The following is a 97,443-nucleotide window of genomic DNA, read 5'->3' on the forward strand; positions in this document are numbered from 1 at the left end:
TGTAAAACACTAATCTCCACTCTGGTCTCCAATGTCATCATTGGCAGTGCCTTAAAACTGCCATTTTTACCCTAGGTGGGTCAGATTTACATCGGCAGGTGGGCCAGTTTTACATCGGTAGCGACAGGTAAGCACCAGTCAGCAATTCCCAGTTTTCATCGCTTGCATTATTCATGTATGTTATCAGTAGTTTACGTTTGGCTGCGGTTAGCTTAAAGCCCTGCGCCGTGAGTAACTGGGTTATGCTGTCAATATCACTACGTGAATAAATAACGCCTAAAACATAGTGTTTTTCATAATGTTCGTAGGGAAAGAGCGCATTTTTGTAAGATGAGCGGTTTCTAAAATAGCCCGTAAAAGCGCCTAAAGTCATACCATTAACGGAATTCTCAGTGATTCTGTAAGTTGTCTTTAAATCAATCGCATACTTTTTGCCTTCTGAATCTATAAAGGTCACATCAGGATAATAGTTTTGATGGGGAGGGAGCCTGATCGTTAAGTTATTTTCCCTGGCAAAATCCAGCAGGTGAGGAAATATCATAATTTCTAAAACTTTCGATATGACCTTGGTGTCAGTGGTAATAGAGTAAATATTTCTGTAAGTATCAATAAATCCTTTCACAGACCAGTCTTTACTCCCTGGGACTGTTAAAGCATTTTTTAAGTGTGGTAAGAAATTTATAAGCTTTTGATGAAAATCCATTTTACACCCCTGTAATCAGAACTTCTCTGACTTTTGTTTTTTTAGATAGTGCGTACTTATAATTAACATAATTAACTTCAACACGCTTACCCATTAACTGTAAAAAAGCGGTGATTTCATCAATGCTGGGAATGCCGTCTTCTCTATAAGAGATAGCAATCTTGCTGTTCTTAAAGGCGGATATACATTTAAAAAATTCCTGTGATATAAACTTCCTGTCTTCCCATGGAGATTTAGTTTTTAACATCGCCTTATTTTTGCTATTGAAATCTATTTTAGTCTCCCAGCTATCATAATTCGCCAGGCCTTCCAGGAAATGATAGAAATCCATGTACATTGTTAAGCTGCCTTTTACAGGAACATAAGGCGGATCGAAATAGACCAAATCGGCATTGACTTCATCATAAGCGATATGTGAAATATCACTGTTAATGGCTTTATTGGGCTTTTTGTTATCAAATATAGCGAGGTTCGCCTCTTTGATAAATTTTAAAAAATGCTGCTCGAATGGCTTATCCCAGGTTGCTTTATTACCAAAACTTCTTTTTACATCTGCCGTTCTGACGTTAAGGTTATTTCTGTGAAATAGATTATAAGGCCTTTTAGAAAGGCATGACTGGAATAAGGCCCAAAACATGATGGCTCTTTTATATTCATTATGCATCCGATGTATGTTTTGCGTTACCATGTCTAGCCATATATCTTCATCATGAAGATAATATATCCCTTCGAAGTGATCACTTATAATATTCTTATATAAATAAGAAGGATCTTTGCGCAAGACAAAATTTATATCTTCCTCATTAATTGTAATGGCGTTATTTTCAATGAAAGCTTTTGCTATTTGATAATTGAAGTGCATTTTGTCATTAGCAATGACAGTTTTACCCATGGCCTTAAACATATATGCTACAGAGGAGGTACCAGAAAAAGCATCAAGTACAGTCTCAAAATCCAGATGCCCTAAGCAATCCGCAATCCATTTTGTTAGTTTATATTTGCTACCTTGATAGCGTGTTTTAGGAAAAATTCCTGACTGAAACGGCTCCCCCGAGAATAAATCCATCAAATCCAAGCTCATGCTGCCACCGTAGAATACCCAATTACATTTTTCATTTTAAACTAATTCGTTGTCAAAAACATGTGTGCAGTATACTAAAAAGCGAGTGCCATATCCTTCGGCTTTAAATTATATTTAAAAAGCCCTCGCATATATTTATCATGACATCAAAGCAGCGAACGGTCTTTTACCCGTCATATCCTCATCTTTAGGCAATCTCCCTGTCAGGAATAGGCGTTCCATCGGGGCTATGGGCAGCTTATAAACTGAATGCAGAAGGGACTTAAACGTTCCGCCTTGTCTGTCAGAACGGCAAAGATGAAGAGGATTAATTTGTCAGGAAACTGGGCTGGGTATGTGTGGAGAGACGTGTAGCTGAGGTCGCTGAAAGAGCACCCGCCGCCGGCTAAACGCCAGCGGCGGGTAAGGGGTCAGGCTTTCTGTGTTTGTTTCTTAACCATATAACCTATACCCAGAGTGACTAGCCAGACCGGAATCAACCAGACAGAAATAGCCATACCTGGCGTGATGGCCATCAGGGCTAAAATACCCGCCAGGAATACCAGGCAAACCCAGTTTCCCACCGGATAAAACAGCGCCCTGAAGCGCGTCGTTACGCCTTGCTGATCTTTCTTTTTACGGAATTTCAGGTGCGCCAGACTGATCATTGCCCAGTTAATTACCAGCGCTGAGACTACCAGCGACATCAGCAAGCCAAAAGCTTCTCCCGGCATCAGATAGTTGATTAGTACACACAGCGCGGTGGCAACCGCAGACACCAGAATCGTCATCACCGGCACGCCTTGACGGTTAACGTTAAGCAGCGCTTTCGGCGCATTGCCTTGCTGTGCCAGACCAAACAGCATACGGCTGTTGCAGTAAACGCAGCTGTTATAGACCGATAACGCCGCCGTCAGGATCACCACGTTCAGAGCATTAGCCACCGTTGCATCGCCCAGCTCATGGAAGATAAAAACGAACGGGCTGGTTTCAGCGGTAACACGGGTCCACGGCATCAGCGACAGCAATACTGCCAGCGAACCGATATAGAAAATCAGAATACGCCACAAGACCTGGTTAGTTGCTTTCGGAATGCTGGTTTCCGGGTTGTCGGCTTCTGCTGCCGTTATGCCAACCAACTCCAGCCCACCAAACGAGAACATGATGATCGCTATCACCATCACCAATCCACTCAGACCGTTCGGGAAGAATCCACCTTGCTCCCACAGGTTCCTGACTGTGGCTTGTGGACCGCCGTGGCCGCTAAACAACAGCCAGCCCCCAAACAGGATCATGCCAATCACCGCGATAACTTTAATGATGGCAAACCAGAACTCCATCTCGCCAAATACTTTGACGTTAGTCAGGTTGATGGCATTAATCATCACGAAGAAGATGGCCGCAGAAGCCCAGGTGGGAAAATCAGGCCACCAGAACTGAATGTATTTGCCGACTGCGGTGAGCTCGGCCATCGCAACCAGCACATACAGAACCCAGTAATTCCAGCCTGAAGCGAAACCGGCGAAGTTACCCCAGTACTTATAGGCAAAATGGCTAAAGCTACCGGCGACCGGCTCTTCAACCGCCATTTCGCCTAACTGACGCATGATAAGAAAAGCGATAAAGCCGGCAATGGCATAACCCAGAATAACGGCCGGTCCGGCGGACTTAATGACTGATGCGCTGCCCAGAAACAGGCCGGTTCCTACCGCGCCACCCAGCGCGATCAGCTGAATATGGCGGTTCTTAAGCCCGCGCTTCAGCGTGTCGCCGTGCTGTTGTTCCATACAAACCTCATGATGTTTTTATTCTTCGTTTGCAGCGCAAATTCGCTGTAAGGAAGTGGTTACATTAACGTATTGATTTTTTTACGGTATCAGGCGTGCTGTATGTTGCCCATTGCTACCCTGGCGACAAGAATAGTGATAAGCGCATCGCTTTGCACCTGCTTTCGCTTTGCACCTGCTTTCGCTTTGCGTGCTGAGAGTTGACTGAAAAAACACCGTAGCGCTGCGGTCAAAGCGGGCAAATTTTTTGCCACGAAAAAACATTTCATACGCATACGATTGCCTTATGGTAAACCGTATCTGGAACCGCTAATCGCGCGTAAAATGTGATAAAAGCGAAAAAATTTAACATTTCCCGCGACAGCAATTTTTCATATTTTTAACGCTAAGTTAGCGTCAGAGCGCACACTCGCGGGATTTTTGGCGCCCGTTCCCATATAGACACAAGGTGAATACTTTGTTACTTTACGCACTCCATTTTGAAATTGGTATTACCAATTTACTCCGGACGATTGGCATAGATAAGAAGGGAAGATGGCTTACAGTAAGATTCGCCAACCCAAGCTCTCCGATGCAATTGAGCAACAGCTTGAATCCCTGATTATGGAAGGGACCCTGCATCCGGGGGAGAAGCTGCTCCCCGAGCGCGAACTCGCCAAACAATTCGATGTCTCACGTCCATCGCTCCGCGAAGCTATCCAGCGTTTAGAAGCGAAAGGATTGTTGCTGCGTCGTCAGGGCGGCGGGACGTTTGTACAGGAACATCTCTGGCAAAGCATGAGCGATCCGCTCGTTGAGCTTCTCGCCGACCATCCGGAATCACAGTTTGACCTGCTGGAAACGCGTCACGCGCTTGAAGGTATTGCTGCTTATTACGCGGCGCTACGTGGCACGGAAGAAGATATACAACGTATTCGTGTCTGTCATATTCAGATTCAGCAGGCGCAAGAAAGCGGCGATTTAGACGCCGAAGCGGACGCAGTAATGCAGTATCAGATCGCTGTCACAGAAGCGGCCCATAATGTCGTGCTTTTGCATTTGCTACGCTCCATGGGTCCTATGCTGGAAAAAAACGTCCGCCAGAATTTTGAATTACTCTACTCGCGTCGGGAAATGCTGGCGAAAGTGAGTGGTCACCGCGCCAGAATATTTGAGGCGATTGTGGCTCGTGAGCCGGAACAAGCACGCGAGGCTTCACACCGTCACCTGGCGTTCATTGAGGAAATCTTGCTGGACAGAAGTCGGGAGCAGAGCCGTCGAGAACGCTCCCTACGTCGTTTACAGCAACGTAAGGAATAACGTGCGACAAAGATCGTGCGGACATGTGCGACGAGCCTGTCTCTTTTTGCTTCACAGGCTCCCGATTATTCAACGTATTAGACACAGATAAGGAACACACCCATGTCAGAACGTTTACACAATGACGTGGATCCGATTGAAACTCGTGACTGGCTACAGGCGATCGAATCGGTCATCCGTGAAGAAGGTGTAGAACGTGCGCAGTACCTGATTGATCAGGTACTGGGTGCAGCCCGCAAAGGCGGCGTGAAAGTTGCTGCCGGTTCATCTGCAATCAGCAACTACATCAACTCTATTGCCGTTGAAGATGAACCGGATTATCCGGGCAATACCTCTCTTGAGCGTCGTATCCGTTCCGCAATCCGCTGGAACGCCATCATGTCGGTGCTGCGCGCATCGAAAAAAGATCTGGAGCTGGGCGGCCATCTCTCTTCTTTCCAGTCTTCTGCCACTATCTATGAAGTGTGTTTTAACCACTTCTTCCGCGCGCGCAATGACAAAGACGGCGGTGACCTGGTTTACTTCCAGGGCCATATTTCACCGGGCATCTATGCGCGTGCGTTCCTCGAAGGGCGTTTGACCGAAGAGCAGATGAACAACTTCCGCCAGGAAGTACATGGCAATGGCCTGTCATCCTATCCGCATCCGAAACTGATGCCGGAATTCTGGCAGTTCCCAACCGTTTCCATGGGCCTTGGCCCACTGTCGGCAATCTATCAGGCGAAATTCCTGAAATATCTGGAACATCGCGGCCTGAAAGACACCTCAGCGCAAACCGTTTACGCCTTCCTGGGTGATGGTGAGATGGATGAGCCAGAATCTAAAGGTGCAATTACCATTGCTACCCGTGAAAAACTGGATAACCTGGTGTTCATCATCAACTGCAACCTGCAGCGTCTGGATGGTCCGGTTACTGGTAATGGCAAAATTATCAATGAACTGGAAGGCATCTTTGCTGGTGCTGGCTGGGAAGTTATCAAGGTTATTTGGGGGGGCCGCTGGGATGAGCTGCTGCGTAAAGACACCAGCGGTAAACTGATCCAGCTGATGAATGAAACCGTTGACGGCGACTATCAGACCTTCAAGTCACGCGACGGTGCCTATGTGCGTGAGCACTTCTTCGGTAAATATCCCGAAACTGCCGAGCTGGTTAAAGACATGTCCGATGATGAAATCTGGGCACTGAACCGTGGCGGTCACGATCCGAAGAAAATCTACGCGGCGCTGAAAAAGGCGCAGGAAACCAAAGGTAAACCGGTTCTGATTCTGGCGCACACCATCAAAGGTTATGGTATGGGCGACACCGCGGAAGGCAAAAACATTGCCCACCAGGTGAAAAAGATGAATATGGACGGTGTGCGTTACATCCGCGATCGCTTCAATGTACCGGTGGCCGATGACAAGATTGAAAATCTGCCTTATGTGACATTTGAAAAAGGCTCCGAAGAGTACAGCTATCTCCATGGCCAGCGTGAAAAACTGGGTGGTTATCTGCCTACACGCCAGGCGAAATTTACAGAGAAGCTGGAAATGCCGACGCTGGAAGATTTCGGTGCGCTGCTGGAAGAGCAGAACAAAGAAATTTCTACCACGATTGCTTTCGTGCGTGCGCTGAACGTGATGCTGAAGCACAAATCGATCAAAGATCGTCTGGTTCCGATCCTGGCGGACGAAGCGCGTACCTTTGGTATGGAAGGTCTGTTCCGTCAGATTGGTATTTATAGCCCGAACGGTCAGCAGTATACGCCGCAGGACCGCGAGCAGGTTGCTTATTATAAAGAAGACGAGAAAGGTCAGATTCTGCAGGAAGGCATCAACGAGCTGGGTGCAGGTTCATCCTGGCTGGCGGCGGCGAACTCTTACAGCACGAATAACCTGCCGATGATCCCGTTCTACATCTATTACTCAATGTTTGGTTTCCAGCGTATTGGTGATTTGATGTGGCTGGCGGGCGACCAACAGGCACGCGGTTTCCTGGTTGGTGGCACGTCTGGACGTACTACGCTGAATGGTGAAGGTTTGCAGCACGAAGATGGTCACAGCCACATTCAGTCGCTGACTATCCCGAACTGTATTTCTTACGATCCGTCTTACGCCTACGAAGTGGCAGTTATCATGCAAGACGGCCTGACTCGCATGTATGGCGAAGCGCAGGAAAATATTTACTACTACATCACCACGCTGAACGAAAACTACCATATGCCGGCGATGCCGAAAGGTGCTGAAGAGGGCATCCGCAAAGGTATCTACAAGCTGGAGACAGTGGAAAGCAGCAAAGGTAAAGTTCAGCTGCTGGGGTCAGGTTCAATCCTGCGTCATGTACGTGAGGCGGCGCAGATCCTGGCGAAAGACTATGGCATCGGTTCTGACGTCTACAGCGTAACCTCATTCACCGAACTGGCGCGTGATGGCCAGGATTGTGAACGCTGGAATATGCTGCATCCGACTGAAGAGGCACGTGTGCCTTATATCGCACAGGTCATGAACGATGCGCCAGCGGTTGCGTCTACCGACTATATGAAGCTGTTTGCTGAGCAGGTTCGCAGCTATATACCAGCCAGCGATTATCGCGTGCTGGGCACCGACGGCTTTGGCCGTTCGGACAGCCGTGAGAACCTGCGTCATCACTTCGAAGTGGATGCTTCTTACGTGGTGATTGCGGCACTGGGTGAACTGGCTAAACGTGGCGAAGTTGATAAAAAAGCAGTAGCGGAAGCCATCGTTAAGTTCAATATCGATGCCGATAAAGTTAACCCGCGTCTGGCTTAAGAGGTAAAAGAGTAATGGCTATCGAAATTAAGGTACCGGACATCGGGTCTGATGAAGTTGAAGTCACCGAGATTCTGGTCAAAATTGGCGATAAGGTAGAAGCCGAGCAGTTACTGATTACTGTGGAAGGCGACAAAGCTTCGATGGAAGTGCCTTCACCGCAGGCTGGCGTGGTAAAAGAGATTAAAATCTCCACCGGCGATAAAGTCGAAACCGGCTCGCTGATCATGATGTTTGATGCCGAAGGTGCAGCGGAAGCGGCACCGGCGCCAGCAGAAGAGAAAAAAGCCGAAGCCGCACCGGCACCTGCTGCTTCAACTGCCAGCAAAGACGTCGATGTGCCTGATATTGGCGGTGATGAAGTTGAAGTCACCGAGATTCTGGTGAAGGTCGGGGACAAAGTTGAAGCCGAACAATCGCTGATCGTCGTTGAAGGTGACAAAGCGTCAATGGAAGTTCCGGCTCCGTTCGCCGGGGTGGTAAAAGAGATTAAAATCGCTACCGGCGACAAAGTGAATACCGGCTCTCACATTATGGTATTTGAAGCTGAAGGCGCAGCACCAGCCGCGGCGGCCAGGCCAGAAGTGAAAGAGGAAGCCGCGACGGCACCCGCCGCCGCAGCGGGCGCAAAAGACGTTAACGTGCCAGATATTGGCGGCGATGAAGTTGAAGTGACCGAAGTGCTGGTAAAAGTTGGCGACAAAATTGAAGCTGAGCAATCACTGATTGTGGTTGAAGGCGACAAGGCGTCGATGGAGGTCCCTGCTCCGTTCGCCGGTACCGTGAAAGAACTGAAAGTGGCGACGGGCGATAAAGTCAGCACCGGCTCACTTATCATGGTGTTTGAAGTGGAAGGCGCAGCCCCTGCGGCAGCGAAACAGGAAGCCGCAGCCCCTGCGAAAACGGAAGCTAAACCGGCAGCAGCGGCACCAGCGCCAACAGAAGCCAAAGGCGAATTCGCTGAGAACGATGCTTACGTCCATGCCACGCCGGTTATCCGCCGTCTGGCACGTGAGTTCGGCGTTAATCTGGCAAAAGTCAAAGGCACGGGCCGCAAAGGCCGCATCCTGAAAGAGGACGTGCAGTCTTACGTTAAAGATGCGGTGAAACGCGCCGAAGCCGCACCGACCGCGACCAGCGGTGGCGGATTGCCCGGTATGCTGCCATGGCCGAAGGTAGACTTCAGCAGGTTTGGCGAAATCGAAGAAGTGGAACTGGGTCGTATCCAGAAAATTTCGGGAGCGAATCTGAGCCGTAACTGGGTGGTCATTCCGCACGTTACGCATTTCGACAAAACCGATATTACCGATCTGGAAGCTTTCCGTAAGCAACAGAACGCCGAAGCTGAGAAGCGTAAGCTGGATGTGAAATACACCCCTGTGGTGTTTATCATGAAAGCGGTTGCGGCTGCTCTTGAGCAGATGCCACGCTTCAATAGTTCACTGTCGGAAGATGCGCAGAAACTGACGCTGAAAAAATACATCAATATCGGGGTGGCGGTTGATACGCCAAATGGACTGGTTGTTCCCGTCTTTAAAGATGTGAACAAAAAAGGCATCACCGAGCTGTCGCGTGAGCTGATGGCAACCTCGAAAAAAGCGCGTGACGGCAAGCTGACGGCGGGGGATATGCAGGGCGGATGCTTCACTATTTCCAGCCTGGGCGGCCTGGGAACGACGCACTTTGCGCCGATTGTTAATGCGCCGGAAGTAGCTATCCTTGGCGTTTCCAAATCTGCGATGGAGCCGGTGTGGAATGGTAAAGAGTTTATGCCTCGTCTGATGATGCCAATCTCTCTTTCCTTTGATCACCGCGTGATTGACGGTGCTGATGGTGCGCGTTTCATCACCATTATCGGCAATATGCTGTCAGACATTCGTCGTCTGGTAATGTAAAGATAAAAAAGGCCGGCTGATGCCGGCCTTCTTGTAGGCATTCGTGGCACCGCGGTTGGCAGTTTGTTAACAATTCTGTAAACTCTTGCGGTGAAAGTGTCCCGGTGGAAGAAGGGCATTCTGAGCCTATTCCATTAGGCGTAACTGGCGCAGTCAGTTTGTGGCAGGCTTGCGCTCAGGCTCCGCACCGTACTGGATGTACGTGAGGTGTTTGAGTACTGCCCGTTCGCAAAATGGCCAGTGAACTCGCCTAATGGGATAGGCTCAACGTCTGACCCGCCGGCAATCTAATAAGAGGTCATGATGAGTACAGAGATTAAAACTCAAGTCGTGGTACTTGGGGCTGGTCCTGCAGGTTACTCTGCAGCCTTCCGTTGCGCTGATTTAGGTCTGGAAACCGTACTGGTCGAACGTTACAACACCCTCGGCGGTGTTTGTCTGAACGTAGGCTGTATCCCGTCTAAAGCGCTGCTGCACGTTGCGAAAGTGATCGAAGAGGCGAAAGCGCTCGAAGAACACGGCATCGTGTTTGGTCAGCCATCTACTGATATTAACAAAATTCGCAGCTGGAAAGATAAAGTTATCAACCAGTTGACTGGCGGCCTCGCTGGCATGGCGAAGGGGCGTAAAGTCAAAGTGGTAAATGGCCTGGGTAAATTCACCGGTGCCAACACGCTGGTAGTAGAAGGTGAGGGTGGCGCAACCACCATTAACTTTGATAACGCCATTATTGCTGCGGGTTCACGTCCAATCGAACTGCCATTTATTCCTCATGACGATCCACGCGTGTGGGATTCAACCGATGCGCTGGCATTGAAAGAAGTGCCTAAGCGTCTGCTGGTAATGGGCGGCGGTATCATCGGTCTGGAAATGGCCACCGTTTATCACGCGCTGGGTTCAGAAATTGACGTGGTCGAGATGTTCGATCAGGTTATTCCTGCCGCTGATAAAGACGTGGTAAAAGTCTTTACCAAACGTATTAGCAAACAGTTTAACCTGATGCTGGAAACCAAAGTGACGGCTGTCGAAGCAAAAGACGTCGGCGTTTACGTTTCTATGGAAGGGAAAAAAGCACCGGCTGATGCCCAGCGTTACGACGCCGTGCTGGTGGCGATTGGTCGCGTACCGAACGGTAAAGGTCTTGATGCTGGTAAAGCGGGCGTGGAAGTCGATGACCGTGGCTTTATCCGCGTTGATAAGCAAATGCGTACTAACGTGCCGCATATCTACGCTATCGGCGATATTGTGGGTCAGCCGATGCTGGCGCACAAAGGCGTCCATGAAGGTCATGTGGCGGCAGAAGTGATTTCAGGTCTGAAGCATTACTTCGATCCGAAAGTGATCCCGTCTATTGCCTACACCGAGCCGGAAGTTGCCTGGGTTGGCCTGACCGAGAAAGAAGCGAAAGAGAAAGGCATCAGCTATGAAACCGCCACGTTCCCGTGGGCTGCTTCTGGCCGCGCTATCGCTTCTGATTGTGCAGACGGTATCACCAAGCTGATTTTCGACAAAGAAACGCACCGCGTGATTGGTGGCGCGATTGTCGGGACGAACGGCGGCGAGCTGTTAGGCGAAATCGGTCTGGCGATTGAGATGGGCTGCGATGCAGAAGATATTGCTCTGACCATCCATGCTCACCCAACGCTGCATGAATCTGTCGGTCTGGCGGCAGAAATGTTTGAAGGCAGCATCACCGACTTGCCAAATGCAAAAGCGAAAAAGAAATAAGCGCTTTTAGCCTGTAAATTAACGGCTCCGTAAGGGGCCGTTTTTTATATAACTTTTCACAGAATAAATAAAAGTGTGCCTGAGCGGCCTCAGTCCTGGCTTAAGCGTTTGCTGGTCTTCCCGGCATTTCCGGTCCCAACCCGCAGAGCATAACCAGAAGTTAGTGAATAAACGGACTGGGATGGCGCGAAGTTATGATACCCCCACAGCAGACAGGGCATGGGTGCCGGTTTTAGCCCAGGGCGGTGGTCGCTTAACCGCTCAGTTGCCAGCCAGCTTTATCCTCTGAAAGCTCACTGCGCGGCAACCGATGTTATGCTGCATCCGATGAATGCTGCTCAGCCTGACGAGAAAAGCGTCAGGCTGCACGCCATCTCCTTGCGACAGTCGGGGAAGCCATTCATCTCTAATTTCGTCAGTGACAGCGAAAAACGCGGAAATGTCCTGCCTTGCTTTTTTTTGTTTCAGCCGCGTTTTCCAGTTCATTCTGCTGCAGAAGCTAGCAATGTTGCTTTTTTGTAAACGGATTAACAATCGAGCGAAATCCTGCTATGCTGCCCCACGCGGAACCGGGCACCTTACCCTACTCACGGAATGCTTTGTCATTAGGGTGCACCGGAAACCCATACAATGAGAGCGAGGAGAACGTCGTGCTAGAAGAATACCGTAAGCACGTTGCTGAGCGTGCAGCCCAGGGGATCGTACCTAAGCCTTTAGATGCTTCCCAAATGGCCGCGCTGGTTGAACTGCTAAAAACCCCACCTGCGGGTGAAGAAGAATTTTTGATCGATCTGTTGGTCAACCGTGTCCCACCCGGCGTCGATGAAGCGGCGTATGTTAAGGCTGGATTCCTGGCGGCTGTCGCTAAGGGTGAAGCAATCTCTCCTCTGGTATCCCCTGAAAAAGCGGTTGAACTGCTTGGCACCATGCAAGGCGGTTACAACATCCATCCGCTGATTGAAGCCCTTGATGATGCCAAACTGGCCCCTGTCGCCGCGAAAGAACTTTCGCACACGCTGCTAATGTTCGACAGCTTCTACGATGTTGAAGAGAAAGCTAAAGCGGGCAACGAATATGCTAAGCAGGTGATGCAATCCTGGGCTGATGCTGAATGGTATCTGTCTCGCCCGGAACTGGCAGAAAAAATCACCGTGACGGTTTTCAAAGTGACGGGTGAAACCAACACGGATGATCTGTCTCCGGCCCCGGATGCCTGGTCACGTCCAGACATTCCCCTGCACGCATTAGCGATGCTGAAAAATGCCCGTGAAGGCATTGAGCCGGATGAAGCAGGCAATATCGGCCCCATCAAACAGATTGAAGCGCTGCAGGCCAAAGGTTTCCCGCTGGCTTATGTTGGTGACGTTGTCGGTACCGGTTCATCGCGTAAATCCGCCACCAACTCGGTGCTGTGGTTTATGGGTGACGACATCCCGAACGTGCCAAATAAAAAAGGCGGCGGCGTGGTGCTGGGCGGCAAAATCGCACCTATCTTCTTCAACACCATGGAAGATGCGGGTGCGCTGCCAATTGAAGTCGATGTTAACGAAATGAATATGGGTGATGTTATCGACATCTATCCATACAAAGGCGAAGTGCGTAACCACGAAACCGGCGACCTGCTGGCCAGCTTCGAGCTGAAAACGGACGTGCTGATTGATGAAGTACGCGCTGGTGGCCGTATTCCGCTGATTATCGGTCGCGGCCTGACCAGCAAAGCGCGTGAGTCGCTTGGTTTGCCACACAGCACTCTGTTCCGTCAGGCGAAGGACGTGGTGAAAAGCACTCGCGGTTACTCGCTGGCGCAAAAAATGGTAGGCCGTGCTTGTGGTACTGAAGGCGTCCGTCCTGGTGCCTATTGTGAACCAAAAATGACGTCAGTGGGTTCGCAGGACACCACCGGGCCAATGACCCGTGATGAACTGAAGGATCTGGCGTGCCTTGGCTTCTCTGCCGATTTGGTGATGCAGTCGTTCTGCCACACCGCTGCTTACCCGAAACCGGTTGACGTCAATACTCACCATACGCTGCCAGACTTCATTATGAACCGTGGCGGCGTTTCGCTGCGTCCTGGCGACGGCGTGATCCACTCATGGCTGAACCGTATGCTGCTGCCTGATACCGTCGGCACAGGTGGTGATTCCCATACGCGTTTCCCCATTGGTATTTCGTTCCCGGCGGGTTCTGGCCTGGTAGCATTTGCGGCTGCGACTGGCGTAATGCCGCTCGATATGCCGGAATCAGTGCTGGTGCGTTTCAAAGGCAAAATGGAGCCGGGTATTACTCTGCGCGATCTGGTACATGCGATCCCGCTGTACGCGATCAAGCAAGGTTTGCTGACCGTTGAGAAGAAAGGTAAGAAAAACATCTTCTCTGGTCGCATCCTCGAAATCGAAGGTTTACCGGACCTGAAAGTTGAGCAGGCGTTTGAACTGACCGATGCGTCAGCCGAACGTTCTGCCGCTGGCTGTACCATCAAGCTGGATCAGGCACCGATCAAGGAATATCTGAGCTCTAATATCGTGCTGTTGAAGTGGATGATTGCAGAAGGCTACGGCGATCGTCGCACGCTGGAGCGTCGTATCGAAGGTATGCAGAAATGGCTGGACGAACCACAGCTGCTCGAAGCCGATGCGGATGCCGAATACGCCGCCATTATCGACATCGATCTGGCTGAGATCAAAGAGCCGATTCTGTGTGCACCAAACGATCCTGACGACGCGCGTTGGTTGTCCGACGTACAGGGCGAGAAAATTGACGAAGTGTTCATCGGTTCGTGTATGACCAACATTGGTCACTTCCGTGCGGCGGGTAAATTGCTCGACAGCCATAAAGGTCAGTTGCCGACGCGTCTTTGGGTGGCTCCGCCAACTAAAATGGATGCGGCTCAGCTGACAGAAGAGGGCTATTACAGCGTGTTTGGTAAGAGCGGCGCGCGTATCGAGATCCCCGGCTGTTCACTGTGCATGGGTAACCAGGCGCGTGTAGCGGATGGCGCAACGGTGGTATCGACTTCCACCCGTAACTTCCCGAACCGTCTGGGCACCGGCGCGAACGTCTTCCTGGCGTCAGCAGAGCTGGCTGCGGTATCGTCACTGTTAGGCAAATTGCCTACCCCGGACGAATATCAGCAGTTTATGGCGCAGGTGGATAAAACTGCCAGCGACACATACCGCTACCTCAACTTCGACCAGTTAAATCAGTACACTGAAAAAGCCGACGGTGTGATTTTCCAGACTGCGGTTTGATCCCTCACAGGAAGCAAAAAGGGGCGACGATTCGCCCTTTTTTTTCGTCCAGAGCAGGCGGGGTATCGCCAGGAAAAACTGGATTTCGCCGCATAGCCTGTAATAATGCGCGCCTTGTCACACTTTGTTGCTGAGTCAGCGCTAACACTCAGAGAAAGCAACGTGACGCAACAACGTTGAGAGGAAAAGGCGATGGAATATGAGTTCTTACGCGATGTGACGGGCCAGATAAAGGTGCGCATGTCGATGGATCACGAAGCGGTCGGTCACTGGTTCAATGAAGAGGTCCGAAATGATCCCGGCTTACTGGATGAAGTCGAGGCCGCCGCTGAGGATGTAAAGGGAAGCGTGCGGCAATGGCAGCGCATCGGCAGCGAATACACGCTTTTGCTGGATGAAGAAGAGGTGATGATTCGTGCCAACCTGCTGGCGCTGGAAGATGATGGCATGGAAGAGGGCATGAATTATTACGACGAAGAGAGCCTGTCATTCTGTGGCGTCGAAGATTTTCTGGCGGTGATCGCCGCTTATCGTCAGTTTTTGCAGCAATACGGCAGCAAAAACTGAGCGGCTTGCACCGCCCCTGCATTCAGAGGAGCGATGCGCCGCCGCATATCACCAGCTCCTGACCGGTAATCGCTGCCGCAGCGGGCGACAATAAAAAATTCACCACTTCAGCCACTTCCTGCGGCTGGATATAGCGACCAATCGGCGGCAATTTGGGCGGCGAGCTCTCTCGTCCCGGCTGTTTTAGCATCGGCGTTTCCGTTGCGCCCGGCGCCACAATATTTGCCGTAACGCCGCGCGGCGCCAGTTCTGCCGCCCAGCTCCGTACCATGCCCACCATCGCCGACTTGGTGGCAACATACTGGCTTCGACCGGCCGCACCACGTGAGGTGCGGCTGCCGAGCAGTACCATCCTGCCGCCTGGCTGCATTTGCGGAGCGTAATGGTTCGCCAGCTGTTCCGCCGCCGCGATATGTAACTGCCACAATCGCGCGCTGGCGTTCAAATCCAGTTCGCCCAGCGGTGCGGCCTGCATCATTCCAGCAGCATGAACCACGGCTTGCGGTACAGGCAGCTGTGCCAGTAACGTCTGCAGCGCTGTGGCGTCACTGATATTTACCTGATAAGTGCGTAGCGCCGGATGCTCGTGCTGAATCGCCGAACGGCTCAGGCCGATCACTTGCCAGCCCTGTGCCAGCAACGTGCTAGCAATTGCCTGACCGATGCCCGAGCTGGCGCCGGTGACCAGCGCCGTTTTAGCCATCACGCGTCACCGCCTTGTACCCAGGACTCCTTCACACGCACATATTTAATCGCCTGGCGGAAATAGGTGTAAGCGATATGCAACTCGCCGTCTGCGCCCTGTTTAATACTGGGGTATGAGAACTCACGGTTTAACTTCTGCTGCGAATTGTTAGTCATGCAATAGCCATCGCCCTCATCCAGATTGCGCTGCAACGGCCAGCTTTTACCGCCATCGCGAGAGATCGCCAGCGTCATTGGCGCACGCGGCGCTCCCCAGAACGCGCTGCGACCGGAACGCACCACCGGTTCAACGGCCACCGCTACGGCAACATCATCGTCATCATCTTCGATCTCGTCATACAGCGACAGACGACGCTCGCTGGCTCCTTCGGCGCTCATGGCGTTGAATACCAGCGCCAGATGGCCGTTGCGCAGGGTGGTAACCTGAATCGATGAGTTGTTGTTGGGCAATGACAGCGGCTGTGGCGCGCTCCAGCTTTCGCCATGATCGATAGAACGGCTTTGATAAATATGATCGGCCCAGCGGCTGCGATACAGCGCCAGCAGCGAACCGTCATCCAGTAATGTAACGTTCATGTGCACGCAGCCGATACTGTCAGGTACGGCAACATCACGCCAGGTCTGGCCTTTATCCTCAGAAATCTTCACGGCGCTGACGTCATAACTGCCCACCCATTTTTCGCCCGGCTGTGTCAGGCAGTAAAACACTGGCAGCAGCCAGTTGCCATTAGGCAGCACGATCATTGGCTGACGGATAAAGGTGCCGGGTTTATCCAGCAGCGTGTCAATGGCGCCCCAGCTGCGACCAAAGTCACGTGACTGTCGATAACGCACGATCGCGGTGTCCTGATTGCCCGATTTTTGTGCCGTCCACATTAGCCACAACACCTGATCAGGATCGAGGAACAGTACGGGATTTTGCTCTGATCGGCTGGGATCGTCCGACAGCTTTTCAGCATCACTCCACTGTTTGCTGCCATTGACCAACCGCGAACACCACACTGAAATATCCGCAATCCCTTCCTGAGTGCCACCAAACCAGAAACAAAGCAGATCGCCATTCGGCAGTGGCAACAAATTTGCAGCATGATTTTGTACGCAGTGTGAAGGCAGCATCGCGACCTGCTGCGCGGCATCCTGCGGATGGGGTGCGACCTGGCCGGTGCGCTCTACGGTGACGGTTTCCTGAGTCATTTTAAGCTCCACTTTTTTGTGCATTATGTTGCGTGTTGTGCTGCGACTGACGTGACGGGATGCAGCGATCGATCACCATGATGATCGCCGGCGTAGTCAGCGCGACGTACATATTGTTGATGCCAAACGGGTTACCGAGGATGAACCACACAGACGTCACCACGCAGGCACCAATCAGACCGGCATTTGCACCACGCGTACTCTTAAACCACGGCAGATAGAACGCCATGATTGCCACCACGGTAATCGACAGACGAATCGCGCGGGTGAAAAACGACAGCTTCAGCACTTCCGGGAAGAACAGCACAAACAGCAGCGGGAAAAAGCCGATGGCGATAGAGATCCAGCGCGTCATTTTGAATTCACGTTCTGGCGTGGGATTGCGGTACGGCACATAAAAATCTTTTACCACCAGCGAGGCAACCGCCAGCGCCACGGTGCCGACGCTGACAAAGATCGACGCCACCAGCGATGTGGTCACAATGGCCGCCAGCCATGGCGACATGTCCTGCAGAAACACCGGCAGCGCATACAGGCTCTTAATGTCAGGGTGGGCAAACTTCGCCGCCACGCCAATCAACGCCATCGCCAGACCAATCGGCAGACAGAAGAAGAAGGCCACCCAGGTCGCACGCTTCGCCGATTTCACATCTTTGGTTGACGAGATGGCCTGAATAACAAACTGGGTACAGAAGATCGAGCCGATAGTACCAATCAACCACGCCACAATGGTGCTGGCACCCACGTGACCGTCCCACGTCCAGTAAAAATCAGGCATTTTTTGCATCATCGGCGCAATACCGCCGGTCATGTGCAGCGCCACGCAAAGGATAATCAGAATGCCGGCATACTTCAGGGCGCTGTGCAGTAAGGTAACCCAGGCGACACCCTTCATACCGCCAAAGGCAAAGTAAAAGGTACTGACCACTGCGGTGATAAAAGCGGCTTGCGTCAGATCGATTTTCAACACGGTTGAAATGGCCGCTGCACCGCTGATGTAATTGCCTACGTTTACCAGCAGCAGCGCATAAATCATGATGAGCGAAATGATGTTTTTGGTTGAATTACCGTACTTCTCGGCAATTGCGCCAGAAATGGTGATTTTGCCGGTATTGTAGATGCGCTTCACCAGAATCAGACCAAATAGCGGGAAGCCAATCGCCGCGCCAATCACTGACCAGGAGGCGGCGAAACCATCTTCAAACGCCGCTTGCGCCGTGCCGATGGTTGATTTGGCGCCGATGTATTCCGACATCAGCATAATACCAACGATAAACGCTGGCATGGCGCGCGATCCTTCCATAAAGTCACCGCTGCTTTTGCTACGCAGCCGCCATGTAAGCCAGGTGGTAAACAGAATGTAAGCGACAACCATGCCGACGATCAGCAGGGTACTCTCCGTTGAAAATGCATTCATCATGACCTCGATAATTCGGGTGGATGGCGACCATCGGGTTCGTTCTCATCCAGCCGGTAGGATTCAAAGGTGATATTCGATGCCTTGTCTGGACAGGCGAACAATGCGTAATTCAGGTGATGAACGATCAATGCCACACGCGGGAGTATGCGGTGTCAGGTCAGGGCGTCATCACGCGCCCCGTTGGGACCAGGGCAGAAGCTGCCCTGACGGCCATTACTGCAGGTACTGATTCACAATCTGGCGAATCTTTTGCACGTCGTCGGGGCTGAAGTGCACCGCATAGCGGCTTTCGCCCACATCGTAGCCGAGCAGCGTGACGGCTTTTTTCGCTGCAGCCGGTGAGAAACCCACGCTGTACAGATCGGTACGCAGGCCAGTTACGCTTTCTTGCGCCAGACGTGAACCTTCCACATCACCCGCATGAAAGCGGGCCCAGATAGCGTTAATCTCTTTCGGCGCAACGTTGGCGAGCCCGGAGATGCAGGCAGAGCAACCGTCAACGAAACCCTGATGAATCAGCGAGTCCGGGCCGTTCAGTACATCGAAATTCTCAATATCCTGTACCGCTTTCAGGAAACCGCTCAGGCTTTCATCGCTGCCTGCCGAGTCTTTAATACCGATGATGTTCGGATGCGATGCCAGCTTACGCACCGTATCGGGCTGCAGGGTGTTACCGGTACGCGCCGGAATGTTGTAAAGAAACAGCGGCACATCGAGCGCGTCGGCCACCGTTTGGTAGTGATAAATCAGTTCTTCCTGCTTCAGCGGCACGAAATAAGGCGTAATTACCGATACCGCATCAACGCCCAGCCTGGCGATTTGCTTGCCGAGACGGATAGTTTCGCGGGTAGAAATTTCACCAATGTGCGCGACAACCGGCGCGCTGCCATTCACTTCATCCACGCAGGTTTCCGTAACGGCGATTTTTTCCTGCTCGTTCAGTACAAAAAACTCGCCGTTAGTACCACCGCAGAAGATGCCGTTGCCCGCGCTGAGCTGGCGTTTTATCTGTTCGCGTTGGGTGACAGGATTAAATGCGCCATCACGATCAAAAGTGGTGACGATGGCGGTTAATACGCCAGCTATTTTCTTGCTCATACGACCCCTCGTTGTTCCTGGTGTGAAGGAAACAGCGTCAGATAAACGTCACGCACATCGTTGGCAGAAACGGCCATCGGGACATTTTTCATCAGGCGTTGCACATCCAGCGCGGCTTCTACTAAATAAGGCAAGTGATCCGGGCTAATGCCCAGCTCTTCCAGGCTGGCGGGTAATTGCAGGCGTTTCACCAGGGCGGTGAAGTAATCCACTAACGCGTGCGATTTCGCGTCGTGATCAAGCGTCGTATCCGCGTCAGGCAACAAATCGTAAACCTGAGCAAATTTTTTCACTGCGGCAGGGCGGACAAAACGCATGCACGGCGCCAGCAAAATGGCGTTAGCAACGCCATGCGGCAGGTGATATTTACCGCCCAGCGGATAAGACATAGCGTGCACCAGATGCGTCCCGGCGTGGGCAATGGCCGCACCGCCATAATAAGACGCCCACAACATTTCGAGGCGCGCCTGCAAATTTCCCGGCTCGCTAAGGGTGGTTTCAAGATTTGCGAACAGCTTCTTCATGCCAGTCAGTGCATAGTTATCGCTCACCGGATTCGACACGGTAGCGGTGAAACATTCGATCAGGTGGCACAGCGCATCAATGCCGGTAGACGAAGCGATGTGCGCAGGCATGCTGGTAGTGAGTTCAGGCACCAGCGCCACAACGTCGGGCAGCATGACGGGCGCAATGATGCCAACTTTAGTGGCATTTTCCGGGATCGCCAGAATGGCGTTTGGCGTCGCTTCGGAGCCGGTTCCGGCGGTGGTAGGAATCAGCAGCGACGTGGTGCGATGCAGCGGCTTTTCGCCCGCCAGCAGCGCGTCCAGCGAAGGCGCGTTCTCCACACACAGCGCCGACAGCAGTTTAGCAACGTCTAGCACGCTGCCGCCGCCAACGCCAATCACCAGCTCGACGTCACGCGCAGGCAATGCGCTAAGAATGGCAGCCACATCGTGCTGGCTCGGCTCTGGCGGCACGTTGTTTACCACGCTGACGGTAGCAATCTGCTGCTTCAGTTGCGCGATGAGCGTCTTAACGGCCGGAATACTCTCGATATTCTTATCGGTAACCAACAATGCTTTCGTCTTACCGTTCAGCAGATACCTTATGTCGTTTAGCGCCTGGTAACCGCTAATAACCGTGCTGTTGATATTCATTTCATACCCTTATTACTGTGTCTCTGACCTGAATGATTGCTTTTGCTCATGTCAGTGCGAGTGCAGTCACTTACTGTGGCTCAATTTATAGGGCATATTGATTTCGATTAATTTGATCTTGCTCACATATAATCAATAGTGATTGAATATAATCATCCTCAGCGGCAAACAGCCGAGACAGGAGAGACAATGACGCAATCGTCATGGAAAACGCCGGTACTAGTGATTGCCGATGACTTCACCGGCGCAAACGATGCGGGCAGTGGATTTGCCCAGGCGGGTGCTCGCGTCCATGTGCTGTTCAGCAACGATACGCTGCATGACAGTGAAGCGGCAGACGTATGGGTAATCAGCACAGACAGCCGGGCTATCAGCGCCGGGCAGGCGGCAGAGCGCATCACCCAGGTGGTGAAGCAATATCAACCGTTTCAGGGCTGGTTATATAAAAAGATCGATTCAACGCTGCGCGGCAATGTCGGGGCCGAAATCATGGCGGTGCTGACGGCCAGCGGCAGACAACTGGCACTGGTGGTGCCCGCTGTACCGCGACTGGGGCGCACTACGCGCAACGGCGCGGTTTATCTTAACGATGTGTTGTTAACCGATACCGAATTTGCCAGCGATCCCAAAACGCCTATCCTCAGCGCCCATGTTTTACAGCAGCTCCAGCTGCCGGGCACACAGATTGATCTCGCCACGCTGCGCAGCGAGCACCTGGATGCCGTGCTGGCTGAATTAGGCGGGGTGGTGGTGGTGGATGCCGAACAGGACGCCGATATTGCCCGTCTGATGCAGGCGGCGGCGCGTTTAGCGGAAAAGCCGTTGTTAGTCGGCGCGGCAGGCTTGAGTGACGCGCTCGCTGCGCACCTTTCTACCCGACCGGCCAGAGCGGTATTAGCGGTGGTGGGATCGATGAGCAACAGTGCGCAGCAGCAAATCAGCACGCTGGCGCAACAGCGCGACATAGCGCTGATCGACATCGATGTTCGTCAGCTGTTTCAGTCACCCGTCTGGCCCTCAGCGTCAGGCTGGATTGCGCAAAGCGTGACGGCGTTGCGTGCCGGTCAGCACACCGTCATTCGCACCTGTCAGCACGCACAGCAGCGGCACGAAATTGATCAACTTTGTCAGCAGCAAAACCTGACGCGTCAGCAACTGGGTGAGGCGATCTGCCAGTTTTTAGGTGAATTAACCCGTCGGTTACTGCACCAATACCAGCCAGATGCGCTTTATCTCTCTGGCGGCGATGTGGCGATTGCCGTCGCTCAGGCGCTTGGAGCCAGCGGATTTCAAATTCAGGGCCTGGTAGCAGGCTGTGTGCCGCACGGGGTTCTGCTTAACAGTGAATTTAACTTGCCGGTGATGACCAAAGCGGGTGGTTTTGGCGACGAAAACACCCTGGTAGCAGCCATTCGTTTTATTGAGGAGACGTTGAGTGAATAAGGTTATTGCGGTAACGATGGGCGATCCGGCGGGCATTAGCCCGGAAATCATCATCAAGTCACTATCCGAAGGGGATCTGAATGGCGCGCCAGCGGTCGTGGTGGGATGCGCCAGCACCCTGCGCCGTATCCTGGCTATGAATATCACCCCCCAAGCTGAACTGCGCGTGCTCGACAGCATAAAGGACGCATATTTTGCGCCAGGCATCATTAATGTGATTGATGAACCGCTAGCCAATCCTGAAACGTTGAAGCCTGGCGTGGTGCAGAAAGAAGCGGGTGACCTGGCCTGGCGCTGTATTAAACGCGCCACCGGGCTGGCGTTAGCGGGAGAGGTGCAGGCCATCGCGACGGCGCCGCTGAATAAAGAGGCGCTGCACTCAGCGGGTCATATCTACCCCGGTCACACCGAACTGCTGGCGCACCTGACCCATACCAAAGATTACGCAATGGTGCTGTACACCGATAAGCTGAAGGTGATCCATGTCACCACGCACATTGCGCTGCGTAAATTTCTCGATACATTGAACCGTACCCGCATTGAAACGGTGATTGGCATGGCGGATACCTTTCTGCGCCGCGTCGGGTTTGAAAAGCCGCGTATCGCAGTGGCAGGCGTTAATCCCCACGCGGGTGAAAACGGGCTGTTTGGCGACGAAGAGATCACGACCGTCGCGCCAGCAATCAACGCGATGAAAGAGCAGGGTATTGACGTATATGGCCCTTGCCCACCGGATACCGTGTTTCTGCAATGTCAGGAAGGGCAATACGATATGGTGGTAGCGATGTACCACGATCAGGGACATATTCCGTTAAAACTGCTGGGCTTTTATGATGGGGTGAATATCACCGCTGGGCTGCCGTTTATTCGCACTTCGGCAGACCACGGCACGGCATTTGATATCGCCTGGACAGGTAAAGCGAAGTCTGAGAGCATGACGATCTCCATCAAACTCGCGATGCAGCTCGCATAGGGAAATATGAAGGGACAAAGTCGTCTTGATCAGATTATGGATTATCTGAAAAGCCATAATCTGGTGACTGTAGAGCAGTTAGTGAGCGCGATTTCTGCCTCACCGGCCACCATCCGGCGTGATTTAATCAAGCTGGACAAAGAGGGCGTAATCAGCCGTAGCCACGGTGGTGTGACTTTAAATCGATTTATTCCAAGCCAGCCGACGACGCTGGAAAAAATGCAGCGTAATTTAGCTGAAAAGCAGGCGATTGCCGAGCAGGCTGCCAGCTTTGTGCGCTCGGGCGATGCAGTGGTACTGGATGCCGGCACCACCATGCTGGAGCTGGCTCGACAGTTGACGCATCTGCCGCTGCGGGTGATTACCGCCGATTTACATATCGCGCTGTTTCTTTCTGAATTCAAACAGATTGAAGTGACCATTATTGGTGGTCGTATCGATGATTCCAGCCAGTCCTGCATTGGCGAGCATGGCCGTCGCCTGCTGCGCAGCATTAACCCTGATATTGCTTTTGTTAGCTGTAACTCGTGGAGCCTGGCGCGTGGCATCACCACGCCTACCGAAGAAAAAGCCGGACTGAAGTATGATTTGCTGGCTAATGCCGGTCGACGTGTTTTGCTGGCTGACAGCAGTAAATACGGCTCCTGGTCGCTGTTTTGCGCCGCACCGCTGGAAACCCTGACTGATGTGGTAACGGATAACCGGCTGGATGACGGGGTCAAATGGGAATTACGCGAACGAGGTATTGCGCTACAGCTGACAAATTAGCGCTTAGCAGATCAAAAAGGGCATCCCGCGAGATGCCCCTTTCTTTGACAGGATGGCAACTTACAGCGTTTTTAAACCCACCGAAGGGATATTCCTTCCGTAGTAAATCTCACGCATCTCTTTCCACAGCAGGTCAGTAATGCGTTTGTGCTCTTGCGGGCTGAGATCTTCTGGTCGGGTATTAAACAGGTAATGCTTAAGTTCGAACTCTTTCAGCAACATCTTGGTATGGAAGATGTTCTCCTGATAGACGTTAACATCCACCATGTCATACATCGCTTTCATGTCATCTGACATAAAGTTCTGAATTGAGTTGATTTCGTGATCGATAAAATGTTTTACGCCGTTCACGTCACGGGTGAAACCCCGCACGCGATAATCCACGGTGACAATGTCTGATTCGAGTTGATGAATCAGGTAATTCAGGGCTTTTAACGGCGAAATTACGCCACAGGTTGATACTTCAATATCGGCGCGGAAAGTGCAAAGTCCGCCTTCCGGGTGGCTCTCCGGGTAGGTATGCACGCAGATATGGCTTTTATCTAGATGGGCAACCACCGAGTTTGGCAGCGGGCCTGGGTGCTCCGAATTATCAATATCTTTCGGATCAATCGGCTCTTCACTGACCAAAATAGTCACGCTCGCGCCCTGCGGTTCATAATCCTGGCGCGCAATGTTCAGCACATTGGCCCCGATGATCGAACAGGTCTCCGTCAGGATTTCAGTCAGACGGTTCGCGTTATATTGCTCATCGATATAAGCGATGTAGCCATCGCGTTCAGCTTCCGTATTTGCATAGCAAATATCGTAAATACAAAAACTCAGGCTTTTAGTCAGGTTGTTGAAGCCATGTAGTTTTAGCTTTTGCAATTTTGTTCACCCCCTTATAAATGCTGTGTGTGTGACAAAGCATTCAACAGATATTGCGGCAGGGCAAAGCTGCCAGTATGGATCGCCGCGTTGTAATAGCGGCAGTTCAGGCCTGCGGCCTCATAACGCGCCTGTAGGGTTGCCGCGTCGAGCTGGCGCAGAGCCGGATTGTCGCTTGCCCAGGCAAATGTCATGATGCCGCCGTAATAGGTTGGAATCGCTGCCTGGTAAAAGCTGACATCAGCAAAATAGTGGCTGAGTTTGCGATGGCTGTTAATCGCTTCGTCTTGTTGCAGAAAGCAAACGCCATTTTGCGCGACGAAGATGCCGTTTTCATGAAGGGCTTGCTTACAGCCAGCATAAAATTCTGAAGTGAATAGACTTTCGCCCGGACCGATGGGATCGGTACAGTCGGAAATGATCACATCGAACTTTTCATTAGTCTGGTTAACGAAGTTTACGCCGTCATCAATCACCAGGGTAAAGCGCGGATCGTCATACGCACCGGCGCTGTGATTCGGCAAGTATTGACGGCAGAACGTCACGACACCCGCATCAATTTCTACCATGGTGATCTTTTCAATCTGCGAATGACGCGACACTTCACGCAGCATCGCACCATCTCCACCGCCGATAATCAACACGCTTTTGGCCGCACCGTGCGCCAGAATTGGCACATGCGTCATCATCTCATGATAGATAAATTCATCACGTTCGGTGGTTTGTACCACACCATCCAACGCCATCACGCGACCCATCTCCGCATTTTCGAAGATGATTAAGTCCTGATGCGCTGTTTTTTCCCGATAGAGCTGTTTATCAACCGTGAAATATTGTCCAAAACCGGCATGAAGGGTTTCATACCACATTTCATTTTGGGCCATGGTGGGGCTCTCCTTTAATGACATCGCCATGAAAATGGGCGGCACATCATAGCTAACTCTGACCGTGGTTGCACGGTCAAATGTTCAGCAGGAGAGCGGTATGCGGCGGGTTATTTAACGTAGGCAAGCAGGCTCAATGAGTCACGAGCCAGAAACTTACATTTTTTATCGTTGGTGATAGCAATACCGCTTAAGTCACGATAGCTGTCTTCGCCAAGCGCTTTCATGTTGTAGCTGCTGTAGTTGCTTAAATCCCAGCGGTTTTGCTGAGCAAAAAACACCAGCGCTTTACGAATTTGCGCATCCGGCAGATCCTGATAGCCGCAGTCATTCTTTAGATAAACGAACACCGCCGTCAGATCGGCCAGATCTTCGGCTTCGGATTCGCTTAAGGCAAAGCTGGTGGAGGAGAAGCCAAGGAGTCCTGACAACAGCAGGATCTTGATGCTTTTCTTCATAGTCATTCTCTTCAGGGGATAATCTTGTTGACGTTAGCACAGTTGCCAGCAGGTTTTCGATTAATTTACCCGCCGCCACGAATGGCTGCATTTTTTCAGGGGATTCTGGTACGAAAGCTTGACCTTCCCATCAGGTAAAGGTTTAGGCTGTGCACTCTCTTGTCACAAGGATGATTACCATGCAACGTCGCCACTTCCTCAAACTTACCGCTGCGCTCACTGCGGCCGGTGCGCTGCCGCTCTGGAGCCGTTCGTTGATGGCGGCTGAACGTCCGCTGTTACCGGTTCCTTCTCTGTTAGAACCCGATGCCAGAGGGCATTATAACCTCACCGCAATGCAGGGAAGCACACAATGGAATGGCAAAGCGGTACCAACCTGGGGCTACAACGGCAATCTGCTGGGGCCGGCACTGATGTTACAACGTGGCAAGACGGCAACGGTCAACCTGCATAACCGACTCAGGGAAGCGACAACGCTGCACTGGCATGGCCTGGAAATTCCAGGTGCGGTGGACGGCGGGCCGCAGGCCAGCATCGCACCTGGTGCGACACGTCAGGTCACCTTTACCCCGGATCAACCGGCAGCGACCTGCTGGTATCATCCGCATCTGCATGGCAAAACCGGCCATCAGGTCGCGCAGGGGCTGGCGGGACTGGTGCTGTTAGACGATGCGGAGTCCGGCAAGCTGCGTCTGCCCACGCAATGGGGAGCCGATGATGTTCCGCTGATTTTTCAGGATAAATTGCTGACGAAGCAGGGCGATCGCATCGATTACCAGCTCGATGTCATGCGTGCTGCCGTGGGCTGGTTTGGTGACATGATGTTGACCAATGGCGTGCAATATCCGCAACACGCAGTGCCGCGCGGCTGGATACGCTTACGCTTGCTGAACGGCTGCAACGCCCGCTCGTTGCATATTGCCACCAGTGACCAGCGTCCGCTCTATGTGATTGCCAGCGATGGCGGTTTATTGTCCGAACCGGTAAAAATCGACTCATTACCTTTATTGCCAGGTGAGCGTTTTGAAGTGATGGTTGAAACTTCAGACGGTAAACCTTTCGATATGGTTACTTTACCTGTTGAGCAAATAGGGATGACGCTGGAACCGTTCGGGAAGCCGCTGCCGCTGGTGCATATCCTGCCATTGCGGGTGATGGCCAGTGCCACGCTACCGGATGCGTTGGCCTCCTTGCCAGCCCTACCGAACACCCAGGATCTGAATACGCGCTGGCTGCAACTGATGATGGATCCGCAACTCGATCAGCAAGGCATGCAGGCGCTGATGCAGCGTTATGGCGAGAAAGCGATGGGCAAAGGTCAGCATGGGATGAACATGACCCACGGCGATCACAACATAAAGATGGCTGCAGGGGAGCACGCCATGGATCACAGCGCGCACGACATGGCAAAACCGGCCGCCGGTTATGACTTCCATAACGGCAATAAAATTAACGGCGAAGCGTTTAACATGAACAAGCCGATGTTTAACGTGGCGCTGGGCGCAGTAGAGAAGTGGACTATTTCTGGCGAAGGCGACAGTATGCTGCATCCTTTCCATATCCACGGTACGCAGTTTCGCATTCTGTCTGAGAACGGCAAACCGCCTGCGCCGCATCGTCAGGGCTGGAAAGATATGGTAAATGTCGACGGCTGGCGCAGTGAGGTGCTGGTGCGTTTTAATTATGTTGCTAACGCTGAACAGGCTTACATGGCGCACTGTCATCTGCTGGAACATGAAGATACCGGCATGATGCTGGGTTTTACCGTAACCTGACGTCAGGCATTCTCAAGCGCCAGCCTGATGTCCTCAATCAAATCACCGGCATTTTCAATGCCGATCGACAAGCGCACCGTCGCGTCAGTGATGCCAATGCGCTGACGCACCGCTTCCGGCACCCCGGAATGGGTGGTGCTGCCGGGATGGCTGGCCAGCGATTCGGTGCCGCCGAGGCTAACGGCTTGTTTAAACAGCGCTAATCCGTTAAGGAAACGAAACGCAACGGGTTGGCCCCCGGCAATATCAAACGAGAAGGTTGAACCTGCGCCGCGACATTGTTCACGATAAGTTTTACCCTCCGCACTTTTTTCATCCAGAAACGGTAGCCAGTACAGTTTTGTCACTTTCGGGTGATCGCGTAAAAACGCCGCCACCTTTTCAGCGTTATGCCAGGCTTTTTCCATACGCAGCGACAAGGTCTCCAGCGAGCGGCCGATCATCCAGCTGGAGTGCGGATCGAGCTGGGTACCGATGGCGCTGCGTAGCGCACGAATGCTGGCCATTAACGTTTTGTTGCCCATCACCGCACCGGCAATTATGTCTGAATGTCCGCCAACGTATTTAGTCAGCGAATAAAGCGATAAATCAGCGCCCAGCGTTAAAGGATGCTGAAACAGCGGGCCAAGCAGCGTATTGTCACAGGCGACAAGGGGGCGCGAGCCTTGCTGCTGCTCGATCTCATCGGCAATACGTGCCATTAGCGCAATATTCACCAGGCTGTTCGTAGGATTAGCCGGGGTTTCAACCAGGACTATCGCGACTCGCCCTTGCGCCATCGCCCGTTGCGCTGCATCACGTACTTTAGTTTCATCATTGCCATCGCTAAAACCGACGGCCTGAATAGCCAGATTATGCAGCGTTTTACTCAGTAAAGTTTCAGTGCCGCCGTACAGCGGTTGCGAATGCAAAATCACGTCGCCGGGGCGGGAGAAGGTTAGCAGCGTGGTCGAAATTGCCGCCATGCCGGAAGCAAACAACGCGCAGCTTTCTGCCTGTTCATAAATGGCCAGTCGATCTTCAACAATTTCACTGTTGGGATGATTGAAGCGGGAATACACCAGTCCCCCACTTTTGCCTGTCGGGGGTTCACGTCGTCCTGAGACGTAATCAAAAAAATCTCGTCCCTCTTCCGCGCTGTTAAACACAAAGGTGGACGTCAGGAATACGGGCGGTTTGACGGCTCCTTCCGACAGTCGCGGATCAAAGCCGTAATTAAGCATTTGCGTTTCCGGGTGGAGTGGGCGCGCACCGATATGCGTTTTTTTACTGGATGAAGAAGCCATGAGATCTCCGGCTAACCGTGGGTTAACGAGCAGCATGCTGTACATACAGTTAACGCCACGGTGACATTTTTCGCCACGATAACGTTTGCCTTTAGCGCACGGCAGCAGTGGCCGTTTCGACTATGGTAGACTGCGTGGCTTTCTGACGTAACCAGGCTGAACGCAATGAAACACACTGTTGAAGTGATGATCCCTAAGCAGGCAATTGCCGCGCGCATCGCCGAACTGGGCAAAGAAATTACTGAACATTACCGCGACAGCGGCAGTGATATGGTATTAGTCGGGCTGCTGCGCGGCTCGTTTATGTTTATGGCCGATCTGTGCCGTGAAATCGATGTGCCACACGAAGTTGATTTTATGACTGCGTCCAGTTATGGCAGCGGCATGTCCAGCACCCGTGACGTAAAAATCCTTAAAGATCTGGATGAAGATATTCGCGGTAAAGATGTGTTGATTGTGGAAGACATCATCGACTCGGGTAACACGCTGAGCAAAGTGCGGGAGATCCTGCAACTACGCCAGCCTAAATCGCTGGCGATTTGTACCCTGCTGGATAAACCAGAACGCCGTGAAGTGGAAGTGAATGTCGAATATGTTGGCTTTGCCATTCCGGATGAGTTCGTGGTTGGCTTCGGCATTGACTATGCGCAGCACTACCGTCATCTGCCTTACATTGGCAAAGTGGTTCCACTCGAAGCATAACCCACCGCACATTCTTCCAGGGCTGAGACAGCTTGCTTAGTGTAGGCTGTCTGGCGCTTTAAGCTGGGCTGTCGGTGTTGACCAGCAGTCTGGCAATGCCGTGGCGATAACGCTGCTCCAGGATCTCCCGGCTGTTGGCGGTGACGTTAAGGTTACGCAGGCAGCCGTCATGAATACCGTACACCCAACCGTGTAGCGAAACATTTTTCCCGCGTTTCCATGCTGATTGCAGAATGGTAGAGTGGCCGAGATTATAAACTTGCTCAATAACGTTGATTTCGCACAGTTTATCGAGACGCTTATCCGGCGGGAGTTCCCCTAACAACACGCTATGCTTGTACCAGAGATCGCGGATATGCAGCAGCCAGTTGTTGATCAAACCCAACTCCGGGTTGTCCATCGCCGCTTGTACGCCACCGCAACCGTAATGGCCACATACGATGATGTGCTCAACTTCCAGCACTTCGACGGCATATTGCACGACGGAAAGGCAATTCAGATCGGTGTGTACCACCAGGTTTGCCACGTTGCGATGCACAAACAGCTCGCCAGGTTCAAGCCCGGTGAGTCGCTCAGCGGGAACGCGGCTGTCTGAACAGCCAATCCACAGGAAGCGGGGTTTTTGTGCCTGGGCGAGCCGCTCAAAAAAGCCGGGATCTTCTTTGACCAGTAATGCAGACCATTGGTGATTATTACTGATCAGGGTATCGATATCTGTCATGACGTTGAGCGACCTGTTACTGCGCATTGTGCGTGGACGTACTATAGGCGAAGGCTTAGCTATTTCAAACGGCATTAAATTGCCATCAAAACAGGGTATGGATTCGTAATGACTTATGCACTGGAACTTTCCCGGCTGACCAAGACCTATCCCGGCGGCGTGCAGGCGTTGAAAGGGATTGATCTTAACGTTCAGGCCGGCGATTTTTATGCGCTTCTGGGACCGAACGGTGCCGGTAAATCTACTACTATCGGCATTATCAGCTCGCTGGTGAATAAATCCGACGGCAGCGTGCGGGTATTTGGCTACGACCTGGAAGAAGATATGGTCAATGCCAAACGCCAGCTCGGACTGGTGCCGCAGGAGTTCAACTTTAATCCGTTTGAAACCGTGATGCAGATTGTGGTGAACCAGGCGGGTTATTATGGCGTCGAGCGTCGGGAAGCGAATGAACGCGCTAAAAAGTATCTGCAACAGCTCGATTTATGGGGAAAACGTAATGAACGTGCGCGGATGCTTTCTGGCGGCATGAAGCGGCGTTTGATGATTGCGCGTGCGCTGATGCATGAACCCAAACTGCTGATTCTTGATGAACCCACGGCCGGTGTGGACATCGAATTACGCCGTTCGATGTGGGTATTTCTCAAAGATCTTAACGCCAAAGGCACGACGATTATTCTGACAACGCACTATCTGGAAGAAGCAGAAATGTTGTGTCGTAACATCGGTATTATTCAGAGCGGTGAGCTGGTGGAAAATACCTCGATGAAAGGGCTGCTGTCCAAACTGAAATCTGAAACCTTTATTCTCGATTTGGCGCCGCGAAGTCCGCTGCCTGCGCTGGAGGGTTTTCAGTATCGTCTGGTCGATACCTCAACGCTGGAAGTAGAAGTGATGCGTGAGCAGGGCTTAAACAGTGTATTCAGTCAGCTCAGCGCGCAGGGTGTGCAGGTGCTGAGTATGCGTAACAAAGCCAACCGTCTGGAAGAATTATTTGTTGACCTGGTGCAGGGAAAAACAGGAGCAAAAGCATGACACATTTGTACTGGGTGGCGCTGAAAAGCATCTGGAGCAAGGAAATTAACCGTTTTGCCCGTATCTGGATCCAGACGCTGGTACCGCCAGTGATCACGATGACGCTTTACTTTATTATCTTCGGCAACCTGATTGGCTCACGTATTGGTGATATGCATGGTTTCAGCTATATGCAATTTATCGTGCCGGGGTTAATCATGATGGCCGTGATCACGAATGCTTATGCTAACGTGGCCTCCTCTTTCTTTAGCGCCAAGTTTCAGCGCAACATAGAAGAGTTGCTGGTCGCGCCGGTGCCCACTCACATTATTATTGCCGGATACGTTGGGGGCGGCGTGGCGCGTGGCGTGTGCGTTGGCATTTTAGTGACGGCAATCTCGTTGTTTTTTGTGCCGTTTCACGTTCATTCCTGGACGATGGTGGCCGTAACGCTCTTACTGACAGCGATTCTGTTCTCACTGGCTGGCCTGCTGAATGCTGTCTTTGCCCGCACCTTTGACGACATCAGCCTGATCCCGACCTTTGTGCTCACCCCGTTGACCTACCTCGGCGGCGTATTCTATTCGCTGACGCTGCTGCCGCCGTTTTGGCAAATGGTGTCAAAGCTGAATCCGGTGGTCTATATGATCAGCGGTTTCCGTTACGGTTTCCTCGGCATCAATGACGTACCGTTGGTATTTACCATGTCGGTACTGATCGCGTTTATCGTGGTGTTTTATATGCTGGCATATACCTTGATTCAGCGCGGACGCGGCTTACGAACTTAGTCGTCCTGTGTATTAAAAACGCAGCGTCGGCTGCGTTTTTAATACTATTATTTTAAATAACAAGATAATTCCTATTTAGACTGGCTGAATGAAACAGGCAGGCCATTTTTTAATATTATTACCCTTTACCTTTTTGCAGGCTTATTTAAAGCAGCCCCTATCTCTTCCCGCCATTTATCTCAATATGGCATTTTTCCTAAAATTATTTATATTTGCACCCTATCACCTTGTTTTTGCTAATTTTAAGAAATTTTAAGGTTTTTATAAGCCGTTATCTTATTGTTTAACCGTTTTTAACTTATCAAACTAGCCCGTAGGCACGCTTTACCATCCCGCATGGACGAGACAGGGTGGCTTACAGACTGAACAAAAACTGACGGCGCAGTTAATAGCGTCAGCTTTAATCAAGAGCAGGGGAAACCATGAATCGTATTACGTGGGTAGATAATCTGCGGGGATTAAGCATCCTTGCGATCATTTTTTTACACAGCACTATTGCAGTACACAATAATGCTGGGCATTTCACGCTGATAAGTAACACGATGAATGAAATGTTAGCGCCGGTACGTTTAGGACTTATGTTCTTTGTATCGGGGCTGTTTGTTGATGTCGGCTTAAAGAAAGGATTAGGGCCGTTCATTAATAATAAAATTAAAAGTATCCTTTATCCCTTTATTGTGTGGGTCGCTATTTATGGTGGGCTAAAAATTGTGTTTAGCTCAATGGCTAACACGCCTCAGTCGCCATTAAACATCATTCTCTCCCACCTTACTGGTGGTGGCGATATGACCTGGTTCTTACATTCACTTTTTATCTTCTTTTTAATGATTTTAGTGGCGCGTAAGTTACCTTTTTATGTTGTTTTCCTTGTCTGTATGTTTGCCAGTTGGGCGCTGCCAGCCATTAAGCCAGACAGCATATTCGCCAGCTTTGATAACAGTCATATTAATAAATCTTTCTATTTGTTCGTGTTCTTCTATCTGGGGGATTACGTCGTCAGGAAACAGATTGATTTGGCTGAGCGGGTTAAGAAAACATCGGTAATCGGTCTTTCATTAGCCAGTTTCGCTCTGCTGTCATGTCTTAATCTTTTTATCGTGCAGGGTGCGCCGGAGGCATTACTCTCTCCGTTAGCGTTATTATCCTTGCCATTTTTTGTCTGGATTGCTGCGCATCTGTCATCCCGTATTGTCTATTATATTGGCACGCATTCCATTGTGTTCTATCTGTCACATTACCTGGCAATACAGGTATTTAGTAAGCTGGTTAAATTTGAAAGCGCTTCCCCGTGGATGAATGATATAAAATTCATCGCAGCCTTCTTAGCCGCGCTGGCACTGCCCTGGACGATTTGTCTGATGCGTAGTCGTGGCTGGTTGAATTTCTTATTTACGCTGAAAAAAAACGCGAAGCCTCTTCAGGAAAAAGCGGTTTAAAAAAGAAAAACATCCTGCAAGCGTTAATGCAGGATGTTTTTTATGCAAAGCGAATCAGGCTACCTGTACCGGCAGCGCTTTTGCCAGACGCTTCATGTGATTATTATCGTCAAAATAAGCCACTTTAGGCTGCCACTGGCGCGCTTCAGCATCTTCAACCTGTACATAAGAACAGATAATCAGAATATCACCCTCGCAGGCACACCGCGCTGCGGCACCATTTACCGAAATAATTTTCGAGCCGCGCTCGGCGGCGATGGCGTAGGTGGAAAAACGCTGACCATTGGTCACGTTGTAAATATCAATGGCTTCGTATTGCAGAATGCCCGAAGCATCAAGAAAATCCTGATCGATGGCGCAGGAACCTTCATAATTCAGGTCTGCTTGCGTTACTTTCACGCGATGTAGCTTACCTTGTAGAACGGTACGAATCATAGCCAAAACCTTTTATGTCTGTCTCCCCGCTACAGCCGTTTACTGGGTGAGATCAACCTGTTTGTTATCGATTAAGCGCGCATTGCCAAGCCACGCAGCCATTAATACTACCGCGCACTGGCTGTCAACGGTAAGCGGTTGCAATGTGTCGGCGTCGCAAATGGCCAGCCCGTCGGGGCGCAAACCTTTTTCCAGCAGCGACTGGTTCGCGGCGTCAATAATTTCATCAACGTGGCGCTCGCCATTTGCCAGTCGCTTTGCCATCTCGTTCATAACCTGGCTGACAGCAGGCGCTAGCTTGCGTTCATCGGCGGTGAGATAACCGTTGCGCGAGCTCAGCGCCAGGCCATCTTTGGCACGCATGGTGGGCACGCCAACAATTTCAATATCGAAGCCCATATCCGTAACCATTTTGCGGATAACGGCTAATTGCTGAAAGTCCTTCTCGCCAAAGCACGCGATGTCCGGCTGCACCAGGTTAAACAGTTTGCTCACGATAGTGGCGACGCCGCGAAAATGGCCGGGGCGGCTGGCGCCTTCCAGCAGAGAGGAGAGTACCGGCACCTCAACGAAGGTCTGATTTTTCAAACCCTGCGGGTACACTTCTGCCGGTGAAGGCGCGAATACAACGTCAACACCACGCCGGTTCAGCTTCTCGCAATCTTCCTGCAGGGTGCGTGGATAACGCGCTAAATCGTCGGCACGATCAAACTGCATCGGGTTAACGAAGATCGACACAATCACGATGTCGCCACGCTCGCGCGCTTCATCGACCAGTCTGAGATGTCCCTCGTGCAGATTGCCCATGGTCGGTACTAGCGCAATACGTTTGCCTTCCTGACGCCAGCGACGAACTTCACGACGCAGCAGCGGCAGCGTTTCAATGATCAGCACGGTAATTCTCCTGAGTTACTGGAAACTGTGTTCAGCGGCTGGATAGGTTCCAGCTTCCACTTCGGCAATATAGTGGCGAATCGCTGCACGAATATCGCCGGTCTCGGCGAGGAAGTTTTTAGCGAATTTCGGGATATGGCCGCCGGTAATCCCAAAGGCGTCATGCATCACCAGGATCTGACCGTCAGTGGCATTACCGGCGCCAATGCCGATGACCGGAATGGTCAACGCTTCGGTAATACGCTTTGCCAGCGACACCGGCACACACTCCAGCACCATCAACTGTGCACCGGCAGCTTCCAGCGCCAGCGCATCAGCCAGGACGCGTTCTGCACCCGCTTCATCACGCCCCTGGACTTTGTAACCACCAAAGATGTTCACCGATTGCGGCGTTAGTCCCAGGTGTCCACAAACCGGCACCGCCCGATCCGCGAGCATACATACGGTGTCCGCCAGCCATTCGCCGCCTTCAATTTTTATCATATTGGCGCCGGCGCGCATCAGCTGTGCGGCGTTATCGAAGGTCTGTTCTGGCGTGGCATAGCTCATGAAAGGCAGGTCGGCAAGCAGCAGCGATTGCGGCGCGCCACGGCGCACCGCAGCGGTGTGATAAGCAATATCGCTAACGGTGACCGGCAAGGTCGAATCGTGGCCTTGAACCGTCATGCCAAGCGAGTCACCAACTAACAGTACCTGAATGCCTTCGTCGGCAAACAAGCGGGCAAAACTGAAATCATACGCGGTCAGAGTGGCGAATTTTTTACCGCTCGCTTTCCACTGACGCAAATGGGAAATCGTGGTGGGTTTCATAACATTCTCAACTCAGGGATTTCTGATGGGCGAAGTTTACTGGATAGCGGCAGGGAGCGGAATGAAAGAAGTGCTATTGTGTGGCTCAGGTATGCCAGAGACGAATGCTGCTGGTATCCAGCGTTGCCAGAATCGACCTGAGCGCGCGGCCATCCGGCAAGGTTGCCTCGGGGGCGATGTCGAGTAACGGCAGCAGCATAAATGCACGGTTGAGCAGATCGTAATGGGGCACGATAAGGCGCTCGGTGTTGATCACCGCAGCCCCAAACAGCATTACATCAATATCCAGCGTGCGCGGGCCCCAGCGCTCAGCTTTACGCACGCGGCCATGTTCCAGCTCAATGCGCTGGGTGTGATCGAGCAGGCTTCCTGGCGTGAGCTGCGTTTCAAGCGCGACGGCAGCATTCAGATAACCCGGCTGATCCGGCGGACCATAAGGCGGGGTGCGATAAAAGGCTGAGGTGGCGATACGTTGCGTAGCCGGCAACGCATCCAGCGCCGCCAGAGCTGCATCCACCTGATGCAGCGGATCGGCGAGGTTGCTACCTAACGCAAGGTAAACGCGGGTCATGAGGCGTTTTGATTATCACGACGCGGAGCAGGCGAGCGACGGGGACGACGGCGTGACTTATGCCGCGGCGCAGGATCGTCCCCCAGCGTGTTGAGCATGGTTTTCTGCTGTGGCGGCGCAGCAGCCTGGAATTCGCCCCACCATTTACTCAGGCGAAGCAGTTCCGGGTTGTTCTCGACGTCAGCGCGTAGCGCCAGCAGGTCATAGGCTGCACGGAATTTCGGATGTTCCATTAGCTTCCAGGCACGTTTACCGTGGCGGCGTGACATACGCAGCTGTAACTGCCAAATATCGCGAATCAGCGACGTGATGCGTTTTGGAATCGCCAACGCGCGGCAGGCTTCGTCCAGCGTATCGTTCATGGCCATCGCGAAGGCATCGTAATACGTCAGGCCACTTTCCTGCGCGATCTGTTCTGCAGCTTCCAGCTGTGGATACCAGAACATGGCGGCAAACAGAAACGCCGGGTTAACGCGCATATCATTCTGAATGCGGGTATCCGTATTTTTCAGCACCTGTGCCAGCATCCGCTCCATTGAGCTGTCACCCTTTTCGGTGAAATTACGCGCTAAGGTTGGAAATAGCGGCTGGAACAGTTGATATTCACACAGTTTAAGCCAGGTGCTGTAGCCATAACCGGTCTGCAATAGCTTAAGCGACTCTTCAAACAGGCGCGCTGGCGGAATATCCCGCAGCAGAGTGGCCAGACGCGGAATCGGCTCAGCGGTTTCAGGAGCTATGCGCATATTCAATCTGGCGGCAAAACGCGCCACGCGCAGCATTCGTACCGGATCTTCGCGGTAGCGCGTTTCCGGATCGCCAATCAGACGAATAATGCCTTCCTGCAAATCATGCAGGCCGCCAACGTAATCACGCACGCTAAAATCAGCCACGCTGTAATACAGGCTGTTGATGGTGAGATCGCGGCGTTGAGCATCATCTTCAATTGTGCCAAAGATATTATCGCGCAGCAGCATACCGCTCTGGGCACGCTGTGAAGTATTGCGATCGTCAGCGTTCTCTGCAACCTGATGGTGACCGCGGAAGGTTGCCACCTCGATCACTTCCGGGCCAAACATCACATGGGCCAGACGGAAGCGACGTCCTACCAAACGGCAGTTGCGGAACAACTTACGCATCTGCTCTGGCGTGGCGTTAGTGGTCACGTCGAAGTCCTTCGGCTTTTGCCCCAGCAGCAAATCGCGCACGCCGCCGCCTACCAGATAGGCTTCATAACCGGCTTTATTCAGGCGATACAGCACTTTGAGGGCATTTTCGCTGATGTCTTTGCGTGAGATGGTATGGCTTTCACGAGGGATGATAGTCATAAGACGCTCTGGTTCAACCTCTGCTGGCGCCTCCTCGTCGTCACGCTTAAGGACTTTCCTGCAAAAATTAGCTACTCGGGTAAAAATGGGACACCTCGACAGTGACATAAAAAGGGTGTGGTAAAATCAGCGGCTAATCATAGCCTGTTGCGAACCATTTGAGAATGCCGTTGTCCTGGCATCTGGTTTCAGGGCGTTGTCCTGGGGGATCAAAGCGATATTCCACTGTGACACCGCGCGAGACAGCAGTTTCTCCTGCGTTTCGTCCTGCCAGTTTTCATCAACCTGCTGACCAAGAAAGCGTAACGCCTGTACCAGCAACGGTCGCGCATCCCCTTCTGGCAGCGGGGGAGCATGATTTTGCTTCGACAACTTATTGCCATCAGGATTGATAGCCAGCGGCAGATGCAGATAGACCGGCACTGGCCATCCAAACTGTTGATAAAGCGCAATCTGTCGCACTGTTGGCTCAATTAAATCGGCCCCGCGCACGATCTCCGTAACACCCTGAAAATGATCATCAACCACCACCGCCAGGTTATAGGCGAACAAACCATCGCGGCGATGAATAATAAAATCTTCCTGCGCCAGGCGTGGATCGACCTGTAAGGTGCCACGGAGGCAGTCGTTGAAAGCGAAAACCGGGGTATGCTGACGCAGGCGTAATGCGGCATTTTCCGCGCCTTGCTGCAAATCGCGACAATGACCATCGTAAAAGCCGCCTGTCTGCTGAATACGGCTGCGAGAACAGGTACAAAAATAACTCTGACGATGCTGTTGCAGCCAGGACAGTGCCTCACGATAAGCGTCATGGCGTTGCGATTGCCACAGGACTTCGCCATCCCAATGCAAACCAAATTGCTCAAGCTGCTGCAAAATACGCGTAGCGGCACCCGGAACTTCACGCGGTGGATCAATATCTTCAATGCGCACCAGCCAGCGGCCGTTTTGCGCACGCGCGCTCAGGTAACTGCCTAAGGCTGCTATCAGCGAGCCAAAATGAAGTTCACCGGAAGGGGAGGGGGCGAAGCGCCCGATGCAAGATGAAGTCAACATGTGCGTTAGAAATTACCGCGCAACGAGAAAATCTGTTGTTCTCCCGCCGCGCGGCAATGTATTGGCTGCGGCATTAGCCAGCCATTTGTTTCTCGCGGATTTCTGCTAACGTCTTACAGTCGATGCATAAATCGGCGGTAGGACGGGCTTCGAGACGGCGAATGCCGATCTCAACGCCACAGGAATCGCAATAGCCGAAGTCGTCGTCTTCAACTTTCTTCAGCGTTTTCTCGATTTTTTTAATCAGTTTACGTTCGCGATCGCGGTTACGCAGCTCCAGGCTGAACTCCTCTTCCTGCGCGGCACGGTCAACCGGGTCCGGGAAGTTAGCAGCTTCATCCTGCATGTGCGATACGGTGCGATCCACTTCGTCCCGAAGTTGATTACGCCAGGCTTCCAGAATCTTACGAAAATGGGTCAGCTGGGCGTCATTCATATACTCTTCGCCCGGTTTCTCCTGATAAGGCTCCACCCCAGCGATGGCGAGAATACTCAGGGACGATGTTTTACGGTTTTGCCCTTCTTGCATGTTGTTTCTCCTGGATAACACGCACTATACCCTTCAACTTATTGCAGCAGGTGCGTTGCTGCTTGCCTGCTCTTGACATCTCTCGGGTACATCGATCCCCCAACGGGGAAAAAAACAGGCCGCTATAAATAACAGAAGCAGTCAAGGTTGGCAATTATTCGTGATCGCATCTTGACAAGCCTGTGAGGAACAGCGTAATTGGCGCCTTGTTCAGAACATAATTAGCACAAATAATTGCTAAAGATATTACAACCTTACCGCAAGCGGTGTTTTCAGACACATTCCTGTCACCGATAAGTCAGCCTGATACGCCAAAACTTCTACGCCCTCCTGCTGCGCCTGGACCAGTTGTTCTGCGTAAGCGGCGTCGATATGACGCGCCGGGGAGACGTCCTCAATCCCCGAGTGCAGAACCGCAAACAACAAGACGGCTCGATGACCTTCTGCTGCAACTGCGCTCAGTTCACGCAGATGCTTCTGGCCTCGAATCGTCACCGCATCCGGGAAGTAGCCTTTTCCTTGATGTAAAAGGGTCACGGATTTCACCTCAATATAGCAGTTGCGCAGGTCATTCGCCTTGAGCAGGAAATCAATTCGGCTATTTTCGCTGCCGTACTTCACCTCAGCCTGGCAATGCGGGTAAGCGGATAATTCTGGAATGCGCTGCTGTTCCAGCGCTTCGCGTACCAGCTGATTGGCGCGCAGCGTGTTAACGCAGATCCAGTGACCGGTTTGTGTTTCGGTGATCTCCCAGCTGTGCGGATATTTACGCGTCAGGCTGTCCGATGTGGAATACCACACGGTATCGCCTGGCGTGGCGCAACCGGTCATCGCACCGGTGTTTGCGCAATGAATCGTCAGGGTTTCACCTTCCGGCGTGAGCACATCGGCAAGAAACCGTTTGTAACGGGCAAGTAAACGGGCAGGTTTGAGCGGCGGAGAAAAATGCATACGATTCCTGATCAGGGCTGCAGCGGCCAGCTTGCCAGCGCACGATAACGCGTGCGGCCTTTAGCGAATGCTGAAGCATAAAGAGAAAACTGCGTGGCGCGAAAACGCCAGTGAAAGCCGCGCGGTGGCAGCGCAACGGGTTGGCTGGCGTGGCGTAATAATGTGATGTGTGGATGAAACGGCTGTGGACTTTGCGCGCAGCCGTGACGCGCCGCCTGCGCGCGCAGCAGGCTGGCAAGTTGCAGCAAAGCACGTGGCGGACGCTGGCAGCCTAACCATACCACGCCGGGACGCGGCCAGTGTCCGGCATCATCAAGGTCCAGATCAAAGCCAGGCTGGATAATACGCGCTGCCAGCGTTTGCAGACGCTGTGAAGTTTCTGCGGAAACCTCACCTAAAAACGCCAGAGTGATATGCAGACTGGCGGCCACAACGGGGCGCCCGGCATCTTCAGCAAAATTTTCCGCTCGCCAGCGCACCAGCTGTTGCTGAAGCTCGCAGGGCAGGCTGATGGCAAAGAATAAGCGTTGTGTCACCATGGCGGTCTCCGGCAATCCTCACGGATGAATGCTACAATGCGCGCCATCTTAGCACAGGCGGAACAGGAGTTTGCTGTGAGTGATTTACCTGTCAGCGCGGTGCTGCCTGACATCCTGGCGGCGCTTGAAAGCGCCTCACAAACCTTGCTGGCCGCGCCTACTGGCGCAGGCAAATCGACCTGGCTGCCGCTGCAATTACTGGAACAGGCGATACTGCCTGGTCGCATCATTATGCTGGAGCCGCGTCGCCTGGCTGCACGTAACGTGGCGCAGCGACTGGCGGAACAGCTCAATCAGCCGCCTGGCGAAACAGTCGGGTATCGGATGCGTGGGAAAAGCTGCGTCAGCGCCACGACCCGGCTGGAAGTGGTCACGGAGGGTATTCTCACCCGCATGTTGCAGCAGGATCCCATGCTGGATGGCGTGTCGCTGGTGATCCTTGACGAATTTCACGAACGTAGCCTGCAGGCCGATGTGGCGCTGGCGCTGCTGCTGGATGTACAGCAAGGTCTGCGCGAGGACCTGAAAATTTTGCTGATGTCGGCCACCCTCGACAACGCCCGCCTGGCGGCAATGCTGCCGGATGCGACTTTAATTATTTCTGCAGGACGCAGTTATCCGGTTGAGCGACGTTACGCTTCGCTCAATCCCTCTGTTCGCTTTGAAGAGGCGGTTGCGCGCGAAGTCCTGCAACTGTTGCGCGATGAAAGCGGCTCTTTGCTGCTGTTTTTACCTGGTGTAGCGGAAATTGAGCGTGTGAAGCGTGAGCTTGAATCCCGTGTTGCCGACGACATCGATCTGGCACCTTTATATGGTGCGTTGTCGTTAGCGGCTCAGCAGCGCGCGATTCTTCCTGCGCCAGCCGGGCGACGCAAAGTGGTGCTTGCCACTAATATCGCCGAAACCAGCCTGACCATTGAAGGTATTCGTCTGGTGGTCGATAGCGCGCTGGAGCGCCGCGCATTGTTTGATGCTCGCACGGGTGTCACACGGCTGCAAACCCAACGTATCAGCCAGGCGTCAATGACCCAGCGCGCCGGACGCGCCGGGCGCCTGATGCCAGGTATCTGCTTACATCTTATCTCGTCAGAACAGGCAGCACGCGCGGCGGCGCATAGCGAAGCGGAAATCCTGCACAGCGATTTATCGTCGCTGTGGCTGGAATTACTGCAATGGGGTTGCACGCAGCCAGAGCAGTTGCAATGGATTGATCCGCCGCCCGGCAAATCTCTGCGTGCCGCGCAGCAGCAACTCACTCAGCTTGGCGCGCTGGATGACAACGGGTTACTCAACGCGCAAGGGCGCCGCATGGCGCAGCTGGGTAGCGATCCGCGGTTGAGCGCCATCCTGATCGCAGCGGGACAAGATGCCGATGCCGTTGCCAGTGCCGCCTTGCTGGTGGCGGTTCTGGAAGATCCGCCGCGCAGCGGCAGCGCCGATCTCAGAGAAGCGCTGTATCGACCGCAGCCGCAATGGCAACGTCGCGCCCGGCAGTGGCAACATCGGCTGAAAGTCAGTGGCGGGCGGGTCGATGAAGCTCGCTTTGCTGCCTTACTGGCCGCTGGCTTCAGCGATCGTCTGGCACGACGTCGCGATCGCAGTGGACGCTATCAGCTCGCCAACGGGTTAGGGGCGAAACTGGACGATCAAGATAGCCTGACGCGTAACGAATGGCTGATTGCCCCCGCGTTATTGCAAGGCAGCGCCGCGCCAGACGCGCGCATACTGCTGGCGTTGCCGATCGATATTGTGGCGCTGTGTCAGCAACGCCCGGCGCTGATCGAATGGCGAACCGAAGTGGAATGGGATGATGAAAAAGGCACGTTGCGTGCCTTTAAACGTGAGCAGATTGGCGCGCTGGTATTGAAAACGCAGCCGCTGGCGCGACCTGAGTCTGAAGTATTGCATGCGGCGATGTTGCGCTGGGTCGCTGAAAAAGGGTTATCGGTGCTGGGCTGGTCGCCAGCGGCGGAACAGCTACGTCTGCGTTTACACTGTGCAGCCGAATGGTTGCCCGCGGAGAACTGGCCAGCAATGAATGATGCCGCACTGCTTGATTCGCTGGAAAGCTGGCTCTTACCGCAAATGAGCGCGGTGCGCGATCTGAAAGGCTTGCAGTCGGTGGATCTGGTTAGCGCGCTATTACATTTGCTCACATGGTCACAACGTCAGCGGCTGGATACTGTGCTGCCAACTCATTACACTGTGCCAACCGGAAGCCGTCTGCCTGTTCGCTATCATGCGGATAAGCCTCCGTCGCTGGCGGTGCGGATCCAGGAGATGTTTGGCGAAGCGACCAATCCCACTGTGGCAGAAGGACGCGTGCCGCTGGTGCTGGAACTGCTATCTCCGGCGCAGCGTCCGCTACAGATTACCCGCGACCTCGCTGCGTTCTGGCGTGGTGCGTACCCGGAAGTGCAAAAGGAGATGAAAGGGCGCTATCCCAGACATCCCTGGCCTGATGATCCAACAAGCGCTTTACCCACCCGGCGCACGAAAAAATATTCCCCGCAAGGTTGAGAACGCTGGACCGAATTCAGAGGGTTCTGCCAGGCGGGATGCGATAAAATCGTTAGAGTAAAGGCGCAGCCATAAGCTATGCCTGGAGAATGAAACCAATGTCTGGGAACGATCACGAACCTATTGGGCGCAAAGGAAAACAGCCCAAACCGCCGCGCCGCAGCGCGAGCCGGGGTCGCCGCAGGGATACTGATAAAGGTATCTCTCAGGATGATTTTGATGATTACGAGGAGAAGGCACCCGTGCCACCTAAAGGTAAAAAAGGAAAACCGCGCGGCAAACGCCGTTGGCTGGGATGGTTAATTAAGCTGTTTTTGGTGTTTGTCGTCGTTATGGCAGCATGGGGTGTCTACCTCGACTCGGAAATCCGTAGTCGCATCGACGGCAAAGTGTGGCAACTGCCCGCGACCGTGTATGGTCGTATGGTCAGCCTTGAGCCGGGTATGGCTTACAACAAAAATGAAATGGTGGCGTTGCTGGAGGGCACACAATATCGCGAGGTCTCGCGTATTACCCGTCCTGGTGAATTCTCGATCAACGGGAATACAATCGATCTGCTGCGTCGTCCGTTTGACTTTCCGGACAGTAAAGAAGGGCAGATCCATGCACGCATGACCTTTAGCAAGGGTGAGCTGAGCGAGATCAAAAACCTTGATAACGGGCGTGACTTTGGCTTCTTCCGCCTGGATCCGCGCCTGATCACCATGTTGCAGTCGCCAAACGGCGAGCAGCGACTGTTTGTGCCGCGCGCCGGCTTCCCGGATCTGTTGGTCGATACGCTGATCGCCACTGAGGACAGGCATTTCTACGAGCACGATGGCATCAGCCCGTACTCCATTGGCCGCGCCTTCCTCGCGAACATCACTGCCGGGCGCGCAGTGCAGGGCGGCAGTACGCTGACTCAACAGTTGGTGAAAAACCTGTTCCTGACCAACGAGCGTTCACTGTGGCGTAAAGCGCGTGAAGCCTATATGGCAGTTATTATGGATGCGCGTTATAGCAAGGATCGCATTCTTGAACTGTATCTGAACGAGGTTTACCTCGGTCAGGCGGGTAATGATCAGATTCGCGGCTTCCCGCTGGCCAGCCTTTATTATTTTGGTCGTCCGGTTGATGAGCTGAGCCTTGATCAGCAGGCGCTGCTGGTCGGCATGGTCAAAGGGGCGTCGCTGTATAATCCGTGGCGTAATCCAAAACTGGCGCTGGAGCGTCGTAACCTGGTGTTGCGTTTGTTGCAGCAGCAGAAAGTGATTGATCAGGAGCTGTACGACATGCTGTCGGCCCGTCCGCTGGGCGTGCAACCAAAAGGAGGCGTGATTACGCCGCAGCCAGCCTTCATGCAGATGGTGCGTAATGAACTGCAAGCCCGGCTGGGCGATAAAGTGAAAGATCTGTCCGGCGTGAAAATCTTCACCACGCTTGATCCGGTGTCGCAAGACGCGGCGGAAAAAGCGGTGGTTGAGGGTATTCCAGCGCTGAAAAAACAGCGCGGGCTGAAAGATCTGGAAACCGCAATGGTGGTCGTTGACCGTTTCAGTGGCGAAGTGCGAGCGATGGTGGGAGGAGCCGATCCGCAGTTTGCAGGTTATAACCGTGCGTTGCAGGCGCGTCGCTCAATCGGCTCGCTGGCAAAACCGGCGACCTATCTGACAGCGCTGAGCCAGCCAAATACCTATCGTCTGAACAGCTGGATCGCGGATGAACCGATTGCGCTAAAACAACCGAACGGATCGGTATGGAAACCGATGAACGACGATCGCCGTTTTAGCGGTAAAGTGATGTTAGTGGATGCGCTGACCCATTCCATGAACGTGCCAACCGTTAACCTCGGCATGACGCTGGGGCTGGACTCCGTCATTGATACCTGGGTCAAACTGGGCGTGCCGAAAGATCAGCTCCATCCGGTTCCGTCAATGCTATTGGGCGCACTGAACCTGACGCCGATTGAAGTGGCGCAGGCTTTCCAGTCAATCGCCAGCGGCGGCAATCGTGCACCCCTGTCAGCGGTACGTTCAGTGATTGCAGAGGACGGTACGGTGCTGTATCAAAGCTTCCCACAGGCGCAGCGCGTTGAGCCTGCACAGGCGGCTTATCTGACGCTTTACACCATGCAGCAGGTTGCCGATCACGGTACTGCACATGCTTTAGGGGCACGCTTCCCGAATGCGCATCTGGCCGGTAAAACCGGTACCACCAACGATCTGATCGACAGCTGGTTTGCCGGTATTGACGGTAAAGAAGTGGCCATTACCTGGGTTGGACGCGATAACAATCAGCCCACCAGACTGTACGGTTCCAGCGGTGCGATGCAGCTTTATCGTCGCTATCTCGATAACCAGGCGCCGATGCCGTTGCAACTGACACCGCCAGAGGACGTGTCGATGATGAATATCGATTCGGCGGGTAACTTTGTGTGTAGTACAGGCAGCAGCATCTGGCGCTCGCTGCCGGTGTGGGCGCTGGACCCGAATGCGCTCTGTCAGCAACAGCAGCAGCAGGTCCAGCAACAGCAACAGCAACAGCAACAGCAACTGGAACAGCAGCAGCAACAGCAGGAGCAAAAGGACAGCAATGGTGTTGCAGGCTGGATAAAAGACATGTTCGGCAAGTAAAGAATTCAGAGGTAAATAAAAAGGGCGCGGGAGCGCCCTTTTTTGTGCAAAATCCACAAGGGTTAAATGCGCGGCAAACGGCGTCAGCACTGGGATTTATGCTTGCAGTGACAGTTGCGTTTCGCATATTATCCGACCGTTATAATAATCATTATCGTTTCGATTCGCCTGCCCAATTACTTCTATCCGGGAGACATTTTTATGCATGCGCGAACGGCTTTTCCTTGTTACAAAAACAGTGTTTTTCCGCGTCGGCCTCTGGCCATGATGCTTGCCGTCGCGCTCAGTAGCCTGAATGCATCGGCTTTTGCCGATAAAACAATGGTTGTGTCAGCAGATGGCGGCGGGGGCGTAGAACAGGAAAGCGCCTGGGGACCTGCTGCAACGGTTGCTGCGAAACGCAGCGCTACCGGCACCAAGACCGATACGCCAATCGAAAAAAATCCGCAGTCTGTTTCCGTGGTTACGCGTGAAGAGATGGAGTTGCGCAACGTCACCAGCGTTAAAGGGGCATTTAACTACACGCCTGGCGTCTTAACCGGCAATCGCGGTAGCTCGGATGTGATCGATGCGCTGTCCATTCGTGGTTTTAGCGAAACCAATACCAACCAGTATCTGGATGGTCTGAAGTTGCAGGGAGATAACTACTCGGAATTCGCTATCGATCCTTATTTCCTTGAACGGGCGGAGCTGCTGCGCGGCCCGGTTTCGGTGCTGTATGGCAAAAGCAATCCGGGCGGCGTGGTTTCGTTAGTAAGCAAGCGACCTACCCAGGAAACGCTGCGTGAAGTGCAATTCCAGATGGGCAGCGACAATCTGTTTTCTACCGGCTTCGACTTTGGCAGCTCGCTGGATGACGACGGCGTGTACAGCTATCGTCTGACCGGGCTGGCGCGCAGCCAGGATGCGCAGCAGGACATGAACAAAGAGAAGCGCTATACCATTGCGCCGTCGTTCAGCTGGCGTCCTGATGAGAACACCCGCTTCGATTTACTGACCTATTTTCAGAACGAACCGGAAACCGGCTATTACGGCTGGTTACCGCGCCAGGGTACGGTTGTGCCGATTATTCGCGCTGACGGCAGCAAGTACAAATTACCGACGGATTTTGATGAAGGCGAGGACAGCAACAAAATCTCGCGCAACACCAAAATGGTCGGTTACAACGTTGAGCATAGTTTCAGCGAGACCTGGACGGTGCGCCAGAATCTGCGCTACGCCGACTTGCGCACTGACTATCGCAGCATTTATGGCAACGGTTACTTGCCGGCTACCCAGGAGATTACCCGTGGTTCGGCCATTTCTAATGAGAAACTAAATCAGTTTGCGGTGGATAATCAGGCACAGGCTAAGTTCGCGACCGGTCAACTCGATCATACGCTGCTGTTAGGTGTAGATTTCCAGCGTACCCGCAATGATATTGATGCCCAGTTCGGCTCAGCCTCAAGCCTGAATGCTGTTCATCCACGCTATGGCGACGACAGCACGGTGCCGTTTGATGAGCCTTATCAGCATCTCAATAAGCAGCGACAAACCGGTTTGTACGCGCAGGATCAGATGGAGTGGGAGCGTTGGGTATTAACCCTGGGTGGACGTTACGATTACGCCATGACCTCGGTTTATGACCGCGTAGCCGATTCGGTTGATCGTCAAAATGATCAGGCTTTTACCTGGCGCGGCGGCCTGAACTACGTATTTGATAACGGCATTGCCCCGTATTTCAGCTACAGCGAATCCTTCATTCCTAATGCAGGCTCGACCTGGAGTGGTCAGGCATTTGATCCGTCTCGCGCTAAGCAATACGAAGCGGGTGTGAAATACGTTCCCAAAGATCGTCCGGTTGTGATGACCGCGGCGGTTTATCAGCTGACGAAAACCAAAAACCTGACGGCTGACCCGGATACCAGCCATCCGTTTGCCAGCGTTCAGAGCGGTGAAATCCGTTCTCGCGGTGTTGAACTGGAAGCCAAAGCAGCGCTAAACGCCAATATCAACCTGATCGCTTCTTACTCCTACACTGACGCGGAATATACCAAAGATACTGCGCTGAAAGGAAAAACGCCGGTTCAGGTGCCGAAGCATATGGCATCACTCTGGAGTGATTACACCTTCCATGAAACGGCACTTTCTGGCGTAACCGTCGGGGCAGGTGTGCGTTATGTTGGTAAGAGCAAAGGCTTGTATAGCACTGGTGATAACGTTAATCAGAACTTTGATGTTTCTGGCTACACCACGGTTGATGCTGCGCTGAAGTACGATTTAGGCCGCTTCGGTTTGCCAGGGTCGTCGATAGGGGTTAACGTCAACAACCTGTTTGATCGCGAATACGTCGCCAGCTGCTATCGCGAATACGCATGTTACTGGGGCGCTGAACGCCAGATTGTCGGCACCGCGACTTTCAGATTCTGACTTACCTGGGCGCTTCGGCGCCCGTTTTACAGGGATTCTCATGCAGCATCAGCACGCCGAAGAAGCTACTTTTACACTGCAAGATGTCAGCTTTCACGTGCCTGGCCGCACGCTGCTTCATCCGCTCACGCTTACTTTTCCGCCTGGCAAAGTCACCGCATTGATTGGGCATAACGGATCGGGGAAATCGACCCTGCTGAAGATGCTTGGTCGCCATCACGCCGCCAGCCATGGTCAGGTCTTACTAAACGATCGGCCGGTAGAAAGCTGGAACGGTAAAGCCTTTGCGCGTCAGGTGGCTTACCTGCCACAGCAGCTCCCCGCCGCTGAAGGCATGACGGTACGCGAATTGGTGGCGATTGGCCGCTATCCGTGGCATGGCGCGCTGGGCCGTTTTGGCCAGGAAGATCGCCATCGCGTTGATGAAGCGATTACGCTGGTTGGGCTCAAACCCTTTGCTGGCCGACTGGTGGACAGCCTGTCCGGTGGGGAGCGACAGCGTGCGTGGCTGGCAATGCTGGTGGCGCAAAACAGTCGCTGCTTATTGCTGGACGAGCCGACCTCAGCGTTAGATATTGCACATCAGGTTGACGTGCTGGCGCTGATTCAGCACCTCAGCCGCGATCGTGGCTTAACGGTCATTGCGGTATTACACGACATTAATATGGCTGCGCGTTACTGCGATCATCTGGTGGCGTTACGTCACGGTTCGATGATTGCCGAAGGTGGACCGGAAACTATCATGCAGGCCGACGTGCTGGCGGCGATTTACGGGATTCCCATGGGTATTTTGCCTCATCCGCAGGGCGGCGCACCGGTCAGTTTTGTTTATTAGGAAGAGGATGATGCCCGATCTTTTTCGCCGCCGTTTGATGGTGGCTATGGCGTTGTCGCCGTTACTCAGCAGCTTCCCTTTGCCTGCCGCACCTTTGGATCCGCAGCGTATTATTGCGCTGGAGTGGTTGCCTACTGAACTGCTGTTGGCGTTAGGTGTTACGCCACTCGGCGTCGCTGATATGCATAACTACAACGTCTGGGTCGGCGATCCGCCGCTGCCTGCGGGCGTGGTGGACGTTGGTTTGCGTACCGAACCCAATCTTGAACTGATGACGCAGATGCAACCCTCGCTAATTCTGTGTTCCAACGGCTATGGTCCGCCGAAAGAGAAGCTGACACGCATCGCGCCGATTATGGGTTTTGATCTCAACAGCGGTGATGGCAAACCGTTCAGTACTGCGCGAACCTCGCTGCAGGAATTAGGCAAACGCCTTGGATGTGAGGCGCAGGCCGAAAAGCATTTGAAATTTGTCGATTCCCAACTCGCAGCGGCGCGTCAGCGTCTGGCACCTTACGCGGCGCGACCCATTCTGCTGATGTCATTGCTTGACAGCCGCCATGCCATCACCTTTGGCAAAAACAGCCTGTTTCTTGAAGTGATGACTATTCTCGGCCTGAAAAGCGCCTGGCAAGGCGAAACCAATTTCTGGGGCAGCGCAGTAGTAGGGATTGAACGGCTGGCCGGGTTCAGCGATGTGGAGGTGATCTGCTTCGACCATGACAATGAAGCCGATATGCAGCAGTTGATGCGCAGTCCACTGTGGCAATCGCTGCTGTTTATTCGTGCGGGCCGTTTTCAACGCGTTCCGGCGGTGTGGTATTACGGCGCGACCCTGTCGGCGCTGCATTTTGTTCGCGTGCTGGAACGCGCGCTGGAGACACGCTGATGCGCCATCGTCTTTTCCCCGCAGCGCTATTGAGCGGGCTGTTTTTGCTGGCGCTTGAGTTAACGCTGGTTAATTTGCGCCAGGCATTGCCACTGGCGCAATGGTTACAGGCGCTGTGGTCGCCAGATGCGGATAATATGCAGCAGATGGTGTTTCACCATAGTTTGCTGTCGCGGCTGGTATTGGCATTGTTAGTGGGAGCAGGGCTGGGATTAGCCGGTTTGCTATTCCAGCAGGTATTGCGCAACCCACTGGCGGAACCGACTACGCTGGGTGTGTCATCGGGCGCACAGCTTGGCATTACGGTTGCAACGCTGTGGCAGCTGCCGGGCGGCGCCCTAACGCAGCAGTTTGCCGCGTTAGGGGGCGCTGCACTGGTGGGCGCGATTGTATTTGGCGTTGCGTGGGGCAAGCGCCTGTCGCCGGTTACGCTCATCCTGGCGGGTTTAGTGCTAAGCCTGTATAGCGGCGCGGTGAATCAGATCTTTGCCATTTTTAACCACGATCAGCTACAAAATATGTTCCTGTGGAGCACCGGCTCACTGAATCAAATGGGCTGGGAAAACGTCAGTCAACTGTGGCCGCGCCTGCTGCTGGCCTTTGTGGTGGCGCTGGCGCTGCTACGGCCATTGACGTTGATGGGACTGGATGATGGCGTTGCCAGCAACCTCGGTCTTGCGCTTTCGCTGGCCAGGTTGGGCGGTCTGGCGCTGGCGATTTTGCTTAGCGCACAGCTGGTCAATGCTGCGGGCATTATTGGCTTTATCGGCCTGTTTGCCCCGCTGCTGGCGAAACTGCTGGGCGGGCGCCGTTTACTCAGTCGTATGTTGCTCGCGCCGCTGATTGGTGCGCTGCTGCTATGGCTGGCAGACGCCTGCGTATTGTGGCTCAGCGCACACTGGCGCGAAGTTTCAACCGGCACGGCTACCGCACTGCTGGGCGTGCCGATTCTGCTGTGGCTGCTGCCGCGTCTGCGCACCGGTTCGGTGCCGCCTGCGATGAATCAGGGCGACAAGATACCCGCCGAGCGGCAAGCAGTCGGACGCTGGTGTTTAATAGCTTTAGCGGTGTTAACGCTGCTGGCGTGGTTTGGTCTGGCGTTTGGACGGGATGGACAAGGGTGGATTTGGGCAAGCGGCGAGATGTTTCAGCAGCTGATACCGTGGCGGGCGCCACGTTTGCTGGCGGCGCTGGTAGTGGGTTTGATGCTGGGCGTGGCGGGCAGTTTGATTCAGCGCTTGACCGGTAACCCAATGGCCAGCCCGGAAGTCTTAGGTATCAGTTCAGGCGCCGCTTTTGGCGTCGTGATCATGCTGTTTTTTGTGCCGGGCGATGCGCTGGCGTTTCTGCTACCCGCTGGTGTCATTGGCGCAGGCGTTACTTTGCTGATCATTATGTTGGTTGCCAGCCGCGGCGGTTTTTCACCGGAGCGCATGCTATTGGCCGGCATGGCGCTGAATAGCGCTTTTGTGACGTTATTGATGCTTTTGCTGGCGAGCGGTGATCCACGCATGGGCGGTTTGCTTAGCTGGATTTCGGGTTCAACCTACAATATCAGCGGCAAGCAGGCGATACAGAGTGCGGTTTGCGCGCTGGTATTGGTGTCGCTGGCACCGCTGGCAAGTCGTTGGTTGACGCTGCTGCCCCTTGGCAGCGCCACGGCGCGTTCGGCGGGAATGGCGCTGACGCCATCACGTCTCAGCCTGTTGCTGCTGGCGGCTGCGCTGACGGCAACGGCCACCCTCACTATCGGCCCGCTGAGCTTCATTGGTCTGATGGCACCGCATATCGCACGCATGTTGGGCTTCCGCCGTGCGTTACCGCAGGTGTTACTGGCAGGCCTACTGGGCGCGGGATTAATGGTATGTGCCGACTGGTGTGGGCGGATGCTGGCGTTTCCGGATCAGATACCGGCAGGCTTGATGGCAACGTTTTTAGGCGCGCCTTACTTCATTTGGCTATTGCGCCGATCGCGTTAAGCCCTCATCGAAACGGTTAAGACCGGCTCGCACCGGTCTTTTTTATTACAGTTTCGCGAAACAGCGACGCGCCGCATCGATGGTACGCTGGATGTCCTCTGGGCTATGCGCCAGTGACATAAAGCCAGCCTCAAACGCTGATGGCGCAAGATAAACGCCTTCTTCCAGCATTAAGTGGAAGAATTTCTTAAAGCGTTCAATATCGCATTTTGTGACGTCAGCGTAACAGGTAACCCTTTCCGCATCGGTAAAGAACACGCCAAACATACCGCCGACATGATTGACTACCAACGGAATATTCTCCTGTTGTGCGGCATGCAGCAGACCTTCAGCCAGTCGGGTGGTCAGTTCGGTCAGCGTTTGATGAATGCCCGGCTGAGCAATCTGGCTTAAACAGGCATAACCCGCCGCCATTGCAATGGGATTGCCGGACAGGGTTCCCGCCTGATAAACCGGGCCGGTTGGGGCCAGCGCGGTCATCACGTCGCGACGACCGCCAAACGCACCCACCGGCATACCGCCGCCGATGATTTTGCCGAGGCAGGACAAATCAGGCAACACATTGTAATACGCCTGCGCGCCACCCAGCGCGACGCGGAAACCGGTCATCACTTCATCAATAATCAGCAAGGCACCAAACTCATCACACAGCGCGCGCAGGCCGGGCAGGAAATCTGGCTGTGGCGGAATACAGTTCATGTTGCCTGCTACGGGTTCAACGATGATACAGGCGATCGCGTTCGGATAGCGTTCAAATGCCGCTCGTACCGAATCAAGGTCATTATACGTACAGGTCAGCGTATGTTTTGCGAAGTCAGCAGGCACGCCCGGAGAATTTGGCTGGCCCAGCGTCAATGCGCCGGAACCGGCTTTCACCAGCAGGTGATCGGCGTGACCGTGATAGCAGCCTTCAAATTTGATGATTTTATCGCGTCCGGTGAAACCGCGCGCCAGGCGAATCGCGCTCATTGTTGCTTCGGTGCCGGAGTTCACCATACGCACCATTTCCATGGAGGGCATCAGCTCGCAGACCAGCTGCGCCATAGTGACTTCCATTTCGGTGGGCGCGCCAAAACTCAGGCCGCGTTGTGCCGCTTCAATCACCGCATTACGAATTTCAGCGTTGTTATGGCCCAGCACCATCGGACCCCACGAACCGACATAGTCGATATAGGCGTTGCCATCAGCATCATAAAGATATGCGCCGTCAGCGTGTTCAATGAACAGCGGTGCGCCGCCCACACCGGTAAACGCACGTACCGGCGAGTTAACGCCGCCAGGAATCAGGCGTTGCGCCTCGGCGAACAGGTTTTCAGACTTACTCATTTTCGGCTCCAGCAGTTCAGTAAAATATTGTGCCATTCTACGGAAGAGGCGCGGTGGGCGAAAGGGTGGAACAGCCCGTAACCTGGCTAACCTTTGCGAAGGCGGCACAGAGTGCGAAGCTCAAAACTTGATTGCACAGGAGTGCTGGCAGATAATAGCGAAATTAAGGTCGTTTTCTGACCTGGACGTTTACTGGAGTCAAATATGAGTGATGAAGTAGCAGCACTGCCGTTGCAATTTACCGATGCAGCAGCCAGCAAGGTGAAGAACCTGATTGCTGATGAAGAGAACCCGGCGCTGAAGCTACGCGTTTACATTACCGGTGGGGGATGCAGCGGATTTCAGTATGGTTTCACGTTTGATGACCAGATAAATGACGGTGATATGACGATTGAGAAGCAGGGCGTAGCGCTGGTTGTCGATCCAATGAGTCTGCAATATCTGGTGGGTGGTTCGGTGGATTACACCGAAGGACTGGAAGGTTCACGTTTTATCGTGACCAATCCCAATGCCAAAACCACCTGCGGCTGCGGTTCTTCCTTCAGTATCTGATTTCGCCGGCCGCTGTCAGGCGGCCTCGTTTACCACTCAATGGTCACTAACCGGGCGGTTTTTTCCTGCCGGGAGTCGCGTTTTAGTACGCTATACGTTATGCGCGGCTGTGCGCTGAAATGACCTCCGCAGTTTATCTGAGGTGCGGCCTGGGGCCTGACGCGAGTGATTTCACAGCGTGAGAAAATATTCAGCTTAACGGCGATAGCGCCGGTGAGTGACCCCGCAGTTGTAATGCCAGCCATCATCAGCCCTATGGCCAGAATCACTATTCTGGTCATGTTTAGTTCCTGGTGTAGTCAAAAGCGCCTGAGCGCAAAAGGACGACGAGCATACGTGGCTTGCGCGTCTCATTTATTGATCAACGGCAATGATGGAATTTTCTTTAATCGAAGAAGTTATTTTTGTGCTGGATGTAGCGCGTTACACAGCTGTTTTGCTGCTAACAGCAGTCGTGGACCGGGACGGCTAAGCCAGTTATCGTTAATCGCAATCACCGGGACATAAAGCTGCGGCTGCCAGAATTGCTGCACGTTTTTGGCCTGCTGCGCATCGCCGCCAATGACAATCGCCTGCGGGTGACGCATCAGCACCTGTTCCCGGCTGACCTGCGGCCAGCTGACACGGCTATCGGCAAAGATATTTTCACCGCCGCACAGCCTGACGATGTCATTTTGCAGGGTGGCTTTGGCAGCGGTAAATAGCGGGTGCTGACCAAATTGCAAAAATAACGGAATGGGTTTTTGTGTATGATAACGCTGACGAAGGTCGGCTTCCTGTTGGCGTAGCTGCTGTGCGGCTTTCGCCGCCTGGTCTGGATGGGGACTCCATTGGCCCAGCGAGGCCAGCGCATCGATCATGCCAGCCAGGTTAGCGGGATCAATCCATACAACTTTTATGCCTGCCTGCTGTAATTGATCAATCTGACGTTGTGGATTGCCACCCCGCCACGCCAACACGACATCCGGTTTTAGCCGCAAAATGCGCTCAACTTTAATGCCTTGCCAGTTAGCGACCTGCTCAATTTTTTTAGCCGCAGGCGGATAATCAGACCAGGCACTGACCGCCACTGGCGTAATGCCTGCGGCAAAGGCCATCTCGGTCAAATGGGGAGCAAGGGTGATAACGCGCGGTGGGGAAGCAAACAGACTGCCGCTAAACAGCAGCAGCCAGCAGAACAGAAAACGTTTAGCCACGTGCCAGACGCGCCAGCAGGTTTTCAACCATCAATGATGACTGGTTTGCCGCCACGCTGAGAAACTCCTCAAAGCTCAGGTGTGATTCCTGATCGGCGACATCGGAAATGGCGCGCACCACCACAAAAGGCACCTGGAATTGATGGCAAACGTGACCAATGGCGCTGGCTTCCATCTCAACGGCAATGGCCTGTGGGAAAGTGTTGCGGATGCGTGCCAGCGGCTCAGCACCGTTGATAAACGCATCACCGCTGACCACCAGGCCGCGAACCGCATTCAGTTCCAGCTGCTGAATGCAGGCTTCCGCTTGCGCAATCAGGGTGGCATCGGCAACAAACGCCGCCGGGCAGCCGGCCATTTGACCTGGCTCATAGCCAAAAGCGGTAACGTCAGCATCGTGATAACGCACCTCTTCGGATACCACAATATCGCCCACGTTCAGCGTTGGGACTAATCCACCCGCAGAACCCGTGTTAATTATTACATCCGGCTTGCACAGCTGCAGCAGCAGCGTAGTGCCCAGTGCGGCGGCAGTTTTACCGATGCCCGATTTCAGCAGTGCAACCTCAACGTTATTCAGCGTGCCAGTGTAAATTTCACAACCAGCCAGCGATAAGGTTTGGCGGTTTTCGATTTTGTCACGCAGCAGAGCAACTTCCTGCTCCATCGCGCCAATAATGCCTGCTTTCATAAAGAGTCTCGCTAAGGTAGATGTTTTCGACGAAATTGAGGCATAGTCTATCATGGCTGGCAGGGGATTAATTCACGAAAAAATAAGGGGTAATCAATGGCAGCGATCAATTTCAGGACGAAGATCAGCTTTACTCGCCCTTATACCAGTCGGAAAGATCCCGAAGGCGAATATTATATTAGCCGCCACTTTGAGAGCGACCGCGGGCGAATAATTAATTCGGCGGCTATTCGTCGTCTGCAACAGAAAACCTAGGTTTTTCCTTTAGAGCGTAATGCTGCGGTACGTTCACGCCTGACGCATTCGCTCGAAGTACAACAAACCGGGCGCTATATCAGCAAAGAGATCCTGCAGGCTCTCAAAATGCAGGGCGGATTAGCGCAATACGGGCTGGATGAGCGAGAAGGTGCGTTCGAAAGCCTGGTCGAGATGGCGTGTCTGCTGCATGACGTGGGCAATCCGCCGTTTGGTCACTTTGGTGAAGCGGCAATTAATGATTGGTTTGAAGATAATCTTCTCGCAAACCTGGTCGATCCTATCGTTGCAGGCGTGGAAACCGAAGCGCAGCGCAGCGCATTTGATCAACTGAATGCAATGATTCGTCAGGATTTGTGTCATTTTGAAGGCAACGCGCAGGCAATTCGTATGGTGCATACGCTGCTGCAACTGAATCTCAGCTATTCGCAGGTTGCCTGTATTTTAAAATATACCGCGCCAGCATGGTGGCAAGGTGATAAACCGGCGGAATATAGCGTGCTGATGAAAAAGCCGGGCTTTTATTTATCTGAGAAGGCGTATATTGCCGAGCTGCGTGCGGCGACGAATATGGCAGAACATCATCGGTATCCACTGACTTATATTATGGAAGCTGCAGATGATATCTCTTATTGCATCGCCGATCTGGATGATGCAGTTGAAAAAGCGATATTTAATGTAGACAGTTTGTATGAATTTCTCAGCAAAGCCTGGGGAGCGATTAAAACAAATGATGCCTTTAGCCGAACAGTCGGTGAAGCGTGGCGTGAAGCCTGCAGTAAAAAACGCCGCAGCCGCAGCGATCAGTTCTTTATGTCGCTACGGGTTAACGTGCAAAACGTTCTGGTCACCTACGCGGTAAAACGCTTTATTGACAACCTTCCCGCAATATTTGATGGCAGTTTCAATCATGCATTATTAGAAGATGACGGTGAAGAAGGGCGGCTATTACAACTTTTCAAAACGGTTGCTCGTCAGCAGGTATTTAATCATTCCGAAGTTGAACAGCTGGAATTACAAGGCTACCGGGTAATTAAAGGATTACTGGAGATTTACCAGCCGTTAATGCAACTGAATTATGAGGCATTTACCACCCTGATTAATGACGACTTTTTACGTCAGCATCCCATTGAAACCCGGTTATTTCATAAGCTTTCAGGTAAACATCGCAAAGCCTATCAGCACGCTATGCGCACGCTGACGGTTAATCACAAATATGAACGTCTGTTATGGGAGCGTTATTATCGCTTCCGCCTTATCCAGGATTACATTAGTGGCATGACCGATCTTTATGCCTGGGATGAGTACCGTCGTTTAATGGCGGTGGAATAATGCACAAATGTAAAGGGAGAGCATAAATTTTTACCTTTGGCTAAAACTTTATCAGGAACTTCGCGCTAAAACATTTATCTCACCATACGACCACAGCAATGGTCTGGACGTTAATTTTTAAGAGACTCCGACAAATGAAAAAAAACTCATTAATGTTAAGTGCGCTGGTGCTTAGTCTTGGCATGGCGTTAACGCCTGTCAGTGTTTTCGCGGCAGAAACTGCTTCTTCCACCAGCCAACAATTGCCCAGTCTGGCCCCGATGCTGGAGAAGGTGATGCCTTCTGTGGTGAGTATTAGCGTTGAAGGCAGCACCACGGTGAAAACGCCGCGTATGCCGCAGCAGTTCCAGCAATTTTTTGGCGACAATTCGCCCTTCTGTCAGGAGGGTTCGCCCTTCCAGAGTTCGCCAATGTGTCAGGGCGGCGGTGCTGATGATGGCAGCGCACCCAATACCCAACAGGAAAAATTCCGGGCGTTGGGTTCAGGCGTGGTGATTAACGCCGAAAAAGGCTACGTGGTTACCAATAATCACGTGGTGAATAATGCAACAAAAATACAGGTGCAGCTAAGCGATGGCCGGCGCTACGACGCTAAAGTGATCGGTAAAGATCCACGCTCAGATATTGCATTAATCCAGCTGGAAGATGCTAAAAACCTGACTGCCGTGAAGATCGCCGACTCCGATAATCTGCGCGTCGGTGATTACACGGTCGCGATTGGTAACCCTTACGGTCTGGGCGAAACGGTGACGTCGGGCATCGTTTCCGCACTGGGTCGTAGCGGCCTGAACGTTGAAAATTATGAAAACTTTATCCAGACCGATGCGGCAATTAACCGGGGTAACTCTGGTGGAGCGCTGGTGAACCTGAACGGCGAGCTGATCGGCATTAATACCGCCATTCTGGCACCGGACGGCGGCAATATCGGTATCGGCTTCGCCATTCCGGGTAATATGGTGAAAAACCTGACTGCGCAAATGGTGGAATATGGTCAGGTAAAACGTGGCGAGCTAGGCATTATGGGCACAGAGCTTAACTCTGAGCTGGCAAAAGCCATGAAGGTTGATGCTCAGCGGGGCGCCTTTGTGAGCCAGGTTCTGCCAAATTCCGCCGCCGCGAAAGCCGGTATCAAAGCCGGTGATGTAGTGGTTTCGATGAATGGTAAACCACTGACCAGCTTTGCCTCGCTGCGTGCCGAAGTCGGCACATTACCGGTCGGTACTGCTCTGAAACTGGGCCTGCTGCGTGATGGCAAACCGGTAGACGTGACAGTGAAATTGCAACAAAGCAGCCAGGATAAAGTGCAATCAGCCACCATTTATACTGGCATTGAAGGCGCGGACCTCAGTAACGGTGATGCCAGTAACAAAGGTGTACGCGTTGACAATGTGAAACCGGGCAGTGCCGCAGCACGTATCGGCCTGAAAAAAGGCGATGTGATTCAGGGCGTAAACCAACAAGCGGTCGCTAACCTGGGCGAGCTACGTAAGATCCTCGACAGCAAACCGTCTGTACTGGCACTTAACGTGAAACGTGGCGACAGCAGTTTGTATTTGCTGATGCAGTAAGAGTATCTGATGAGTTACGCAGGCGGACTTCGGTCCGCTTTTTTTATGTCTGCGGCTTAAGCTGGTCAGAATGTGATGCCTACCGCAAATACGGTAAATGCCGTTCTGGCTCTGTGCATATGCACAATGTTCTGGGCGTTACCTATGCGTATTCTGTCCTTTGTCACTTTTATCAGGAGTAACGGATGGCGACCTATCACCTCGACGCTCGGCTGGCGCAGGATATAGTGGCGCGCACGATGAAAATTATTGACAGTAATGTCAACGTGATGGATGCGCGCGGACGGATTATCGGCAGTGGCGATCGGGAACGTATTGGGGAATTGCACGAAGGCGCGTTGCTGGTGCTGTCTCAGGGACGGGTGGTAGACATTGATGAAGCAGTGGCGAAACATCTGCACGGCGTACGGCCTGGCATTAATTTGCCGCTGCGCATTGATGGCGAAATTGTCGGTGTGATTGGCCTGACCGGCGAGCCGCTGGCGCTGCGTCATTACGGTGAGCTGGTGTGTATGACGGCAGAAATGATGCTTGAACAGGCACGCTTACTGCACATGCTGGCGCAGGACAGCCGCCTGCGTGAAGAGCTGGTGCTGAATCTGATTCGCAGCGATACGCTGTCGCCACAGCTTACCGAATGGGCGCAGCGGCTGGGGATCGATCTCAATCAGCCACGCGTGGCGGCGGTGGTGGAAGTAGACAGCGGGCAACTGGGCGTGGACAGCGCGATGTCTGAATTGCAACAGTTGCAGACGCTACTCACTACGCCAGAACGCGATAATCTGATCGCCATTGTTTCTCTGACCGAAATGGTGGTATTGAAACCGGCATTAAACGTCCATGGCCGTTACGATCGGGACGACCATCGTAAGCGCGTCGAGCAACTGTTACAGCGAATGAAAGAGAGTGGTCATCTCCGTATGCGCATTGCGTTGGGTAATTTTTTTACCGGCCCAGGCAGTATTGCCCGCTCTTATCGCACCGCGCGCACCACCATGATGGTCGGTAAACAGCGTATGCCGGATGTAAGAAGTTATTTTTATCAAGATTTAGTGTTACCGGTTTTACTGGATAGTTTGCGCGGCGGTTGGCAGGCCAATGAACTGGCGCGACCGTTAGCGAAACTGAAGAGTATGGATAACAATGGACTGTTACGTCGTACTTTAAACGCCTGGTTTACCAATAACGTCCAGCCGAGCGCTACGGCGCGGGCGCTGTTTATTCACCGCAACACGCTAGAGTATCGCCTGAACCGTATTTCAGAATTGACCGGGCTTAACCTGAGCCATTTTGACGATCGACTGTTGCTGTATGTGGCCTTGCAGCTGGATGAGCAGGGCTAAGAAGGACATAAAAAAGGCCAGTATTAATAAGCTGGCCTTTAAGCGGTTTATGGAAAATTAACGTCCGTTGCGGGTTAATTTCTCAAGATCAGATTGGATTTCAGTGATTTTATTGGTAACCACGCTTTCCAGATGGCGCAGGTCAGCAAGTATTTTGCGTTTTAAATCGACTTCAATCTGATCGCGCTGGCAAATCTGGTCCAGTTCATCAATCACATAACGCAGGTTAGGACTGATTTCCTGCACTTCTTTGTAGCCGTGACTCGCATGATCGGCGACAACGGTTTTACGCTGACGCGGATATTTAAACTTCACGCTTTTCGCGAAGAATTCACCTTTATCTTTGCGAAAGTAAATTTTCAGGATGTCATTGTTCGCTTCCTGACGCAGGCTGTAACGGTCAATGTCATCCGGGGTACTGATGCCTAAGCTTTTAAGGTTGTCGTACATAGCGTAGTTTCCATGAAATTGAGAAGCGCGCAGTTGAGTTCATGATTTAAAACTGTAGACATTAATAGCAGGATGAACATTGCGCGACAGGTTTTAACTGGCGCGGATTATCACCTGATTGAAAAATAAACGCACCTGTTAATTCGCAACGCGAATCAGGATGTCTGGCGGGAAGCGTAAAGAAAAAATGACGGGCCGGTTTCCAGCCCGTACAGGCGTTTAGTCGATGGTACGCAGCAGTTCGTTGATGCCTACTTTGCCGCGTGTTTTAGCGTCAACTTTCTTAACGATAACCGCGCAATACAGGCTGTAGCTGCCATCTTTTGACGGCAAATTACCCGAAACCACCACTGAACCGGCTGGCACACGGCCGTAATGCACTTCACCGGTTTCGCGATCGTAAATTTTGGTGCTCTGGCCGATGTAGACGCCCATTGAAATCACCGAACCTTCTTCAACGATGACGCCTTCAACAATTTCTGAACGCGCGCCGATAAAACAGTTATCTTCGATGATAGTCGGGTTAGCCTGCAGCGGCTCCAGTACGCCACCAATGCCGACACCGCCGGACAGATGAACATTTTTACCAATCTGCGCGCATGAACCTACCGTCGCCCAGGTATCAACCATGCTACCTTCGTCCACGAATGCGCCAATGTTAACGTAAGAGGGCATCAGCACGGTATTACGTGCAATATAAGCGCCCTGACGAACGGCGGCCGGCGGCACCACGCGGAAACCCTCTTTTTTGAAGCGCGCATCATCCCAATCCGCGAATTTCATGGGAACTTTGTCGTAAAAACGTGTCTCTGCGCCTTCCATTACCTGATTGTCATTGATGCGGAAAGACAGCAGCACTGCCTTCTTCAGCCACTGATGCGTTACCCATTCGCCATCGATTCTCTCAGAAACACGCAGTGCACCGCTGTCCAGCAGCGAGATCACCTGGTTGATGGCATCACGGGTTTCGGTGTCGACGCTGGTTGGGGTAATGTTGGCGCGACGTTCGAAGGCGGATTCAATAACGCTCTGTAACTGTTGCATATTTTTTTCCTGATCTGTCGTGTTCAATGCCGGGGAATAACCCGACACAAGTAAAAAATTTTAGGCGCACAATCGATTGCGGTCACACTTTATCGTTTGGATTAAGGGCTTCTGTCAACCGTTGTTGCAACGCATTGCGCATTTCCTCGTCAAGCGCCAGGCGATCGCTGTTAGCCAGAATAAATAAATCTTCGACGCGTTCGCCAATAGTGCTGATGCGTGCACCGTGCAGTGAAACGCCGAGATCGGCAAATACTTCCCCGACGCGTGCCAGTAAACCCGGCTGATCCAGCGCCACCAGTTCGAGATAGCTGCGGCGGTCGGTATGGGTTGGCAAAAAATTGACTTCTGTTTCTACGCTAAAGTGCTTCAGCCTGGCGGACTGACGACGCGTACGCGGCGGCACCCAATCAGATTGAGTAATCGCCTGCTCCAGCGCCTGAATAATTAACGGATGGCGATCCGGTGCCAGCGGACTGCCGTCCGGCTCCAGCACAATAAAGGTATCCATCGCCATTCCATCACGGCTGGTAAAAATTTGCGCATCGTGAACGCTAAGGTTGCGGCGATCTAACTCGCCAGCGACCGCCGCAAACAGGTGAGGGCGATCCGGACTCCAGATAAAAATTTCCGTGCCGCCACGTGTGGCCTGTGGGCTGACCAATACCAGCGGTTTAGTCAGGTCGTGCCCGAGTAGATGACGTGCGTGCCAGGCAATCTGGTTCGGTGTATGGCGCAGAAAATAATCGGCGCGACAGCGATTCCAGATCTGATGTAGACGTTCTTCATCAATATTGTCCATGCGCAGCAGCGCCAGCGCCTGTAAACGATGATGCCGCACGCGTTCACGCAGGTCCGGGCTGTTTTCCATACCGCGTCGCAGCTGTTTTTCGGTGGCGAAAAACAGCTCGCGCAACAGGCTTTGCTTCCAGCTGTTCCACAGGCTTTCGTTTGTCGCGCAGATGTCGGCAACGGTTAAGCACACCAGATAACGCAGACGATTTTCGTTCTGCATGATTTCAGCAAACTGCTGAATGACGGTAGGATCCTGAATATCGCGGCGCTGAGCGGTAACCGACATTAACAGGTGATGACGCACCAGCCAGGCCACCAGTTGCATTTCCCGCGAGTTGAGACTGTGCAACTCCGCAAATTCAAGCGCGTCTTTCGCTCCGAGAATGGAGTGATCACCGCCGCGTCCTTTAGCAATGTCGTGCAGCAGCGCGGCCATCAGCAGCAGTTCCTGCTGTGGCAAGCGCGGCCACACCTCGACACACAGTGGATGCTGCGGGCGCGTCGCTTCGTGGGCAAAACTCTCCAGCTTCTGTAACACGCGAATGGTATGTTCATCGACGGTGTAAGCATGAAACAGATCAAACTGCATTTGGCCGACAATATGCCCCCAGAGCGGCGTATAGGCCCACAGTACGCTGTGGCGATGCATCGGCACCAGTGCCCGACTTACCGCGCCGGGGTGGCGCAGAATCGCCATGAAAAGCTGACGCGCTTCCGGAATCTGACACAAAGGCTGCTTCAGATGACGACGTGCATAGCGCAGATGGCGCAGCGTGGTGGAATAGATCCCTTTGATCATGTCGTTGCGTACCATGACGTAGAACATACGCAGAATAGCCTGCGGTTCGCGCTCGAACAGCGTTTCGTCACGCAGATCGATTAAGTTACCGCGCAGCTGAAAATTATCATCTATTGGGCAAGGTTTTTCGCTGGTATCAAGTGCCAGGATCGCTTCATCGAATAGCTGCAACAGCATCTGATTCAGCTCGCTGATACGGCGAGTGACACGATAGAAATCCTTCATCATGCGTTCAACCGGCTCGTTGCCTTCACCCTGATAATTAAGGCGTTGTGCGACTGTGAGCTGGCGATCAAACAACAAACGGTTGTCATAGCGCGTCAGCGAAAGATGCAAGGCAAAACGGATGCGCCAGAGAAAATCCTGACATTCATTAAGCTCGTTACGCTCAATATTGGTGAGAAAACCGAAACCAACCATTTCATCCAGCGTGGTAGCGCCAAAATGGCGGCGGGCAACCCATTGCAGGGTATGAATATCGCGCAAGCCGCCGGGGCTGCTTTTAATATCTGGTTCAAGATTGTAGCTGGTGCCGTGATAGCGTTGATGTCGTTCAAGCTGCTCTTCTATTTTTGCAGCGAAGAAACGTGAAGAGGGCCAGAAACCCTCGCTAAAGACATTTTTTTGCAGTTCAAGGAAGAGCGCGACATCACCGACCAGCATACGTGACTCGATCAGATTGGTGGCGACAGTCAAATCAGACAATCCTTCCAGCAAACACTCTTCCAGAGTGCGCACGCTGTGGCCGACTTCGAGCTTTAAATCCCACATCAGCGTCAGTAGTTCGCTGGTACGCTGTGCGGCTTGCTCATCGAGCGGATGGCGGCTGAGGATCAGGACATCAATATCAGAAAGTGGGTGCAGTTCGGCGCGTCCATATCCTCCCACGGCAACGAATGCGATGGATTCCAGACGGTCGAAACCAAAAAAGTGCCATAAACGACACAGCAGACGATCGATATACAGCGTGCGGGCATCGATCAGAGTTTCCACGGCTTCACCCGCGTCGAAGGCGGCTGCTAAGTGCTGCTGAAAATCGTCCAGACGTTGTTTTAACAAGTCGCGCGTTAGCTGGTCATCAGCCCAATGGGTGGGGGAAACGTTCAGGCCATCTTTAACTGTATCCGGCAGGCTCACGCTCATGCGACTCTTCTCTTTTTAATCGTAAAAAAACCGGCAGGGTGCCGGCTTTTTCGTTTGTGGAGGATCACCCTTCGTTGACAAGGACCGCGGGAATGGTGTCGTCTTTGCGCAGGGTTAAAATCTCACAGCCGTTATCTGTCACCACAATAGTATGCTCGTACTGTGCGGACAAGCTGCGATCTTTGGTTTTCACCGTCCAGCCATCTTTCATGGTGCGGATGCGGTAATCACCGGCGTTTACCATTGGCTCCACGGTAAACGTCATGCCTGCCTGCAATACCACACCGCTGTCATCGGCATCGTAATGCAGCACCTGTGGCTCTTCGTGGAAGCCTTTGCCGATACCGTGACCACAATATTCACGGACGACCGAAAAGTCATTCGCTTCGACATATTTTTGGATGGCGCGGCCCAGTTCACGCAGGCGAATGCCGGGCTTAATCAGGCGCAGCGACAGATACAGGCTTTCCTGCGTTACGCGGCACAGACGCTCACCTTGAATGGTCGGTTTGCCAACGATAAACATTTTCGACGTATCGCCGTGGTATTCATCTTTAATCACCGTAACGTCAATATTAATAATATCGCCGTCTTTCAGCTGGCGTTCATCGCTGGGAATGCCGTGACATACCACCTCATTAATCGAGATACAGACTGATTTCGGAAAGCCGTGATAGCCAAGGCAAGCCGAAATAGCCTGTTGCTTATGAGTGATGTAGTCATGACAGATGCGATCCAGCTCACCAGTGGTTATACCCGGCTTAACGTGCTGTTCAATCATCTCCAGCACTTCGGCGGCCAGACGTCCGGCGACGCGCATTTTTTCGATTTCTTCAGGGGTCTTAATTGAAATTGCCATTAAATTAATCCGCATTTGCCGACATTATCGACAATAATGAACGTTGTGCTGACATGTTAACAGTCAGCAAATGGGCTGCCAAATAGAGAACACGCTGACCTCAGCTGGCTGAACTATTATTGGTGTCCCGGGCGCGGTTATGGTATAAAGCGCGCCGACGATTCTCTGTACGGCCGTTTGGTCGGCAGGAAACGCATAAATCTCATTATGTGTAATAAAACACACATGTATCGACACATGCGCCGGGGTGCCTCGTAAGAGGTCGGTCGTATGGGATACATGGAGGCCCAACCCCAAACTATCATAGAGGTAATCATGGCAACTGTTTCCATGCGCGACATGCTCAAGGCTGGTGTTCACTTCGGTCACCAGACCCGTTACTGGAACCCAAAAATGAAACCATTCATCTTTGGTGCTCGTAACAAAGTTCACATCATCAACCTTGAAAAAACAGTACCAATGTTCAACGAAGCGTTGGCTGAGCTGAATAAGATCTCTTCCCGTAAAGGTAAGATCCTGTTTGTTGGTACTAAACGCGCTGCTGCCGAAGCGGTAAAAGAGTCTGCTCTGAGCTGCGATCAGTTCTTCGTTAACCACCGCTGGTTGGGTGGCATGCTGACTAACTGGAAAACCGTTCGTCAGTCTATCAAACGTCTGAAAGATCTTGAGACTCAGTCTCAGGACGGCACTTTTGACAAACTGACCAAAAAAGAAGCGCTGATGCGCGCTCGTGAACTGGCCAAGCTGGAAAACAGCCTGGGCGGTATCAAAGATATGGGCGGTTTGCCGGATGCACTGTTCGTTGTTGATGCTGACCATGAACACATCGCAATCAAAGAAGCAAACAACCTGGGTATTCCAGTTTTTGCTATCGTTGATACCAACTCTGATCCAGATGGTGTTGATTTCGTTATCCCTGGTAACGATGATGCGATCCGTGCTGTAAGCCTGTACCTGACTGCCGTTGCGACCACTGTGCGCGAAGGTCGTTCTCAGGACCTGGCTGAGCAAGCCGAAGAAGCGTCTTTAGAAAACGCTTAATAAGGTCTGCTCTGCATAAGAGCCCTTAGTATTCAGATGTGATCTGTAGGGGGCCAAAATTGGCCCCTTTATTTTATCTAAGTCTGTTACGCCTCCATCAGGAAGGCGGGACGGAGTAAACTTTCCGCAATAAGTGCCTGCTAGTGCAAATGTACCCAGGTACGAACCGAGGATTCTGGAATGGCTGAAATTACCGCTGCATTGGTAAAAGAACTGCGTGAGCGTACTGGCGCGGGCATGATGGATTGCAAAAAAGCGCTGACTGAAGCGCACGGCGATATTGAGCTGGCAATTGAAAACATGCGTAAGTCTGGCGCAATTAAAGCGGCGAAAAAAGCAGGCAACGTGGCTGCTGACGGCGTGATCAAAACCAAAATCGTTGGCGACTACGGTGTGATCCTGGAAGTTAACTGCCAGACTGACTTTGTTGCTAAAGATGGTGGTTTCCAGGCATTTGCTGACAAAGTTCTGGAAGCTGCTGCTGCCGATCGCATTACCGATGTTGAAGTGCTGAAAGCGCAATTCGAAGAAGAGCGCGTGGCGCTGGTTGCCAAAATTGGTGAGAACATCAACATTCGTCGCGTTGCTTTGCTGGAAGGCGAAGAGCTGGGCAGCTACCTGCACGGCGCTCGTATCGGCGTGCTGGTTTCAGCGAAAGGCGCTAACGAAGAGCTGATCAAGCAGATCGCTATGCACGTTGCCGCGAGCAAGCCTGAGTTTGTTAAGCCAGAAGATGTATCTGCTGATGTGGTTGAAAAAGAGTACCAGGTTCAGCTGGACATCGCGATGCAGTCTGGCAAGCCAAAAGAGATCGCAGAGAAAATGGTTGAAGGCCGCATGAAGAAATTCACCGGCGAAGTCTCTCTGACCGGTCAGGCTTTCGTTATCGATCCAGGTAAAACCGTTGGTCAGGCTCTGAAAGAGCAAGGCGCTGACGTTATCAATTTCATCCGCTTCGAAGTGGGTGAAGGCATTGAGAAAGTTGAAGCTGACTTCGCTGCAGAAGTTGCGGCAATGTCTAAACAGTCTTAATGTTCTGAAAGAACCGCCAGAAGGCGGTTCTTTTTTGTCTGCAATCTGCAACAGACATGTTTTTCAGTCTCATCCCAATAGCATTTTCATTATGGTAAACGGATGATTGACCAGATTTTACTTCTCTTTTTTACCCTATCTTCCAGGAAGAATTGACCATGGCGACCAACGCAAAACCTGTTTATCAACGTATCCTGCTAAAACTGAGTGGCGAAGCACTGCAAGGTGCCGAAGGTTTTGGTATTGACGCGAGTGTGCTTGACCGTATGGCGCAAGAGGTAAAAGAGCTGGTCGAACTGGGCATCCAGGTTGGCGTTGTGATTGGCGGTGGCAACCTGTTCCGTGGCGCGGGTCTGGCTCAGGCGGGTATGAACCGCGTCGTGGGCGACCATATGGGTATGCTGGCGACGGTCATGAATGGCCTGGCAATGCGTGATGCGTTGCACCGCGCCTATGTCAATGCTCGTCTGATGTCTGCAATTCCACTGAATGGCGTGTGCGATAATTACAGCTGGGCCGAAGCAATCAGCCTGCTACGTAACAATCGCGTAGTGATTTTCTCTGCCGGTACGGGCAACCCTTTCTTTACCACTGACTCGGCAGCGTGCCTGCGCGGTATTGAAATCGAAGCTGACGTGGTATTGAAGGCGACCAAGGTCGACGGCGTCTACTCAGCCGATCCGGTGAAAAATCCTGATGCCACGCTGTATGAGCAATTAACCTATTCTGAGGTGCTGGATCAGGAGCTGAAAGTGATGGATCTTGCTGCCTTTACGCTGGCGCGCGACCATAAATTGCCAATCCGCGTCTTCAACATGAATAAGCCTGGCGCACTGCGTCGCGTAGTGATGGGTGAAAAAGAAGGCACCCTGATTACGCATTAATACCCGAGGCGAGATAAAATAAGGTATATTCTGTCAGCGCGGTGACAATCCATCGTGCACCAGTCAGGATTATCGATGATTATCGATCCCGTTTCCGGTTATACCGGAACTGGCCAGGTCAAACCGAATCCAAGGGTTTTAACGTGATTAACGACATCAAAAAAGATGCTGATACGCGCATGGAAAAATGCGTCGAAGCATTCAAAAATACCATCAGTAAAGTGCGCACTGGTCGTGCTTCACCTGCGCTACTCGACGGCATTGTCGTCGAATATTACGGCACGCCAACGCCGCTGCGTCAGCTGGCTTCGGTTACCGTAGAAGACTCGCGTACGCTGAAAATCAACGTATTTGATCGCTCGCTCGGCCCTGCCGTTGAAAAAGCCATCATGACGTCCGATCTCGGCCTGAATCCAAGTTCAGCGGGTAGCGACATCCGTGTGCCGCTGCCTGCACTGACCGAAGAGCGTCGTAAAGATTTGATCAAAGTCGTGCGCGGTGAAGCCGAGCAGGGCCGCGTGGCGGTACGTAATGTGCGCCGCGATGCCAACGATAAAATCAAAGCGTTGCTGAAAGATAAAGAGATCAGCGAAGATGACGAACGTCGTGCGCAAGATGAGATCCAAAAAATGACCGATGCGCACATCAAGAAAGTGGATGCCGCCCTGTCAGAAAAAGAAACGGAGCTGATGGATTTCTGATCCCATCGCTGCCGGAAAAAACGCCGTACAGAGAAGCGTTCTTTCGGAATGCGTTATCTGGCGGCGTTTTACATTGTGCTTATCAGCACGACCTTTGACCTCACATGGACAGCAAAATGAAGCGATTAACTCTGCTGGGTTCAACCGGATCGATTGGCACAAGCACGCTGGCGGTCGTTCGCGCCAACCCTGAATTGTATGAAGTAACCGCCTTAGTTGCCGGTCAGAATGTTGAGCTGATGGCTGAACAGTGCGCAGAATTTCAACCCCACTACGCGGCGATGGCTGATGAAGACGCTGCCACGGCGTTGCGTGAACGACTGAGAGCACTCAAGGTAGCTACTGAAGTGCTCTCCGGCGTTCAGGCGGCTTGTGAACTGGCAGCACTGGATGAGGTTGACCAGGTGATGGCGGCGATTGTTGGCGCGTCGGGCTTGCTGCCCACGCTTGCAGCCATTCGCGCCAGTAAAACCGTTCTGTTAGCGAATAAAGAATCCCTTGTCACCTGCGGCCGTTTGTTTATGGAGGCGGTACGTCAGCATCGCGCGCAATTGTTGCCCGTTGACAGCGAGCATAACGCCATTTTTCAGAGTTTACCGGCTTCCATCCAGCATCAGTTAGGATACGCTGACCTACAGGATAATGGCATTGAAACGATTATCCTTACGGGATCGGGTGGTCCTTTTCGTGACACGGTATTAAGCGATCTGGCTGCGATGTCGCCTGATCAGGCTTGTGCGCATCCGAACTGGTCGATGGGACGAAAAATTTCTGTCGATTCAGCCACCATGATGAATAAAGGTCTTGAATACATTGAAGCCCGTTGGTTATTTAATGCCAGCGCAGCGCAGATGGAAGTGATTTTGCATCCGCAATCGGTCATTCATTCCATGGTGCGTTACTGCGATGGTAGCGTGTTGGCCCAGTTGGGTTCTCCTGATATGCGTACACCGATTGCTCACAGCATGGCGTGGCCGGCGCGCATTAACGCTGGCGTAACGCCGCTGGACTTCACCCGCATGTCGGCGCTGACGTTCGCAGAACCCGACTTTAATCGCTATCCCTGTTTGAAACTGGCTATCGACGCCTGTGAAGCTGGACAAGCGGCGACCACCACGCTTAATGCCGCCAACGAGGTTGCCGTCGCGGCATTTCTGAATCACCAGATTCGTTTTACCGACATTGCGGTGCTTAACAGTGCGGTGCTGGCGGCACAGGCGTGTCAGGAACCTGATTCGGTGGAGGCAGTCCTTGAGATCGATCGCATGGCGCGCGCTGTGGCGACAGAAATGTTGCCGCGTGTCACGTCATTACGCTGATCGCGCCGAGGTCGTTTGTTCACTTCCGGTGAAAATGATATAGTCGCTGGCTCGCGTTTCACGGTCTGTCACCGAATTCGGTGTAGCCCGACATGCAGTGTCGGGATTTGTACCGGGCGCAATGTATTCAGAAACCACAGCATTTCTGATGAAAGGAATTGATTACGCGTTATGTCGTCTAACAATCAAAACAAAACCGATGACCAGCAGGGAACCGGTCCACGCCACGTGGCTATCATTATGGATGGCAACGGTCGCTGGGCTAAAAATCAGGGAAAATTGCGTATTTCCGGTCATAAAGCGGGCGTTAAATCGGTGCGTCGCGCCGTCAGTTTTGCTGTTAGCAATAATTTAGAGTCTTTGACGCTGTACGCGTTCAGTAGCGAAAACTGGAGCCGTCCAGCGCAAGAAGTGACGGCACTTATGGAGTTGTTCGTCTGGGCGCTCGACAGTGAAGTAAAGAGCCTGCACAAGCATAATGTTCGTTTACGCATCATCGGTGACATCAGTCGTTTCAGCGCCCGCATTCAGGAGCGTATTCGTCGTTCTGAAGCGCTGACCGAAAATAATGATGGTCTCACTCTTAACATTGCCGCTAACTATGGCGGGCGTTGGGATATTATCGAGAGCGTGAAAAAAGTGGCAGTACAGGTTCAGGAAGGACTGTTACGCCCTGACCAAATAACCGAAGAGAGCCTGACGCCTCATCTGTGTATGCAGGATCAGGCGCCAGTGGATTTAGTGATAAGGACCGGGGGAGAGCATCGGATTAGCAACTTCCTGCTGTGGCAAATCGCCTATGCTGAATTTTATTTTACCGATGTTCTTTGGCCTGATTTCGATGAACACGTTTTTAAAGGTGCACTGAATGCATTCTCTCTGCGGGAGCGTCGCTATGGTGGCGCTGCACCAGGCGGCGCCTGAGCAATCTGGGGGTAACCTTTGCTGAAGTCTCGTCTGATTACCGCGTTGATTTTAATACCGCTGGTAATTGCTGCACTGTTTTGGTTACCGCCTGTTGGCTTTGCGATTACAACCATCATCATCTGTATGCTTGCTGCCTGGGAATGGGGGCAACTTGCAGGTATGGTGTCCCGTCAACAACGTATCTGGCTGGCCGTGTTATGCGGTCTGCTGCTGGCGTTGATGCTGTTTACGCTTCCTCCTTATCAGCATGATGTTCATCTGCCGCAGATGGCGACTTCGCTTTGGGCGTCGCTGGTATGGTGGATTGTGGCGCTATTGCTTGTGCTTTCCTACCCGGCTTCCGCGGCCTTATGGCGCCACTCTCGTCCGTTGCGGCTGCTATTTGGCATTCTGACCATCATCCCTTTCTTCTGGGGCATGCTCGCGCTGCGCCAGTATCATTATGACAGCGATCACTTCGCAGGCGCATGGTGGCTGCTGTTTGTCATGTTTCTGGTATGGGGCGCGGACTCAGGCGCCTATATGTTCGGCAAGCTTTTTGGTAAGCATAAACTGGCGCCGAAAGTGTCACCGGGTAAAACCTGGGAGGGTTTCATTGGCGGCCTGTTCTCTTCAGCCATTATTGCTTTGCTGTTTGCCAGCCTGGCCCCTATCAGCGTCTCCGTCGGCACACTGGTGATTTGTGCGGTTATCGCCACGTTAGCCTCGGTGCTTGGCGACCTTACCGAGAGCATGTTCAAACGTGAAGCGGGTATCAAAGACAGTGGCAATTTGATTCCTGGTCACGGCGGTATTCTTGACCGCATTGATAGCCTGACCGCAGCCGTGCCGGTGTTTGCCTGTTTATTGTTACTGGTGTTCCGCACCCTCTGAGGACAGGCAAAGATGTTGAGCATACTCTGGAGTTTCTTCGCCTTTATCGTCGCACTTGGCGTATTAATCACTGTCCATGAATTTGGCCATTTTTGGGTAGCGCGTCGTTGCGGTGTCAAAGTGGAACGCTTTTCTGTCGGTTTCGGTAAAACGCTATGGCACCGTCAGGATTGCCACGGCACAGAATTCGTTATTGCGCTGATTCCACTTGGCGGTTACGTCAAAATGCTTGATGAGCGTGTTGAAAGCGTACCTGCTGAGCTGCGCCATCAGGCTTTTAACAACAAAGCTGTCTGGCAGCGCGCTTCGATTATTGCGGCAGGTCCCGTCGCTAACTTCATCTTCGCCATTTTCGCTTACTGGGTTGTGTTCATTCACGGCGTCCCTGGCGTGCGCCCGGTGATTGGTGAAATTTTGAGCGGATCGGTTGCTGCTGAAGCGCAAATTGCACCCGGCATGGAACTTAAGGCCGTTGACGGTATCGAAACGCCTGACTGGGATGCTGTACGCATGGCGCTGGTAGGGAAAATTGGCGATAACAGCACCACCTTAACGGTTGCGCGTTTTGGTGAACAGGCAACCCAGCAGAAGCAGCTTGATTTACGCAACTGGCAGTTTGAGCCAGACAAGCAGGATCCGGTCGTGGCGCTGGGCATTCGGCCGCGTGGTCCGCAAATTGAAACCACGCTGGCAGAAGTGCAGGCGAATTCACCCGCCAGTGAAGCCGGTTTGCAAGCTGGCGATAGGATCGTTAAAGTCGATGGTCAGCCATTATCGCAGTGGCAGGCTTTTGCCACGCAGGTAAGGGATAACCCCGGAAAAAGCATGGCGCTTGAGATCGTTCGTAACGGTGAAACGGTACAGTTAGCCATGACGCCAGAAGCGAAGCCGGGGGCAAAAACGGAAGGATTTGCGGGCGTTATTCCGCGCATTGTTCCGTTGCCGGAAGCGTTTAAGACGGTAAGGCAGTATGGTGCATTCTCGGCTATCGGTGAGGCCAGTGTAAAAACCTGGCAATTGATGAAGTTGACTGTTTCCATGCTGGGCAAGTTAATAACCGGTGATGTGAAGTTGAACAACCTGAGCGGGCCGATTTCGATTGCGCAGGGTGCGGGGTTGTCAGCAGAGTACGGGATGATTTACTACCTGATGTTCCTGGCGTTGATTAGCGTCAACCTTGGCATCATCAACCTGTTCCCACTGCCGGTTTTAGATGGTGGGCACTTGCTCTTTCTGGCGATCGAAAAGATCAAAGGTGGACCGGTGTCCGAACGAGTTCAGGACTTTAGTTATCGCATTGGCTCAATTCTGCTGGTGTTGTTAATGGGGCTTGCACTTTTCAATGATTTCTCACGTCTGTAATCGCTGGATAGCGGACCGACGAGGGATGTGTTAGGAAAACGCATAATAACGATGGCGATGAAAAAGTTGCTCATAGCGTCGCTGCTGTTTAGCAGCGCCACCGTTTACGGTGCAGACGATTTCGTAGTGAAGGATATTCATTTCGAAGGGCTGCAGCGAGTCGCCGTCGGCGCGGCTCTGCTGAGCATGCCGGTACGAGTAGGCGATACGGTGTCTGACGATGACGTCAGAAATACCATTCGCTCGCTGTTCGCTACTGGCAACTTTGAGGATGTTCAGGTCCTGCGAGACGGTAATACACTGATTGTCCAGGTCAAAGAACGTCCAACCATTGCCAGCATTACCTTCACCGGTAACAAAGCGGTGAAGGAAGATCAGCTCAAACAGAATCTTGAAGCATCGGGTGTGCGTGTTGGCGAAGCGCTGGACCGCACCATGCTCTCTTCTATTGAGAAGGGTCTTGAGGACTTCTATTACAGCGTCGGTAAATACACCGCCAGCGTGAAAGCGGTGGTGACGCCGCTGCCGCGTAACCGTGTTGACCTTAAGCTGGTGTTTACTGAAGGCGTTTCTGCAAAAATTCAGCAGATTAATATCGTTGGAAACAAAGCGTTCAGCTCTGATGAGCTTATCTCACGCTTCCAGTTACGCGATGAAGTGCCGTGGTGGAACCTGGTAGGCGATCGTAAATACCAGAAGCAGAAACTGGCAGGGGACCTTGAAACGCTGCGCAGTTTCTACCTTGATCGTGGTTATGCACGCTTTAATATCGATTCCACGCAAGTGAGCCTGACGCCGGACAAAAAAGGCATCTATATCACCGTAAACATCACGGAAGGCGATCAGTACAAGATTGCAGGCGTGGTTGTAAATGGCAGCATGGCGGGCCATTCGGCGGAAATCGAACATCTGACGAAAATCCCAGCGGGCGAGCTGTATAACGGCACTAAAGTCACGCAGATGGAAGATGATATTAAGAAGCTGCTGGGCCGTTATGGTTATGCCTATCCGCGTGTGGTGACACAGCCGGAGATTAATGACGCTGATAAGACAGTGAAACTGCATATTAATGTCGATGCAGGTAACCGCTACTACGTACGCAATGTCCGCTTTGAAGGCAACGACACGTCGAAAGATTCCGTACTGCGTCGTGAAATGCGTCAGATGGAAGGCGCCTGGCTGGGCAGCGATTTGGTCGAGCAGGGTAAAGAGCGCCTGAACCGCACCGGCTATTTTGAAACGGTTGATGTTGATACGCAGCGCGTGCCAGGTTCTCCTGACCAGGTGGACGTGGTTTACAAAGTTAAAGAGCGTAATACGGGAACCTTCAACTTCGGCGTCGGTTACGGCACTGAAAGTGGCGTCAGTTTCCAGGTCGGCGTGACGCAGGAAAACTGGCTAGGGACCGGTAATACCGTGGGCATCAGCGGTACTAAGAATGATTACCAGACTTATGCCGAGTTCTCGCTTACCGATCCTTATTTCACCGTTGACGGTGTGAGTTTGGGCGGTCGTCTGTTCTATAACGACTTTAAAGCTGACGATGCTGATTTGTCCGACTATACCAACAAAAGTTATGGTTTAGACGGCACGCTGGGCTTTCCTGTTAACGAGAACAACACGCTGCGCGTAGGCTTAGGCTATGTGCATAACGATCTGTCGAACATGCAGCCGCAGATTGCGATGTGGCGTTATCTTGACTCGGTTGGTAAGCCGCAGCAGTTGAATGACGAAGGCGATTTTTCCGCTGACGATTTCACCTTTAACTACGGTTGGACGTACAACACGCTGGACCGTGGCTTCTTCCCAACAGCCGGTAACCGCACTAACCTGAACGGTAAGATTACCATTCCGGGTTCAGATAACAGTTTCTATAAAGTAACGCTGGACAGCCAACAGTATATGCCGCTCAATCAGGATCGTACCTGGGTACTGTTGGGGCGCGGTCGTGTGGGTTACGGTGACGGTTTAGGCGGTAAAGAAATGCCGTTCTATGAGAACTTCTATGCGGGCGGCTCAAGCACCGTACGAGGGTTCCAGTCAAATACCATTGGTCCAAAGGCGGCGTATCTGAACGATCACTCTTCTACCTGCTCGCTTGCTGATGCAAATGGCATTTGTCGATCAGATGATGCTGTCGGCGGTAACGCGATGGCGGTAGCCAGCTTTGAGCTGATTACGCCAACGCCGTTCCTGAGCGAGAAGTATTCGAATTCCGTTCGTACTTCACTCTTTGTAGATGCCGGTACAGCATGGGATACCAAGTGGGAAAATACCGCTCAAACGCGTGCAGCAGGCATCCCCGATTACAGCGATCCGAGCAATGTCCGTGTATCAAGCGGTATTGCCTTGCAATGGATGTCACCGCTGGGTCCGTTGGTATTCTCTTACGCCCAGCCGATCAAGAAATACGAGGGAGATAAGGCAGAGCAGTTCCAGTTTAATATTGGTAAAACCTGGTAATGTTCTGAGCATGGAGGCATAAGCTGAAGTATTGCCGCCAGGCAGGGGAGTCACTGACCTCTCTGCCGGGGCAAACACTGTGTCGCTGACACAAACGTTGATGGTAAGGAGTTTATAGTGAAAAAGTTGTTGTGTGCCGCAGGTCTGGGTCTTGCTTTAGCGGTCTCCGCTGGTGTTCAGGCTGCTGACAAAATTGCAGTGGTAAACGTGTCCAGCATTTTCCAACAGTTACCGCAACGTGCGACTGTTGCCAAACAGCTGGAAAATGAGTTCAAAGGCCGTGCAAGCGAATTACAGAGTCAGGAACGCGATCTGCAAACCAAAATGCAGCGATTGCAGCGTGACGGTTCTACCATGAAGGCCAGCGAGCGCAGCCGCATGGAAAAAGACGTCATGTCACAGCGTGAAGCCTTCTCGACCAAAGCGCAGGCATTTGAGCAGGACAATCGCCGTCGTCAGACGGAAGAGCGTAATAAATTGCTGGGCCGTATTCAGGACGCAGTGAAGAAAGTGGCTGCTGATGATGGTTACGATGTAGTCATCGACGCTAATGCCGTGGCTTACGCGTCAAACGCGAAAGACATTACTGCAGACGTGCTGAAACAGGTTAAATAATCAATGTCATCTATTCGACTGGCTGATTTAGCCCAGCAGTTGGATGCAGAATTGCACGGAGATGGCGATACCGTCATCTCCGGCATTGCTTCTATGCAATCCGCCACAACTGGCCAAATTACTTTTCTTGCAAACAGCCGTTACCGCGAGCAACTCGCTCTGATTAAGGCTTCAGCCGTGGTGCTGACGGAAGCGGATCTGGAATGGTGCAAAACGGCAGCGTTGGTGGTGAAAAATCCCTACCTGACCTATGCACGTATGGCACAACTGCTTGATACCACGCCGCAACCCGCACACAATATTGCCTCCAGCGCCGTCATCGATCCCAGCGCCAAATTAGGTCACAACGTCTCTGTTGGTGCCAATGCGGTGATCGAATCAGACGTTGAGTTAGGTGATAACGTGGTGATAGGCGCGGGTTGTTTCGTGGGTAAAAAAACACGCATTGGTGACGGCACACGTTTATGGGCCAATGTTTCCATCTACCATGAGATTCAAATTGGTCAGGATTGTCTGATTCAATCGGGTACGGTGATTGGTTCCGATGGTTTCGGATATGCGAACGATCGTGGTAACTGGGTGAAAATCCCACAGTTAGGTGCAGTCATTATCGGCGATCGGGTTGAAATTGGTGCCTGTACCACTATCGATCGCGGTGCCCTGGATAACACTCTGATTGGCAATGGTGTTATCATAGACAACCAATGTCAGATCGCGCACAACGTGGTTATTGGTGACAATACCGCTGTTGCAGGCGGTGTGATTATGGCAGGGAGTTTGAAAATTGGACGTTATTGTATGATTGGCGGTGCCAGCGTCATTAACGGCCATATGGAAATTTGTGACAAGGTGACCGTGACCGGTATGGGCATGGTAATGCGTCCTATCACAGAGCCTGGTGTATACTCTTCAGGCATTCCGCTACAACCTAACAAAACCTGGCGTAAAACTGCAGCGCTGGTGATGAACATCGATGATATGAGCAAGCGCTTAAAAGCCATCGAGCGTAAAGTCGGCAAAGACGACTAAACGGCATCCCAAACCTGACCGGCTTTCATAATAAAAGTGTTAAGCAGGGAAGCGCCATGGAACCTATTTGCGGCCTGCGGAAGATCGAGTTGATCTGTGCAGGCCGTGTTATTGATGTCATCAGATTTTTAGGACAGGAAGAGTATTTTGACTACTGAAACTCATACTCTGAAAATTGAAGAGATTTTAGAGCTGCTGCCGCACCGCTATCCATTTTTGCTGGTTGACCGCGTGCTGGAATTTGAAGAGCATAAATACCTGCGTGCAGTGAAGAACGTTTCTGTAAATGAACCGTTTTTCCAGGGGCATTTCCCTGGTAAACCGATTTTTCCTGGCGTTCTGATCCTGGAAGCGATGGCGCAGGCAACCGGTATCCTGGCGTTTAAAAGTGTAGGTAAACTGGAGCCGGGCGAGCTGTATTATTTCGCCGGTATCGACGAGGCGCGTTTCAAACGTCCGGTCGTTCCGGGCGATCAAATGATCATGGAAGTGACTTTCGAGAAAACCCGCCGTGGTCTGACCCGCTTTAAAGGCGTGGCGACCGTTGATGGTAAAATCGTTTGTGAAGCAACTATGATGTGTGCCCGCAGCCGGGAGGCGTAATTCGTGATTGATCCAACCGCCAACATCCATCCCAGTTCTGTCATTGAAGAGGGGGCCATTATTGGTCCCAACGTCCACATCGGCCCGTTCTGTTTTATTGGGGCAAATGTGGAAATTGGTGAAGGAACGGTACTGAAATCGCATGTGGTAGTAAATGGCCATACGCGTATCGGTAAAGATAACCAGATCTATCAATTCGCCTCAATTGGTGAAGTGAATCAGGATCTGAAATACGCAGGCGAACCGACTCGCGTTGAGATTGGCGACCGCAACCGCATCCGCGAAAGCGTCACTATCCATCGCGGCACCATTCAGGGCGGCCATGTCACCACTGTTGGTAACGACAACCTGCTGATGATCAATGCGCATATCGCCCATGACTGCGTGGTAGGCAATCGCTGCATTTTTGCTAACAACGCAACGCTTGGCGGCCACGTTACCGTTGATGATTTTGCGATTATTGGCGGAATGACGGCGGTGCATCAATGGTGCATTATCGGAGCACATGTGATGGTGGGCGGTTGTTCAGGCGTGGCGCAAGATGTTCCTCCTTACGTCATCGCGCAGGGTAACCATGCGACGCCGTTTGGTATCAACATTGAAGGCCTGAAGCGTCGTGGTTTCAGTAAAGAGTCGCTGCATGCCATTCGTAACGCATACAAATTGCTTTATCGCAGTGGCAGAACGCTGGATGAAGTGAAGCCGGAGATCGAAGAAATTGCGAAGCAGCACAGCGAAGTGCAGCCGTTCTATGATTTCTTTGCCCGCTCAACCCGGGGATTAATTCGCTAATTCATGTCACCGCGTCCCTTAACGATTGCCATCATCGCCGGAGAAACCTCCGGCGATATTCTTGGTGCAGGCTTGATTCGTGCGCTTAAAGCGCGTCATCCCACCGCACGTTTTGTCGGCGTTGCCGGCCCGCTGATGCAAGCGGAAGGTTGCGAAGCCTGGTATGAAATGGAAGAGTTAGCGGTAATGGGGATCGTAGAAGTGCTGGGTCGCTTACCGCGCCTGTTAAAGATTCGCCGCGACCTCACCCAACGATTCATCGATCTCAAACCGGATGTGTTTGTTGGCATTGATGCGCCGGATTTCAATATCACTTTAGAAGGACGATTGAAGCGCGCGGGCATTCGCACCATTCACTATGTTAGCCCGTCGGTGTGGGCGTGGCGACAGAAGCGCGTGTTCAAAATTGGCCGCAACACCAATCTGGTATTGGCTTTTTTGCCGTTTGAGAAAGCCTTTTACGATCGCTTCGGCGTGCCTTGCCGCTTTATCGGCCATACCATGGCTGATGCGATGCCAATGCAGCCGGACAAGCTTGCAGCGCGTCGCCAACTGGGTATTACCGATAACGCGCTCTGTTTGGCGCTCTTGCCGGGCAGCCGTGGCGCAGAAGTCGAAATGCTCAGCGAAGATTTCCTTAAAACGGCGCAGCTATTGCGCATGCATTATCCGGCGCTAGAAATTGTCGTGCCGTTGGTTAATGCTAAACGCCGTGAGCAATTTGAGCAGATTAAAGCCCGCGTTGCGCCTGAATTGCCGATGCATTTGCTGGATGGCAAAGGGCGTGAAGCGATGATTGCGAGCGATGCCGCATTGCTGGCATCAGGGACTGCCGCGCTGGAATGTATGCTGGCAAAATGCCCCATGGTTGTTGGCTATCGTATGAAGCCTTTTACCTTCTGGCTGGCGAAACGACTGGTGAAAACGCCCTATGTGTCGTTGCCAAACTTGTTAGCCGGGCGCGAATTAGTTAAAGAACTCCTGCAGGATGAGTGTCAGCCAGCCGCGCTGGCGGCGGCTTTAGACCCGCTGCTGCACGCCGGCGTTGAACGAGACAGGCTGCTGCAGGAATTCTATGAGATGCACCAGCAGATTCGCTGGAATGCCGACGAACAAGCGGCAGACGCAGTACTGGAGATAGCCAATGTCTGATTTTATCTATCCTGTTGCTCATCTTATCGCTGGCGTAGACGAAGTTGGGCGCGGACCCTTAGTGGGCGCCGTTGTGACTGCAGCCGTGATCCTCGATCCGGCAAACCCCATTACTGGCTTAGCAGACTCAAAAAAATTATCAGAGAAACGCCGTCTGGCGTTGTATGACGAAATCAAAGCGAAAGCACTGGCATGGAACGTAGGCCGTGCCGAGCCAGAAGAGATTGACCAGATTAACATTCTGCACGCAACTATGTTGGCGATGCAGCGTGCGGTGGCGGGTTTAGCCATCACGCCCGACTGGGTTCTGGTTGATGGTAATCGTTGCCCGGCATTGCCAATGCCGTCGCAGGCTGTCGTAAAAGGTGATAGCCTGGTGGCTGAAATTAGCGCCGCTTCAATTATCGCCAAAGTCACGCGCGATCGCGAAATGAGCGAGTTAGATCTGCTGTTTCCGCAATATGGCTTTGCCCAACACAAAGGTTATCCCACCGCACTGCACAGGGAAAAGTTGACGCAGTACGGTGCGACACCACACCATCGCCGCAGCTTTGCGCCGGTGCGTAATGCGCTTATCGACGCCGATGTGCTGGCAAGCTGTCAGCCAACGACGCTTTAATGCCTGCCGCTTTTTTAACCGGAAATTGATATGGCTGAACCTCGTTTTATACATCTGCGTGTCCACAGCGACTATTCAATGGTTGATGGTCTGGCGAAAACCGGCCCGTTAGTCAAGCAAGCGGCTGCGCTTGGTATGCCAGCCATAGCGATTACCGATTACACCAATCTTTGCGGACTAGTAAAATTTTACGGCAGCGCGCACAGTGCCGGTATTAAGCCTGTCATCGGCGCAGATTTCAGCGTTGCCAGCGACCTGATGGGCGACGAGCTAACCCAGCTAACGGTTTTAGCTAGCAACAACGCAGGCTATCAAAACCTGACGTTACTCATTTCGCGTGCGTATCAGCGTGGCTACGGTATTGCCGGTCCGGTCATTGATCGCGACTGGTTGATCGAGCTACAGGAAGGCTTAATTCTGCTGTCTGGCGGACGGCGCGGGGATGTGGGTCGCAGTTTGCTGCGTGGCAACATGCAGTTGGTCGCGCAATGTCTCGGCTTTTATCAGCAGCACTTCGCCGATCGTTACTATCTTGAACTGACGCGCACCGGTCGCCCGGATGAAGAGAGGCACCTGCACGCGGCAGTGGAACTGGCGATCGCGGAAGGCGTGCCGGTGGTCGCAACCAATGAAGTGTGCTTTATCAATGCGGAAGATTTTGACGCGCATGAAATTCGCGTGGCAATTCATGATGGCTATACGCTGGATGATCCGAAACGTCCGCGTAATTACAGTCCTCAGCAATACATGCGCAGCGAAGAGGAGATGTGCGAGCTGTTTTCGGACATCCCGGAAGCGCTGGAAAACAGCGTAGAGATTGCTAAGCGTTGTAACGTCACGGTGCGGCTGGGCGAGTACTTCCTGCCACAATTTCCAACCGGCAACATGACCACCGAAGATTTCCTGGTGATGAAATCGCGTGAAGGGTTAGAGGAACGTCTCGAATTCCTGTTCCCTGATGAAGTGGTCCGCGTTGAAAAACGCCCGGCCTATGACGAACGTCTTGAAGTCGAGCTAAACGTTATCAACCAGATGGGCTTTCCCGGCTACTTCCTGATCGTGATGGAATTTATCCAGTGGTCGAAGGATAACGGCGTACCTGTTGGACCTGGACGCGGATCGGGTGCGGGTTCGCTGGTGGCGTATGCATTAAAAATCACCGATCTTGATCCGCTCGAATTTGACCTGCTGTTTGAACGTTTTCTGAATCCAGAACGTGTATCAATGCCGGACTTTGACGTCGATTTCTGTATGGAGAAACGCGATCAGGTCATTGAGCACGTTGCCGATATGTATGGGCGTGAAGCGGTATCGCAGATCATCACCTTTGGTACGATGGCGGCAAAAGCGGTTATCCGCGATGTGGGCCGCGTATTGGGGCATCCATACGGTTTCGTCGATCGTATCTCTAAATTGATCCCGCCCGATCCCGGCATGACGCTGGAGAAGGCTTTTGTCGCAGAGCCGCAACTGCCGGAAATTTATGAGGCTGACGAAGAGGTCAAAGCCCTTATCGATATGGCGCGTAAGCTGGAAGGCGTTACGCGAAATGCCGGTAAGCATGCGGGTGGGGTGGTGATTGCGCCGACCAAAATTACCGATTTCGCACCGCTTTATTGCGACGAGAATGGCCAGTTTCCGGTTACTCAGTTTGATAAAAATGACGTGGAATATGCCGGGCTGGTGAAGTTTGACTTCCTCGGTCTGCGCACGCTTACTATCATTAACTGGGCGCTGGAAATGATTAACGCCCGACGCGAAAAGCAGGGCGAACCGCCTGTCGATATTGCTGCGATTCCGCTTGAAGATAAAAAAAGTTTCGACATGCTGCAGCGCGCGGAAACCACTGCGGTTTTCCAGCTTGAATCGCGCGGTATGAAAGACCTGATTAAACGGCTAAAACCTGACTGTTTTGAAGACATGATCGCCCTGGTGGCGCTGTTCCGTCCAGGCCCGTTGCAATCAGGCATGGTAGATAACTTCATTGACCGTAAACACGGGCGGGAAGCTATTTCGTACCCGGATATTCAGTGGCAGCACGAAACCCTGAAGCCGGTACTGGAACCCACTTACGGCATCATCCTGTATCAGGAACAGGTTATGCAGATCGCACAGGTGCTTTCTGGCTATACCCTGGGCGGTGCGGATATGTTGCGCCGTGCGATGGGTAAAAAGAAACCAGAGGAAATGGCTAAGCAGCGATCAGTATTCAAAGACGGCGCTGAAAGCATGGGCGTCGATGGCGAACTGTCGATGAAAATCTTCGACCTGGTGGAAAAATTTGCGGGTTACGGTTTTAACAAATCGCACTCGGCCGCTTACGCGTTGGTGTCATATCAAACGCTGTGGCTGAAAGCGCATTATCCAGCCGAATTCATGGCGGCGGTGATGACTGCCGATATGGATAACACCGAGAAAGTCGTGGGGCTGGTCGATGAGTGCTGGCGCATGGGCCTGAAAGTATTGCCACCGGACATTAATTCCGGGTTTTATCAGTTCCACGTCAATTCCGAAGGTGAGATTGTTTACGGTATCGGCGCGATCAAAGGTGTTGGCGAAGGCCCGATCGAAGCGATCCTTGAGGCGCGTAATGAAGACGGCTATTTCCGTGAGCTTTTCGACCTCTGCGCACGTACCGATACGAAAAAAATAAACCGTCGTGTGATGGAAAAGCTGATCATGTCCGGCGCGTTCGATCGCCTTGGGCCGCACCGCGCTGCGCTGATGAGTTCGCTCAGTGATGCGTTGAAAGCGGCCGACCAACATGCAAAAGCCGAAGCTACGGGTCAGGCAGATATGTTTGGGGTGTTGGCGGAAGAGCCAGAGCAGATAGAGAAATCTTATGCCAGCGTCACGCCGTGGCCTGAGCAGGTTCAGTTGGATGGTGAACGCGAGACGCTGGGGTTATACCTTACCGGCCATCCCATCAACCAGTATCTGAAAGAAATTGAGCGTTACGTTGGTGGTGTGCGCCTGAAAGATATGCACCCGACCGAACGTGGTAAAATCACCGTTGCAGCCGGCCTGGTTATTGCGGCGCGCGTGATGGTAACCAAGCGCGGCAACCGAATTGGTATTTGTACGCTGGACGATCGTTCTGGTCGCCTGGAAGTCATGTTATTTACCGATGCGTTAGATAAATACCAGCAGTTGCTGGAGAAGGACCGTATCCTGATCGTCAGCGGACAGGTCAGCTTTGATGACTTTAGCGGTGGCCTTAAAATGACCGCTCGCGAAGTCATGGACATTGACGAAGCGCGCGAAAAATACGCGCGTGGACTTGCTATCTCGCTGACGGACAGGCAAATTGATGACCAGCTATTAAACCGACTCCGCCAGTCTCTGGAGCCTTATCGCTCAGGGACGATCCCGGTGCATCTCTATTACCAGAGTGCCGAAGCACGCGCGAAGCTGCGCTTTGGTGCAGCGTGGCGTATTTCGCCCAGCGATCGTTTACTTAACGATCTGCGGTCGTTGATTGGATCGGAGCAGGTGGAACTGGAGTTTGACTAAAACAGGAACATTATGAGTCTTAATTACCTGGATTTTGAACAGCCAATCGCAGAACTGGAAGCGAAGATTGATTCGCTTACTTCGATTGGCCGTCAGGATGATAAACACGTAAATCTGGATGAAGAAGTGCAGCGTCTGCGCGAAAAAAGCGTAGAACTGACCCGTAAAATCTTCGCCGACTTAGGCGCATGGCAGATCGCTCAGCTGGCGCGCCATCCTTTGCGCCCTTATACCTTTGACTACGTGCGAAACGCGTTTGACGATTTCGATGAGCTGGCAGGGGACCGCGCTTATGCCGACGACAAAGCGATCGTTGGCGGCATTGCACGTCTGGATGGACGCCCGGTGATGATCATTGGCCACCAGAAAGGCCGGGAAACCAGAGAAAAAATTCGCCGCAATTTTGGTATGCCAGCGCCTGAAGGCTACCGTAAAGCGCTGCGTCTGATGGAAATGGCCGAGCGATTCAAAATGCCGATCATCACCTTTATCGATACGCCTGGTGCTTACCCAGGCGTCGGTGCGGAAGAGCGAGGTCAATCTGAAGCGATTGCGCGCAATCTGCGTGAAATGTCGGGCCTGAAAGTACCTGTAATTTGTACCGTCATTGGTGAAGGCGGTTCAGGTGGCGCGTTAGCGATTGGCGTAGGTGACAAAGTGAACATGCTGCAATACAGCACTTATTCAGTGATTTCGCCGGAAGGTTGTGCATCTATTTTGTGGAAAAGCGCAGATAAAGCCCCGCTGGCGGCCGAAGCGATGGGCATCACCGCCGATCGTCTGAAAGAGCTGAAACTGATTGACTCTGTGATCCCGGAACCTTTGGGGGGCGCGCATCGTCGTCCGGTAGATATGGCCATTTCACTGAAACAACAGTTGCTGGCAGACCTGGCTGAACTTGACGGCCTGACCACTGAAGAGCTGCTGGATCGTCGCTATCAGCGCCTGATGAGCTACGGCTACGCCTGATAGTAACAGGTAAAAGCGAAAGCGGACTTCGGTCCGCTTTTTTTATGCCTGCATTCTGACTGCAGCGTGTAGCAACAATTCGCTATGCTTACCCCATGCCACAACAACCGAGGAGGTGCGCATTGAATATTTTGGCGATTATGGGCGGGCATGGTGTGTTCTACAAAGACGAGCCCTTGCGCGAACTGGACGCGGCGTTAAGCCAGCAAGGCTTCCAGCTCATTTATCCGAAAAATGTCGTCGATTTGCTCAAGCTCATCGAACACAATCCACGCATTAGCGGCGTCATTTTTGACTGGGACGCACATAACAGCCTGGCATTGTGTGGTGAAATCAATCAGCTTAACGAGTACCTGCCCCTCTATGCCTTCATCAACACCCATTCGCAAATGGACGTCAGCATTAATGAAATGCGTATGCCGCTGCATTTTTTTGAATATGCGCTCAACGCGGCCGATGATATTGCACTGCATATTCGCCAGTATACTGACGACTATTTAGATCACATCACGCCGCCGCTAACCAAAGCGCTGTTTACGTACGCGAAAGAGGGGAAATATACTTTCTGTACGCCAGGTCATATGGCAGGTACTGCGTTTCAGAAAAGTCCCGTCGGTTGTCTGTTTTACGATTTTTTTGGCGCGAATACGCTGAAATCAGACATTTCGATTTCGGTCACCGAGCTGGGTTCGTTACTGGATCACACGGGTCCGCATCTGGAAGCAGAAGAGTATGTGGCGCGCACTTTTGGCGCTGAACAGAGCTACCTGGTGACCAACGGTACCTCCACTTCAAACAAAATTGTCGGGATGTACGCCGCGTCTGCGGGCAGTACAGTGTTGATCGATCGCAATTGTCATAAATCTTTGACGCATCTGTTGATGATGAGCGATCTCATACCGATTTGGCTGAAGCCTACGCGTAATGCGCTGGGCATTCTTGGCGGTATCCCTAAGCGCGAATTTACCCGCCCGAGTATTGAACAGAAGGTTGCGGCTACGCCACGTGCCAGCTGGCCGATACATGCAGTGATCACTAATTCCACTTATGATGGCTTGTTGTATAACACGCAATACATCAAACAAACGCTTGATGTGCCATCGATTCATTTTGATTCGGCATGGGTGCCCTATACCAATTTTCATCCGATTTACGACGGCAAAAGTGGTATGAGCGGCGAGCGTATTCCGGGCAAAGTGGTTTATGAAACGCAGTCCACCCACAAGCTGCTGGCGGCGTTTTCTCAGGCATCGATGATTCATATCAAGGGTGACTATGATGAGCAGACGTTTAACGAAGCCTACATGATGCATACCACCACCTCGCCCAACTGCGCCATTGTTTCCTCGATCGAAACGGCGGCAGCGATGCTACGTGGTAATCCAGGCAAACGTCTGATTAATCGCTCGGTCGAACGCGCGCTACATTTCCGCCGTGAGATTCAGCGCTTACGCGAAGAATCTGACAGCTGGTTCTTTGACATCTGGCAGCCAGAACATGTCGATGAAGCACAGTGTTGGCCAATCCAGCCGGGTGAAGAGAACTGGCACGGCTTTACGCAGGCTGACCGTGACCATATGTATCTCGATCCCATTAAAGTTACTATCCTGACGCCGGGCATGAGCGAACTGGGTGTGATGGCGGAAGAGGGAATTCCTGCCGCGCTGGTGGCGAAATTTCTGGATGAACGCGGCATTGTGGTGGAGAAAACCGGCCCGTACAATTTGCTGTTTCTGTTCAGTATCGGCATTGATAAAACCAAGGCGATGAGTGTGCTGCGCGGTTTGACTGAATTTAAACGCGCCTATGACCTCAATTTGCGGGTAAAAAATATGCTACCGGATCTTTACGCTGAAGATCCCGACTTTTACCGCAATATGCGCATACAGACGCTGGCTCAGGGAATCCATCAGATGATTCGTCATCACGATCTGCCGCGCCTGATGCTGAAAGCTTTCGACGTTTTGCCAGGGATGAAAATGACGCCGCATCAGGCATTTCAGCAGCAGGTAAAAGGGAATATCGAAACCGTGGACATTAGCCAGCTGGTCGGGCGCGTTTCCGCCAATATGATTTTGCCTTATCCGCCGGGCGTGCCGCTGGTAATGCCAGGAGAAATGATCACGGAACAAAGTCGTGCGGTGCTCGATTTCCTGTTAATGCTGTGCAGTATTGGTCGTCATTATCCCGGCTTCGAAACCGATATTCATGGTGCGACCTTGACGGAAGAAGGTGAGTACCATGTACGGGTGCTGAAAAGCGAATAATTTCAGCAAATTATGCGTTGTCAGCGCGCTACCACACCCGTAAAGTAACGGATTAACCGGGCTTAAGGAGACGATATGTTGCAGTTAATCCAGATCCATCACATTGCAATCATTGCGTCCGATTATCAGCGCAGTAAAGCTTTCTACTGCGATGTGCTCGGATTCAGCTTGTTAGGTGAATATTATCGGGAAGCGCGCGATTCGTGGAAAGGCGATCTGGGGTTAAATGGACAATACACTATTGAACTGTTTTCTTTCCCGACGCCCCCGGCGCGTGTCAGCCGTCCTGAAGCCTGCGGCTTACGTCATCTGGCCTTTAGCGTGGCGGATGTTGCGGCTGCTGTGCAGGCGCTGGCTGAAAAAGGGGTGATTTGTGAACCGATTCGCATTGATGAGCTGACCGGTAAGCAATGCACTTTCTTTGCCGATCCAGATGGTTTGCCGCTGGAGCTGTATCAGGCGTAAAATGGCGCACTTCAATGGGCCGCAACCGGCGGCCCGAATCTGTGGATTGCGTCATGTCTTTGCCTCATCTTGATAAACTGCTGCACACCGAAGCCGCGTTGGTGGTGGCGTTCAGTGGCGGCCTTGATTCAACCGTACTGCTGCATCAGTTATGGGTATGGCAGCAGCGTTATCCCCAGTCACGCCTGCGTGCCTTACACGTCCATCATGGGTTAAGCCCAAATGCCGACAGCTGGGCAGCGCACTGCGTGACGATATGCGAACAGTGGCAATTGCGTTGTGATGTGTTGCATGTCAGCGTGGACAGTCGTAAGCAGGGCGTTGAAGCCGCAGCGCGCCAGGCGCGTTATCAGGCGTTAAGCGCCGCGTTACAGCCTGGCGAAACGTTGTTAACCGCGCAGCACCTTGACGATCAATGCGAAACGTTTTTGCTGGCGCTAAAACGCGGCAGTGGTCCCGCAGGCTTAGCGGCAATGCCTGCTGAAATGTGGCTGGGCACGCATCGCTTGCTGCGTCCGCTGCTGGCTATTTCCCGTCAGGCGCTGGAAAGCTATGCACAGACGCATCAACTTGTCTGGATCGAAGATGAAAGCAATCAGAATCTACGCTATGACCGTAATTTCCTGCGCCAGCATTTATTGCCAGAGTTGCTAACGCGCTGGCCACATTTTGCCGAGGCCACCGCTCGCAGCGCGACCTTATGTGGAGAACAGGAACAGTTGCTGGATGAGCTATTGGCTGAGCAGTTACAAACGCTGGTGCAACCCGATGGCAGCCTGCACTTCACTGCTCTGCTTGCCTTAAGCGATGCTCGCGTCAATGCGTTGCTGCGTCGCTGGATTGCCGGGCAGGGGGGAATGATGCCTTCACGTGACGCGTTAAGTCGTATCCGTCAGGAAATCATGTTAAGCCGGGAAGACGCGCAGCCGCGCCTGCAACTGGGGCGCTTTGAAGTGCGCCGTTTTCGTCAGCGACTTTACTGGCTACCGAAGCAAAATTCGTTACGTGATTGCGCACTAAACTGGCCCGATTTCAGTCAGCCGCTGAGGCTGCCACAAGATTTAGGCACGCTGCAAGCCAGCCCATCCCCCGATGCGTTACGGCAGCCGCAAGCAGACGAACAGGTCAGTGTGCGCTTTCAGGCGCAAGGCTACATCCATCTGGTTGGACGCGCGGGCGGTCGCGAAATGAAAAAAATTTGGCAAGAGCTGCACATTCCGCCATGGCAGCGCGAACGTATCCCGTTAATTTTTTATAATCAGACGCTTGTTTGCGCACCCGGTCTGTTTATTACCCGAAACGGTGCGGCTACAGATATGCCCGGCTGGCAGGTGATCTGGCACAAAAACGAAAAAGCTGGAGAGCAATAATGAAAAACTGGATCGTCGCCTTATTAATGACGACGGCGCTACCGGCTTTGGCCGAAGGCGATGTCAACGCTGGCGCGCAAAAGGCGGCAAGTTGTGTAGCGTGCCATGGCGCAGAAGGAAAAGCGGCGGTGCCGCTGTACCCGAACCTTGCCGGTCAAAATGCGGCTTATCTTAATCATGCTTTACAGGCGTACAAAAAGGGCGAACGCAGCGGTGGACAAGCGGAAGTCATGAAGGCATTTGTGGCGGGATTAAGTGAAACGGATATGGCGGATATTGCCGCGTATTATAATTCGTTGAAACCATAACGAAGGAGGCGGGAAATATCCCGCCTCTGCGGATTGCGTTACTCTTCACTAACGACAACCGTGCCCAGTTCTGGGTGGCTGAACCTGGCGATATGATCGAGACGTAACTCACGCGTCTCACCTGAAAGATCAATTTCCAGGTACTCTACATTTTTACGCGACACCATATCTTTGGCTTTTGCCTTGAGCTGTTCGCCATCTTTCAGTTCCAGCGACAGCATCCAGCTCTTTTGGCAGGCGAGTTCCAGATTATCGTAGTCATCGCAATTGATGGGTTTATAAGCTTCGTTCATCAACATAGTCGCTCACCAATAAGTTTGCAGCGGCATAAGCCGCTTGTTCCCTGACAGAAGAGTTTAGCGCAGGATTCGCGGCAATATCATCAAGCGCCTTTAATACACAGCCAATTGCATCGGGAATATATCCTAAATCCCCGCTGCCTATCCCGGCATATTTTTGGCGAATTAATTCACAATATTTTTGCACAAGCCCCTCCTCAGCAGAGCGTAAATACTCTGGTTGATGAGCGACTATAACACAGGCATTTCCAGGAAATCAGCCGGGCTAAAGCAGGATCGGCCCGCCATTCACTGCTAAAGTGACAGATTCCGCTGCTTAGCACGGGATAAATACCCGCACAAAAGGTTAACTCAATGAATAAGTTAAAACATTTAAACGGCCAGTTTTCTCTGCGAGGTGACAGATGATTATGCTGTCACGTAATGTTGAACTTCCCGATAGCGAAATAGAGCTAACGGCAATTCGTGCACAAGGTGCAGGGGGGCAACATGTTAATAAGGCCAGCACGGCAATCCATCTTCGTTTCAATATTGTGGCCTCGTCCTTACCGCCATTTTATAAAGAACGGCTGCTGGCGGCTAATCATCACTTGATTACTGCTGAAGGCGTTATTGTGATTAAAGCGCAGGAATATCGCAGCCAGGAGATGAATCGTGAAGCGGCATTACAGCGGTTAGTTAATTTGATTGGTGAACTCACCACGGTCGAGAAAGCGCGACGTGCGACGCGGCCTACGCGTGCGTCTAAAGTCCGGCGTCTGGAAAGCAAAACGCGGCGCGGAAATACCAAAGCGTTGCGGGGAAAAGTGCAATAAAAAACTGCGCCTTAATCCGTTGGTCTTCAACTTTTGGGGTGCAGTTCAGATTGAGCGTGTTACTTATTCAGTGCTTTCAGCAGGAAATCGACGATGTCGTTCTGCTTAATCATCTGCTTTTCGCTGTCGCGGCGTGCTTTGTACTCAATCTCTTGATTGTCGAGATTGCGGTCGCCGATAACAATGGTATGCGGTACGCCAATCAGCTCCATATCGGCAAACATCACACCCGGACGCTCTTTCCGGTCGTCAAGGATCACATCGACGCCCTGGGCGCGTAGTGTGTTATACAGCGCCTCTGCCACTTCCTTCACGCGGAATGATTTCTGCATGTTCATGGGCAAAATTGCCACTTCGAACGGGGCCAGGGCAGCAGGCCAGATGATGCCACGTTCGTCATGGTTCTGCTCAATCGCGGCTGCGACCACGCGCGTAACGCCGATGCCGTAGCAGCCCATCGACAATACCTGATTGCGTCCATCTTCGCCCTGAACGGCAGCTTTCATCGCTTCAGAGTATTTGGTGCCCAGCTGGAAAATATGGCCTGCTTCGATGCCGCGCTTGATCTGCAACGTGCCTTTGCCGTCTGGGCTCAAATCGCCTTCAACAACGTTGCGAATGTCCGCAACGATGGGTAAGGGCAGATCGCGCTCCCAGTTAATGCCGGTGTAATGTTTGCCATCAACATTGGCACCCGCACAGAAATCGCTCATTTTTACAACGGCGCGATCAGCAATGATCGGCATGGTCAGCCCAACCGGGCCGAGCGAACCTGGGCCGGCTCCCATAGCCGCACGGATTTCATCCTCAGTGGCGAATGTCAGAGGTGAAGCGACGAGTTCAGATTTTTCGGCTTTGATTTCGTTTAGCACGTGATCGCCACGCACCAGCAGCGCAATTAGCGTATGGCCACTTTCTTCACGGCCTTTAACCAGCAGCGTTTTTACGGTCTTTTCAATGGGTAACTGAAACTGTTCAACCAGCGCCGCAATAGTTTTAGCGTTGGGCGTGTCGATCAGGCTTAGTTCCTGCGTCGGCTGCGCGCGTTCGCCTGCTGGCGCGACGGCCTCTGCCAGCTCAATATTCGCAGCGTAATCGGATTCGGTGGAGAAGATAACATCGTCTTCGCCGCTCTGCGCCAGTACCTGGAATTCATGCGATGCGCTACCGCCGATCGAGCCGGTATCAGCCTGCACCGCACGGAAATCGAGTCCCATGCGGCTGAAAATCTGACTGTACGCGCGGTACATCGCATCGTAGGTCTCCTGCAACGATTCCTGAGAAACGTGGAAGGAGTAAGCATCTTTCATGATGAATTCGCGTGAACGCATTACCCCAAAACGTGGGCGCACTTCGTCGCGAAATTTAGTCTGAATCTGAAACAGGTTGAGTGGCAGCTGCTTGTACGAGCTGAGCTCGTTACGAATTAAGTCTGTCACCACCTCCTCATGCGTTGGACCCAGCACGAACGGGCGTTCATGACGATCGGCAATACGCAGCAGTTCCGGGCCATACTGCTCCCAGCGACCGCTCTCCTGCCACAAATCGGCAGGCTGGACGACCGGCATGGAAATCTCAATTGCGCCCGCGTTGTTCATCTCTTCGCGCACGATTTTTTCGACTTTTTTCAGTACGCGCACCCCGGTCGGTAACCAGGTGTACAGGCCAGAAGCCAGTTTACGGATCATCCCGGCGCGCAGCATCAGCTGGTGGCTGATCACTTCGGCGTCAGAAGGCGTTTCTTTCTGAGTAGAGAGCAGATATTGAGTAGTACGCATTGATTATGATTCCAGTTGATCGGAAAACCACAGACAGAATTTTACTGGCGGCTAGTGTACCAGCGAGATCACTGGCTCAAAAGCGGGTTTTAACGCAGGTCGATAGCAACCACTTCTGTGCCAGCTTCATCGATGCGCCAGCGCACATTGAAATCCAGCAGCCAGGCAGCGTATTCCCGATCCAGCGCCTCATCTTTGCGATAGGCTGGTCGCGGATCTTGTGCCAACACTTCGCGAATAAATCGCTCAAGGTGGGGATAACGAACCTGTTGCTGAAGTTGCTGTTGCGCCAGCGGTGAAAAGCGCACGGGCATATTCGCTTTTGGCGCTGACTGCGCAAAACCCGCATGCGCCTCGGGTAAGGCTTCAGCAAAAGGCAGATACGGTTTTATATCAACTATCGGTGTGCCATCGACTAAATCAAGGCTACCAAGTTCCAGGATAACCGATTGTTTTTTGGAGGTAATTCTCTTTAATTCAACCAGTGACATACCAATCGGATTCGGACGAAAGGGGGAACGTGTGGCGAACACGCCCATGCGCGTATTGCCGCCGAGACGCGGCGGCCGCACCGTAGGCCGCCATCTGCCTTCCATCGTTTGATGAAAAACAAACAGCAGCCAAAGATGACTGAACTCTTCCAGGCCGCGTACTGCTTCAGGCTGATTATAGGGTGGCAACAGATGTAGCTCACCGCCCCCATCCTGTACCAGCCCCGGCTGGCGCGGCACGGCAAACTTCTCTTTCCACGGTGAACGGATTACACCAATTTGCGCAAAGGCGAATTCGCTCATTGATTGCTGACTTTCAACGCAGAGCCCTGGCAAACTGCCTGACGATAACAGCCTGGCGTGCTGCTGACGATTTCACACTTATGTAGCAAAACGGCATTGGCTTTCATCTGCGATGTTTTTATTTGCAGACGCTTGCGTGCAGTCGCGATATTCGGTGGTGAATCCTGTGTGCTGGTCTGGCAATCTTCGCCTGATACTTCACCCAGATCGCGGAACGGTTTGCTGACCAAATCGGTAGCGTCGGTATACACTTTGACCGGCGCTGGTCGCGGAGTGGCTTTATGTGTCGGCTCGCTGGATTGCTGCGAACGAGAAGGTGCACTGCTTATAGGATGATATTCCCGAACACACCCAGTCAGCATCAATGCCAACAAGCAGAGCGGTAAAAAACGCATAGCAACATCCTCATGTTGTAAAAAGTGGCGTTATTGAAACAAGGACCAGAATAAATAACAAGTCGGGCGCGGGCGCGAAGCAAAAGAAAGGGCGGCATAGCGCCGCCCTGAAAGAATAGACGAGGCGGAATTACCAGCCTTTTACTGCGCCACCACTGAAAATTTTGTTAGCGGCGTCATTTACTTCGTCAGACTGGTAAGCCTGAACAAATTTCTTCACGTTTTCTGTATCTTTGTTGTCTTCACGTGCCACGATAAGGTTTACGTAAGGAGAGTTTTTATCTTCTACAAAGATACCGTCTTTCGCAGGCGACAGGCCAATCTGGCTGGCGTAAGTGGTGTTGATCACCGCCAGCGCAATCTGTGCATCGTCCAGTGAACGTGGTAGCTGTGGCGCTTCCAGCTCAACAATTTTCAGATGTTTTGGGTTTTCAGTAATATCCAGCGAAGTCGGCAGCAAGCCAACATCTTCTTTTAATTTGATCAGGCCCACCTGCTGCAGCAGCAGTAAGGAGCGACCCAGATTGGTTGGATCATTAGGAATCGCGATCTGTGCGCCAACCTGCAGCTCATCCAGTGATTTGATTTTTTTCGAGTAGCCTGCGATAGGGTAAACGAAGGTATTACCAACCGGCACCAGTTTGTAGCCGCGATCTTTAATCTGCTGATCCAGATAAGGCTTATGCTGGAATGCGTTGGCATCAATGTCACCTTTGCTCAGCGCTTCGTTAGGAAGCACATAATCATTAAATGTGACCAGCTCAACCTCAAGGCCGTATTTCTCCTTGGCAACTTTCTGCGCCACTTCCGCAACCTGCTGCTCAGCGCCGACAATCACACCGACTTTAATATGGTTTGGATCTTTTTCTTTCTGATCGCATCCAGCCAGCGCAATCGCGCCAATCAATGCACCCACAGCGGCAATGTTTTTAAACTTGAAAGACATATCCCTTCCTCAATATTGATATTGCTTATTTATGGGACACAGCACGCACGATGCGGTCGCCACAGAACTGAATTAAATACACCAGAACCACCAGTAACACTAATACCGTATTCATCACGGTAGCGTTGTATCCGATATAACCGTACTGATAACCAATCTGCCCCAATCCGCCTGCGCCAACTGCGCCGCCCATGGCGGAATAGCCGACCAGCGTAATCAGTGTAATTGTAGCGGCGTTCACCAAACCTGGCAGTGCTTCAGGCAGCAACACTTTGCGCACGATCTGCACTGGCGTTGCGCCCATTGCACGTGACGCTTCGATCAACCCGGTTGGCAATTCCAGTAAGGCGTTTTCAACCATGCGGGCAATAAAAGGCGCGGCACCTACGGTTAATGGCACGATGGCAGCTTGTAAACCAATGGAAGTGCCGACAATTACGCGGGTGAAAGGAATCATCCACACCAGCAAAATAATGAAGGGGATAGAGCGAAAGATATTCACTACCGCTGAAAGTACGCGATATAAGCCACGGTTTTCAAGAATTTGACCCGGACGCGTGACATAGAGTAATACGCCAACCGGCAAGCCGATAACAAAACCAAAAAAGCCGGAGACAAAGGTCATCATTAGCGTTTCCCATACGCCACGCGCCAGCAACCATAACATCGCGTCAGACATAACCTAATACCTCTACTTTTACATGGTTCTCTTGCAGCCAGGCGATAGCTGCTTTGGTGTCGCTTCCTGTACCGTGCATTTCAGCCAGCATAATGCCGAACTTAACGCCACCGGCGTAATCCATCTGCGCACTAATAATGTTGTTATTCACGTTGAAACGGCGTGCTGCTTCTGACAAAAGCGGTGCATCGACTGATTTACCCGTAAATTCCAGACGTAACAGTGGCACGCTGTCGGCTTTTGCGTCTGACGACATGCGTTGCTGGTAATCGTCGGGAATGTCCAGATGCAGCGTGGACTGAATAAACTGCTGTGCTAATGGCGTTTTCGGATGTGAAAACACTTCACTCACACTGTCTTTTTCGATCAGCTCGCCATTACTGATGACGGCGACCTGATCGCAAATGCGTTTTACGACATCCATTTCATGCGTAATCAGCAAGATTGTCAGGCCGAGACGACGATTAATATCTTTCAACAGTTCAAGAATAGAGCGGGTTGTGGCGGGATCGAGCGCACTGGTGGCTTCGTCACACAGCAGGACCTTGGGGCTGCTGGCTAGCGCACGAGCAATGGCAACACGCTGCTTTTGCCCGCCCGAAAGGTTGGCCGGCCAGGCGTCGTGTTTGTCAGACAATCCGACTAATTCCAGCAATTCACTCACGCGCTTTTTAATTTGCTCACGTGACAAATTGCCTAGCTCAAGGGGAAGCGACACATTGCCAGCGACAGTGCGTGAGTTCAACAGATTAAAATGCTGGAAGATCATGCCAATCTGGCGACGTGCCTGCGTGAGTTGACGTTCGTTCAACGCTGTTAAATCAGCACCGTCAACCAGTACGCGGCCCGAAGTCGGGCGCTCCAGCAGATTTACGCAACGAATCAAGGTACTTTTACCGGCACCGGAAGCACCGATAACGCCATATACCTGACCCGCGGGCACATGTAAGCTGACGTCAGATAACGCCTGAATAGCGCGTGTGCCTTGCTGGAACACTTTGGTAATATTTTCGAGTTTTATCATTACGTTATTTATTATCGTATTACGTTGTCCGTGGTGTGGGATGCTTTATATAGCCTGGCCATAAGAAAGCTCGATGGATGTTAAGGCATCCAGACGTCTAAATCAATCAAAGTCATTCAAACTGGCGTTCTCCCTTTTATTGCAATCATGCGATACTGAACGGCAATTTTTATAGCAGGAGTTTCTACGTGGCGAATAAAGTTCCAGCCATTTTTCTTGATCGCGATGGCACCTTAAATGTTGATCACGGCTACGTCCATGAAATCGACAGTTTCCAGTTTATTGATGGCGCTATCGAGGCGCTGCAAGAACTGAAAAAGATGGGCTTTGCCCTTGTGGTCGTGACAAATCAGTCCGGCATTGCACGCGGCATCTTTACTGAAGATCAGTTTATGCAACTCACCGAATGGATGGACTGGTCGCTTGCAGATCGGGATGTGGATCTGGATGGTATCTATTTCTGTCCGCATCATCCAGAAGGTACAGTTGAAGCATATCGTCAGCAGTGCGATTGCCGTAAGCCACAGCCGGGCATGCTGTTATCGGCACAAGCAGAACTGAATATCGATATGCATTCTTCTTATATGGTGGGTGACAAAATCGAAGATATGATGGCAGCGCAGGCGGCTGGTGTGGGCACGAAAATACTGGTTCGCACAGGTAAACCCGTTACCGCAGAAGGCGAAGCCGCAGCAGATTGGGTAATTAATAGCCTTTCTGACCTTCCGGCACGCATTAAAAAGGGATAAAACGCGGCTTTTGTGCAAAAATCAGGCGGATAACAAAAAAGTTTGATTTTACACTTGCGCTCGCCGAAACGTTCCCTATAATGCGCCTCCACTGACACGGCACACCGGCTTACGGTATGACGTGCTGGCAGGTTCGGGAGACTGAGCCGCCGGAGAAAAACTTCTCAGAAAGAGGTTGACTCTGCAGGAGGAAGGCGTA

General features: G+C 52.5%; 84 protein-coding genes and 1 pseudogene. 47 read left to right on the plus strand and 38 right to left on the minus strand.

Going from position 1 to position 97,443, the window contains the following annotated elements:
- Positions 1–109: 109 nt before the first annotated feature.
- The 3 genes from QRY16_RS10225 to aroP form a co-directional block, all read right to left on the minus strand.
- A complete protein-coding gene (locus tag QRY16_RS10225; RefSeq protein ID WP_289776504.1) occupies positions 110–703 on the minus strand; it encodes a type II restriction endonuclease in 594 nt (197 codons plus the stop codon).
- A 1-nt stretch (position 704) separates the two neighbouring features.
- Positions 705–1,784, minus strand: coding sequence for a DNA adenine methylase (locus tag QRY16_RS10230; RefSeq protein WP_289776505.1), 1,080 nt, complete (start codon positions 1,782–1,784; stop codon positions 705–707).
- 410 nt (positions 1,785–2,194) lie between these two features.
- Positions 2,195–3,550 (minus strand): aromatic amino acid transporter AroP, encoded by a 1,356-nt coding sequence (gene aroP / locus QRY16_RS10235; protein WP_289776506.1) that lies wholly within the window; start codon positions 3,548–3,550, stop codon positions 2,195–2,197.
- Positions 3,551–4,084: 534 nt separating this feature from the next.
- On the opposite strand from aroP, the gene pdhR reads away from it, so the two are divergent.
- From pdhR to yacL, 6 genes are all read left to right on the plus strand, one after another.
- Positions 4,085–4,849, plus strand: a complete 765-nt coding sequence (gene pdhR / locus QRY16_RS10240) for a pyruvate dehydrogenase complex transcriptional repressor PdhR (protein WP_193403784.1) — start codon at positions 4,085–4,087, stop codon at positions 4,847–4,849.
- Between the two features lie 102 nt (positions 4,850–4,951).
- Positions 4,952–7,618 carry a pyruvate dehydrogenase (acetyl-transferring), homodimeric type gene (gene aceE, locus QRY16_RS10245; protein WP_289776507.1) on the plus strand — a complete coding sequence of 889 codons (2,667 nt, stop codon included), beginning with the start codon at positions 4,952–4,954 and terminating at the stop codon, positions 7,616–7,618.
- A gap of 14 nt (positions 7,619–7,632) precedes the next feature.
- On the plus strand, positions 7,633–9,513 hold the full coding sequence (gene aceF / locus QRY16_RS10250) for a pyruvate dehydrogenase complex dihydrolipoyllysine-residue acetyltransferase (RefSeq protein WP_289776508.1): 1,881 nt from the start codon (positions 7,633–7,635) through the stop codon (positions 9,511–9,513).
- 303 nt (positions 9,514–9,816) lie between these two features.
- A complete protein-coding gene (gene lpdA / locus QRY16_RS10255) occupies positions 9,817–11,241 on the plus strand; it encodes a dihydrolipoyl dehydrogenase (RefSeq protein ID WP_289776553.1) in 1,425 nt (474 codons plus the stop codon).
- A gap of 650 nt (positions 11,242–11,891) precedes the next feature.
- Complete coding sequence (gene acnB / locus QRY16_RS10260; protein WP_289776509.1) at positions 11,892–14,489, plus strand: bifunctional aconitate hydratase 2/2-methylisocitrate dehydratase; 2,598 nt, start codon at positions 11,892–11,894, stop codon at positions 14,487–14,489.
- A gap of 192 nt (positions 14,490–14,681) precedes the next feature.
- Positions 14,682–15,056 carry a protein YacL gene (gene yacL, locus QRY16_RS10265; protein WP_193403780.1) on the plus strand — a complete coding sequence of 125 codons (375 nt, stop codon included), beginning with the start codon at positions 14,682–14,684 and terminating at the stop codon, positions 15,054–15,056.
- Between the two features lie 22 nt (positions 15,057–15,078).
- Here yacL and QRY16_RS10270 read toward each other — a convergent pair whose 3' ends face one another.
- The 5 genes from QRY16_RS10270 to QRY16_RS10290 form a co-directional block, all read right to left on the minus strand.
- Positions 15,079–15,759: an SDR family NAD(P)-dependent oxidoreductase gene (locus QRY16_RS10270; RefSeq protein ID WP_289776554.1), complete on the minus strand. Its 681-nt coding sequence runs from the start codon at positions 15,757–15,759 to the stop codon at positions 15,079–15,081.
- Positions 15,759–16,955, minus strand: coding sequence for a sialidase family protein (locus QRY16_RS10275; protein WP_289776510.1), 1,197 nt, complete (start codon positions 16,953–16,955; stop codon positions 15,759–15,761). Before QRY16_RS10275 ends, QRY16_RS10270 begins: the two co-directional genes overlap by 1 nt.
- A 1-nt stretch (position 16,956) precedes the next feature.
- Positions 16,957–18,372, minus strand: coding sequence for a sodium:solute symporter family protein (locus QRY16_RS10280; protein ID WP_289776555.1), 1,416 nt, complete (start codon positions 18,370–18,372; stop codon positions 16,957–16,959).
- A gap of 216 nt (positions 18,373–18,588) precedes the next feature.
- Entirely contained in the window at positions 18,589–19,473 is an 885-nt protein-coding gene (locus QRY16_RS10285; RefSeq protein ID WP_289776511.1) for a dihydrodipicolinate synthase family protein, read from the minus strand.
- Entirely contained in the window at positions 19,470–20,633 is a 1,164-nt protein-coding gene (locus QRY16_RS10290) for an iron-containing alcohol dehydrogenase (RefSeq protein ID WP_289776512.1), read from the minus strand. Before QRY16_RS10290 ends, QRY16_RS10285 begins: the two co-directional genes overlap by 4 nt.
- A gap of 189 nt (positions 20,634–20,822) precedes the next feature.
- Between QRY16_RS10290 and dtnK the strand changes: the two genes are divergently transcribed.
- From dtnK to QRY16_RS10305, 3 genes are read left to right on the plus strand one after another with little or no spacing between them, the layout of a single operon-like run.
- The gene (gene dtnK / locus QRY16_RS10295; protein WP_289776513.1) at positions 20,823–22,076 is read left to right on the plus strand and encodes a D-threonate kinase; all 1,254 of its coding nucleotides are present in this window, start codon (positions 20,823–20,825) and stop codon (positions 22,074–22,076) included.
- Positions 22,069–23,049, plus strand: a complete 981-nt coding sequence (locus tag QRY16_RS10300) for a D-threonate 4-phosphate dehydrogenase (protein ID WP_193403775.1) — start codon at positions 22,069–22,071, stop codon at positions 23,047–23,049. Before dtnK ends, QRY16_RS10300 begins: the two co-directional genes overlap by 8 nt.
- Before the next feature lie 6 nt (positions 23,050–23,055).
- The gene (locus tag QRY16_RS10305) at positions 23,056–23,817 is read left to right on the plus strand and encodes a DeoR/GlpR family DNA-binding transcription regulator (RefSeq protein WP_289776514.1); all 762 of its coding nucleotides are present in this window, start codon (positions 23,056–23,058) and stop codon (positions 23,815–23,817) included.
- 60 nt (positions 23,818–23,877) lie between these two features.
- On the opposite strand, the gene speD is transcribed toward QRY16_RS10305, so the two are convergent.
- From speD to QRY16_RS10320, 3 genes are all read right to left on the minus strand, one after another.
- Positions 23,878–24,687 carry an adenosylmethionine decarboxylase gene (gene speD / locus QRY16_RS10310; RefSeq protein WP_193403773.1) on the minus strand — a complete coding sequence of 270 codons (810 nt, stop codon included), beginning with the start codon at positions 24,685–24,687 and terminating at the stop codon, positions 23,878–23,880.
- A gap of 14 nt (positions 24,688–24,701) precedes the next feature.
- Complete coding sequence (gene speE / locus QRY16_RS10315; RefSeq protein WP_289776515.1) at positions 24,702–25,571, minus strand: polyamine aminopropyltransferase; 870 nt, start codon at positions 25,569–25,571, stop codon at positions 24,702–24,704.
- 110 nt (positions 25,572–25,681) lie between these two features.
- A complete protein-coding gene (locus tag QRY16_RS10320) occupies positions 25,682–26,029 on the minus strand; it encodes a YacC family pilotin-like protein (RefSeq protein ID WP_289776516.1) in 348 nt (115 codons plus the stop codon).
- A gap of 179 nt (positions 26,030–26,208) precedes the next feature.
- Between QRY16_RS10320 and cueO the strand changes: the two genes are divergently transcribed.
- Positions 26,209–27,804: a multicopper oxidase CueO gene (gene cueO / locus QRY16_RS10325; RefSeq protein WP_289776517.1), complete on the plus strand. Its 1,596-nt coding sequence runs from the start codon at positions 26,209–26,211 to the stop codon at positions 27,802–27,804.
- 2 nt (positions 27,805–27,806) lie between these two features.
- Here cueO and QRY16_RS10330 read toward each other — a convergent pair whose 3' ends face one another.
- Positions 27,807–29,090 carry a cystathionine gamma-synthase family protein gene (locus tag QRY16_RS10330; RefSeq protein ID WP_289776518.1) on the minus strand — a complete coding sequence of 428 codons (1,284 nt, stop codon included), beginning with the start codon at positions 29,088–29,090 and terminating at the stop codon, positions 27,807–27,809.
- 165 nt (positions 29,091–29,255) lie between these two features.
- On the opposite strand from QRY16_RS10330, the gene hpt reads away from it, so the two are divergent.
- Positions 29,256–29,792: a hypoxanthine phosphoribosyltransferase gene (gene hpt, locus QRY16_RS10335; RefSeq protein ID WP_193403768.1), complete on the plus strand. Its 537-nt coding sequence runs from the start codon at positions 29,256–29,258 to the stop codon at positions 29,790–29,792.
- Positions 29,793–29,850: 58 nt separating this feature from the next.
- Here hpt and can read toward each other — a convergent pair whose 3' ends face one another.
- Positions 29,851–30,513, minus strand: coding sequence for a carbonate dehydratase (gene can / locus QRY16_RS10340; protein ID WP_289776519.1), 663 nt, complete (start codon positions 30,511–30,513; stop codon positions 29,851–29,853).
- Positions 30,514–30,621: 108 nt separating this feature from the next.
- On the opposite strand from can, the gene QRY16_RS10345 reads away from it, so the two are divergent.
- From QRY16_RS10345 to QRY16_RS10355, 3 genes are all read left to right on the plus strand, one after another.
- Positions 30,622–31,548, plus strand: coding sequence for an ABC transporter ATP-binding protein (locus QRY16_RS10345; protein WP_289776520.1), 927 nt, complete (start codon positions 30,622–30,624; stop codon positions 31,546–31,548).
- Positions 31,545–32,315 carry an ABC transporter permease gene (locus QRY16_RS10350; protein WP_289776521.1) on the plus strand — a complete coding sequence of 257 codons (771 nt, stop codon included), beginning with the start codon at positions 31,545–31,547 and terminating at the stop codon, positions 32,313–32,315. The genes QRY16_RS10345 and QRY16_RS10350 overlap by 4 nt, the downstream gene beginning before the upstream one ends.
- A 422-nt stretch (positions 32,316–32,737) precedes the next feature.
- On the plus strand, positions 32,738–33,751 hold the full coding sequence (locus QRY16_RS10355; protein WP_289776522.1) for an acyltransferase family protein: 1,014 nt from the start codon (positions 32,738–32,740) through the stop codon (positions 33,749–33,751).
- Positions 33,752–33,805: 54 nt separating this feature from the next.
- On the opposite strand, the gene panD is transcribed toward QRY16_RS10355, so the two are convergent.
- The 9 genes from panD to thpR form a co-directional block, all read right to left on the minus strand.
- Positions 33,806–34,186 (minus strand): aspartate 1-decarboxylase, encoded by a 381-nt coding sequence (panD, locus tag QRY16_RS10360; protein WP_193403763.1) that lies wholly within the window; start codon positions 34,184–34,186, stop codon positions 33,806–33,808.
- Between the two features lie 39 nt (positions 34,187–34,225).
- Complete coding sequence (panC, locus tag QRY16_RS10365) at positions 34,226–35,080, minus strand: pantoate--beta-alanine ligase (RefSeq protein ID WP_289776523.1); 855 nt, start codon at positions 35,078–35,080, stop codon at positions 34,226–34,228.
- A 15-nt stretch (positions 35,081–35,095) separates the two neighbouring features.
- Positions 35,096–35,890 carry a 3-methyl-2-oxobutanoate hydroxymethyltransferase gene (gene panB / locus QRY16_RS10370; RefSeq protein WP_289776524.1) on the minus strand — a complete coding sequence of 265 codons (795 nt, stop codon included), beginning with the start codon at positions 35,888–35,890 and terminating at the stop codon, positions 35,096–35,098.
- An 85-nt stretch (positions 35,891–35,975) separates the two neighbouring features.
- The gene (folK, locus tag QRY16_RS10375) at positions 35,976–36,461 is read right to left on the minus strand and encodes a 2-amino-4-hydroxy-6-hydroxymethyldihydropteridine diphosphokinase (protein WP_289776525.1); all 486 of its coding nucleotides are present in this window, start codon (positions 36,459–36,461) and stop codon (positions 35,976–35,978) included.
- Positions 36,458–37,876, minus strand: coding sequence for a polynucleotide adenylyltransferase PcnB (gene pcnB, locus QRY16_RS10380; RefSeq protein WP_289776556.1), 1,419 nt, complete (start codon positions 37,874–37,876; stop codon positions 36,458–36,460). Before pcnB ends, folK begins: the two co-directional genes overlap by 4 nt.
- Positions 37,877–37,915: 39 nt before the next feature.
- The gene (gene gluQRS / locus QRY16_RS10385; protein ID WP_193403758.1) at positions 37,916–38,845 is read right to left on the minus strand and encodes a tRNA glutamyl-Q(34) synthetase GluQRS; all 930 of its coding nucleotides are present in this window, start codon (positions 38,843–38,845) and stop codon (positions 37,916–37,918) included.
- Between the two features lie 73 nt (positions 38,846–38,918).
- Positions 38,919–39,374: an RNA polymerase-binding protein DksA gene (gene dksA / locus QRY16_RS10390; RefSeq protein WP_031375735.1), complete on the minus strand. Its 456-nt coding sequence runs from the start codon at positions 39,372–39,374 to the stop codon at positions 38,919–38,921.
- Positions 39,375–39,620: 246 nt separating this feature from the next.
- Positions 39,621–40,325, minus strand: a complete 705-nt coding sequence (sfsA, locus tag QRY16_RS10395; protein WP_289776526.1) for a DNA/RNA nuclease SfsA — start codon at positions 40,323–40,325, stop codon at positions 39,621–39,623.
- Between the two features lie 11 nt (positions 40,326–40,336).
- Entirely contained in the window at positions 40,337–40,864 is a 528-nt protein-coding gene (thpR, locus tag QRY16_RS10400; RefSeq protein WP_193403756.1) for an RNA 2',3'-cyclic phosphodiesterase, read from the minus strand.
- Positions 40,865–40,900: 36 nt separating this feature from the next.
- On the opposite strand from thpR, the gene hrpB reads away from it, so the two are divergent.
- From hrpB to fhuB, 6 genes are all read left to right on the plus strand, one after another.
- On the plus strand, positions 40,901–43,384 hold the full coding sequence (gene hrpB, locus QRY16_RS10405; protein WP_289776527.1) for an ATP-dependent helicase HrpB: 2,484 nt from the start codon (positions 40,901–40,903) through the stop codon (positions 43,382–43,384).
- Between the two features lie 98 nt (positions 43,385–43,482).
- Positions 43,483–45,996 carry a bifunctional glycosyl transferase/transpeptidase gene (gene mrcB / locus QRY16_RS10410; RefSeq protein ID WP_289776528.1) on the plus strand — a complete coding sequence of 838 codons (2,514 nt, stop codon included), beginning with the start codon at positions 43,483–43,485 and terminating at the stop codon, positions 45,994–45,996.
- Between the two features lie 201 nt (positions 45,997–46,197).
- Positions 46,198–48,405 (plus strand): ferrichrome porin FhuA, encoded by a 2,208-nt coding sequence (gene fhuA / locus QRY16_RS10415; RefSeq protein ID WP_289776529.1) that lies wholly within the window; start codon positions 46,198–46,200, stop codon positions 48,403–48,405.
- Positions 48,406–48,445: 40 nt separating this feature from the next.
- Complete coding sequence (gene fhuC, locus QRY16_RS10420) at positions 48,446–49,240, plus strand: Fe3+-hydroxamate ABC transporter ATP-binding protein FhuC (RefSeq protein ID WP_193403753.1); 795 nt, start codon at positions 48,446–48,448, stop codon at positions 49,238–49,240.
- Positions 49,241–49,250: 10 nt separating this feature from the next.
- On the plus strand, positions 49,251–50,129 hold the full coding sequence (gene fhuD / locus QRY16_RS10425; protein WP_193403939.1) for a Fe(3+)-hydroxamate ABC transporter substrate-binding protein FhuD: 879 nt from the start codon (positions 49,251–49,253) through the stop codon (positions 50,127–50,129).
- Positions 50,129–52,108, plus strand: coding sequence for a Fe(3+)-hydroxamate ABC transporter permease FhuB (gene fhuB / locus QRY16_RS10430; RefSeq protein WP_289776530.1), 1,980 nt, complete (start codon positions 50,129–50,131; stop codon positions 52,106–52,108). Before fhuD ends, fhuB begins: the two co-directional genes overlap by 1 nt.
- Before the next feature lie 45 nt (positions 52,109–52,153).
- On the opposite strand, the gene hemL is transcribed toward fhuB, so the two are convergent.
- Positions 52,154–53,434, minus strand: coding sequence for a glutamate-1-semialdehyde 2,1-aminomutase (hemL, locus tag QRY16_RS10435; RefSeq protein WP_289776531.1), 1,281 nt, complete (start codon positions 53,432–53,434; stop codon positions 52,154–52,156).
- Positions 53,435–53,638: 204 nt separating this feature from the next.
- Here hemL and erpA point away from each other — a divergent pair, with 204 nt between their 5' ends.
- Entirely contained in the window at positions 53,639–53,986 is a 348-nt protein-coding gene (gene erpA / locus QRY16_RS10440) for an iron-sulfur cluster insertion protein ErpA (RefSeq protein ID WP_193403750.1), read from the plus strand.
- A gap of 29 nt (positions 53,987–54,015) precedes the next feature.
- On the opposite strand, the gene QRY16_RS10445 is transcribed toward erpA, so the two are convergent.
- The 3 genes from QRY16_RS10445 to mtnN all read right to left on the minus strand — a co-directional run bounded on the left by QRY16_RS10445 (position 54,016) and on the right by mtnN (position 55,873).
- A complete protein-coding gene (locus tag QRY16_RS10445) occupies positions 54,016–54,267 on the minus strand; it encodes a hypothetical protein (RefSeq protein ID WP_289776532.1) in 252 nt (83 codons plus the stop codon).
- 117 nt (positions 54,268–54,384) lie between these two features.
- Complete coding sequence (gene btuF, locus QRY16_RS10450) at positions 54,385–55,182, minus strand: vitamin B12 ABC transporter substrate-binding protein BtuF (RefSeq protein WP_289776533.1); 798 nt, start codon at positions 55,180–55,182, stop codon at positions 54,385–54,387.
- The gene (gene mtnN, locus QRY16_RS10455) at positions 55,175–55,873 is read right to left on the minus strand and encodes a 5'-methylthioadenosine/S-adenosylhomocysteine nucleosidase (RefSeq protein WP_289776534.1); all 699 of its coding nucleotides are present in this window, start codon (positions 55,871–55,873) and stop codon (positions 55,175–55,177) included. The genes btuF and mtnN overlap by 8 nt, the downstream gene beginning before the upstream one ends.
- A 96-nt stretch (positions 55,874–55,969) precedes the next feature.
- Between mtnN and dgt the strand changes: the two are divergent.
- The 3 genes and pseudogenes from dgt (at position 55,970) to QRY16_RS10470 (ending at position 60,371) form a co-directional block, all read left to right on the plus strand.
- Positions 55,970–57,460, plus strand: a pseudogene (gene dgt, locus QRY16_RS10460) (dGTPase).
- Between the two features lie 134 nt (positions 57,461–57,594).
- Complete coding sequence (degP, locus tag QRY16_RS10465; protein ID WP_193403745.1) at positions 57,595–59,028, plus strand: serine endoprotease DegP; 1,434 nt, start codon at positions 57,595–57,597, stop codon at positions 59,026–59,028.
- Positions 59,029–59,213: 185 nt separating this feature from the next.
- Positions 59,214–60,371 (plus strand): CdaR family transcriptional regulator, encoded by a 1,158-nt coding sequence (locus tag QRY16_RS10470; RefSeq protein WP_289776535.1) that lies wholly within the window; start codon positions 59,214–59,216, stop codon positions 60,369–60,371.
- 57 nt (positions 60,372–60,428) lie between these two features.
- Here QRY16_RS10470 and QRY16_RS10475 read toward each other — a convergent pair whose 3' ends face one another.
- The 4 genes from QRY16_RS10475 to map all read right to left on the minus strand — a co-directional run bounded on the left by QRY16_RS10475 (position 60,429) and on the right by map (position 65,461).
- The gene (locus tag QRY16_RS10475) at positions 60,429–60,821 is read right to left on the minus strand and encodes a DUF3461 family protein (RefSeq protein ID WP_193403743.1); all 393 of its coding nucleotides are present in this window, start codon (positions 60,819–60,821) and stop codon (positions 60,429–60,431) included.
- A 219-nt stretch (positions 60,822–61,040) separates the two neighbouring features.
- Positions 61,041–61,865 carry a 2,3,4,5-tetrahydropyridine-2,6-dicarboxylate N-succinyltransferase gene (gene dapD, locus QRY16_RS10480; protein ID WP_193403742.1) on the minus strand — a complete coding sequence of 275 codons (825 nt, stop codon included), beginning with the start codon at positions 61,863–61,865 and terminating at the stop codon, positions 61,041–61,043.
- Between the two features lie 82 nt (positions 61,866–61,947).
- Complete coding sequence (gene glnD / locus QRY16_RS10485) at positions 61,948–64,602, minus strand: bifunctional uridylyltransferase/uridylyl-removing protein GlnD (RefSeq protein WP_289776536.1); 2,655 nt, start codon at positions 64,600–64,602, stop codon at positions 61,948–61,950.
- Positions 64,603–64,666: 64 nt separating this feature from the next.
- Positions 64,667–65,461 carry a type I methionyl aminopeptidase gene (gene map, locus QRY16_RS10490; RefSeq protein ID WP_289776537.1) on the minus strand — a complete coding sequence of 265 codons (795 nt, stop codon included), beginning with the start codon at positions 65,459–65,461 and terminating at the stop codon, positions 64,667–64,669.
- Positions 65,462–65,776: 315 nt separating this feature from the next.
- Here map and rpsB point away from each other — a divergent pair, with 315 nt between their 5' ends.
- From rpsB to QRY16_RS10595, 21 genes are all read left to right on the plus strand, one after another.
- On the plus strand, positions 65,777–66,502 hold the full coding sequence (rpsB, locus tag QRY16_RS10495) for a 30S ribosomal protein S2 (RefSeq protein WP_193403739.1): 726 nt from the start codon (positions 65,777–65,779) through the stop codon (positions 66,500–66,502).
- 180 nt (positions 66,503–66,682) lie between these two features.
- Positions 66,683–67,534, plus strand: coding sequence for a translation elongation factor Ts (gene tsf / locus QRY16_RS10500; RefSeq protein WP_193403738.1), 852 nt, complete (start codon positions 66,683–66,685; stop codon positions 67,532–67,534).
- Positions 67,535–67,692: 158 nt separating this feature from the next.
- On the plus strand, positions 67,693–68,418 hold the full coding sequence (gene pyrH / locus QRY16_RS10505; protein ID WP_193403737.1) for a UMP kinase: 726 nt from the start codon (positions 67,693–67,695) through the stop codon (positions 68,416–68,418).
- A gap of 143 nt (positions 68,419–68,561) precedes the next feature.
- Complete coding sequence (gene frr / locus QRY16_RS10510; protein WP_289776538.1) at positions 68,562–69,119, plus strand: ribosome recycling factor; 558 nt, start codon at positions 68,562–68,564, stop codon at positions 69,117–69,119.
- Between the two features lie 116 nt (positions 69,120–69,235).
- Entirely contained in the window at positions 69,236–70,438 is a 1,203-nt protein-coding gene (ispC, locus tag QRY16_RS10515; RefSeq protein WP_289776539.1) for a 1-deoxy-D-xylulose-5-phosphate reductoisomerase, read from the plus strand.
- Between the two features lie 171 nt (positions 70,439–70,609).
- Positions 70,610–71,362, plus strand: coding sequence for a (2E,6E)-farnesyl-diphosphate-specific ditrans,polycis-undecaprenyl-diphosphate synthase (gene ispU, locus QRY16_RS10520; protein ID WP_193403734.1), 753 nt, complete (start codon positions 70,610–70,612; stop codon positions 71,360–71,362).
- Positions 71,363–71,380: 18 nt separating this feature from the next.
- A complete protein-coding gene (gene cdsA / locus QRY16_RS10525) occupies positions 71,381–72,238 on the plus strand; it encodes a phosphatidate cytidylyltransferase (RefSeq protein ID WP_193403733.1) in 858 nt (285 codons plus the stop codon).
- Between the two features lie 12 nt (positions 72,239–72,250).
- Positions 72,251–73,600, plus strand: a complete 1,350-nt coding sequence (gene rseP / locus QRY16_RS10530; protein WP_289776540.1) for a sigma E protease regulator RseP — start codon at positions 72,251–72,253, stop codon at positions 73,598–73,600.
- 51 nt (positions 73,601–73,651) lie between these two features.
- Complete coding sequence (bamA, locus tag QRY16_RS10535; protein WP_289776541.1) at positions 73,652–76,063, plus strand: outer membrane protein assembly factor BamA; 2,412 nt, start codon at positions 73,652–73,654, stop codon at positions 76,061–76,063.
- 117 nt (positions 76,064–76,180) lie between these two features.
- Positions 76,181–76,678 (plus strand): molecular chaperone Skp, encoded by a 498-nt coding sequence (skp, locus tag QRY16_RS10540; RefSeq protein WP_289776542.1) that lies wholly within the window; start codon positions 76,181–76,183, stop codon positions 76,676–76,678.
- A 3-nt stretch (positions 76,679–76,681) separates the two neighbouring features.
- Positions 76,682–77,707 carry a UDP-3-O-(3-hydroxymyristoyl)glucosamine N-acyltransferase gene (gene lpxD, locus QRY16_RS10545; RefSeq protein WP_289776543.1) on the plus strand — a complete coding sequence of 342 codons (1,026 nt, stop codon included), beginning with the start codon at positions 76,682–76,684 and terminating at the stop codon, positions 77,705–77,707.
- A gap of 147 nt (positions 77,708–77,854) precedes the next feature.
- Positions 77,855–78,310 (plus strand): 3-hydroxyacyl-ACP dehydratase FabZ, encoded by a 456-nt coding sequence (gene fabZ / locus QRY16_RS10550; RefSeq protein ID WP_013507953.1) that lies wholly within the window; start codon positions 77,855–77,857, stop codon positions 78,308–78,310.
- Positions 78,311–78,313: 3 nt separating this feature from the next.
- Entirely contained in the window at positions 78,314–79,102 is a 789-nt protein-coding gene (gene lpxA / locus QRY16_RS10555) for an acyl-ACP--UDP-N-acetylglucosamine O-acyltransferase (RefSeq protein ID WP_193403728.1), read from the plus strand.
- A 3-nt stretch (positions 79,103–79,105) separates the two neighbouring features.
- Entirely contained in the window at positions 79,106–80,254 is a 1,149-nt protein-coding gene (gene lpxB, locus QRY16_RS10560) for a lipid-A-disaccharide synthase (protein WP_289776544.1), read from the plus strand.
- The gene (rnhB, locus tag QRY16_RS10565; RefSeq protein ID WP_193403726.1) at positions 80,247–80,873 is read left to right on the plus strand and encodes a ribonuclease HII; all 627 of its coding nucleotides are present in this window, start codon (positions 80,247–80,249) and stop codon (positions 80,871–80,873) included. The genes lpxB and rnhB overlap by 8 nt, the downstream gene beginning before the upstream one ends.
- Before the next feature lie 30 nt (positions 80,874–80,903).
- Positions 80,904–84,386 (plus strand): DNA polymerase III subunit alpha, encoded by a 3,483-nt coding sequence (gene dnaE / locus QRY16_RS10570; protein ID WP_193403725.1) that lies wholly within the window; start codon positions 80,904–80,906, stop codon positions 84,384–84,386.
- Between the two features lie 12 nt (positions 84,387–84,398).
- Positions 84,399–85,355 carry an acetyl-CoA carboxylase carboxyl transferase subunit alpha gene (gene accA / locus QRY16_RS10575; RefSeq protein ID WP_193403724.1) on the plus strand — a complete coding sequence of 319 codons (957 nt, stop codon included), beginning with the start codon at positions 84,399–84,401 and terminating at the stop codon, positions 85,353–85,355.
- Between the two features lie 122 nt (positions 85,356–85,477).
- Positions 85,478–87,622, plus strand: coding sequence for a lysine decarboxylase LdcC (locus QRY16_RS10580; protein ID WP_289776545.1), 2,145 nt, complete (start codon positions 85,478–85,480; stop codon positions 87,620–87,622).
- A 75-nt stretch (positions 87,623–87,697) separates the two neighbouring features.
- A complete protein-coding gene (locus QRY16_RS10585; RefSeq protein ID WP_289776546.1) occupies positions 87,698–88,087 on the plus strand; it encodes a VOC family protein in 390 nt (129 codons plus the stop codon).
- 53 nt (positions 88,088–88,140) lie between these two features.
- The gene (gene tilS / locus QRY16_RS10590; protein ID WP_289776547.1) at positions 88,141–89,457 is read left to right on the plus strand and encodes a tRNA lysidine(34) synthetase TilS; all 1,317 of its coding nucleotides are present in this window, start codon (positions 88,141–88,143) and stop codon (positions 89,455–89,457) included.
- The gene (locus QRY16_RS10595; RefSeq protein WP_193403720.1) at positions 89,457–89,765 is read left to right on the plus strand and encodes a c-type cytochrome; all 309 of its coding nucleotides are present in this window, start codon (positions 89,457–89,459) and stop codon (positions 89,763–89,765) included. The genes tilS and QRY16_RS10595 overlap by 1 nt, the downstream gene beginning before the upstream one ends.
- A gap of 38 nt (positions 89,766–89,803) precedes the next feature.
- Here QRY16_RS10595 and rof read toward each other — a convergent pair whose 3' ends face one another.
- Positions 89,804–90,064 carry a Rho-binding antiterminator gene (rof, locus tag QRY16_RS10600; RefSeq protein ID WP_193403719.1) on the minus strand — a complete coding sequence of 87 codons (261 nt, stop codon included), beginning with the start codon at positions 90,062–90,064 and terminating at the stop codon, positions 89,804–89,806.
- Positions 90,042–90,251 carry a YaeP family protein gene (locus tag QRY16_RS10605; RefSeq protein ID WP_193403718.1) on the minus strand — a complete coding sequence of 70 codons (210 nt, stop codon included), beginning with the start codon at positions 90,249–90,251 and terminating at the stop codon, positions 90,042–90,044. The genes rof and QRY16_RS10605 overlap by 23 nt, the downstream gene beginning before the upstream one ends.
- A gap of 217 nt (positions 90,252–90,468) precedes the next feature.
- Between QRY16_RS10605 and arfB the strand changes: the two genes are divergently transcribed.
- A complete protein-coding gene (gene arfB, locus QRY16_RS10610) occupies positions 90,469–90,879 on the plus strand; it encodes an alternative ribosome rescue aminoacyl-tRNA hydrolase ArfB (protein ID WP_193403717.1) in 411 nt (136 codons plus the stop codon).
- A 59-nt stretch (positions 90,880–90,938) separates the two neighbouring features.
- On the opposite strand, the gene proS is transcribed toward arfB, so the two are convergent.
- The 6 genes from proS to metN form a co-directional block, all read right to left on the minus strand.
- Complete coding sequence (proS, locus tag QRY16_RS10615; RefSeq protein ID WP_289776548.1) at positions 90,939–92,657, minus strand: proline--tRNA ligase; 1,719 nt, start codon at positions 92,655–92,657, stop codon at positions 90,939–90,941.
- A gap of 89 nt (positions 92,658–92,746) precedes the next feature.
- A complete protein-coding gene (tsaA, locus tag QRY16_RS10620; protein ID WP_289776549.1) occupies positions 92,747–93,451 on the minus strand; it encodes a tRNA (N6-threonylcarbamoyladenosine(37)-N6)-methyltransferase TrmO in 705 nt (234 codons plus the stop codon).
- Positions 93,448–93,846, minus strand: a complete 399-nt coding sequence (rcsF, locus tag QRY16_RS10625; protein WP_193403714.1) for an envelope stress sensor lipoprotein RcsF — start codon at positions 93,844–93,846, stop codon at positions 93,448–93,450. Before rcsF ends, tsaA begins: the two co-directional genes overlap by 4 nt.
- Before the next feature lie 130 nt (positions 93,847–93,976).
- Positions 93,977–94,792, minus strand: a complete 816-nt coding sequence (locus tag QRY16_RS10630; protein ID WP_289776550.1) for a MetQ/NlpA family lipoprotein — start codon at positions 94,790–94,792, stop codon at positions 93,977–93,979.
- 25 nt (positions 94,793–94,817) lie between these two features.
- The gene (locus QRY16_RS10635) at positions 94,818–95,471 is read right to left on the minus strand and encodes a methionine ABC transporter permease MetI (protein WP_289776551.1); all 654 of its coding nucleotides are present in this window, start codon (positions 95,469–95,471) and stop codon (positions 94,818–94,820) included.
- Entirely contained in the window at positions 95,464–96,495 is a 1,032-nt protein-coding gene (gene metN, locus QRY16_RS10640) for a methionine ABC transporter ATP-binding protein MetN (RefSeq protein ID WP_193403711.1), read from the minus strand. Before metN ends, QRY16_RS10635 begins: the two co-directional genes overlap by 8 nt.
- 188 nt (positions 96,496–96,683) lie before the next feature.
- On the opposite strand from metN, the gene gmhB reads away from it, so the two are divergent.
- Positions 96,684–97,244 carry a D-glycero-beta-D-manno-heptose 1,7-bisphosphate 7-phosphatase gene (gene gmhB / locus QRY16_RS10645; protein ID WP_289776552.1) on the plus strand — a complete coding sequence of 187 codons (561 nt, stop codon included), beginning with the start codon at positions 96,684–96,686 and terminating at the stop codon, positions 97,242–97,244.
- The last annotated feature ends 199 nt before the right edge of the window (positions 97,245–97,443 follow it).

It is taken from the genome of Mixta mediterraneensis (assembly GCF_030283135.1).
In the GTDB taxonomy this organism is placed as follows: Bacteria; Pseudomonadota; Gammaproteobacteria; order Enterobacterales; family Enterobacteriaceae; genus Pantoea; species Pantoea mediterraneensis.

What these genes read in the sequence shown, in the direction of transcription:
- lpdA (WP_289776553.1), top strand. Translation starts at nt 9,817, where the DNA reads ATGAGTACAGAGATTAAAACTCAAGTCGTGGTACTTGGGGCTGGTCCT.
- QRY16_RS10445 (WP_289776532.1), bottom strand. Translation starts at nt 54,267, where the DNA reads ATGACCAGAATAGTGATTCTGGCCATAGGGCTGATGATGGCTGGCATT.
- QRY16_RS10330 (WP_289776518.1), bottom strand. Translation starts at nt 29,090, where the DNA reads ATGGCTTCTTCATCCAGTAAAAAAACGCATATCGGTGCGCGCCCACTC.
- tsf (WP_193403738.1), top strand. Translation starts at nt 66,683, where the DNA reads ATGGCTGAAATTACCGCTGCATTGGTAAAAGAACTGCGTGAGCGTACT.
- QRY16_RS10475 (WP_193403743.1), bottom strand. Translation starts at nt 60,821, where the DNA reads ATGTACGACAACCTTAAAAGCTTAGGCATCAGTACCCCGGATGACATT.
- aceE (WP_289776507.1), top strand. Translation starts at nt 4,952, where the DNA reads ATGTCAGAACGTTTACACAATGACGTGGATCCGATTGAAACTCGTGAC.
- rnhB (WP_193403726.1), top strand. Translation starts at nt 80,247, where the DNA reads ATGTCTGATTTTATCTATCCTGTTGCTCATCTTATCGCTGGCGTAGAC.
- proS (WP_289776548.1), bottom strand. Translation starts at nt 92,657, where the DNA reads ATGCGTACTACTCAATATCTGCTCTCTACTCAGAAAGAAACGCCTTCT.
- panD (WP_193403763.1), bottom strand. Translation starts at nt 34,186, where the DNA reads ATGATTCGTACCGTTCTACAAGGTAAGCTACATCGCGTGAAAGTAACG.
- cueO (WP_289776517.1), top strand. Translation starts at nt 26,209, where the DNA reads ATGCAACGTCGCCACTTCCTCAAACTTACCGCTGCGCTCACTGCGGCC.
- pyrH (WP_193403737.1), top strand. Translation starts at nt 67,693, where the DNA reads ATGGCGACCAACGCAAAACCTGTTTATCAACGTATCCTGCTAAAACTG.
- thpR (WP_193403756.1), bottom strand. Translation starts at nt 40,864, where the DNA reads ATGGTGACACAACGCTTATTCTTTGCCATCAGCCTGCCCTGCGAGCTT.
- fhuC (WP_193403753.1), top strand. Translation starts at nt 48,446, where the DNA reads ATGCAGCATCAGCACGCCGAAGAAGCTACTTTTACACTGCAAGATGTC.
- hpt (WP_193403768.1), top strand. Translation starts at nt 29,256, where the DNA reads ATGAAACACACTGTTGAAGTGATGATCCCTAAGCAGGCAATTGCCGCG.
- arfB (WP_193403717.1), top strand. Translation starts at nt 90,469, where the DNA reads ATGATTATGCTGTCACGTAATGTTGAACTTCCCGATAGCGAAATAGAG.
- QRY16_RS10350 (WP_289776521.1), top strand. Translation starts at nt 31,545, where the DNA reads ATGACACATTTGTACTGGGTGGCGCTGAAAAGCATCTGGAGCAAGGAA.
- QRY16_RS10470 (WP_289776535.1), top strand. Translation starts at nt 59,214, where the DNA reads ATGGCGACCTATCACCTCGACGCTCGGCTGGCGCAGGATATAGTGGCG.
- erpA (WP_193403750.1), top strand. Translation starts at nt 53,639, where the DNA reads ATGAGTGATGAAGTAGCAGCACTGCCGTTGCAATTTACCGATGCAGCA.
- lpxD (WP_289776543.1), top strand. Translation starts at nt 76,682, where the DNA reads ATGTCATCTATTCGACTGGCTGATTTAGCCCAGCAGTTGGATGCAGAA.
- QRY16_RS10320 (WP_289776516.1), bottom strand. Translation starts at nt 26,029, where the DNA reads ATGAAGAAAAGCATCAAGATCCTGCTGTTGTCAGGACTCCTTGGCTTC.
- QRY16_RS10585 (WP_289776546.1), top strand. Translation starts at nt 87,698, where the DNA reads ATGTTGCAGTTAATCCAGATCCATCACATTGCAATCATTGCGTCCGAT.
- aceF (WP_289776508.1), top strand. Translation starts at nt 7,633, where the DNA reads ATGGCTATCGAAATTAAGGTACCGGACATCGGGTCTGATGAAGTTGAA.
- QRY16_RS10290 (WP_289776512.1), bottom strand. Translation starts at nt 20,633, where the DNA reads ATGAATATCAACAGCACGGTTATTAGCGGTTACCAGGCGCTAAACGAC.
- QRY16_RS10345 (WP_289776520.1), top strand. Translation starts at nt 30,622, where the DNA reads ATGACTTATGCACTGGAACTTTCCCGGCTGACCAAGACCTATCCCGGC.
- fhuD (WP_193403939.1), top strand. Translation starts at nt 49,251, where the DNA reads ATGCCCGATCTTTTTCGCCGCCGTTTGATGGTGGCTATGGCGTTGTCG.
- rseP (WP_289776540.1), top strand. Translation starts at nt 72,251, where the DNA reads ATGTTGAGCATACTCTGGAGTTTCTTCGCCTTTATCGTCGCACTTGGC.
- ispC (WP_289776539.1), top strand. Translation starts at nt 69,236, where the DNA reads ATGAAGCGATTAACTCTGCTGGGTTCAACCGGATCGATTGGCACAAGC.
- hrpB (WP_289776527.1), top strand. Translation starts at nt 40,901, where the DNA reads ATGCGCGCCATCTTAGCACAGGCGGAACAGGAGTTTGCTGTGAGTGAT.
- rof (WP_193403719.1), bottom strand. Translation starts at nt 90,064, where the DNA reads ATGTTGATGAACGAAGCTTATAAACCCATCAATTGCGATGACTACGAT.
- speE (WP_289776515.1), bottom strand. Translation starts at nt 25,571, where the DNA reads ATGGCCCAAAATGAAATGTGGTATGAAACCCTTCATGCCGGTTTTGGA.
- QRY16_RS10285 (WP_289776511.1), bottom strand. Translation starts at nt 19,473, where the DNA reads ATGAGCAAGAAAATAGCTGGCGTATTAACCGCCATCGTCACCACTTTT.
- aroP (WP_289776506.1), bottom strand. Translation starts at nt 3,550, where the DNA reads ATGGAACAACAGCACGGCGACACGCTGAAGCGCGGGCTTAAGAACCGC.
- dnaE (WP_193403725.1), top strand. Translation starts at nt 80,904, where the DNA reads ATGGCTGAACCTCGTTTTATACATCTGCGTGTCCACAGCGACTATTCA.
- glnD (WP_289776536.1), bottom strand. Translation starts at nt 64,602, where the DNA reads ATGAGCGTGAGCCTGCCGGATACAGTTAAAGATGGCCTGAACGTTTCC.
- yacL (WP_193403780.1), top strand. Translation starts at nt 14,682, where the DNA reads ATGGAATATGAGTTCTTACGCGATGTGACGGGCCAGATAAAGGTGCGC.
- sfsA (WP_289776526.1), bottom strand. Translation starts at nt 40,325, where the DNA reads ATGCATTTTTCTCCGCCGCTCAAACCTGCCCGTTTACTTGCCCGTTAC.
- dksA (WP_031375735.1), bottom strand. Translation starts at nt 39,374, where the DNA reads ATGCAAGAAGGGCAAAACCGTAAAACATCGTCCCTGAGTATTCTCGCC.
- fhuA (WP_289776529.1), top strand. Translation starts at nt 46,198, where the DNA reads ATGCATGCGCGAACGGCTTTTCCTTGTTACAAAAACAGTGTTTTTCCG.
- map (WP_289776537.1), bottom strand. Translation starts at nt 65,461, where the DNA reads ATGGCAATTTCAATTAAGACCCCTGAAGAAATCGAAAAAATGCGCGTC.
- QRY16_RS10230 (WP_289776505.1), bottom strand. Translation starts at nt 1,784, where the DNA reads ATGAGCTTGGATTTGATGGATTTATTCTCGGGGGAGCCGTTTCAGTCA.
- mtnN (WP_289776534.1), bottom strand. Translation starts at nt 55,873, where the DNA reads ATGAAAGCAGGCATTATTGGCGCGATGGAGCAGGAAGTTGCTCTGCTG.
- QRY16_RS10595 (WP_193403720.1), top strand. Translation starts at nt 89,457, where the DNA reads ATGAAAAACTGGATCGTCGCCTTATTAATGACGACGGCGCTACCGGCT.
- lpxB (WP_289776544.1), top strand. Translation starts at nt 79,106, where the DNA reads ATGTCACCGCGTCCCTTAACGATTGCCATCATCGCCGGAGAAACCTCC.
- QRY16_RS10635 (WP_289776551.1), bottom strand. Translation starts at nt 95,471, where the DNA reads ATGTCTGACGCGATGTTATGGTTGCTGGCGCGTGGCGTATGGGAAACG.
- QRY16_RS10305 (WP_289776514.1), top strand. Translation starts at nt 23,056, where the DNA reads ATGAAGGGACAAAGTCGTCTTGATCAGATTATGGATTATCTGAAAAGC.
- fhuB (WP_289776530.1), top strand. Translation starts at nt 50,129, where the DNA reads ATGCGCCATCGTCTTTTCCCCGCAGCGCTATTGAGCGGGCTGTTTTTG.
- tsaA (WP_289776549.1), bottom strand. Translation starts at nt 93,451, where the DNA reads ATGAGCGAATTCGCCTTTGCGCAAATTGGTGTAATCCGTTCACCGTGG.
- ispU (WP_193403734.1), top strand. Translation starts at nt 70,610, where the DNA reads ATGTCGTCTAACAATCAAAACAAAACCGATGACCAGCAGGGAACCGGT.
- panB (WP_289776524.1), bottom strand. Translation starts at nt 35,890, where the DNA reads ATGAAACCCACCACGATTTCCCATTTGCGTCAGTGGAAAGCGAGCGGT.
- tilS (WP_289776547.1), top strand. Translation starts at nt 88,141, where the DNA reads ATGTCTTTGCCTCATCTTGATAAACTGCTGCACACCGAAGCCGCGTTG.
- pdhR (WP_193403784.1), top strand. Translation starts at nt 4,085, where the DNA reads ATGGCTTACAGTAAGATTCGCCAACCCAAGCTCTCCGATGCAATTGAG.
- dapD (WP_193403742.1), bottom strand. Translation starts at nt 61,865, where the DNA reads ATGCAACAGTTACAGAGCGTTATTGAATCCGCCTTCGAACGTCGCGCC.
- QRY16_RS10270 (WP_289776554.1), bottom strand. Translation starts at nt 15,759, where the DNA reads ATGGCTAAAACGGCGCTGGTCACCGGCGCCAGCTCGGGCATCGGTCAG.
- folK (WP_289776525.1), bottom strand. Translation starts at nt 36,461, where the DNA reads ATGACCCGCGTTTACCTTGCGTTAGGTAGCAACCTCGCCGATCCGCTG.
- degP (WP_193403745.1), top strand. Translation starts at nt 57,595, where the DNA reads ATGAAAAAAAACTCATTAATGTTAAGTGCGCTGGTGCTTAGTCTTGGC.
- bamA (WP_289776541.1), top strand. Translation starts at nt 73,652, where the DNA reads ATGGCGATGAAAAAGTTGCTCATAGCGTCGCTGCTGTTTAGCAGCGCC.
- QRY16_RS10275 (WP_289776510.1), bottom strand. Translation starts at nt 16,955, where the DNA reads ATGACTCAGGAAACCGTCACCGTAGAGCGCACCGGCCAGGTCGCACCC.
- rpsB (WP_193403739.1), top strand. Translation starts at nt 65,777, where the DNA reads ATGGCAACTGTTTCCATGCGCGACATGCTCAAGGCTGGTGTTCACTTC.
- mrcB (WP_289776528.1), top strand. Translation starts at nt 43,483, where the DNA reads ATGTCTGGGAACGATCACGAACCTATTGGGCGCAAAGGAAAACAGCCC.
- QRY16_RS10280 (WP_289776555.1), bottom strand. Translation starts at nt 18,372, where the DNA reads ATGAATGCATTTTCAACGGAGAGTACCCTGCTGATCGTCGGCATGGTT.
- dtnK (WP_289776513.1), top strand. Translation starts at nt 20,823, where the DNA reads ATGACGCAATCGTCATGGAAAACGCCGGTACTAGTGATTGCCGATGAC.
- hemL (WP_289776531.1), bottom strand. Translation starts at nt 53,434, where the DNA reads ATGAGTAAGTCTGAAAACCTGTTCGCCGAGGCGCAACGCCTGATTCCT.
- QRY16_RS10225 (WP_289776504.1), bottom strand. Translation starts at nt 703, where the DNA reads ATGGATTTTCATCAAAAGCTTATAAATTTCTTACCACACTTAAAAAAT.
- QRY16_RS10355 (WP_289776522.1), top strand. Translation starts at nt 32,738, where the DNA reads ATGAATCGTATTACGTGGGTAGATAATCTGCGGGGATTAAGCATCCTT.
- accA (WP_193403724.1), top strand. Translation starts at nt 84,399, where the DNA reads ATGAGTCTTAATTACCTGGATTTTGAACAGCCAATCGCAGAACTGGAA.
- can (WP_289776519.1), bottom strand. Translation starts at nt 30,513, where the DNA reads ATGACAGATATCGATACCCTGATCAGTAATAATCACCAATGGTCTGCA.
- gluQRS (WP_193403758.1), bottom strand. Translation starts at nt 38,845, where the DNA reads ATGTTGACTTCATCTTGCATCGGGCGCTTCGCCCCCTCCCCTTCCGGT.
- QRY16_RS10630 (WP_289776550.1), bottom strand. Translation starts at nt 94,792, where the DNA reads ATGTCTTTCAAGTTTAAAAACATTGCCGCTGTGGGTGCATTGATTGGC.
- rcsF (WP_193403714.1), bottom strand. Translation starts at nt 93,846, where the DNA reads ATGCGTTTTTTACCGCTCTGCTTGTTGGCATTGATGCTGACTGGGTGT.
- metN (WP_193403711.1), bottom strand. Translation starts at nt 96,495, where the DNA reads ATGATAAAACTCGAAAATATTACCAAAGTGTTCCAGCAAGGCACACGC.